Here is a 114707-nt window from a genome sequence, read left to right on the forward strand (position 1 = left end):
CTCGTCAAACGCCACATTGTTGGCCGCGATCAATACGCTTTGCCCATGGCCTTCGACGCCGGGAGTGTGTTCATTGAAGCGCACCAGTTCTTCCAGGTTCTGGATGGCCAGCCCGGTTCGTTTCGCGAGGTATTCGGGCAGGTGTCGCTTGATTCCCATCGACAGGGCCTCGTCCACTTGGGCTGACTGCGGGTCATTGAGTTCGATGGGAATCAACGTTGCGCCGGCGGCCTGCATGACTTCCAGCGCCCGGGAAAACTGCGGATCGCTCTGCGATGCCTCACCGCTCAAATCGAACTTGAGCGGATAGCCGAGGCGCCGCCCCACCAACGAACCAGGTTTCAACAATGCCGTGTAATCCACGCCATTGAGGGTGCGGGGTTTGCTGACCGGATCGGCAGCGTCATGACCCGTCATGGCATTGAGCAGCATTGCTGCATCGCGAACGGTACGAGCCATCGGTCCCGGAGTGTCGAGTTTGTGCGTGACCGGAACAATGCCACTGCGACTCAGCAACCCTACCGTGGGCTTGAGCCCCACCACGCCATTGAGCGATGCCGGACAGATAATTGAGCCGGCGGTTTCCGTCCCTACGCTGATGGGCGCAAAACCTGCGGCCACTGCCGCGCCGGAACCTGAGCTCGAACCGCAGGGCGTCTGGCTTAACAGATGCGGATTCCTGGTTTGCCCGCCTCGGCCACTCCAGCCGTCGGGAAGCGCGGGGTCACGGAAATTTGCCCACTCACTGAGGTTGGTTTTGCCCAGAATGATCGCGCCTGCCGCCCTTAGCCGTTGCACGATAAAGGCATCACTGGCGGCGGGCTGCCCGATCATGGCCAATGAGCCCGCGCTGGTCTGCATCTGGTCAGAGGTATCGATGTTGTCTTTCAACAACACTGCAATACCGTGTAACGGGCCACGAACATGCCCGCCTTCGCGCTCTCGATCCAGCGACCTGGCAATCGCCAACGCATCGGGGTTGAGCTCAATGATCGCATTGATCGTTGGGCCGTTTTTATCGAGACTCTCAATGCGTTGTAGCAGATGTTGCACCAGCGCTTCGGCACTCAGTTGGCCGCGCTGCATTTGCTTGCTGATTTCATCGACACTCAAGTATTCCAAGGGTTGCGCATTGGCGTAGCTTGCAAGCGAAAGCACAACAACCTGGGCCAGCCGCATCATGCAGCCTTTCATTTTTACATCCATGTGAATGACATCCTTGTGGTAGCGAGTGAATGAGCTCACTCGCTACCCAGCCTACAGACTCGGCCGGAAATGTCCGTCATCACTTGCCCCAGGATCACCCAGGAAAACTCGCCTCGTGCTGTAGTCGCTTTACCCGAGGCTTTGTTGATTCTCGTAGACCTGCTCTTCGACTTCATACCACCATGCAGTACCGCGCTGCGCAGCCATCACATTGAATGCCTCGCCCATCCGTGGCGTGGTGATCGAGACATTGCGCTCCCAGGCCAGGGCCAGGATGCGGTCGAAGGGTTCGTACCAGGCATGCGTCGACAAGTCGAAGGTGCCGTTGTGAATCGGTAGCAGCCAGCGCCCCTTGAGGTCGAGGTGGGCTTGCAGGGTCTGCTCAGGCTGCATGTGCACATGGGGCCAGTCGACGTTGTAGGCCCCGGTTTCCATGAGGGTCAGGTCGAAAGGTCCGTATTGTTCGCCGATACGCTTGAAGCCGTCGAAGTAGCCGCTGTCGCCACTGAAGAAGATCCGCGTGTCGCCATCGATCATCACCCACGAAGCCCAGAGGGTGCTATTGCCGTCGAACAGGCCGCGACCGGAAAAGTGCTGCGAGGGGGTGGCGACGAACTCAATGCCCTCGACCTCGGTGCCCTGCCACCAGTCCAGCTGACGGATTTTGCCGGCGTCGATACCCCACTTGATCAGGGTGTCGCCCACACCCAACGGGGTGAGGAAGTACCTGGCCTTGTCGGCAAGCTTGAGCACCGCATGATAGTCCAGGTGGTCGTAGTGGTCGTGAGACAGGATCACCGCTTCAATCGGCGGCAATTGGTCGAGGCTGATCGGCGGCAGGTGAAAACGCTTGGGGCCGGCCCATTGCACCGGGGAGGCGCGTTCGGCGAACACCGGGTCGGTAATCCAGAATTTGTCCCGTAGTTTGAGCAGTAGCGTGGAGTGACCCAGGCGATAGACGCTGTGGTTCGGCGCGGCCATCAACGCCGCTTGCGTCAGCGGTTGCACCGGCACAGGCGCCGTCGGGCGGGTGTTGAGTGGCTTGTGAAACATCGCGTTCCAGAGGATGCGCAGGGTTTTGCCAAGGCTCAAACGCTGTATCGGTCGATGGTTTTGAAACTGCCCTTGAACCTGTCGGGAAGCTTCAGGCGTGGAGGCGCTGTTCGCCGGGGGAGTTGATTTGGCCATGGGGAAATGACTCCAGAAAAACCGCACGCTTCACGATTTTCCGTTTTTGGACGATAAATGGCCAAGGCACGCACGCATCAGCCGAACACTCTATTTTTTACCGGGCAGGATTAACAAAACATTACACTGCACAGTGTAGTTTCAAGGTTGCAGCAAAGCCGTTCACAAGTAAACTGCTGAGTGTAATTTTCATTTCCTCCTGCCCAAAGCGTATTTATGACAGCTCCAAAGCGCCTCACCGACCGTAAACGCGAAGCCATCATTCAGGCGGCGATTTTCGAATTCCGTGCCAATGGTTTCGACATCACCAGCATGGACAAGATTGCCGCCACCGCTGGTGTGTCCAAGCGCACGGTGTACAACCACTTCCCCAGCAAGGAAGAGTTGTTCGCTGAAATCCTCAATCAATTGTGGGAACGGGTATCGGCGGAGCATGAAACGCCCTACCACCCCGAGCTGCCCTTGCGTGACCAGATGCGTCACCTGCTGACGGCAAAGCTGCAGATGTTGAGCGATGAAAATCTACTCGACCTGGCGCGGGTGGCCATCGCTGCCGCCATCCATTCTCCCGAGCGCGCGCAAAGCATGGTGAACCGAATGGGTGAGCGTGAAGAAACCCTGACCCTGTGGATTCGTGCCGCCCAGGCCGATGGACGCCTGAAAGCGGTCGCCCCGGAATTTGCCGCGCAACAGGTCCATGGCATGCTCAAATCCTTTGCATTCTGGCCGCAGATTTCCATGGGATTGCCGGGTTTGTCGGCCGAGATGCAGGGCACCGTGGTCGAGTCGGCGCTGGACATGTTCCTGGCCTGCTATGAGTTGCAATAAATGACAATTTCGACGGCGGTCTCGAAGGATTGATCGCCGGGATTTTTACGGGGCAATGTGTTTCAGAATGAAACTCTCGCAAAGACCTGATTCGCCTCACGGCAACTTCAGCGCCCGCCCCAACTCGTCAAACAGCGTCACCACCGAGCGCAGGGCCCGGCAATCCGGCCGCGTCAGCAACCACAGCGCGGTGTCGTAGCCATGCAGCGGCTCACCCAGCGGCTGCAATCGGTCACCGATCAGAAAGTCCGGCAACGCCGCCACGCCCAGCCCCGCCCGCACCAGTTCGGTGACCGACAGCATGCTGTTGCAGCGATACCCCGGCATCACCCCCGGCAATGCCTGGCGGCGCCAGGCCACTGTCGGATGATCAGGCAAAAAATCGTCGGGGGCGATCCAGGTCAGTGACGCCAGGTCGGTCGCATCGACCGATTGCAGATAAGCAGCACTGGCACACACCCGGTAGGAAATCCCCGCCAGGCGTCGCCCCACCAGATGCTCCGGTGGCGCACGGGTCAGGCGCAGGGCGATGTCGGCATCGCGGCGGCTGAGGTTGGCAAAGTCGTTGGACGTGCTGAGCTCAAGGGTCAACGCCGGATAGTTCGGCATGAACTGCGCCAACGCCGGCAACAGCAAACCTTGCAGGACCGAATCGGTGCAGGTCAGGCGCACGGTACCGCTGACGACTTCACCGCCCTGCTCCACGCCGACCCTTGCAGCTTCCAATGCCTGCTCGGCGCGCTCAGCCTGTTCCGCCAAGGCCTGCGCCAGGGTGGTGGGCAGGTAACCGGCGCGACTTTTTTCGAACAACGTCTGGCCCAGTGCGGCTTCCAGTCGACGCACGGCGCGAAAGACCGTCGAGACATCCACCCTCATCAACTGCGAGGCCCGGGCCAGCGAGCCGCCACGGACCAAGGCGAGAATCAGGGCCAGGTCCGGGTAGTCCAGTCGATAGTGCGTCGCTGCATTGATCACTTGGTGAAATGCCCATATTGAGTGCGTTAACGCCAATCTATAGTGGGTGCCAGGAATCAACAAGCGCCGAGGTCACCCATGGAAAACCGCGTCATTCGCATCGCCCTGATCGGCGATCACGACCCGCAAGTCACCGCCCACCAGGCCATCCCCGTGGCGCTCGGCATGGCCGCCGAACACAGTGGCCAAAACGTGCAAGGACAGTGGCTGGCCACCGATAGCCTGCAGGCCGACACGCCGCTCAGCGGGTTCGACGGTTTCTGGTGTGTGCCCGCCAGCCCTTATCGCAGCATGGACGGCGCATTGCGGGCGATTCGTTTTGCCCGTGAACAGCAGCGTCCGTTCCTCGGCACCTGCGGCGGTTTTCAACACGCGGTGCTGGAATATGCGCGCAACGTGCTCGGTTGGTCGGATGCTGAGCATGGCGAGACGGCACCCGATGCAACGCGGGCATTGCTCACGCCGTTGGCATGTTCACTGGTGGAAACGGTCGACACCATTCATTTGCTGGAAGGCTCGTTGATCGCCAAGGCCTATGAAACCTCGGAAATTCATGAGGGCTATCGCTGCCGCTACGGTGTGAATCCTGAATTCGAACGGGAACTGCTCAAGCACGCACTTCACGCTGTCGGCCATGATGCCGGGCACGGCTTGCGAGCGGTCGAGCTCAGCGATCATCCGTTCTTTGTCGCCACGCTGTTCCAACCGGAGCGTGCTGCACTCAAGGGCACCCTGCCGCCGCTGGTGCGCGCCCTGGTCCAGGCCTGCGCGGAGCAGCCGTCATGATCGCCGATACGCCGCCGTCACCGTATTTCGCAGTGATCTTCACCTCACTGCGTACCGAGGGGGATCAGGGCTACAGCGAAGCCGCCAGGCGAATGCTCGAGTTGGCGCAGGAACAACCGGGGTTCCTCGGCGTGGAGTCGGCACGAGGTGAGGACGGGTTGGGGATCACCGTGTCGTACTGGACCAGTGAAGCGGCGATCCTGGCGTGGAAGCAGCATCCCGAGCACCGGGCGATTCGTGAGCGCGGGCGCTCGACCTGGTATGCGCAGTGTCATACGCGGGTGTGCCGGGTTGAACGGGCGTATGAGTTCACGCAGTAGGGATGGCGGCCTTACAGCCGACCTGATTGCAGGTCTGTCCACACTCCCCTGTGGGAGCCAGCCTGCTGGCGATGGACTCCCAGGCAACGCGTTCATCCAGACAGGGCGCGTTATCGTTGACGTCCATCGCCAGCAGGCTGGCTCCCACAGGGGAACACTGGCATCACCAAAAGCAGGTCGGCTATAAGGCCGCCTCGCTTTTGTTTTTGATCTGGGTGCCCCGTTAACCACGATGGCCGAACGCAGGCATTGCGCAGTGGGGAAACCGGCAGGACGCCGGTTTAGCCGCGCTGGGCCAGGGATGGCCCATCGCGGCGACCCACGGAGCAATGCCGGAGAGAGGGCATGCCGAGCCTAAGCGAGGCACCAAGTGGTGGGGCAAAGCCTTTTGCTTACTTTTTGGCGTTTGAAAAAGTGAGTCGCCGTAAGGGCGAAACCATAGGTGGTCGTTACCGCAGCAATGGATATGTACTCAGACAACAATGGAAGTAATCATAGTTTGACGGACAGGCTCAGGGCGTGAGAGAGCAGCGCCAGCGCACAAAAACCCGGCAAAAAATCCGCCTTGAACAGGTTTATGTCGGTCTGACGATAGCGCTTGTCCAGTTCACTTGTTAAAAGAGACCTCTTTGAAACCCATCGCGAAAGGATCTCGACCATGCCGGCCACCTTCACCCAAAGCGCCCTGCTCCTGAGTTTGCTGCTTGCCCTGGGCCAGGCCCAGGCCGCCAGCGAACCCGGCCCCGCCGCACTGGCCACCCGCGTGGGCATCCCACACCCGGCGGTAATCGCCCACCGTGGCGCGTCGTTCGATGCACCGGAATCCACCGCTGCCGCCTACAAACTGGCTCGTGACCTGGGCGCCGATTACCTGGAGCTGGACCTGCAGCGCAGCAAGGACGGCGTGCTGTTCGCCCTGCATGACAATAACCTGCAACGCACCACCGATGTCGCCAGCAAGTTCCCCGAGCGCAAGGACAGCCCGGCCAATGCCTTCACCATGGCCGAGCTGAAAACCCTGGACGCCGGCAGCTGGTTCAACACGGCCTATCCGGATCGCGCGCAGCCTGGGTTTGCCGGCCTGAAAATCCTCACCCTCGATGAAATCATCGACATCGCCCAGGGCAATCCGCAACACAAGCCTGGCCTGTACATCGAAACCAAGGAGCCGAAGCAGTTTCCCGGCATCGAACACGACCTCAAGGAAAAACTCCAGGATCGCGGTTGGCTGAGCCCAGCGGGTTCGAAACTGGCCAAAAGCGCACTGGGCGTCGGCCAGGGCAAAGGCAAGGTTGTCTTGCAAACCTTCGAGAAGAGCAGCCTCGAGCTGTTGCAAAAGGAAATGCCACAGGTGCCGAAGATCCTGCTGCTGTGGGTCGGTGAAGGCAACATCGAGCCAAAATCGACAGTGGCCTTTGCCGAATCCGGCGACAAGGACAAAGCGGCCTACTACGCCAAACAGCAACCGAAAGACCAGGCCGAGTTCCAGCGCTGGGTCGACTACGCCAAGGCCCAGGGCGCGATCGGCACCGGCCCGTCCGCCGCGCTGACCCACGGTGGCGATCAGAGCTACGCCGACCTGGTGCAACCGTGGATGAACCAGTACACCCACGATCAGGGCCTGCTGGTGCATGTCTACACCATCGATGAGGCGGTGGACTTCCAAAAGGTCATGGATGCCGGGGTCGATGGCATTTTCACCAACCGCACCAGCGAGCTGCTCAAGTTCTACAAGCGCCCGGCGGCAAGTGTGGCGCAAGTGCTGCGCAATAACGGGTATTGATCATTCGGCTCAAGGGAATTTAAGCGTGAATTAAGTTGCCACAATTAATCTGATCCCACTTAAACGGCTCTCCCAAGGAAAGAACTCATGAAAACCCTGACTGCCCTGTTCACCGCTGCCACCCTGACCTTCACCGCCGGCCTGGCCCAGGCCAAAGACGTGCCCGTCGACCAGATCCCTCAGTTGGTCAAGGACGGCAAGATCAAACCGCTGGAAGAGTTGAATCAGATCGTAATGAAGCTGCACCCGGGCGCGACGATTACCGACAGCGACCTGGACAAACACTCCACCATCTACGAGTACGAAGTCGAGTTGCTCGACGCCAGCAAAGTTGAATGGGACGTGGACCTGAATGCCGCCACCGGCGAAGTCCTGAAGAACAAAAAAGACGACTGATGTACACAGAAAAAAGCCGCACGATTCTCCAATCGTGCGGCTTTTTTGCATCTAGAGGTTTAGATCCTGCAACAACCCATCACGCACTCAACCGCGCCGTCACCTCGTTCAGCTGCCCCGACAACCCGTGCAGATTGTTGCTTGCCGTTTCAGTACGCTGCACGTTGTCCAGATTGGTGCTGGCGATGCTGGTGATCTCGGTGAGGTTGCGCGAGATGTCTTCGGCCACTGACGTCTGCTCTTCGGCGGCGGTCGCGATCTGGCGGTTCATGTCGCGGATGGCTTCCACGGCCAGGGTAATGCGCTCGAGCATGGCGCCGGCCTGGGTCACTTGCTCGACACTTTCGTCGCTGCGCGCCTGTCCGTTTTCGATCGCCTGGGCAGCGTGTACCGCCCCCGTTTGCACGGTTTCAATAATCTGGTTGATCTCGATGATCGATGCCGCCGTACGCTGGGCCAGGCTGCGCACCTCGTCCGCCACCACCGCGAAACCACGCCCGGCTTCACCGGCACGGGCCGCCTCGATGGCCGCGTTGAGCGCCAGCAGGTTGGTTTGCTCGGCGATGCCGCGAATCACTTCCAGCACTTTGCCGATGCGCCCGCTGTCGGTTTCCAGCTGCCGGATGACCGTGGCGGTGTTGGCGATTTCGCCGCGCATCCGGGTGATGGTGTGAATGGTGCCCTGCATGACTTTCTCGCCCTGCTGGGCCGACTGGTCGGCGTCGTCAGCCGCGCGCGCGGCATCCACCGCGTGGCGAGCGACCTCCTGTGCAGTGGCGGACATTTCGTTCATGGCCGTGGCGACCTGATCGGTGCGGTTGAACTGCTCGTGGGTGCCGCCGGCCATCTGGGTGGCGATCGAGTTCAGTTCACCGCTGGCGCTGTCCAGGTCCGAAGCACTGCGTTGCAAGCGACTGAAGGTTTGCTCGAGGAAATCGCGCAGGGTGTTGGCCGCCATCGCCAGCTTCCCCAGTTCGTCCTGACGGCGGCTGTCCACGTGCGGGGCGAAACGGCCATGACTGAGTTGCGCCACGTATTCGATCAACTGGCGGATCGGCTCGACCAGATGGCGGTTGATCAGCCACAGGCTCAGCATGCCGATCACTAACCCCGAGGCCAGCATCACGATGATCCCCAGCCACACCGTGCGGTCGGCCGCGGCGCTGATCAAGGTGGATTGCTCCGCGCCCTGCTTGCGCAACGCGCTGACCAGTTCGCTCATCTGATCGCTGGTCGCACGGTCCATACCCTTGACCGCGCTGTCGCCCACCGTTGGGTCGGCACCGGCGACCACAAAGGCATCGCGGCCTTTCTGATACGCCGCGCCCAGCAGGCGATGTTCATCGCGCAGGCGTTCGATGCGCATCTTGAGCTGCGGCTCGATGCCTTGTTGCCCGGCCAGCTCACCGAGAATGCCCTGCACATCACGTTGACGGTCTTCGAACTGCTTCCAGTATTTGTCCAGGTCTGCCGGTTGCTTGCCACGCAGCAAGACGTTTTTCCACTCCTGCACCTGCACCTTGAACTGCAGGTTGGCTTCATCGATCAATTGCGAAGTGTGCAGCGGGCCTTCGATCAGGTTGGCGTAGTTCTGGACTCCGCTGGACAGAAAGTGAAAGCAGGCCAGGGCGATCAGCAGCATCGCGAACAAGCTGCCGCTGAGCAGGGCGAGAATTTGCGCTCTCAAGGACTTTTGCAAAAGCATCGAAGGGTACTCGTGGCAGGAATGAGGCACGCCCGGGTCATGGCGTGAAATGGGTCTGGACATCCCTGTCCACGACCCCGGCTGATGGCCGGGGGCGCGCAACTTAACCCAAGCGTGATCGGCGTGCCAGAGCGGTTCTTGAGAAAAAACCGACCGCCGGAGGCTCAATTTTTTGCATCCACAAATCGTCACAAAAATGTCATCAAGCCTTGCGATGATGCGGCTCACGTGAACCTGTAAAACACGCGACAGGCGCCTCCCCATGCGAGCCCTCATGAACCACAGCATCGATCACAGCCATCGCGATCCGGATCTGTTCGGCCTGCTTTACGGTTTCAGTTTTCGCCCCGGTGAGCGCGGCCAGGAGATCGATTCGGCCAGGGCATTGCAGTACCTGCAACACCCGCAGGACGCCGAGCAATTTCTCTGGCTGCACCTGAACCTCGCCCATGCCGCGTGCGAACGCTGGATGAAGAGCCATCTGGAACTGCCCGACGAGTTTTTCGAGGCCCTGCATGAAGGCTCACGATCGACGCGCATCGAACATGTCGATTCGGCCTTGCTGGCGGTGGTCAACGACGTGGTGTTCAACCTCAGCAGCATGACGTCTTCCGATGTCTCGACCCTGTGGGTCTGCGCCCGCAGTCGACTGATCATCAGCGCACGCCTGCAACCGCTGCATTCGGTGGACAAGTTGCGTTCGTCTGTAAAAGCCGGTGAATGCTTCCGCTCACCGCTGGAATTGCTCGTGCATCTGCTGCGCGACCAGGGCGAAGTGCTGACCCAGATCGTGCGCAAGACCAGCCTGAGCGTGGATCAGGTCGAAGATGAACTGCTGTCCTCGCGCCTGTCGACCAACCGTGCGGAACTGGGGGCCAATCGCCGGGTGCTGGTGCGTCTGCAACGCCTGCTGGCGCTGGAGCCCGGGTCGTTGCTGCGTTTGCTCAATCGCCCGCCTCCCTGGTTGCAGAAGGAAGACGTCAAGGAGCTGCGCAAATCCACCGAGGAGTTTGCGCTGATCATCAACGACCTCACGGCCCTGGGCGAACGGATCAAGCTGCTGCAGGAGGAAATCGCCGCCAACCTCAACGAGCAGAGTAACCGCACCCTGTTCACCCTCACGGTGGTGACAGTGCTGGCCTTGCCGATCAACATCATTGCCGGTTTCTTCGGCATGAACGTGGGCGGGGTGCCGCTCTCTCAGGACCCGGAAGGGTTCTGGATTCTGGTGGCATTGGTGGCGACTTTTACCGTGATAGCGGGGCGCTGGGCGTTTCGCAAGCGCCAGGATTTGTAGGCGCAAACAACCAAAGACTGATCCATGGCAGTCTCGCTGTAACAATTAGCAACGAATATCAACGGCACTCCTTCCCTCCTCAGGAATGTCCGGCATGGCCACCCCGTCCTTTTCCGCCGCCCCGGCGCCCGCCAGTAGCGCCAAACCGCAGTTCGACAAGAAACCCGGCGTGCTCACCCTCGTGGTGTTCTTTGCAGTGCTGAGTATCGGACTGCTGTTCACCGCCTACAGCCTGATGCACGACATGAACGAACTCGGCACGGTGGTGACCACCTGGACGCCGTTCCTGCTGCTGGGCGTGGCGTTGCTGATCGCCTTGGGCTTCGAGTTCGTCAACGGTTTCCACGACACGGCCAACGCCGTCGCCACGGTGATCTATACGCACTCGCTGCCACCGAACTTCGCGGTGGTCTGGTCCGGATTCTTCAACTTCCTCGGGGTGTTGCTGTCCAGTGGTGCGGTGGCGTTCGGCATCATCGCGTTGTTGCCAGTGGAGCTGATCCTGCAAGTCGGCTCCTCCGCCGGATTCGCCATGATCTTCGCCCTGCTGATCGCCGCGATCCTGTGGAACCTCGGCACCTGGTGGCTGGGCCTGCCGGCATCTTCGTCGCACACCCTGATCGGCTCGATCATCGGCGTCGGCGTGGCCAATGCCCTGATGCACGGGCGTGACGGCACCAGCGGTGTGGACTGGGCGCAGGCGACCAAGGTCGGCTACGCCTTGCTGCTCTCGCCGCTGGTCGGCTTCGGCTGCGCCGCGCTGTTGCTGCTGGCCCTGCGGGCCTTCGTCAAGAATCGCGCGCTGTACAAGGAACCCAAGGGCAACACCCCGCCACCGTGGTGGATTCGCGGCATGTTGATCCTGACCTGCACCGGCGTGTCCTTCGCCCACGGCTCCAATGACGGTCAGAAAGGCATGGGGCTGATCATGCTGATCCTGGTCGGGACCTTGCCGATGGCCTATGCGCTGAACCGCACCATGCCCGCGGATCAGGCGTTGCAGTTTGCCGCGGTGGCCGAAGTGACCCAACAAGCGCTGGTCAAGAGCGCGCCGCTGCCGGCACCGGCCGACCCGCGACCGATCCTGTCCGATTACGTGCGCAGCAAGGAAGTCACGCCGCAACTGATTCCCGCCCTCGCGGCACTGGCCGGCAACATCGGCAACGAAGTGAAGGGTTATGGATCGCTGTCCAAAGTCCCGGCCGAGGCCATGGGCAACGTGCGTAACGACATGTACCTGACCAGCGAAACCATTCGCCTGATGGACAAGAACAAGGTCGGTAACTTCGACGCCGACACCTCCAGCAAACTGCAGCTGTTCAAGCAGCAGATCGACAACGCCACGCGCTTCATCCCGCTGTGGGTGAAGATTGCCGTGGCGATTGCGCTGGGCCTGGGCACCATGGTCGGCTGGAAGCGCATCGTGGTGACCGTGGGCGAGAAAATCGGCAAGACCCACCTGACCTACGCACAAGGCGCCTCGGCGGAAACCGTGGCCATGCTGACCATCGGCGCCGCCGACATGTTCGGCTTGCCGGTCTCGACCACCCACGTGCTGTCTTCAGGGGTCGCCGGGACCATGGTCGCCAATGGCGGCGGCTTGCAGATGAAGACCATCCGCAACCTGCTGATGGCCTGGGTACTGACCTTGCCGGCGGCGATCCTGTTGTCGGGCAGTCTGTATTGGCTGTTCACCCAATTGTTTTAACGCAAATCCTTTGTAGGAGCTGGCTTGCCAGCGAAGGCGTCCTCCAGCATGGCGCTGGACTTTCGGACGTCTTCGCTGGCAAGCCAGGCTCCTACAGAAAGCGTGAGCGTATTCAAAAGACGGTATCAGCACGTCACGCGCTGGACGTGGCGCGAATGACCAACCGCTCGCGCACCACGTCATACACCCAGTGGTAAACGTAGGTGTACGGCAGGAAAAACAGCAGCACCCCGATGTCGAGCAGGAACGCCTGCCACACACTGATGTTCAGCCACCAGGCAATCAGCGGTACGCCAAGCGCCACCAACCCGCCTTCGAACAACAGCGCATGCACCACCCGAACCCAGGCGTTGTGCGTAATAGCCAAGCGCTTGAGCACACGGTCGAACAAACCGTTGAAGACCACGTTCCAGGCCAGGGCCAGGGCAGCGATGACGACGGTGACAACGCCCATTTCCACCATCGGTTTGTCCATGATCCACGCCAGCAAAGGCGTACAGATCAGGATGGCCAGCAGTTCGAAACCGATGGCCTGGAAAATACGTTCGGTAAGGGATTTATTGGCGCTCATGGCCGGACTCCTTGAGTGACGATGGTTGCCATGATCCAGCTTCACATCGATACTTCATAACCAATAACCATCGATCAAGGCGATAGTTCATGGCGTCCCAGGAAGTGTTGCAGGCGTTCGTCCAGGCCGCGACCCAAGGCTCGTTTTCCGCGGCAGCGCGCAAGCTGGGCCGCAGTCAGTCGACCATCAGCGCCGCGGTGGCCAGCCTGGAAATCGATCTGAACCTGACGCTGTTCGACCGCAGCAGCCGCAAGCCCAGCCTGACCCCCGCCGGGCACGTCATGCTGCAACGGGCCGAAGAGATCCTGGCCGCCACCAGCCGCCTGGAAATGACCGCCAGCCAATTGTCCCAGGGCGTCGAGGCGAAGCTGACGGTGGCGCTTTCGGACACCTATCAATCCGACCGTTTCGAAGCCTCGCTCAGTGCGTTCGAACAGCGTTATCCGGACCTGGAGCTCGAATGCCTGATCGCCGAATGCGACGATCTGGTGGCCTTGGTGCAGAGCGGTCGGGCGCAGATTGCCTTTGCCGAAATGCAGGACAGTTATCCACCGGACCTGGTCAATTCGACGGTGGACGAACGCACGGAAATCGCCCTGTTCGTGTCACCCGAACATCCGCTGGCGATGCTGGAACACATCGACCAGGACGTACTGCAACAACATCGCGAATTGCGCCTGGCGACCATCGTCAATCCGTATGAGAGCCGTGCAAAGGGACGCGTCTGGTCGGCGCCGAGTTACTTGATGCTGCTGGAAATGGCGCAGGGTGGTTTTGGCTGGGCGCCATTGCCACGCTGGCTAGTGGCACGCTTCGGCCCGGGAACCTTACAAGAGCTGCAGGTACGTGGCTGGCCGAAAACGGTGTCGGTGGATGCCTTGTGGTCGCGCTTGCATCCACCTGGGCCGGCAGGCAGCTGGTTGCTGGGCAAAATGCTGGAATAGTGGTGCGGCTACTGACGTCATCGCGAGCAGGCTCGCTCCCACAGGATCGAGTGAACACTGAAGATCCATTGTGGGAGCGAGCCTGCTCGCGATGGGGCCAGCAAAAACCGCATCAATCCAACGAACGCAATCGAGCTTCAATAAACCGCCGCTCCGGCGCTTGCTGCGTCAACTCCAGCGCCCGCTCATAGGCCACCCGCGCCTGCTCCACCCTGCCCAACTGCCGACAGAACTCCGCCCGCGCCGAATGCGCCAGGTGGTAATCGAGCAGTTCACCACGCGCCAGAATCCCCTCGACCAACGTCAACCCTGCCAACGGCCCATCGCGCCTGGAGATCGCCGCCGCCCGGTTCAATTCGATGACCGGCGACGGCCATGCCCGCAGCAACACCTCATACAGCCCGACGATCTGCGCCCAGTCGGTGTCCTCGATCGACGGTGCTTCAGCGTGCACCGCCGCAATCGCCGCTTGCAGGCAATACGGACCGAATCGCCGGGAACCCAGCGCCCGCTCCACCAGCGCACAGCCTTCGGCGATCATCTGCGCATCCCACAGCGTGCGGTCCTGGTCATCGAGCAAAATCAGGTCGCCGTCCGCGCAGGTCCTGGCCAGGCGCCGGGACTCGTGCAACAACATCAGGGCCAGCAGGCCCATGACTTCCGGCTCCGGCAGCAACTCCAGCAACAAACGCCCCAGGCGGATCGCTTCACGGGTCAAGTCTTCGCGGGTCACCTGTGCGCCGCCGGATGCCGAATAACCTTCGTTGAACACCAGGTAAATCACCCGCAGCACGCTGTCGAGGCGCTCGGGCAGTTCCGCCAGGGACGGCACCTGATAGGGGATTTTCGCGTCACGGATTTTCGCCTTGGCCCGCACGATGCGCTGGGCGATGGTGGCCGGCGCCGAGAGAAAGGCCCGGGCGATTTCTTCCGTGGTCAGGTCGCAGACTTCGCGCAGCGTAAGCGGCACCTGAGCGTCAGGCGCCAGTGCCGGGTGACAACAGGTGAAGATCAGGCGCAGGCGATCGTCTTCCACGTCTTCGTCACTCCAGTCGGCCTGCTCCAGCGCCTCCAGTTGCGCGACCAGCAGCGGTCGGGATGCGGCAAAACGTGCGCGCCGGCGTAGTACATCGATGGCCTTGAAGCGCCCCGTGGACACCAGCCAGGTGCGCGGATTGTCCGGCACACCGTCCTGCTGCCAGCGTTCGACCGCCACGAAAAACGCTTCGTGCAGCGCCTCTTCGGCCAGGTCGAAATCGCCGAGCAGGCGAATCAGGGTCGCGAGAATGCGTCGCGACTCCTGGCGATAAACCTGCTCGACCCTGGCCTGTACCGTCAGCTCCGGCATCTTATGGATTCAACTGCCGAACGGGACGCACTTCGACACTGCCGACCCGCGCCGCCGGGATGTTCCCGGCGACCTGGAGGGCTTCGTTGAGGTCCTTGGCATCGATCAGGTAGAAGCCGGCCAACTGCTCCTTGGTTTCGGCGAACGGGCCGTCGGTGATCGACATCTTGCCGTTGCGCATGCGCACCGTAGTGGCGGTCTGCACCGATTCCAGCGCTTCGGCGGCAACCATCCGGCCGCTGCCCTGGATCGCCTCGGCATAGGCCATGCACTCCTCGTCCTTGGGGCTCTCGGGCAAGGAATGCAGCAGGTGCTCTTCGCTGTAGACCAGGCATAAATACTTCATCGCGCTCTCCTGATTGAACGGATAACTATGGCTGCAGATGGCCAGTTTCGCGTCGCGAACCGACGATCAGGGTTGCAGGTTGAACAAGGTCGTGCCGCTTGTCATGTCGAACGGGGCCGACCAGTGTTCATGAACGATGCGCCATTGCCCGGCCTCGCGACGATAGCATGCGGTCACGCGCATCCAGCAGGCCTGGGTTTCGCCCTGCTCGTTGGTGCCGCCGCAATGGGCCAGCCAATGGGCGAAGGCGACGTTCTCATCGGCCACGATGTTCATGTGGTCGAAGTCGAACGTGTGCGGACCCTGGCACATCTCCATGCACTCCAGCCAATGCGCGCGGTAGGCGGCCTTGCCGCGAAATTGCAGGGCCTTGACGGCGTCGTAGGAGACGATGTCGTCGGCGTACAGGGCCATGATTCTATCGACGTTCTTCGAGATGACCGCCTCACGATAGGTGTCGATCAGGGTCTGGATTTCGTGGGTAGCGCTCATGATGGTTCTCCATGGTTTTTATGGGAAGACACCCTTAGTCGTCCGGTGATCCGCCAAATCGACAGTCGAAATAAAAATAATCCATGCACGCAAACTCGCTAGAATCCGAGGCTCATTCGTGTTGGAAAAAGGACACTCCAGTGACAGCCCGACTCGTGCCTTACGAAAGCCTGAATGCGCTGCAGCGCCAGCAGGTCGAGGCCATCGAAGTACATCCGCAACAGATCAGGTTCTCCGGCGATATTCATGGTGCGTTGCACACCCTGTTGTCCAAGCCAGGCCCCGGCGTCAAGGGCTTTGCCTTGCTGGCCGATGCGGTACCGGTGGCCTTTCTGCTGCTCAAGCGCCCACCGGCGTTGCCGGCCTGGGCCGACGAACACAGCGCCACGCTGCATGCGTTACAGGTCGATCAGCGCGCTCAGGGCAAAGGTTACGGCAAGGCTTGCCTGCAAGCGCTACCCGAGATGGCGCGCCTGGCGTGGCCGGAAATCAGGGGGCTGGAATTGTCGGTGGATGCGGACAATGAATCTGCGATTGCGCTGTATGCCAGGTATGGATTTGTCGACAGCGGCGAGGCGTACAAGGGCCGGATCGGCTATGAGCGGCGGATGGGCCTGAAATTCTGAAGTCGGCACATTCCAAATGTGGGAGCGAGCCTGCTCGCGATTGCGGTGTAACAGCTTGCATTGATGCTGACTGAAACAACGCCATCGCGAGCAGGCTCGCTCCTACAAGGGTTCTGTGTCGGGTTTAGAGGTTCAGCACCATCTCGTGCCAAGCCATGCCGCCATGGTCAGACGCCGATGGCTTGATGTAGGCAAAACCAAAGCCTGCATACAACGGAATATGCCGTTCCTTGCACATCAGGTTGATGCTGACCTTGCCCAAGGCGCGCATGCGCTCGATGAACTCACCCATCAAACGCTTCGCCAGGCCCTGCCCCTGATAATCCGGGTGCACGACCACCGACATGATCACCACGTGCGGCCCGGCCGGGTCGTGGCCGATCAGTTCCTTGAATGCCTCGTCGGACATTTCCACCTGGAACGCAGCGCCGGAATTGATGAAACCGGCGACCACTCCATCCACTTCAGCGACGATGAACCCCTCAGGCCAGGTGGCGATGCGGGTGGCGATTTTCTCGCGGGTGGCGGCTTCGTCGCCTTCATAGGCCAGGGTTTCGATGGCGTAGCAGCGGTCCAGATCAGCGGGCGTGACGTGGCGGATGACGGTGTTCATGGCGGGTCGCAAATCAGTTGGAAAGGACGAGGATCATAAAGCAGCGTCGATAGGACATCGAGAGACGAATCGTTTTTGATCCGCCTCCCGACGCTGGGGTCATGCCTTGATCGGCAACCAGATTTCCAGCTTGCCGGTCTTGAGCCTGGGGTTGAAGTCTTCGCTGTAGCGTTCGAATTCCGGTGCGTTCAACAGCTCGCGCCCGGACTGCGGCAGCCACGTGCCATGGATGTACTGGAAGGTTTGCGGCAGCGACTCCAAGGGGCCTTTGTGTTCGAACACCACATACTGCTGGGGCTGAACCTCGACCCAGCGGTAGGTGTCCGGCAAATCGTCGAGCTTGCTGATCTCGACACCCGCGATGTAATCAAAGCCGCCCTTGCCGTCGAAATTGCAGCAGACGCCGTAGGTCACTTCGCCCTTTTGCCCGGGAACATTGCCGGCATGTGGGATGAATTTTTCCCAGAGCTCGGGAATGCCTTTTACGTTTTGCTGGGTGAAGTGTCCGCCAAGCCCTGCGATCAGCAGGAAGTGTCCATGTTCGAAGCGGGGTTCCGTCACTTCGACGCTTGTTTGTTCATCCATGACTCGACTCCTGGAAGGTAAAAGTGGGTTCGGCTGGGAGTATAGAAGCCAAACCCGATTCGCCCACTTACAGGGCGTGCAACTGCTCGACGGCACCTGCACCGACAAACTCGTTGTAGCCCGATAGAATCACGTACACCGCGAAATAGCAGAAGATCGCCGCAGATGCCATGTAGGAGTAGCGCAGCAGTTTGTCGCCGAGCAACTTGCCGCCGTGGCTCGCAGCGAAGCACAGGCCAGCGGACCACAGCAACCCGGCGCAGAGAAATCCACCGAGGAACAATGCAGAGCTGAGCGCACCGCCGCCACCGGAACGAGCGATCAACGTGCCGCCTACTGCGGCGAACCAGAGAATCGCACTGGGCGACGACATGGCGAGAAAAATCCCGCGAAAAAATTCCTTGCGATGGGAGTTGTGACCCACATCGGCGGTTTCGGCCAACAGCGCCTCGTGGTGGATTGCCGAGTAAATCATCTTCGCCGCGAAGTACACCAGCAGCGCCGAACCGCCGATCCACAGCACCCAGCGCACGGTTTCGTATTGCAGCAAAACGGTCATGCCAGCCAGTGCCAGCACGGCGTAGATCAGGTCGCCGACGCAAGTGCCCAGGCCCAGGGCGAAGCCTTGAAAATAGCCGCGTTGCATCGCCAGCGTGATCATCGCGATATTGGCGACGCCGATGTCCAGGCACAACGAAAGGCTCAACAGGAAGCCACTGGTAAATTCCATCAAAGCCTTTCCTTCGGAAAAAATTGTTTACGTTGAGGCTGGACAGTCTGCCACACCTGCCCTTACATTCCGCCACAGGTCACCGCAGTGACCAGCGTCGCTCGGACGGTTCCGGGCGCTTACGTTATCCGAGGCAACAATGGCCGAACAAGGTTCGCCGCGCCGCTTTGCGCGCATCGATCGACTCCCCCCCTACGTTTTCAACATCACTGCCGAGCTGAAGATGGCCGCCCGTCGTCGTGGCGAAGACATCATCGACTTGAGCATGGGCAACCCCGACGGCGCCACGCCGCCGCACATCGTGGAAAAACTGGTCACCGTCGCCCAGCGCGAAGACACCCATGGCTACTCCACGTCCAAGGGTATTCCGCGCCTGCGCCGAGCCATTTCCAACTGGTACAAGGAGCGCTACGAGGTCGACATCGACCCGGAAAGCGAAGCCATTGTCACCATCGGTTCCAAGGAAGGCCTGGCGCACCTGATGCTGGCGACCCTCGACCAGGGCGACACCGTGCTGGTGCCCAACCCGAGCTACCCGATCCACATCTACGGTGCCGTGATTGCCGGCGCCCAGGTGCGTTCGGTGCCGCTGGTGCCGGGCGTGGATTTCTTCGCTGAACTGGAACGAGCCATTCGCGGGTCGATCCCGAAACCGAAGATGATGATCCTCGGCTTTCCGTCCAACCCCACCGCCCAGTGCGTGGAACTGGATTTCTTCGAACGGGTGATCGCCCTCGCCAAACAATACGATGTGCTGGTGGTGCATGACCTGGCCTACGCCGACATCGTCTACGACGGCTGGAAAGCCCCGTCGATCATGCAGGTGCCCGGCGCCAAGGACATCGCCGTCGAATTCTTCACCCTGTCCAAGAGCTACAACATGGCGGGCTGGCGCATCGGCTTCATGGTCGGCAACCCGGAACTGGTCAACGCCCTGGCGCGGATCAAGAGCTACCACGACTACGGCACCTTCACCCCGCTGCAAGTGGCGGCCATTGCGGCGCTCGAAGGCGACCAGCAATGCGTGCGCGACATCGCCGAACAGTATCGCCAGCGCCGTAACGTGCTGGTCAAAGGCCTGCATGAACTGGGCTGGATGGTGGAAAACCCGAAAGCGTCGATGTACGTCTGGGCCAAGATCCCCGACGCCTACGCGCACCTGGGCTCGCTGGAATTCGCCAAGAAACTGCTGGCCGAGGCCAAGGTTTGCGTCTCGCCGGGTGTCGGCTTTGGTGAGTATGGTGACGATCACGTGCGCTTCGCGCTGATCGAAAACCAGGACCGGATTCGTCAGGCCGTGCGCGGGATTCGCGGGATGTTCAGGGCGGATGGTTTAGCCCCGAAAACCAACGCCTGACACATAACCCTGTAGGAGCTGGCTTGCCAGCGAAGAGGGCTTAACATTCAACGAAAATGTTGAATGTAATTCCGCTTTCGCGAGCAGGCTCGCTCCCACATTTGGTGCGGTGCACTCGACGAAACCTGGTAGTTCTGCCAGTTCCCGCCTCTGGACCAACATGAAATGCTGAAGGCCTTTATTGACTCGCCGTCAAAAAACAGAGGCTTTCCATGCCCCCATCCAATCCTGCCAATCACACATCCCGCCCCTTGCAACAAAACGTGCTGTTGGCGTGCGACAGCAAAAACTCTGTGCTCACAGAGATGGCTGGTTGTATCAATCCCGTGGCGTACTCACCCTATGGTCAACAGTCTGCCCAACAGAAGCGCATGGCCCACTTGGGGTTTAACGGCGAAATGTGTGAGGCGAGAACTGATTGGTATTTTTTGGGGAATGGTTACCGCGTCTATAACCCGCGATTGATGCGGTTTCACTCGCCAGACAAATTTAGTCCGTTCGGGAAGGGTGGGATGAATGCGTATATGTATTGTGGAGGCGAGCCGGTGAATCGTGTGGATCCGACGGGAGAGGGAGCAAGCTGGTTTTTTGAGCGATTTGCGGATGTTATGTACGTTCTTTCTGGGGTCGGCCCAAGTGGTGGTGGAAGTTGGAATCGAACAGGCATAGCAGTCGTGGCGGTTAATAACAGTAGATCCACTTTCAATACACCCTCCCGTTTAAAAAAACGCGGAAAATCGCGAAACCAGGCCTCTGCGTTCAGCGACAACTCTGCCACCAAGAGCGTCCACTGGGCTCCGGATGTAAAAGAACCAACGACCTCGGCAAAAACCACGACTTCAACTGCTGCGAAAAATGGGACTATGTCGCGCAGTCCATCTAGTAGCAGCATCTCCAGCAATTCCAGCTCTGCTTCAACTCCCAGCACAGTCAGTACTGTTTCGACCCTTAGCATCCACAGCCATGATTCCGGCTATGCGAGCTCATCTACCGGATCCATCCGAAGTAACGCTTCTGCAGATCAACGTATTCAAGAGCGTCTTAATGCTCTGAGGCAAAACTAGTGCCGTACACAAAAAAAACTGTGGGAGCGAGCCTGCTCGCGATGAGGGCTTAACATTCAACGAAGATGCTGAATGTAAGTCCGCCATCGCGAGCAGGCTCGCTCCCACATTGGGTCTTGCGGTGCTGTTTAGACGAACAACGACAACAACAGGATAAAGCCCAACCCCACCACCGACAGAATGGTTTCCATCGCCGTCCAGGTCTTGAACGTCTCTGCCACGGTCATGTTGAAGTACTGCTTTACCAGCCAGAAACCGGCGTCATTCACGTGGGACAGGATCAACGAACCGGCACCGGTGGCAAGCACCAGCAGCTCACGGTTAACCCCTGGGATCATCCCCACCACCGGCACCACGATGCCCGCGCCAGTAATGGTCGCCACGGTCGCCGAACCGGTCGCGATGCGGATCACCGCCGCCACCAACCAGGCCAGCAGGATCGGCGAGATCTGTGCATTGACCGCCATGTGGCCGATCACGTCACCCACGCCGCTGGTCACCAGCATCTGCTTGAAGCCACCACCGGCACCGATGATCAGGATGATCGCGGCGGTTGGCGCGAGGCTCGCATCCAGCCATTTCATCATTTGGCTGGAACCGATGCCCTGCTTGTAGCCGAAGGTATACAGCGACAGCAGCAACGCCAGCAGCAACGCCGAAATCGGGTGACCAATCAGGTCCATGAAGGCGCGGAAAATGTTGCCATCCGGCAGCACCACATCGGCAAAAGTCTTGAGCAGCATCAGGAACACCGGCAGCAGCACGGTGACCAGGGTGATACCAAAGCTCGGCAGTTCAGATGTGTCCGATTCGCGGGCCAGTTGATCCACCAGCTCCTGATTCGGATGACCGGGGATGTGCTTGGCGATGAAGGTACCGAAGATCGGGCCGGCAATGATGGCCGTCGGCAACGCAACGATCAGGCCGTACAGAATGGTTTTACCGATATCGGCACCGAACACGCCGATGGCCAGCAGCGGACCCGGGTGCGGTGGCACCAGGCCGTGCACCGCGGAGAGGCCGGCCAGCAGCGGGATACCGATCTTGATGATCGACACGCCGGTGCGACGGGCGACGATGAACACCAGCGGAATCAGCAGCACGAAGCCGATTTCGAAGAACAGCGGGATGCCCACCAGGAAGGCCGCGAACATCATCGCCCACTGCACCTTGTCCTTGCCGAAAGCGCGGATCAGGGTCTGGGCGATCTGATCCGCCCCGCCCGACTCGGCCATCATTTTGCCAAGCATGGTCCCCAGCGCGAGGATGATCCCGACGAAACCGAGCACGCCGCCAAAGCCGTCCTGGAACGCCTTGATGATGGTGCCGATCGGCATGCCGGAGGTCAGCCCGAGGAAAGCGGCGGCGATGATCAGGGCTAGAAAGGGGTGCAACTTGAACTTGGTGATCAGGACGATAAGCCCGATCACCGTGACCACTGCGTCGAGCAGCAGGAACGTCTCGTGGGACATGCCAAACATTAGGGGTGTCTCCTGGTTGTTGTTGTTATTAAAGCGGGTTAATCAGAAGTCGTGAGGACAGCGCTGTCTTTGAAAGCACGTTCATACCGCCTGCTTCAGGCCGTTGGCCTGCCACCAGGTGTGCGCCTGCGAGGCCAGTTCTTCAACGCTGTGGATCGAGGCATTGAGCGCCAGTGTCAGCGGCTCGCCCTTGGGAGACTCGAGGGTGGCGAACTGACTTTCGATCAAGGTTGCCGGCATGAAATGGCCCGGCCGATGGGAGACACGTTCGGCGGCAACTTCCGGCGTCAGCTCCAGGAACACAAAGCCCAGGCCCGGCAAGGCACTGCGCAGGCGTTCGCGGTAAATGTGCTTGAGCGCCGAGCAGGTCAGCACCGGGCGCTGGCCCAGGGCATCGATGCGACGCAGTTCATCGCACAGGCTGTCGAGCCAGCCGGCACGGTCTTGATCGTTCAGGGGAATTCCCGCGCTCATCTTTTCGATATTGGCGGCAGGATGGAAAGAGTCGCCTTCAATGGCAGTGGCGCCGCTCAGTTGGCACAGGGCTTCGCTGACGCACGTCTTGCCGCAACCGGCAACGCCCATGATGACCAGGGCGGTGATGGGATGATTCATGTAACACCTCAGCGCGCAGACAGCGCTACCTTTGAAAGCTATGACACTCGATCAAAAGCAGAAGTTGCCGACGCCTTTCTTGTCATTTTGTGGGTTGCAGCATGTGTGTTCCCAACGCCAAAAAGCGAGGATCAGGCGAACCCCCGCTCACGCATTTGCAGCTGCATCGAGACAGCGCTACCTTAGTGCCTTGAATTTTGTTTGGCAAGCCGTCGATGACTCCAACTAAAAACGATAAAAATACCCGCACCACTGGCCGCCCCACCCTGAACGAAGTGGCACGCCTGGCCGGTGTCAGTCCAATCACCGCTTCCCGCGCCCTTCGCGGGGTCAGCACGGTGGCCACCGAACTGGTGGAAAAAGTCCAGAAAGCCGCGCAGGAACTCAACTACGTGGTCAACCCCGCTGCTCGTGCCCTGGCTTCGGCGCAGAGCCATTCGGTGGTGGTGTTGGTGCCGTCCTTGTCCAACCTGTTGTTCATCGACACCCTGGAAGCCATTCATCAGGTGTTGCGCCCCAAGGGCTTCGAAGTGCTGATCGGCAACTTCCATTATTCGCGCGACGAAGAAGAAAACCTGCTGCGCAACTACATGGCCTATCAACCCCGGGGTTTGCTGCTGACCGGCTTCGACCGCACCGAAAGTTCGCGGCGGATGATCGAAGCCAGCAACATCCCGTGCGTGTACATGATGGAGCTCGACAGTGCTGCCGGACTCAATTGCGTCGGCTTCTCGCAACTGGCGGCCGGCGAAACGGCGGCCGAGCATTTGCTCTCGCGGGGGCGCAAGCGCCTGGCCTACATCGGCGCGCAGCTGGATCAACGCACCCTGCTGCGCGGTGAAGGTTTCCGCAAGGCACTGAAAAAGGCCGGCCTGTATGACCCCGACCTGGAAGTGCTGACCCCGCGCGCCTCGTCCGTCGGCCTGGGCGGCGAACTGTTTCTGCAACTGCTGGCCAGTCACCCGGATGTCGATGCGATCTTCTTCGGCAACGACGACCTGGCCCAGGGCGCCTTGCTCGAAGCCATGCGTTGCGGAATCAGGATTCCCGAACAGGTGGCGATTCTGGGTTTCAACGATTTGCCGATGTCGGAACACATGGTCCCGCGCCTCAGCAGCATCAATACCCCGCGCGAAGCCATCGGCCGTCGCGCGGCGGAGCAGATGCTCACGCTGATGGCCGGTAATACCGTGGCCAAACCGGTGCAGGACATGGGGTTTGAGTTGAAAGTGCGCGAAAGTACTTGAGACCGGCACTTCAGCGTTTGCAAAACGATATCTCCGAGAAACCGGATGCCTCCTGTTGATCATTCCTACGAGGCAGTCCGGCCCCTGATCTGTATTTCGAAACACCTTTTATCCTGCGCTTCACGAATGGCGGATGCAAAATCCGCAAACTCCATTCCCGGCTGACACTCCTATGCGCAAGAAGATTTTCATGACCACCCTGCTGACACTCTCGCTCGGACAGGCAACTCAGGCGCAAGCGTCGGCGCCGAGTGACTGGACCCACTTCCTGACAGATCCACGCTTCATGCCGGCGATAAAAAATTGTCTGGTCGCTCACTCGAGTAACCAGGGCCCTGCCGTCGTGATGGATGTTTGGCATGCAAGCCTTGAAGAAGCAGGCGTCATGACCACTGACCTCACCGGACGCAGAAATGAATGTTACGCCAGCAAGGATACTGGCCAGGTAAGCCGGTCCCAGACCTTGTTCGATCTGCCTGGTCCGCTGTTTGTTTCAGTGGACCAAGTCAAGGTTGCGCCCCAAGGCGAGTGCATCGAACCCACCCCGATATTCATCGACCAACAGCTTCAGGGCTGGATCCTTCGGCAACCCATCCTCAACCAGCAGATTCCCAGCGCCTGCTCCAGCCCCATCTGGACCGATCTATTACAGCGCGGAAAATGATGTGGGAAAATCGCCAGGTCTGACACCCCGTACCGCCAAGCGGTGCAACGTCCATGCCCCGGGATTTCAACTAATCTTGATTGTATTTCTTATCCCGTTGAGCGCTTGCTGTGGCCGACAAAATGTTAATTTCCTGAAGCGCACATTCGCTAACGGAGTAGCACGATGGAACACACACTAAAGATTCTGGGAAAAGCCTCGTCGATCAACGTCAGAAAGGTCCTGTGGACCTGCGACGAACTGGGCCTTTCCTACGAACGCGAGGATTGGGGCAGCGGTTTTGCCTCGACCCACAGCCCTGAGTTTCTCCGGTACAACCCCAATGCGCAGGTACCGGTGATCATCGATGAGGCCGGTGTGCTGTGGGAATCCAACACCATCTGCCGCTACCTGAGCGCAAAACACCAGCATCACCACACTGAGCTGTTGCCCAGCGAACCGGCCGCGCGCGCGCGGGTGGAACAGTGGATGGATTGGCAAGCCACCGATCTCAATTCGTCGTGGAGCTATGCGTTCATGGCGCTGGTGCGCAAGGATCCGGAATTCCAGGATGCGCATCGCATCGACATCAGCGTGCGCGGCTGGAACCAGAAAATGGCGATTCTCGAACATCAGCTCGCGACCACCAAAGCCTATGTCGCCGGGGCAAAATTCACCGTGGCCGACATTGTCATCGGCCTCTCGGTCAATCGCTGGCTGATGACGCCCATTGAGCGCCCCGACTATTCAGCCGTCGACGAGTATTTCAAACGCCTGGCGCAACACCCGGGTTTTCTCAAACACTGCTGTAATGGCCTGCCGTAAACGACTTCCGAAAGCGGTCGACGCCTGCCCCCCGGCGGCAAGGCCTGACCGCAACTCCAACCTGCCCGCCTGGCAAAAAAGAACCTAACCAACTGATTTAGTTGGCATTTAATCAATAGGCATACTATTTGCTGAATGCACTGCACCGCCAATACCCACAAGGTCCGCTTATCATGTTGGTCAGTGCACATTTAAACCTGATGACACCGCTCCCCAAACGCCCCGGCGAAGATCCGACCGCCGAAGCCGCCGCCGGCCTGCAAAGCGTCATGGCGCAGGCCCTGCAAAACAACGTGCAGGCGCAAACCACGCAAACCAGCACCCAGGTCGAGGAATCCGCCACGCAACTGGCCACGCAACAGGTGAGTGAAGCCTCGCGCATCAGCGATAACGTCGATGAAGCGTTCGCCAAGACCCGCGTAGGCCTGCAAGCGAACTCCGCGCCGCTGCCTGACGACGTCAAGGACAGGATAGGTGATGGCTCGGCGACGGCCGAATTCAAGGACTACATGAGCAAGACCCCGGAACAGCGCATGCGCGATGCGATCCTGCAAGAGATGGGCTTGACCCAGGAGGAGATCGATCAGATGCCACCGGAGAAACAACAGGCCATCGGCGAAGAAATAGCCGAGCGCCTGCGGGACAAGACGCAGATGGCAGCGGCCGAGAAAGATCAACGCAATGGTGAAAACACCAGCATCGTGGGTGTGGATAAACTTATCGCATCGCTGTAACGAAGCGGTGATGCTGTTTTTTTGTAGGACCCCGGCTTGCCGGCGAAGGCGCCGGAACGACCAGCGCAATGCTCAAGGGCGCCTTCGCCGGCAAGCCGGGCTCCTACAGGCGAAGGCGCCTGAACGACCAGCGCAATGTTCAAGGGTGCCTTCGCCGGCAAGCCGGGCTCCTACAAGAGCACATTCGAATCAGGTGGGTGATCAGTTCAACTGCAAGGTCGAGTTGAACTGGCTGATCGCGTCTACCACGTGTCGCGATCCCTGCTGGATCTCCAGGATCACCTCCCCCGCCTCGTTGGCCAGTTCCACGCCCAGCCCGGTTCGACTCAGGCTCGACTGCATGCTCGACACCGCACTCAATGACAGGTCGTGGTTCTTGCGCACCACATCGACAATTTCCAGGGTGGCCTGGCTGGTGCGTGCGGCAAGGCTGCGCACCTCATCGGCCACCACGGCAAACCCTCGCCCATGTTCGCCGGCGCGGGCCGCTTCGATGGCGGCGTTGAGCGCCAGCAAGTTGGTCTGATCGGCAATCCCACGGATGGTCTGGACGATGGTGCCGATAATGTCGGACTGTTTGCTCACCGCATCGATGCTCAGCGCTGCCTGGTTCAAGTCCCTGGAGATGTCCTGGATGATCTGCACCGTCTGCTGCACCACCTCGGAACCCTTGCGCGCGCAGGCGTCGTTTTGCACCGAGGTGCTGTGGGCCGAATCCGCCGCGGTTTGCAGGGTGGTCATCTGGTGGGTGATGTCGCTGGCGAACTTGACCACTTTGTACAGGCGGCCCTTGGCATCGAAGAGCGGGTTGTAGGAGGCTTCCAGGAAGATCGTCTGCCCCTGCTTGTTCTTGCGCTCGAAGCGATGGGAGTGATACTCGCCGCGGTTCAGCGAGGCCCAGAAGTTCCTGTAGCCCTGGGACTCCGCTTCGGCGCGATGACAGAACATGCTGTGATGCTGACCGACGATTTCATGGAGCGAGTACTGCGTGGTTTTCAGGAAGTTTTCGTTGGCCGTGATCACCCGGCCTTCGGGGGTGAACTCGATCACGGCCATGGAGCGGCCAAGGGCGGCGAGCCTGCTTTGGTTTTCGTGTTCCTGGTGAACCCGGGCGGAAATGTCGGTGGCCACCTTGATCACGCTGCGCACCTGCCGGTCCGGACCGAACACCGGCATGTAGCTGGCCTCGAGCCAGATCTCCTTGCCGCTCTTGTTCAGGCGCAGAAAGGTACCGCTGATCGGCTCGCCCCGGGCCAGATCACGCCACAACTTGGCGTACTCCTCACTGCGGTAAAACGCCTCTTCACAGAATATCCGGTGGTGTTTGCCGCGCACTTCGTCGGCGCTGTAACCCATGGCGTTGCAAAAGTTCTCGTTGGCCTCGAGGACGATGCCATCGGGGGTGAATTCAATCATCGCCATGGACCGGCTGACAGCAGCCAGCTTGGCATTGGCTTCAGTCAGCGCGCAGCTGAAACGTTCGATTTCCAGCAGGTCAGCCTTGTGATGCAGGTTAAACATGGTCGTACCACCTATGCGCGTTTATGAAAGTTGCTGATCTTTCAAATCCACCACTACGTTCAACAGAACAGGCACACGCGTTCCTCCAAGGAGGAGGAACCAATCAGGTGATAGGTGATGTTCGATCGGAGGGGGTCCTTATCGCGACACTCTCATCAAGACATCCTTCTCTTGATAGCCCGGGGTCGGGCCAGCCCTAACGTGCTCATAAGCGAACTCCATTTCCGGACAACTTCCTGTGCAAGTGTGTCGGTGCCTTGGGTTGCGCACTCTGGCAGCTTGGCTCGATGATCCACGGCCGACGATAACGGTCGGCATGGTTAGTTAGACGTCAGCATAGCCACCGGCCTCCGCCTTGCAAGGCCACTAGTCGGCCAGTATTGAGGACAAAATCGATTCAGCGGGACCGGGCGCCAGCCTGCGCTGTTACTGGGCAAACAACATGAACATGGGCGCAAACGCGATGCTCACGATCCGAACGTTGTTCCCGGTCAGTCGGCTCTGGGAGTTGATCTCCGTCCAGGTGTCGATGACGCGGGCATCCTCGGGAATACTGAACGGACAACAACCCTTGCCCAAGATCACCTCCCTGATATTGCTCATCACCATGTTGCCCCTGGCGCCAGGCCCATCCACACCGAAGATCTTTACCGAGCCGGCCTTGTTGTTGTGCTGCCAGGAGGAGACCTCGGCGCTCATACCGTAGTCGGACAGATCGACGGGCCGGCTTTTCGCGGTACTGAGCAACGACAGTTTCCTGCCTGCAAAATCCGCGGCGCTCCAGAGGCAGACATAGCCATAGTCACAGGTGCGGTCTGAAGGGCCTGCGTCGCCGGGTACCGGGAAGGCGAGTACGACCGCACCCTCATCGTAAGTCACTTGAGTAGCACTGACTTGTTGCCCACCGGATTTGCGAATGAGTTGTCGGTCGATTTGCTGTTGTACCTCGGCTTTTTGCTCAACCGTCATGGGTGGCTCAAACAAGGCATAGGGGCTGCGCTTGAGCGTCGCCTGTTTTGCCGAAAAGAACAGTGCGCCTATGCCAAGGCAGAGTGTCACAAAACAAACCAGCCATTTGCTGTTCATGCACAAGCTCCGTTCGCCAGGAACGCTGAACACATCCAGCGTGAGCGGAAAACAAGCGTCTCTTCAGCACAATGGATTGTCTACTGTCACAAATAACAGGCTCGACCGATGGCGCCATCAGGCCGATTGTTGAAATAACCCCGCGTCCCGCTTGCGTGGTCCCCTCCTGCTCACTAACGTAGCGCCTTTATCGCGCGCCGCCGCCTTTACCCCGCAGGAGCTTTGCCATGGCCTCGCCAGCCCTTTCACATTTTCTACCCCGGTTCGGCGTTGCCGCAGCAGTGGCGGGTGCCTTGAGCCTGACCGGTTGTCAGAGCTTCAATACCCAGGACACCCTCCCGCCCACCTCCGGTGTGCAGCCGCTCAAAGGCCTGGCGCAGAACGTTTCGGTGCGACGCAATGCCATGGGCATGCCGTTGATCGAAAGCAGCACCTTCCACGACGCACTGTTCGCCCTCGGCTATGTGCACGCCAGTGACCGCATCACGCAGATGGTCACCCTGCGATTGCTCGCCCAGGGTCGATTGGCCGAGATGCAGGGGGCGGACCTGTTGGACGCTGACCGCTATATGCGCGCGGTCAACCTGAAGAAAAGCGCCGGCGAGTTGTACAAAGCCTCTTCACCGCGGCTCAAGCGCTTCTTCGAAGTCTATGCCCGCGGGGTCAACGCCTATCTGTTCCGTTACCGCGACAAGCTGCCTGCCGACCTCGTTGCCACCGGGTACAAGCCCGAATACTGGAAGCCGGAAGATTCGGCGCTGATTTTCTGCCTGCTCAATTTCAGCCAGTCAGCCAACCTGCCCGAGGAAATTGCCTCGCTGGTGCTGGCCCAGACCGTCACCACCGACAAGCTGCCGTGGCTGACCCCTTCCGCCCCGGATGAAAAACTGCCGCTGGGCGAAAGTGAAAAGCTGCAAGGCATCAACCTCCGCGGGCAGGTACCGGGGCTGGCTGACATCAGCAAGGCCACCGGCCAGTTGTCCGAGCTGAACCTGCTGGGCGCCACCTCATCGAACAATTGGGCCATTGCTCCGCAACGCAGCCGCAGCGGTAAAAGCCTGCTGGCCAGCGACAGCCATGGCCCGATGGGGGTACCGGCGCTGTTCAGCTACGTGCAGATCCGCGCGCCGAAGTATCAGGCTTCCGGCGTGACCATTGCCGGGTTGCCGATGATCCTGGGCGGGTTCAACGGCAAAGTGGCCTGGAGCATGACGAGCGTCTTGGGCGATAACCAGGACCTGTTCCTGGAAAAAATCAAACGCCAGGGTAATGGACTGTCTTACGAAACCGCTGGCAAGTGGCAGCCGGTGATCGTGCGCAACGAAACCTACTTCGTCAAAGGCCAGCGACCGATTCGCGAAGCCGTGTTCGAAACCCGCCACGGCCCCCTGCTCAACAGTGCCCAAAGCCTGGCCCAGGGCAGCGGTTTCGGCCTGGCTTTGCAAACACCGAGCTTTACCGACGACAAGAGCCTGGACGCCTTCTTTGATTTGTCCCGGGCGCAGAACGTCGAGAAAGCCTCGGACGCCAGCCGCGAGATTCGCGCCATTGCCCTGAACCTGGTGTTTGCAGATGCCAGCAACATTGGCTGGCAAGTCACCGGCCGTTATCCGAACCGCCGCGAAGGCGAAGGCCTGCTGCCCTCGCCTGGCTGGGAGGGACGTTACGATTGGGACGGTTACGCCGATCCGATGCTGCACCCCTACGATCAGGACCCGGCCCAAGGCTGGCTCGGCACCGCCAACCAGCGGGTCATTCCCCATGGCTATGGCATGCAGCTGTCCAACTCCTGGTCGGCACCGGAACGTGGCGAGCGCCTGGCCGAGCTGGCCGGCGTGGGCAAGCACGACACCCGTAGCCTGATCGCCATGCAGTACGACCAGACCACCACCTTCGCCGCCAAACTGAAGAAAATGTTCGAAGCCCCGGGGATGTCGAAGCCGCTCAATCAGGCTATCGAGGCCTTGCCCGGGGCCGATCGTGGCAAGGCCCGCGAGGCCCTGACCCGCTTGATGGCGTTTGACGGCAAACTCGCCCCGACCTCCGCCGACGCAGCGATTTACCAGTTGTTCCTTCAGGAAAGCACTCGGCAGATTTTCCTCGATGAATTGGGACCGCAAGGCAGCCCGGCATGGCAAGCGTTCATCGCCAATGGCGCCTTGTCTTACGCGGCGCAGGCCGATCACTTGCTGGGGCGTGAAGACAGTCCGTTCTGGGATGATGTGCACACCGCGCAGAAGGAAGACAAACCGGCGATCCTCGCCCGCAGCCTGGCCGCAGCGATCACCGCAGGCGACAGTCAGTTGGGCGGCGATCATAGAGCCTGGCAGTGGGGCAAACTTCATCGCTATGAGTGGAAGAACGCCAGTGGCCAGACCGTGCGCGGTCCGCAGCCGGCCGGCGGCGACCACACCACCCTCAACACGGCCGCGTACGCCGTGGGCCAGGACTTCAGCACCACGCGAGTGCCGGCCATGCGCCTGATCGTCGACTTCGGCCAGCCCGAACCGTTGATGGGGCAGATCGCCACCGGCCAGTCCGGCAACCCCGCCAGCCCGAACTACCTCAATGGTCTCGAGCCGTGGCTGAAGGGGCAGTACCAGAGCCTGCCGATGCAGCCGGAGAACTTTGACAGGGTGTATGGAACCAAGCGATTGACCCTGACGCCTGGAAAATAACCAGCGACACTGAACCCATGTGGGAGCGAGCCTGCTCGCGAAGAGGGCCTGTCAGTCAACATCCATGCTGACTGACACACCGCTTTCGCGAGCAGGCTCGCTCCCACAGTCGTTTCCCCATTGAACTCCGATAGAACTTCTCCCCCCGCGCCAGCCTCCTAGCTAACAAGCCCCTCCACCCGGATAACAACGTGGACCTTGTCATCGCGCGCCCCGAAGGCTTGTACTGCCCCGCCGGCGATTTCTACATTGATCCATGGCGGCCGGTCGAGCGCTCGGTCATCACCCACGCCCATGGTGACCACGCCCGTACCGGCAACCAGCATTACCTGGCGGCGGCACCCGGAGAAGGGATTTTGCGTGCGCGACTGGGCCAGGACATCAACCTGCAAACCCTGGCGTATGGCGAACGGCTGCTGCATCACGGCGTCACCCTGAGCTTCCACCCCGCCGGCCACGTCCTCGGCTCGGCCCAGGTGCGGCTGGAATATGGTGGGGAGGTCTGGGTGGCATCAGGGGACTACAAGATCGAACCCGATGGCACCTGCGCTGCTTTCGAGCCCGTGCGCTGCCACACCTTCATCACCGAATCGACATTCGGCCTGCCGATCTATCGCTGGCAGCCGCAGGCGGAGGTCTTTGCCGAGATCAACCAGTGGTGGCAGGCCAATGCCGAGCAAGAGAAAGCCAGCGTGCTGTTCTGCTATTCCTTCGGCAAGGCCCAGCGCATTCTCCACGGCATCGATGCCAGCCTCGGGCCGATCCTGGCGCATGGCGCGGTCGAACCGCTGAACTGTGTCTATCGTGAGGCCGGGATAGAGCTGCCACCGACGCTCTACGCCGGTGATTTCAAGAAAAGCGATCCGCTCCTGCGCAAGGCGCTGGTGATCGCGCCACCTTCGGCCGGTGGCAGCACCTGGATGCGCCGCTTCGGTGACTACAGCGACGGTTTCGCCAGTGGCTGGATGCGCTTACGCGGAGCCCGCCGGCGGCGCGGCGTGGATCGCGGTTTCGTGTTGTCCGATCACGCTGACTGGCCGGGTTTGCTCTGGGCCATCGAACAGACTGGCGCAGAACGGGTGATGGTCACCCACGGTTCCGTCGCGGTATTGGTGCGTCACCTGCGTGAACAAGGCCTCGATGCCCAGGGCTTTCGCACCGAATACGGTGACGATGAGGAGGCATCGACGGCCGAGGCCGAGAGCGTCGAGGCGCTGCCATGAAGGCGTTTGCCCAGTTGTACGCCGAGCTCGACGCCACCACGTCGAGCAACGCCAAGCTGGCGGCGATGCAAGATTATTTTGCCCAGGCCGCACCGGAAGATGCCGCATGGGCGGTGTACTTTCTGTCCGGAGGACGCCCCAGGCAATTGGTGCCGGTGCGCGTCCTGCGTGAGTTGGCAGTCGCCTATTCCGGACTTTCAGCGTGGCTGTTCGAAGAAAGCTACCAGGCGGTGGGCGATCTGGCGGAAACCATTTCCCTGGTGCTGCCCGAGATGCCCTACCGCTCCAGCGACGGCCTGGCGGTGTGGATCGAAGACAAACTGCTGCCATTGCGCGGCGAAACCCCGCAGGTGCTCGCCGAACGCCTGCCCGCTCTCTGGTCGCAACTGGACCGCCCGAGCTTGATGCTGTGCATCAAATTAATCACCGGCAGCTTTCGCGTCGGTGTCTCCAAGTTGCTGGTGACCCGGGCCCTGGCCTCCATGGCTGGCCTGGACAGCAAGCGCGTGGCCCAGCGAATGGTCGGCTACACCGACCTGTCCCACCGGCCGAGTGCCGCCAGCTACTTGAAGTTGATCGCCGCGCAATCCCCCGACGAGCATGCGCAACGCGGTGGCCAGCCGTATCCGTTTTTCCTCGCCCATGCCCTGGCACAATCGGTCGAACAATTCGAAGCGCTACTCGGCGCCCCCAGCCAATGGCAGGTCGAGTGGAAGTGGGACGGCATCCGCGCCCAGATCGTCAAGCGCGAGGGGCGCCTGTGGATCTGGTCCCGAGGGGAAGAGCTGGTCACCGATCGCTTTCCTGAATTTGACAGCCTGATCCACTGCCTGCCCGACGGCACCGTGATCGACGGCGAGATCGTCGCCTGGAAAGCCCCGCAATCAGGCACCGAAGATGCCTTCGATCCGCCTGAGGCAAGCCCCTCCGTGCAGCCTTTCGCCCTGTTGCAGCAGCGCATCGGCCGTAAAAACCTCACCCGCAAGATTCTCAATGACGTGCCGGTGGTCCTTCTCGCTTACGATTTGCTGGAATGGCAAGGTGCGGACTGGCGCGACCGGCCGCAAAGTCGGCGACGCAGTCAACTGGAGCAGGTGATCGCCCAGGGCAACAATCCACTGCTGCTCGCCTCGCCCTTGTTGACCGGCGAAGACTGGTTCGACCTCGCGCGCCAGCGGGAAGCATCGCGCAGGCTCGGTGTCGAAGGCATGATGCTCAAGGCCCGGGACGCGCTCTACGGCGTAGGTCGCACCAAGGACATGGGGGTCTGGTGGAAATGGAAAGTCGACCCGTTCAGTGTCGACGCGGTGCTGATCTACGCACAACGCGGCCATGGCCGTCGGGCCAGTCTCTACAGCGATTACACCTTCGCCGTCTGGGACGCGCCACCCGACGCCAGCGAACGCGCGCTGGTGCCGTTTGCCAAGGCCTATTCGGGGTTGACCGATGAGCAAATGCGCCAGGTCGACAACATCGTGCGCAGGACCACGGTGGAAAAATTCGGCCCGGTGATCAGCGTCAGGCCGAGCCTGGTGTTTGAACTGGGTTTCGAGGGCATTGCCTTGTCCAAGCGCCACAAAAGCGGGATTGCGGTGCGGTTTCCGCGGATGCTGCGCTGGCGCCAGGACAAATCGGTCGAAGAGGCGGATCACCTGGGTACATTGCAGGATTTGCTCGGTTAACCCAAGTTTTGAGGCATTGAAGGAGGTCCTGTGGTGAGGGGATTTATCCCCGTTGGGTTGCGCAGCAACCCCTGATATGGGCCTGCTGCGCAGTCCAACGGGGATAAATCCCCTCGCCACTTTGATCCAAAAAAGTGCGGGCTTTTCATGACGCCCATTTTCGTGCACTAATCCCCTCCTGCAATTTTCCGAAATACCTTTTAAACGCTTGTTCGGCACTATGGTTCGGAAATTGCTACTTTCTTTAGGGCTTACGCTTACCAGTAACAATAATTCTGCGCCACAAGCGCTCATATTGGTTCTTAGGGATTGAATAATGAAAAAAGCATTGCTGACCCTTTCTGCACTGGCGTTGTGCGTGGCAGCCGGTTCCGCGCTGGCAAAGGAATACAAGGAATTGCGTTTTGGTGTTGACCCTTCCTACGCGCCGTTCGAGTCGAAAGCGGCCGACGGCAACCTGGTAGGCTTCGACATCGACCTGGGGAACGCGATCTGCGCCGAGCTGAAGGTCAAGTGCAAATGGGTCGAAAGCGACTTCGACGGCATGATTCCTGGCCTCAAGGCCAATAAATTCGACGGCGTGATCTCGTCGATGACCGTCACCCCGGCCCGCGAAAAAGTCATCGACTTCTCCAGCGAGCTGTTCTCCGGCCCAACCGCCTACGTGTCCAAGAAAGGTTCTGGCGTGACCGCAGACGTCGCGTCGCTGAAGGGCAAGACTGTCGGCTACGAACAAGGCACCATCCAGGAAGCCTATGCCAAGGCCGTCCTGGACAAGGCTGGGGTGAAAACCCAGGCCTATCAGAACCAGGACCAGGTGTATTCCGACCTGACTTCCGGTCGTCTCGACGCCGGGATCCAGGACATGCTGCAAGCCGAGCTGGGCTTCCTGAAGTCGCCAAATGGCGCCGATTACGAAATTAGCAAGCCGGTCGACAGCGAACTGCTGCCTGCCAAGACGGCGATCGGTATTAAGAAAGGTAACACCGAGCTGAAAGCGCTTTTGGATAAAGGTATCAAAGCGTTACACGATGATGGCACCTACGCCACTATTCAAAAGAAACACTTTGGCGATCTGAACCTGTACAGCGGCAAGTAATGCCCGGCGCCCATCTCGCGATGGGCGCTTTTTTCATCCGATCAGGTTGCTGATTTATGTTCGAAAACCTCCTGCAAAATCTGGGGCTCTCCGCCTTCAGCCTCAAGGGCTTTGGCCCGCTGCTGATGGAAGGCACCTGGATGACCATCAAGTTATCGGCGATGTCGCTGCTGGTGGCCGTATTGCTCGGCCTGCTCGGCGCCAGTGCCAAACTGTCCAAAGTCAAACTGCTGCGCCTGCTCGCCCAGTGCTACACCACGCTGATTCGCGGGGTACCGGACCTGGTGCTGATGCTGCTGATCTTCTACAGCCTGCAAACCTGGCTGACGTCGCTCACCGATTACATGGAATGGGAATACATCGAGATCAACCCGTTCAGCGCCGGGGTGCTGACCCTGGGCTTCATTTACGGTGCGTACTTCACCGAAACCTTCCGCGGCGCGATCCTCGCCGTGCCTCGCGGCCAGGTCGAAGCGGCCACCGCCTACGGGCTCAAGCGCGGCCAGCGGTTCCGCATCGTGGTGTTCCCGCAAATGATGCGTTATGCCCTGCCGGGTATCGGCAACAACTGGATGGTCATGCTCAAGGCCACTGCGCTGGTGTCGATCATCGGCCTCGCCGACCTGGTCAAGGCAGCCCAGGATGCGGGTAAAAGCAGCTACCAACTGTTCTACTTCCTGGTGCTCGCCGCCCTGATCTACCTGGTGATCACCAGTGTTTCCAACTTCATACTGCGCTGGCTCGAACGCCGCTACGCCGCGGGTACCCGGGAGGCCGTGCGATGATCGAACTCCTGCAGGAATACTGGAAACCCTTCCTCTACAGCGATGGCAACAACATCACTGGCCTGGCCATGACCCTGTGGTTGCTCAGTGCGTCGATTTTCATCGGTTTCATCGTCTCGATTCCGCTGTCGATCGCCCGGGTTTCACCGCACTTCTACATTCGCTGGCCGGTGCAGTTCTACACCTACCTGTTCCGCGGCACGCCTTTGTATATCCAGCTGCTGATCTGCTACACCGGGATCTACAGCCTGGCTGCCGTGCGCGCGCAACCGTTACTCGACAGTTTCTTTCGCGATGCGATGAACTGCACCATCCTGGCGTTCGCCCTGAACACCTGCGCCTACACCACGGAGATTTTCGCCGGGGCGATCCGCAGCATGGCCCACGGTGAAGTCGAAGCGGCCAAGGCCTACGGCCTGACAGGCTGGAAGCTGTATGCCTACGTGATCATGCCTTCGGCCCTGCGTCGCTCGTTGCCTTACTACAGCAACGAAGTGATCCTGATGCTGCACTCGACCACCGTGGCATTCACCGCGACCATCCCGGACATCCTGAAAGTCGCTCGGGACGCCAACTCGGCGACCTTCCTGACCTTCCAGTCGTTTGGCATCGCCGCCCTGATCTACCTGACCGTCACCTTTGCGCTGGTCGGCCTGTTCCGCCTCGCCGAACGCCGATGGCTGGCCTTCCTCGGGCCAACTCACTAGGACCCGCTTCGGGAAACAAGACAAATGCGCCACCAGATACATGACCTGCTGGCCCCACTGCCGGGGACCACACGACAGATCCACAGTTTTCACTTCGGGCCGCAACCGGCCAACGGCAAGATCTACATCCAGTCGTCCCTACACGCCGATGAAATGCCCGGCATGCTGGTGGCGTGGCACCTCAAGCAACGCCTGGCGGAGCTGGAAGCCGCAGGGCGCCTGCGCAGCGAAATCGTCCTGGTGCCCGTGGCCAACCCGGCGGGCCTGGAACAGGTGCTGATGGATGTACCGCTGGGCCGCTATGAGCTCGAAAGCGGGCAGAACTTCAACCGCTGGTTCGTCGATTTGAGCGAAGAAGTCGGCAACGGGATCGAAGGCCAGCTCGGCGACGACCCGCAGCGCAACCTCGAACTGATCCGCGACAGCCTGCGCCACGCATTGACGCGGCAGACCGCCAGCACCCAGTTGCAATCCCAGCGCCTGACCCTGCAACGGCTGGCCTGCGATGCCGACATGGTGCTGGACCTGCATTGCGATTTCGAGGCTGTCGCCCACCTGTACACCACACCTGAAGCCTGGCCGCAGGTCGAGCCGCTGGCCCGCTACATCGGCTCCCAAGCCAGCCTGCTGGCTACCGACTCCGGCGGTCAATCGTTCGATGAGTGCTTCACCCTGCTCTGGTGGCAGTTGAAAGAGCGCTTCGGCGAGCAGTTCGACATTCCCTTGGGCAGTTTCTCGGTCACCGTCGAACTGCGCGGCCAGGGCGACGTCAACCACCCACTGGCCAGCCTCGACAGTCAGGCGCTGATTGACTACCTGATTGATTTCGGCGCGATTGCCGGTGAGTCGGCGCCATTGCCCGACCTGCCCTACCCGGCCACCCCCCTGGCCGGGGTGGAACCTGTGGCGACGCCGGTCGGCGGCTTGCTGGTGTTCAGTGCGCTGCCGGGGCAATACCTGGAAGCCGGGCAACTGATCGCCGAAATCATCGACCCGATCAGCGACCATGTCACGCCTGTCCATTGCACGGTCGCCGGCCTGATGTACGCCCGCTCGCTGCGCCGCATGGCCACGGCTGGCATGGTGATCGCCCACGTCGCGGGCGCCGAGGCCTACCGCAGCGGCTACCTACTTTCGCCTTGAGGATGCATGCTCCATGTACAAACTGACCATTGAAGGCCTGCATAAAAGTTATGGCGATCATGAGGTGCTCAAGGGCGTTTCGCTCAAGGCCAACACGGGCGATGTCATCAGCCTGATCGGTGCCAGCGGCTCCGGAAAAAGTACGTTCCTGCGCTGCATCAACTTCCTCGAACAGCCCAACGACGGTGCCATGAGCCTCGACGGCCAGGCCATCCGCATGATCAAGGATCGTCACGGCATGCACGTGGCCGATGCCGATGAACTGCAACGCATCCGCACCCGGCTGGCCATGGTGTTCCAGCACTTCAACCTGTGGAGCCACATGACGGTGCTGGAAAACATCACCATGGCCCCGCGCCGGGTGCTGGGCTGCAGCAAGCAGGAAGCCGAAGACCGTGCCCGACGTTACCTCGACAAGGTCGGGCTCGCGGCGCGCGTCGCGGATCAGTACCCGGCGTTCCTGTCCGGTGGCCAGCAGCAACGGGTGGCAATTGCCCGCGCGTTGGCCATGGAGCCGGAAGTGATGCTGTTCGACGAACCGACCTCGGCGCTGGACCCGGAACTGGTGGGTGAAGTGCTCAAGGTGATCCAGGGCCTGGCCGAAGAAGGCCGGACCATGATCATGGTCACCCATGAAATGAGCTTCGCGCGCAAAGTGTCGAGCCAGGTGTTGTTCCTGCACCAGGGGCTGGTGGAGGAAGAAGGTGCGCCGGAGGATGTGCTGGGCAACCCGAAAAGCGAGCGATTGAAACAGTTCCTCAGCGGCAACCTGAAGTAACTGCTCCGCCCTTGAAACGGGGGCCAGGCTGACTGGCTTCCGTCACTCAAGGTGTTGCGAATTCCAGCCTGAAGCTGCCGTTTTCCACCTCGACACCTTCGGCATCCAGGCCTCGGAAACTTCCGGCAAACTGTGCGTCGCCTCCTACCGCCAATTCAAGCGATCCTCGATAAAGCTCCGCCTCCGAGCCGCCCGTCACATGAACGATCATGGGGGACCGCTCACACAGCCCCAGGGCAAACCTGCCACTCTCGATGCCCTGTGGCAGATAGACGTAAAACGTTTTGTCCTGGCCATTGCTCGCGCCAAGGCAATGCAGGCCTGGCAGCTCGAAAAAGTCCAGCGTTGGCGCTGCCCGAAACGCCAGGCACTCACTCGTCGTGAGCAAATCGGCGTGCAAATGTCCTGCACGAACTGACTTCATCTGAATGCTCCTTTTCATATTCTTCGACTGGCTGTCGGCCTTTGCGAAACGCTGCCTGGCGAACAGCGCAGCGATAAAACCACGGCCTGGCGGCCCAAAGGTTTCAACGACAGACACAGTTTTTTCCGAATATGAAAAGCGCACGGCGAGAAACATGCCGGCCCATTCATTTGATTAAACCTTTGCCAGGCCGGCGTGGTCATTGAAAGAAGCCTTCCAGAGCGCACGCGGCCCGAATGGGAACCCACAACGACTTCGCCAAACGCTGGTTTACCGCTCGCGACTGGAAGCCATTCGAGTTTCAGAAACAGGTATGGGTAGCCATCAAGCGCGGGCAGTCCGGGTTGCTCCATGCCAGCACCGGTGCTGGTAAAACCTACGCGGTCTGGTTCGGCGCGCTCAATCGCTTCGCACGCTGTTCACCTGCGGTTGAAACACCACGTAAACGAAAGCCCGTGGCCGAGCCCCTGACCGTATTGTGGATAACCCCGATGCGCGCCTTGGCTGCAGACACCGCCCGCGCGCTGCAAGGGCCGCTGCTCGACCTGCAGATCCCGTGGAGCGTCGGCCTGCGCACAGGCGATACCAGCAGCAGCGAACGTGCGCGCCAGAGCCGACGCCTGCCAACCGCGCTGATTACCACCCCGGAAAGCCTGACGTTGATGCTCGCCCGGGGCGATGCACAAACAGCACTCTCGACCTTGCGCATGGTCGTGGTCGACGAATGGCACGAATTGCTCGGCAACAAGCGCGGCGTGCAACTGCAACTTGCGCTCGCCCGTCTGCGCCGCTGGAACCCGCAATTGATCGTGTGGGGCGTTTCCGCGACGCTGGGTAATCAAGACCACGCCGAGCAGGTATTGATCCCACAGGGCGGCGGCATCAGCGTTCAAGGCCGGGCCGATAAAAAACTGCAGGTCGATACGTTGTTGCCGCCCGGGATCGAACGCTTTCCATGGGCCGGACATATCGGCCTGAAAATGTTGCCGCAGGTCGCCGCGCAACTGGAGGCCAGCGCCAGCAGCCTGGTCTTCACCAATACTCGGGCGCAATCGGAAATCTGGTATCAGGCCTTGCTTGAAGCAAGGCCGGACTGGGCCGGGCTGATCGCGTTGCATCACAGTTCGTTGTCCCGTGAAACCCGAGACTGGGTGGAGCGCGCGCTCAAGGAAGGCCAACTCAAGGCGGTGGTCTGCACCTCCAGCCTGGATCTGGGTGTGGATTTCCTGCCGGTGGAACGGGTGCTGCAAATTGGCTCAGCCAAAGGCGTGGCGCGGCTGATGCAGCGTGCGGGTCGTTCGGGGCATGCGCCGGGGCGAATGTCTCGGGTAACACTGGTGCCGACCCACAGCCTGGAACTGATCGAAGCCGCTGCGGCACAGGACGCGGTGGCGCAGCGACGGATCGAACCTCGAACCTCACCCCATAAACCGTTGGATGTGCTGGTCCAGCATCTGGTCAGCATGGCGCTGGGCGGAGGGTTTGTGCCCGAGCAGTTGTTTGATGAGGTCCGCGCCGCCTGGGCCTATCGTGATCTCACCGAGGCGGACTGGACCTGGGCGCTGGCTTTCGTACGCCATGGCGGGCTTTCCCTGACAGCCTATCCGGATTACCGCCGGGTCGAACCGGATGAACAGGGAATCTGGCGTGTCCCCGACGCGCGATTGGCCCGACGCCACCGCATGAGCATCGGCACGATTGTCAGCGATGCGAGCATTCAGTTGAAGTTCTGGAGCAAAGGCGGCGGTGGCAAGCAACTGGGCAGTGTTGAAGAAGGTTTCATCGCACGGCTCAAGCCGGGCGACGGTTTTCTGTTTGCCGGACGCCTGCTGGAGTTGGTGCGCGTGGAAAACATGACCGCCTACGTCAAACGCAGCACCGTGAAGAAAGCCGCAGTGCCACGCTGGAATGGCGGACGGATGCCACTCTCCAATGAGCTGGCGCAAGCGGTGGTCGCGCGTTTCAGTGCGGCGGCGCGCGGCGAGTTCAGCGGCCCGGAAATGCAGGCACTGCGCCCGCTGCTGGAGGTGCAGCAACGCTGGTCTGGCTTGCCAACGTTGCAATCGTTGCTGGCCGAGGCGTTGAAGTCCCGTGAGGGCTGGCATCTGTTCCTTTATCCCTTCGCCGGCCGTCAGGTGCATCTGGGCCTGGGCAGTTTGCTGGCGTGGCGAGTCAGCCAGCAGCAGGCCGTGACGTTTTCCATCGCGGTCAATGATTACGGGCTGGAACTGCTGAGCGCCACCCCTGTGGACTGGGCGCAAGCCTTGAATCCGGGGTTGTTGAGTCCAGAGCATTTGCTCAGGGACGTACTCGCCAGCCTGAATGCCGGAGAGCTGGCCTTGCGGCGCTTTCGGGAAATCGCCCGGGTCGCCGGGCTGGTGTTCGCCGGTTACCCCGGTGCACCGAAAAGCACGCGTCAGGTTCAAGCCTCGAGCGGATTGTTTTTCGAAGTGTTCAAACAGTACGACACGGGCAATTTGCTGTTGGCCCAGGCCGGCGAAGAAGTCCTACGGGAAGAACTGGATATTCATCGCCTGGAGCAGACGTTGGCGCACATCAGCCATCTGCATCTCGACCTGCATCACGTCAAACGCCCTACACCCCTCGGGTTTCCACTGTTGGTGGAACGTATGCGAGAGAGCATGAGTTCGGAAAAACTCGCCGACCGCATCAGGCGCATGGTCAGCGACCTCGAGAAAACCGCCACAACCGGGAAAGCCTGATGAATACGCCCTACCCCGTGCGACTGGCCGGCGAGGAACTTTGGCTGCTGCCGGAAAAAGCCCTCTACTGGCCTGCCCAGCAAGCCTTGTTGATCGCCGACGTGCATTTTGGCAAGGCCGCCGCCTACCGAAGCCTTGGCCAACCAGTCCCCCAAGGCACCACCCGCCACAACATCGCCGTGCTCGACGGACTGCTGGCCACCCTGCCCTGCCGACAGCTGATTTTCCTCGGCGACTTTCTTCACGGCCCAGGTTCCCATGCCACCGGCACGCTCAATGCCTTGGCTGACTGGCGAACACGCAATGCAGAGCTGCCCATGACACTGATTCGCGGCAACCACGACAAGCGCGCCGGGGATCCTCCGGCCTCGTTGAACATACGCGTGGTGCCGGAGCCGTTGCTGCTGGGGCCGTTCGCTTTGCAGCACGAACCGCAACCGCATCCGGATCGACATGTGCTCGCCGGTCACGTGCATCCGGTTTATCGGCTCAACGGTCGGGGTCGGCAAAGCTTGCGACTGGCCTGCTTCAGGCTTGGCGAGGAAATCAGCCTGCTACCAGCCTTCGGCGCATTTACCGGGGGCTATCCGGTAAAACGGGACGACCATTGCAGGATTTTTGTCATCGGCGACAACGAAATATGGCCCGTATAGGGCAGCCGGTCGACCGGCCACCCCAAAGGAGATCTCAGGCCACCGGCGCAGGAGGCGGCTCATCGGGCAGGGTTGGCTCACCGGGCTCGGTCGGTTGTTCGTTGGGGGTATCGGGATCAGGCTGGCCAGGGATGCCCCCTGCCATGCTGACGGGCGGGTGTGCCAACAAGGACCAGGCCAAAACGCCAACCTGATTGGGCTCAAGCCTTGCCAGTTCGGCACTTATTCTGGGATCGATCTTCATAAAGCACTCCTGGGCGATGGCCCGATCCGCCTTGCGCGAATCGGAACAGTACACTCCATAGAGTGTACGCTCGCCCAGGAATTCCCAAGGTCCGTCGGACGGCTGACTCAGGTGCGTGGCAGGGTGACGCCACGCTGGCCCTGATACTTGCCGCCACGGTCCTTGTAGGAGACTTCGCACTCTTCGTCGGATTCGAGGAACAGCATCTGCGCCACGCCTTCGTTGGCGTAGATTTTCGCCGGCAGGTTGGTGGTGTTGGAGAACTCCAGGGTCACGTGACCTTCCCACTCAGGCTCGAGCGGCGTGACGTTGACGATGATACCGCAGCGCGCGTAGGTGCTTTTGCCCAGGCAAATGGTCAATACGTTACGCGGGATGCGGAAGTATTCGACGGTGCTGGCCAGGGCGAAGGAGTTCGGCGGAATGATGCACACGTCGCTGTGGATATCGACGAAACTGCCGGCGTCGAAGTTTTTCGGGTCGACGATGGCCGAATTGATGTTGGTGAACACCTTGAAGTGATTGGTGCAACGCACATCGTAGCCGTAGCTGGACACGCCGTAGGAGATCACACGGCTGTCGTCGCTGCCGCGCATCTGGCGCTCGACGAAAGGCTCGATCATGCCGTGTTCCTGCGCCATGCGGCGAATCCACTTGTCCGATTTGATGCTCATGGCGGGTGTCCTGAATAGCGAGGTCGAAAAATTCTGTCCGGCATCTTACCGGGCGCGCCGCCGGGTTCAAAGTCCGCACTGCAATTCTCGCCGGACAGTCAGGATTTACCTGCGCTGGCGACGAAGCGTCACACCGTCGATCCTTAAAACAGAGAAACCTTCGCAAGAAGCATTGGCACGTTCCGGAAAAAGGGTTAAGGTGGCGCCACTGTGCTGCTTGTGTCACTGAGAATCTCTACACGATATGTTGAATTTCGATCCAACCATCTACAAGAATTTTTCCTGCTCTTTGCACTCAGTCTCGGCCAGGGTTCTTCCTGAGTCGCAGTTATCTTTGTTCAAGGAGTTACACCATGTCTAATCGCCAAACCGGTACCGTTAAGTGGTTCAACGATGAAAAAGGCTTCGGCTTCATCACTCCACAATCCGGTGACGACCTGTTCGTTCACTTCAAAGCTATCCAATCCGACGGCTTCAAAAGCCTGAAAGAAGGCCAACAGGTTTCTTTCATCGCTACCCGCGGTCAGAAAGGCATGCAAGCTGAAGAAGTTCAAGTTATCTAACTTGTACTTGCTTTAGTAAAAGGCCCCGCCCTCAAAAGCGGGGCTTTTTTGTGCCCGTGTGTTTTTGCCGGGCAAAAAAAATCGCGACCCGCAGGTCGCGATTTTTTTATGCCTTACCAGGTCACGCCGAATCCGGCCGTGTATCGGGTCTTGTCCAGGTCCGCATCCTCCGTCCCGTCGATAATGTCTCGCTCGGCCTTGAGATTCAGCGACGCCCAGTCTGTCACCTTGTAACGCAAGCCCATCTCGGCATCCAGGGCATATTCGGCCACGCCGGACAATGGTTTACCCACCTCACCATTGGTGAAGAACTCGACTTTCTTGCCAATCAGATAGCGGTTGTAATCCCACTTCATGGCCACCGAATAGAAGTTTTCCTTACTGCCGTCGGCGAATTGATAGTCCGTCCGGTTGACCAGCGAACCGAGCGAGAACGCACCCAGTTCATCATCCCAGAACTGATAACCAGGACCTGTACCGACGGTACGCTGGCGGGACAGATCCTCGACCTTGTCACGCTTGTAGACCAGGCGACCTTGCCAGAACCATTTTTCCGTCAGGAAACGGTCGAGGGAGTACTCTCCCCGCCAATTATCGGTAGTGACCACGTCATCCTGGAATTCGCGGTTGTACTCGCCTTCTGCGGTATGTCTCCACCGACCATGGCGCGCCGTGGTCTTGAAGTCGATGTCGTAATCGTCGGTATCCTTGTCAGCCCGCTGATAATCCAGCGCCGCATCGATATTGCCTTTCCACACCAGATCCTCGACCACAGGCTTGGGCTTGAGGATTTGTTGGACGCTCGCCAGCTCTACCGTCTTGGGCCCATCACCGTTTTCCAGGGTCACCTTGCCATCATCCGCCGCGCGCAGCGACTTGGCCTTCTCGCCGGTGTAGGCGTCCTGCTTGACCAGCAGTTGCTGATCACTTTCCAGAGTCTTGACCTGCTTCCAGTCGATTGGCACCGCACCGGCGTACTCCGTCTGGACCAGCAACTTGCCACCGTCGAACAGGATGATTTTGCCGCTCAGCTTGTCACCGTTCTTCAACCAGACGGTATCGGCGAGCAAGGGAGTGGAAGCACTGATGACAGCGAGGCACAGCAAGGTTCTGGACAACATAAGCAAAAACGGGCTCGGGTTCGCGAAAAAAAGTCGGCATTATCCTCAGGAATAAGACCCTGGCAACGACTGACCCAACTTTTTCTATTGAGTTCATTTCTCAACTGGCAATCCAGCATTTACTCTACAGACGGTACTGCGAACGACTTCAGGAACTGCAAACGTGATCGAGCCGACCGAAAAACCCGAAAGCGCCGCGCAAATCCGACGCACGGCGCTCTACCTGACACTTGCGCAAGTACCCGAAGGCAAGGTCGTGAGTTATGGTCAACTCGCCGAACTGGCGGGACTGGGACGCGCCGCTCGCTGGGTCGGCAGGACACTGAGCCAACTGCCCGGCGACAGCAAATTGCCTTGGCATCGCGTGCTCGGCGCCGGCGGGCGCCTGAGCCTGCCCGCAGGCAGTCCCTCCGGGGACGAACAGCGCGCGCGACTACGCATGGAAGGCATCAGTGTCCTGAACAATCGTGTTGATATTCAGCGCCATGGGTGGCGCCCGGTAGAGCACAGCGGTTAGAGTGCGCGCTTTGTTTCCGTATTTCTTGAGGCAGACTCCAGCCCATGCCCCGTAAAACCTGGCGCGCCGCGCTTGCTGCCTATGCCAGCCCTTCGACGCTCGTACTGTTATTGCTGGGTTTCGCCGCCGGCTTGCCCTACATGCTGGTGTTTTCGACGCTTTCGGTCTGGTTGCGTGAAGCCGGTGTGGCGCGCGAAACCATCGGCTACGCGAGTTTGATCGGCCTGGCCTATGCCTTCAAATGGGTCTGGTCTCCCCTGCTCGACCAATGGCGCCTGCCGTTGCTCGGCAAACTCGGCCGACGACGTTCCTGGCTGGTGTTGTCGCAAGCGCTGGTGATTCTGGGCCTGGTCGGGATGGGCTTTTGTGACCCGCAAAAGCATTTGTCCTGGCTGATCGCCATCGCGGTGGTCGTGGCCTTCGCCTCGGCAACGCAAGACATTGCAGTGGACGCCTACCGCCTCGAGATTGCGGATGACAGTCGCCAGGCGGCGCTCGCCGCCAGCTACATGTCCGGCTATCGCATCGCCGCACTGCTGGCCACCGCCGGCGCATTGTTCTTCGCCGAGGGCTTCGGCTCCACCGGCTTCAACTACAAACATTCGGCATGGGCTGGCACTTACCTGCTGTTCGGCGCCCTGATGGTCCCGGCGCTGCTCACCTCGCTGTTCATGCGTGAGCCTTCGGTACCCCTGCGCACGCAATTGCAGGCCGGGCGCTACAGCTTCGTGCATCAATTGGCCTCGGTGTTCGTCCTGATCGTGCTGCTGGTGTCCGTGCCGGCCATGTTTACCCAGCTCTACAACACCGACTTCGCCAGCGTGCTGTTCGAAGGAGAGAGCCTGCTCGACCTGCTGCTCGAAGACCGCGCGTTCCTGCGCGCCATCCTCTACACCACCCTCACCGCCCTGTGCCTGTCGGCCATGGGTCGCCGAGGCCTGGCACCGGTGCTGACGCCGGTCAACGACTTCATTCTGCGTTATCGCTGGCAAGCACTGCTGCTGCTGGGGCTGATCGCCACCTACCGGATGTCCGATACGGTAATGGGCGTGATGGCCAACGTGTTCTACATCGACCAGGGCTTCACCAAGGACCAGATCGCCAGCGTCAGCAAGATCTTCGGCCTGATCATGACCCTGGTGGGCGCCGGCATGGGCGGCCTGCTGATCGTGCGTTTCGGCATCCTGCCGATCCTGTTCATTGGCGGCGCAGCGTCGGCGGGCACCAATATATTGTTCCTGTTGCTCGCCGACATGGGCGCCAACCTCAACATGCTGATCCTGACCATTTCCCTGGACAACTTCAGCTCGGGCCTGGCGACCTCGGCATTCGTCGCCTACCTGTCGAGCCTGACCAACCTCAAGTTCTCCGCCACCCAATACGCCCTGCTCAGCTCGATCATGCTCCTGCTGCCGCGCCTGATCGGTGGTTATTCGGGCGTCATGGTAGAGAAATTCGGTTACCACAACTTCTTCCTGATCACCGCCCTGCTGGGTGTTCCGACGCTGCTGCTGATCGCCTTGCACTGGTTCCAGGAGAACCGTCGCGCAGGTCCGACACCGAAAGCGGAACCGGCTCCTACCCAGGTCGTGGAAGAATCGTAGGGAACACCAGCAGAAATCCTACAGAGGACGGGGTCAATCCCGTCCTCCTGCCACCGCACCGACCGCACGCCTGTACGACAGCGGAACTCGCCCGTACAATGCTCCGTCATTTCTCGTCATCAGCAATCGATAACGGCCAACCATGCGCACCAGTCAATTTTTGCTTGCCACACAAAAAGAAACGCCTTCCGACGCGGTCGTGATCAGCCATCAGCTGATGCTGCGCGCCGGCATGATCCGCAAACTCGCCTCGGGCCTGTACACCTGGCTGCCGATGGGCTTGCGAGTGATGCGCAAGGTCGAAGCCGTCGTTCGCGAAGAAATGAACGCCGCCGGCTCGCTCGAAGTGTTGATGCCGAGCACTCAACCGGCTGAGCTATGGCAGGAATCCGGGCGCTGGGAAGAGTACGGCCCTGAATTGCTGCGCTTCAAGGATCGCCACGGTCGCGATTTCTGCGCAGGCCCGACCCACGAAGAAGTCATCACCGACCTGATGCGCAACGAGTTGAGCAGCTACAAGCAGCTGCCGATCAACCTGTATCAGATCCAGACCAAATTCCGTGACGAGATCCGTCCACGCTTCGGCTTGATGCGCGGCCGCGAATTCATCATGAAGGACGCCTACTCGTTCCACGCTGACCAGCCATCGCTGCAGGTCACGTACGATCGCATGCACCAGGCGTACTGCAACGTGTTCACCCGCCTGGGCCTGAAGTTCCGTCCGGTTGAAGCCGACAACGGTTCCATCGGCGGCGCCGGTTCCCACGAATTCCACGTACTGGCCGAGTCCGGCGAAGACGATATCGTCTTCAGCAACGGCTCCGACTACGCCGCGAACATCGAGAAAGCCGAAGCCGTACCGCGTGAAACCTCGCGTCCAGCGCCAAGCGAAGAGCTGCGCCTGGTCGACACGCCAGACACCAAGACCATCGCTGCGCTGGTGGAAAAATTCAATCTGCCGATTGAAAAGACCATCAAGACCCTGATCGTGCACGCCGAAGAAGAAGGCAAGCTGATCGCCCTGATCATCCGTGGCGACCACGAGCTGAACGAAATCAAGGCCGCCAACCAGCCTGGCGTCGCCAGCCCGCTGGTCATGGCCTCCGATGCCGAACTGCGCGACGCCATTGGCGCCGGCGCCGGCTCCCTGGGCCCGCTGAACCTGCCACTGCCAATCATCATCGACCGTTCCGTGGAGCTGATGAGCGACTTCGGCATCGGTGCCAACATCGACGACAAGCACTACTTCGGCGTGAACTGGGAACGCGACCTGCCGGTTCCGACCGTTGCCGATCTGCGTAACGTGGTCAGCGGCGACCCAAGCCCGGATGGCAAGGGCACCCTGGAAATCAAGCGCGGCATCGAAGTCGGGCACATCTTCCAGCTGGGCAACAAGTACAGCAAGGCGATGAAGTGCGAAGTGCTGGGCGAGAACGGCAAGCCGGTCACCCTGGAAATGGGCTGCTACGGCATCGGCGTTTCCCGCGTGGTTGCGGCTGCCATCGAGCAGAACAACGACGACAAAGGCATCATCTGGAGCGACACCTTGGCACCTTTCCAGGTTGCCCTGGTGCCACTGCGCTACGAAACCGACCTGGTTCGCGAAGCCACCGACAAGCTGTACGCAGAACTGACTGCCGCCGGCTTCGAAGTGCTGCTGGACGACCGCGACAAGAAAACCAGCCCGGGCATCAAGTTCGCGGACATGGAGCTGATCGGCATTCCTCACCGGATCGTGGTCAGTGACCGCGGCCTTGCCGAAGGCAACCTGGAATACAAGAGCCGTACCGAGGCCGAGCCGCAAGCGCTGCCGGTTGCTGACGTGCTGCCTTTCCTTCAGGCCCGTATCCGCCGCTGAAACCAGATAGAGACGTCATGTTCAAGCGAAACACCTTAGGCCTCGGTGGTGCCGCCCTGTGCGGCACCCTGCTGGTCAGCGGCTGTGCCAACCACATGTCACAACGCAGCGAGCACGAGGAACGTGTCGAGCGCAAATTGCTTGATCACAGCCTGCAGATCGATGTGGGTGAGCCCAAGGTGCTTGAGCTCCCTCAACGCCGGGTGAAAATCCACGAGCAGAAGACTTTCGAAGTCACCGAGTTCGAGGTCACCCGCCATTACGATCGCTACACGCCGTACCAACCCTGGCGGGAGGTCTATGAAATCCCGCTGGGCGCGGTCGCGGTGGTGGCCGGGGTCGGCGCCAACGTGGCCAACGTGTTTGCCCTGGGCAATCTGCCGGACAGCATGACCAGGGACTGGTTCAGCTACGGCTTCGCCGGGCTCAACCCGTTCATGAACGTGCAATCCCATGGTCGCGCCCAGCAGAACCTGGCCGGTATCGACGAAGTGCAGCTCGACAAACGCACGGAGTACTCGAGCCTGCCCTGGAGCGAGCGCCCGGTCGAAGTCAAGGCTGGCAAGGAAACCTTCGAGCTGAGCACCGACAAGAACGGCGTCTTGCGCCTGAACCTGCTGGACAGCCCGTTCGCCGAACATGACCTCAATCATCTGAGCAAACTGCAGATCAACGTCCAGGACGCCAAGGACGATGTGCACAGCGATTCGTCGCTCGCACTGAGCAGCACCTTGCGTGGCAAGTTGCTCGAAGCCCATGGCTTGATTTACGACGATCTTGAAGACGACGAAGTGAGTCAGTGGGTTCACCGGGTCAAGCGCCTGTCGGAACTGGGCCTGGAAGAAGAAGCCACCGAGCTGGAACAGAGCCTGATCGAGCTGACTCGCAACGATCCGGAGCTGCAGACCGAATTCCTCAAGTCCTTGACCAAGGATGCCGGGCGACTGGTGGCGGATCCGGGACCCAATTAAAGCTTTTGTAGGAGCGAGCTCGCTCGCGAAGGTCGTGAACGATAACGCGTAAAACCAGATGCCAAAAGGCGCCTGTGGTTTTTTCGCGAGCAAGCTCGCTCCTACAACCGCTCAAACAACTCCATCTGCTCAAACCCGCCACGCAAATCCTCCAGCCTCACCCCCACGCCCAACAACCGCACCGGTTTACCGCCACGGTTGAACGCCTGCGTCAGCAACAACTGATAACTGCCCAGGTCCCGCCCCGCCCCCGCCTGCTCCAGCGTGGTCTGGGTGAAATCATGGAACTTCACTTTGACGAAGGGCTTGCCCGGCCGATAGCTGCTGTCGATTCGCGCCATGCGCGAGGCGAGGGTTTCCAGCAGTTCCGGCAACTTGTCCAGGCAACTGCGCAGGTCCGGCAAGTCGACGTCGTAGGTGTTTTCGACACTGATGGACTGGCGGCGGCTGTCGTTATGCACCAGGCGGTCATCGATCCCACGGGCCAGGCTCCAGAGTCGCTCGCCAAAACTGCCGAATTCGCGCACCAGCGCCAACTTGTCCCACTCGCGCAGCTGGGAACAGTCGACGATGCCGAGCTTGCCCAGCCTGTCGGCGGTGACCTTGCCGACCCCATGCAGCTTGCTCACCGGCAAGCCACTGACAAACGCCTCGACCTGATCCGGGGTGATGACAAACAATCCGTTGGGCTTTTTCCAGTCACTGGCGATCTTGGCCAGGAACTTGTTGGGCGCCACCCCGGCGGAGACGGTGATATGCAATTGATTGGAGACGCGCCGACGAATGTCCTGGGCAATTCGCGTGGCACTGCCGCCAAAATGCGCGCTATCCGACACATCGAGGTACGCCTCATCCAGGGAAAGCGGCTCGATGATCTCGGTGTAGTCGCGAAAGATCGTGTGAATTTCCCTGGACGCTTCTCTATAGGCGTCCATGCGCGGCTTGACGATCGTCAGGTCCGGGCACAGCTTCAATGCGTGCCCCGAGGACATGGCCGAGCGCACGCCATAGGCCCGGGCTTCATAATTGCAGGTGGCTATCACGCCACGCCGGTCTGCCGACCCGCCGACCGCCAGGGGTTTTCCAGCCAGGCGCGGGTCGTCCCGCATCTCGATGGCGGCGTAGAAGCAATCACAATCGACGTGGATGATTTTTCGCTGGGTCATTTCAACGCGGTGTTCATGGGGTAGAAATAGCGTCACGCGGTGTAGGAAAACAGTATCTCACTGACAACTGTATATAGCACCAGTATCTTGAGCGTTCCTTTTCACTCGCAGGAACGCTCCGTTGAATTTATTTTCTCAATCAAGAAGTTGGCTCCAATAGAGCCGCAGGCCTTGCCACGCCTGCCTCTCAGGCCACCCGAGCGCCGCAATATGCAGCTAAGCGATTGAACCGGAAGAGGTTTTGTCAAAATTGCAGGTTGACACCCCCGCGCATTTCTATAGAATTGCCAACACAGACGCGGGATGGAGCAGTCTGGTAGCTCGTCGGGCTCATAACCCGAAGGTCGTCGGTTCAAATCCGGCTCCCGCAACCAAACATCAAAAAAGGCTACTCGAAAGAGTGGCCTTTTTTGTGCGTGTCAGTTTTGTGATCAGCATCCTCCCCCCCTTATGGCGGCCTGTAGCACGACGCCATAAGAAATCGTTCTGATTCCGAAACTTAGGTCCACTCCTCGCGCTTTTTGCCCTTTCTCAAACTTATTTGACCCAGTTTGGGATTAACGGTTGACACCCCGGCGATTCTCTATAGAATGCCGCCACACAGACGCGGGATGGAGCAGTCTGGTAGCTCGTCGGGCTCATAACCCGAAGGTCGTCGGTTCAAATCCGGCTCCCGCAACCAAACATCAAAAAAGGCTACTCGAAAGAGTGGCCTTTTTTGTATCTGTAGAAAAAGTCCTTTCGCAACAATGATCTGTCACTGTGTGGTGAACCTTCCGGGCTCACCGATGCGCTGAGTTCCGACTATGCTCAATCGCACATTGCACGCTCTACGACTCAAGACGAACTGTCACCGGGACTCGGTGCCAGGCGTTATTATTCGTGATTATTTTTTTCTACAGGGATTGGTAACTTGGCTGGATACCTCCATCCTGTCGCGCACAATCCAAGAGGTGATTGATGCGCGCCAACTCGTCTGATCCACAAGACACCGTCACAGCGACACAACCGATCAAGGCGCAACGGCTGCGTTTGCTTGACCTGATCAGCAAGTACCGTCAACCCATCGGCCTGGCGGTCACCCTGTTGTTGTTCACCATTGCCCTGATTGCCTGCCGTCACTTGTTGAGCGAACTCGACCTGGACGCCTTGCACGACTCGATCCTCGAGGTTCCGCAACCGGCGCTGCTGGGCGCGCTGGCTGCTACCGTCGCAGGCTTCATCATTTTGCTGGGCTATGAATGGTCGGCCAGCCGCTACGCCGGCGTCAGCCTGGCACCGCGAACCCTGGCACTGGGCGGCTTCACTGCCTTCGCGATCGGCAATGCCATTGGTCTTTCGATGCTGTCCGGCGGCTCGGTTCGCTACCGCCTGTATGCGCGCCATGGCCTGGGCGCCACTGAAGTCGCGCGCATGACGTTGTTCGCCAGCCTCTCGCTCGGCTGCGCCCTGCCACCGCTTGCCGCGCTGGCGACACTCAGCGACCTGCCCGCAGCCTCCACCGCCCTGGGGCTCTCACCAGTCCTGCTGGGCACCATCGCGACGGCTGTGCTGTTGCTGTTCGCGGTACTGGCCATCGGCATCTACCGTCGGCGCCTGCCGGAACAACCGTACGCCGACAACCTGCTGGTGCAGATCGGTCGCCGCACCTTGCGCCTGCCCGGGCGCCGCCTGACCTTCCTGCAACTGGTGATTACCGCACTGGACGTGGCCGCTGCCGCCACCGTGCTCTATCTGTTGTTGCCGGAAGCGCCACCGTTCGGCGCGTTTCTCCTGGTTTACCTACTGGCCCTGGCCGCTGGCGTGCTCAGCCATGTACCGGGCGGGGTCGGCGTATTCGAAGCGATTTTGCTCGCGGCTTTCTCCGACAAGCTCGGCGCCGCGCCACTGGCTGCCGCCCTGCTGCTCTACCGATTGATCTATGTGGTGCTGCCGATGCTGGTGGCCTGCCTGTTCCTGTTGATCAGTGAAGGCCAGCGCCTGTTTCAGACGCGTCAGACCCTGCGTGCCGCCTCAGGCCTGGCCGCGCCTATATTGGCGGTGCTGGTGTTCCTGTCCGGCGTTGTGTTGCTGTTCTCCGGCGCGACACCGGAAATCGACACGCGCCTTGAACATATCGGCTTCCTGATCCCGCATCGTCTGGTCGACGCCTCGCACTTTGGCGCCAGCCTGATCGGTGTGTTGTGCCTGTTGCTGGCCCAAGGCCTGCGTCGTCGACTGTCGGCAGCCTGGATGCTGACCACCATTCTGCTGCTGGTCGGCGCCCTGCTCTCCCTGCTCAAAGGGTTCGACTGGGAGGAAGCCACTCTGATGGTGCTGACGGCGAGCCTGCTGGGGGTTTTCCGGCGCTCGTTCTATCGCCCCAGCCGCCTGACCGAGGTGCCGTTCTCGCCCCTGTACCTGGTGGCAAGCGTGTGCGTACTCGGTGCCTCGATGTGGCTGCTGTTGTTCGCGTACCAGGACGTTCCCTACAGCCATCAACTCTGGTGGCAGTTCACCCTCGATGCCGATGCCCCCCGTGGCTTGCGCTCGCTGCTCGGCGCGGCGGTCCTGCTGGTGGTGGTGTCCCTGACCTGGTTGCTGCGCACCGCACGCCCGGTCATCCACCTGCCGACAGCCGATGAGCTGGAGCGCGCGAGCAAGATTCTCATGGCATCCGCCCAACCAGATGGCGGCCTGGCCCTGACCGGCGACAAGGCGCTGCTGTTCCACCCCAACGACGAGGCGTTCCTGATGTACGCCCGCCGCGGCCGCAGCCTCGTAGCGTTGTATGACCCGATCGGTCCGGGCCAGCAACGGGCGGAAATGATCTGGCAGTTCCGCGACCTGTGCGACATCCATCACGCCCGCCCCGTGTTCTATCAAGTGCGCGCGGAGAACCTGCCGTACTACATGGACATCGGCCTGACCGCGATCAAGCTGGGCGAAGAAGCCAGGGTCGACCTCAAGCGCTTTGACCTCGAGGCCAAGGGCAAGGAGATGAAGGACCTGCGCTACACCTGGAACCGTGGCACCCGCGACGGCCTGTCGCTGGAAATCCATGAGCCGGGCCAGGCGCCGATGGACGAACTCAAGGTGATTTCCGATGCCTGGCTGACCGGCAAGAACGTGCGCGAGAAAGGCTTCTCCCTCGGCCGCTTCAGCGACGATTACCTCAAGCACTTCCGCATTGCGGTGATCCGTTTCGAAGGCCGCCCGGTCGCGTTCGCCAACCTGCTCGAGACCTACGGCCATGACCTGGCCAGTCTCGACCTGATGCGCGCGCACCCGGACGCCCCCAAGCTGACCATGGAGTTCATGATGGTCGGCCTGATCCAGCATTATAAGAGTCACGGATACGCGCGCTTCAGCCTGGGCATGGTGCCGTTGTCGGGGTTGCAACCCCGTCGCGGCGCACCATTGACCCAGCGCCTGGGCTCGATGGTCTTCCGCCGTGGTGAGCAGCTCTACAACTTCCAAGGCTTGCGCCGTTTCAAAGACAAGTTCCAGCCTGACTGGGAACCCCGTTATATGGCCGTGCCCGCCGGACTCGATCCGCTGGTTGCCTTGGCCGACACTGCCGCCCTGATCGCGGGCGGCTTGACTGGATTGGTGAAACGCTGATGATTCAACGCTCCCTGCGCTATGTACTGGGCACCCTGGTAGTGGTGGCCCTGATTCTCGGTGGTGGCTACTGGTACCTCAAACGCCCGGCACCGGAACCGACCCTCGAACTGCTGACCCCGACCGATGGCGCGGCGATGACCCGCGTTATCCCCGGCACCACGCCCAAGGCCCAGGTACTGGTGGCGGTCAACGAAGACCAGAAACTCAGCGACAAGCAATTGCTGACCCTGAGCCGTAGCGGTTCGGCGCAGATTGTCCAGGTAATCCTGCCCAAGGACTGCCTGCTGCAAAGCCGTGCCTTGCAATCGGGCCTGCGCGAACTGAAAGGCCCGGCCACCCTGGTCAGCGGCATCGGCCCGGGCGCGGTGCTGGCCTGGCGCTGGCTGTCCGAGCAGAAGAACGACAAGGCCCAGGCCGTGTCGGTGGACCTGGCCCTGGAAAAACCCGGCTGCACCCACCTGCTGCCGAAAAGCGCGGCCCATGGCCACTGGCTGGTGGCGTGGAACGACAACCCGGACGACACCAGCGCTGGCTTCGTGCGTGACCAGCCCAACGCCGAAACCAGCATCAGCGACTACGACATCAACCTGCCGCAAGTGCTGAACAACGAACTGCGCAAACTGTTGGTCGGTGGCGACAAGGACGCGGGCGGCTTGCAAATTCCGGTGGTCGAAGTGCCGGCTGGTCAGGCCAAGGATACCGTCACGCTGTTCCTTTCCGGTGACGGCGGCTGGCGCGACCTCGACCGCGACGTAGCGGGTGAGATGGCCAAGATCGGCTACCCGGTGGTCGGCATCGACACCCTGCGCTACTACTGGCAGCACAAGAGCCCAGAGCAAAGCGCCCTGGACCTCGCCGAACTGATGCAGCACTACCGGCAGAAATGGGGCACCAAGCGCTTCATCCTGACCGGCTACTCGTTCGGTGCCGATGTGCTGCCAGCGATCTACAACCGCCTGGCAGAGTCCGAGCAGCAGCGCGTCGACGCCATTATCCTGCTGGCCTTCGCCCGCACCGGCAGCTTCGAAATCGAAGTCGAAGGCTGGCTCGGCAACGCCGGCAAAGAAGCCGCCACCGGCCCGGAAATGGCCAAGCTGCCCGCCGCCAAAGTGGTGTGCATCTTCGGCGAAGAAGAAATCGACGAAAGCGGCTGCACCGACAAGACCGCGGTGGGCGAAGCCATCAAGTTGCCTGGCGGCCACCACTTCGACGAGAACTACCCGGCCCTGGCGCAGCGGCTGGTGGATGTGATCCAGAAGCGGCAAGCGCAGGAAACTGAAGCCCAGGAATAATCCGGGCCGCACAAAAAAGCCCCCGCTACCGCAAGGCAACGGGGGCTTTTTCATGCAACACCACCCTGTAGGAGCGAGCCTGCTCGCGATGGACGTCAACGATAACGCTGGCTGTCTGAATGCCCGCGGTGCACTCAGGTTTTTCGCGAGCAGGCTCGCTCCTACAGGAAGCCTTACATCTCCACCTGCGTCCCCAGCTCAATCACCCGGTTCAGCGGCAGGTTGAAGAAGCGCAAATTGCCGTTGGCGTTCTGCAACATGAACGCGAACAGCGCCTCGCGCCACCGGGCCATGCCTTCGAGCTTGGAGGCGATCACCGTCTCGCGGCTGAGGAAGTACGTGGTGCGCATCGGACTGAAGTCCAGCTCATCGAGATGACACAGCTTCAGCGCCTTCGGTACGTCCGGCTCATCGGTGAAACCGAAATGCAGGATCACCCGGAAGAAGCCTTCGCCGTAGGATTCGACCTCGAAGCGCCGGCTCGCCGGCACTCGCGGAATGTCTTCGTAGACCACCGTCAGCAGCACCACCTGCTCGTGCAGCACCTGGTTATGCAGCAGGTTGTGCAACAGCGCGTGGGGCACGGCGTCCGGTCGCGCGGTGAGGAACACCGCCGTGCCCTGCACGCGATGCGGCGGTTGCACGGCGATGCTGCTGATGAAGATCTCCAGCGGCAGGCCGCCCTCGTCGATACGCTCCACCAGCAACTGCTTGCCACGCTTCCAGGTGGTCATCAACACAAACAGTGCAAAACCGGCGATCACCGGGAACGCCCCGCCCTGGACGATTTTCGGCACGTTGGCGGCAAAGTACACACCGTCCACTATCAGGAAACCCAGCAGGACCGGCACCGCCAGCACCGGCGGCCATTTCCACAGCAGCAGGATTACCGCCGACACCAGGATACTGGTCATCAGCATGGTCCCGGTCACCGCCACGCCATAGGCCGAAGCCAGGGCACCGGAGGATTCGAAACCGAGCACCAACAGCACCACGCCGACCATCAACGCCCAGTTCACCGCGCCGATGTAGATCTGGCCCTGCTCGGCGCTGGAGGTGTGCTGGATGTGCATGCGTGGAATGTAGCCAAGCTGGATCGCCTGGCGGGTCAGGGAGAACGCCCCGGAAATCACCGCCTGGGAGGCGATCACCGTGGCCAGGGTGGACAGCGCCACCAGCGGTATCAACGCCCAGCTGGGTGCCAGCAGGTAAAACGGGTTGCGCGCGGCTTCCGGATCGCCCAGCAGCAGCGCCCCCTGGCCGAAGTAATTGAGCACCAGCGCCGGCAGCACCAGGATGAACCAGGCACGGGCAATCGGCTTGCGGCCGAAGTGGCCCATGTCGGCGTACAGTGCTTCGGCACCGGTCAGTGCCAGCACGACCGCGCCAAGGATGGCCACGCCCATACCCGGGTGCACGACGAAGAAACGCACGCCCCAGGCCGGGTTCATCGCCTGCAACACTTCAGGGTGCTGGATGATTCCATGGACACCCAACGCCCCCAGCACCACAAACCAGGTGACCATGATCGGCCCGAACAGAATGCCGATGCGCGCGGTGCCGTGACGTTGAATCAGGAACAACGCCACCAGCACGATCAGCGACAGCGGCACCACCCAGTGGTCGATGCCGTCGAAGGCCAGGCCCAGGCCTTCAATGGCCGACAAGACGGAAATCGCCGGGGTGATCATGCTGTCACCATAGAACAGCGCCGCACCGATCAGCCCGCAGACCACCAGCAGCGTGCGCAATTTCGCATGCCCTGCCGCCGCCCGCCGGGCCAGCGCGGTCAAGGCCATGATCCCGCCTTCGCCCTGGTTGTCGGCACGCAGGACAAACATCATGTACTTGATCGACACGACCCAGATCAGCGACCAGAAGATCAGCGCGAGAATCCCCAGCACGCCGTCATGGTTGACCGGTACGCCATAGTCGCCGGAAAACACTTCTTTGAGGGTGTACAGCGGGCTCGTGCCGATATCGCCATAAACCACCCCGACCGCCGCGACCAGCATGCCGATCGGCTTGGCCGCCGAATGCTCGGCGCCCGCCGCGTGACTACTTGCCTGACCCATCCAACACTCCTGATTCCCAGACCGGCTTCTTTGAACGAAGCACTATGCTTTGCATTGCAGCATGCGCCGTTTTACCTGTTGTTACAGACGTTTTCTTGACTGTAAAAAATCGGTAAGGCCCAACGGCGCGAAGCATAGCGCAGCACTCGTCGTATTTCCCTGCATAAAGCTGGTCAAGTGAACGTCTCATCGCTAGAATTGCGCACTTTTTGATCAGAGGCGCAGTTCAAGCGCCCGTCCGTCGGTTTTGCCCAACCCGGCAAGCGGCGTCACAAAACACCGAGGTTAGACATGTCCACCACTCCTGCGCCGGCCAATCCAAAGGTTGGCTTCGTATCCCTGGGTTGCCCCAAAGCACTGGTCGACTCCGAGCGCATCCTCACCCAGCTGCGCATGGAAGGCTATGACGTCGTGTCCACCTATCAGGACGCCGATGTCGTGGTGGTCAACACCTGTGGCTTCATCGACTCGGCCAAGGCCGAATCCCTGGAAGTGATCGGCGAAGCCATCAAGGAAAACGGCAAGGTCATCGTCACCGGCTGCATGGGCGTCGAAGAAGGCAATATCCGCAACGTACACCCGAGCGTGCTGGCCGTCACCGGTCCGCAGCAGTACGAGCAAGTGGTCAATGCCGTGCACGAAGTCGTGCCGCCACGCCAGGACCACAACCCGCTGATCGACCTGGTGCCGCCACAAGGGATCAAGCTGACCCCGCGCCACTACGCCTACCTGAAGATTTCCGAAGGCTGCAACCACAGCTGCAGCTTCTGCATCATCCCGTCGATGCGTGGCAAGCTGGTCAGCCGTCCGGTCGGTGACGTGCTCGACGAGGCCCAGCGCCTGGTCAAGTCCGGCGTCAAGGAGCTGTTGGTAATCTCCCAGGACACCAGCGCCTATGGTGTCGACGTCAAGTACCGCACTGGTTTCTGGAACGGCGCGCCGGTGAAAACCCGCATGACCGAACTCTGCGAAGCCCTGAGCACCCTCGGTGTCTGGGTGCGCCTGCACTACGTTTACCCGTACCCGCACGTCGACGAGCTGATCCCGCTGATGGCCGCCGGCAAGATCCTGCCGTACCTGGACATCCCGTTCCAGCACGCCAGCCCGAAAGTGCTCAAGTCGATGAAACGCCCGGCGTTCGAAGACAAGACCCTGGCGCGGATCAAGAACTGGCGCGAAATCTGCCCGGACCTGATCATCCGTTCGACCTTCATCGTCGGCTTCCCGGGCGAAACCGAAGAAGACTTCCAGTACCTGCTGAACTGGCTGACCGAAGCCCAGCTCGACCGCGTCGGCTGCTTCCAGTACTCGCCGGTTGAAGGCGCCCCGGCCAATGACCTGGACCTGGAAGTGGTGCCGGATGACGTCAAGCAGGACCGTTGGGAGCGCTTCATGGCGCACCAGCAGGCCATCAGCTCGGCACGCCTGCAAATGCGCATCGGCCGCGAAATCGAAGTGCTGGTCGATGAAGTCGACGAGCAAGGCGCGGTTGGCCGCTGCTTCTTCGATGCCCCGGAAATCGACGGCAACGTGTTCATCGACAACGGCAGCAACTTGAAACCAGGTGACAAAGTCTGGTGCAAAGTGACCGACGCCGACGAATACGACCTGTGGGCTGAACAGATCTAGTCGCAAAAAATATGAAAAGCCCCGCTCTCTTGACGAGATGCGGGGCTTTTTTACGGCTATCGTTTGATGAGGAACGGATTCTCATCTCCAATCACCCAAGGGGCAGGCTGGCATGCGCCAACATTCGGTCATTCATACACCGAAACAAAGCGACTACGAAGAATTGACCAGGGTCTGGGAGGCCTCGGTCCGCGCTACCCACGATTTTCTGCCGGACAGCTACATCGAACTGTTGAAGAACCTGGTGCTGACCCGCTACCTCGACGCGGTGATGCTGATCTGCACCAAAGACCCGCAACAGCGCATCACCGGATTCGCCGGTGTCGCGGCGGGCAAGATCGAGATGCTCTTCATCGACCCGGCGCATCGCGGCCAGGGTCTTGGCAAGCGGTTACTGCGCTATGCCCTGGAAAACCTCAACGCCGATGAGCTGGACGTCAACGAACAGAACCCGCAAGCACTGGGGTTTTACTTCAAGCAGGGTTTCGAGGTGATCGGGCGTTCGGAAGTCGACGGCATGGGCCAGCCGTATCCGCTGTTGCACATGCGTTTGCGCCAGGCTCAGCAACTGACGCGCAATGGCTGAAACAACATAGAACAATTGTAGGAGCTGGCTTGCCAGCGAAGAAGCCCGAAAGCCTGGCGGCGATCAATCGGCCGCCTTCGCTGGCAAGCCAGCTCCTACAAAATGCCGCATGGTACAAAATGGTTCCGGGATTAACCGGCGCCAGGCAGGTACAATGCCCACCCCTTTTTTGTTACGGCCCTGTCATGACTGACCCGATTCGACTCTCCAAACGCCTCATCGAACTCGTCGGCTGCTCCCGTCGGGAGGCTGAGCTGTTCATCGAGGGCGGCTGGGTCACCGTCGACGGCGAAGTCGTCGACGAGCCGCAGTTCAAGGTCGGCACGCAAAAAGTCGAGCTGGATCCTGAAGCCAAGGCCACCGCGCCAGAGCCGGTCACCATCCTGCTCAACGTGCCCGCCGGCATGGACGCGGACACCGCCATGGCGACCATCAGCGCCGAGACCCTGAGCGAAGAGCACCGCTACGGCAAACGCCCGCTCAAGGGCCACTTCCAGCGCCTGACCGCCAGCACCGACCTGCAGGCCAATGCCAGCGGTTTGCTGGTGTTCACCCAGGACTGGAAGATCCTGCGCAAGCTCACTGCCGACTCCAGCAAGATCGAGCAGGAATACGTGGTCGAAGTCGAAGGTGACATGGTTGAACACGGCCTCAACCGCTTGCAACACGGCCTGACCTACAAGGGCAAGGAACTGCCACCGGTCAAGGCCAGCTGGCAGAACGAAAACCGCCTGCGCTTCGCCATGAAGAACCCGCAGCCGGGCGTGATCGCCCTGTTCTGCCAGGCCGTCGGCCTGAAAGTCGTGGGCATCCGCCGCATCCGTATCGGCGGCGTGTCCATCGGCAAGGTGCCCCTGGGGCAATGGCGCTACCTGTCCGGCAAAGAGAAGTTCTAAGGCTCCTCACGCCGCCACACATTCCGGCGCCGCTGCTATTGCGGCGCCCACTGCTGAATATCAGGATTGCACACCATGATTCACAATGACGTACTGCGCAGCGTGCGCTACATGCTCGACATCAGCGACAAGAAAGTCATCGAGATCATCAAGCTCGGCGGCATGGACGTGACCTTGGCCGACCTGGTGACCTACCTCGACAAGAAAGAGGAAGACGAGGAAGGTTTCGTACGCTGCCCTGACGAGGTGATGGCGCACTTCCTCGACGGCCTGGTGATCTTCAAGCGCGGCAAGGACGAAAGCCGCCCACCGCAGCCGATCGAAGTGCCGGTGACCAACAACATCATCCTGAAAAAGCTGCGCGTGGCCTTCGAGCTGAAAGAAGACGATATGCACGCGATCCTCAAGGCCGCCGAGTTCCCGGTATCCAAGCCTGAGCTGAGCGCGCTGTTCCGCAAGTTCGGCCACACCAACTACCGCCCGTGCGGCGACCAGTTGCTGCGCAACTTCCTCAAGGGCCTGACCCTGCGCGTTCGCCCGCAATAAACCTGTAGGAGCTGGCTTGCCAGCGAAGAGGCCCGAGAGCCCGGCGGCGGTCAATCAGCCGCCTTCGCTGGCAAGCCAGCTCCTACAGGGGGCCGACGCCTGGCCGTATGGCCCCCCATTCCGCGCAAAAATAGTGGCTCCGCTTCCGGCGGCTGGCGACTAGGGTGTAAAGACCCTCAGTTCTCAGGATTCGCCATGCATCCCTACTTCTCCCTGCAAGGCCGCACCGCACTGGTGACCGGCGGCACCCGCGGTATCGGCAAAATGATCGCCAAGGCCTATGTCGAGGCAGGCGCTACTGTGTACGTGTGTGCCCGCGATGTCGAAGCCTGCCGGCAAACGGCGGACGAACTCGGCGCGTTCGGGCGCTGCCACGCGGTGGCCGCCAACCTGGCCACTGAAGAAGGCGTGCAGCAGTTGGCCACGCGGCTCGGTGAGCAGATGACCCACCTCGATATTCTGGTGAACAACGCCGGCACCACCTGGGGGGCGCCACTGGAAAGCTACCCGATCAAGGGCTGGGAAAAGGTCATGCAGCTGAATGTGACGTCAGTATTCAACTGCATCCAGCAGTTTCTGCCACTGCTACGCAAAGCCGGTTCACCTGCGAACCCGGCCCGGATCATCAATATCGGCTCAGTCGCCGGGATTTCCTCCTTCGGCGAACAGGCGTATGCCTATGGGCCAAGCAAAGCGGCGCTGCATCAACTGTCGCGGATTCTGGCTCGGGAGTTGGTAAGCCAGCACATCAACGTCAATGTGATTGCACCGGGGCGCTTTCCGAGCAAGATGACTCAGCACATCGGCAATGATGAGCAGGCACTCGCTGAGGATACAGCACTGATTCCGATGAAGCGTTGGGGTCGCGAGGAGGAGATGGCGGCGCTGGCGATCAGCCTGGCGAGTACGGCCGGGGCCTACATGACCGGGAATATCATTCCGCTGGATGGTGGGTTCAGTCTCTGAGATCGGCGGTGCGGCCATTGCGGGCAAGCCACGCTCCCACAGGGATTTTTGGTGCTCACAAAATTTGTGGCCGACCGAGATCCACTGTGGGAGCGGGCTTGCCCGCGATAGCGGACTGACAGGCACCACCGATGCAAAGGTCGATCGGGTTATCATGCCCGCCCCATACCGCCTCGACCCCAAACCATGACCTACAGCGTTTCCCCCATCGGCTTCGTGCGCTCCTGCTTCAAGGAGAAGTTCGCCATCCCGCGCCAACCCCAGCTGGCCCCGGCCGCGCGCGGTGTCCTGGAACTGGTGGCGCCATTCGATCAGGGCGACGCCGTTCAGGGCCTGGAGCAAGTCAGCCACGTGTGGCTGCTGTTCCTGTTCCATCAGGCCCTGGAGGAAAAGCCGCGACTGAAAGTCCGCCCGCCTCGCCTGGGTGGCAACAAGTCCATGGGCGTGTTTGCCACCCGCGCCACCCACCGCCCTAACGGTATTGGCCAGTCCGTGGTCAAACTCGACAAGGTCGAAGCCAATCGCCTGTGGATATCCGGCATCGACCTGCTCGATGGCACGCCGATCCTCGACATCAAACCCTACGTGCCTTACGCGGACATCATCGACACAGCCACCAATAGCGTCGCCAGCGCCGCGCCGCTGTTGATTCCCGTGCAGTGGGCGGATAACGCCCTGCAACAGGCTCACGGGCACGCTGAACGCCTTGCAGAGCCGTTGGTTGAGTTGATCGAGCAGTGTTTGGCGCAGGATCCACGCCCGGCTTACCAGACGCCTGCCCCAGAGCGCGAATATGGCGCGCAATTCTGGGATGTAGATGTGCGCTGGCATTATCCGACGCCGGAGATGATCCGCGTGCTTGAAGTCATTCCCGCAAAAGCCTGAACACCAGAAACAACTGTGGGAGCGAACCTCTTCGCGAAGGGGTGTCAGTCGACATTGAGTTGACTGTCACACCGCCATCGCGAGCAGGCTCGCTCCCACAGGTAGAGCAGAAGCAGTTGTTCGTGCTTATTTCTCGACGAACGCACGCTCGATCAGGTAGTCACCCGGCTCACGCATGCGCGGGGAGACTTTCAGGCCGAAGCTGTTCAGCACTTCGCTGGTCTCGTCGAGCATGCTCGGGCTGCCGCACAGCATGGCGCGGTCGTCCTGCGGGTTGATCGGTGGCAGGCCGATGTCGCTGAACAGCTTGCCGCTGCGCATCAGGTCGGTCAGGCGACCTTCGTTTTCGAACGGCTCGCGGGTCACGGTCGGGTAGTAGATCAACTTGTCACGCAGGGCGTCGCCGAAGAACTCGTTCTGCGGCAGGTGCTCGGTGATGAACTCGCGGTAGGCGACTTCGTTGACGTAACGTACGCCGTGGCACAGGATCACTTTTTCGAAACGCTCGTACGTTTCCGGGTCCTGGATGACGCTCATGAACGGCGCCAGACCGGTACCGGTGCTGAGCAGGTACAGATGTTTGCCAGGCTTCAAGTCATCCAGCACCAGCGTGCCGGTAGGCTTCTTGCTGATGATGATCTCGTCGCCTTCCTTCAGATGCTGCAGCTGGGAAGTCAGCGGACCATCAGGCACCTTGATGCTGAAGAACTCGAGATGCTCTTCCCAGTTCGGGCTGGCAATCGAGTAAGCGCGCATAAGCGGGCGGCCGTTTGGCTGTTGCAGGCCGATCATCACGAACTGACCGTTCTCGAAGCGCAGGCCCGGATCACGGGTGCACTTGAAGCTGAACAGAGTGTCGTTCCAGTGATGAACACTGAGGACACGCTCGTGGTTCATGTTGCTCATGTACGGGGACTCCTGGAGATTGGGTCTGCGCTTGCCCTTTCAGGAAGAGACCTGTGGTGCGCAATTGCATCGCATTCTAATAGCGACGACAATATCTGTTAACTGGATTATTAAGATAAGGGTTATCGGTTATATCGATATGCGATTTACTCTCCGTCAACTTCAAGTGTTCGTTGCCGTCGCCCAGCAGGAAAGCGTCTCCCGTGCTGCGGGCCTGCTCAACCTCTCACAGTCGGCGGCGAGCACATCGATTACCGAGCTGGAGCGCCAGTGCAGCTGCCAGCTGTTCGACCGCGCCGGCAAACGGCTGAGCCTCAACGCCCTGGGTAAACAACTGCTGCCCCAGGCGGTAGCCCTGCTCGACCAGGCCAAGGAAATCGAAGACCTGCTCAATGGCAAGTCCGGTTTTGGCTCATTGGCGGTCGGCGCAACCCTGACCATTGGCAACTACCTCGCGACCCTGCTGATCGGCGGGTTCATGCAGCGCCACCCGGAAAGCCAGGTAAAGCTGCACGTGCAGAACACCGCCAATATTGTGCAACAGGTTGCCCACTACGAAATTGACCTGGGTCTGATCGAAGGCGATTGCAGCCACCCGGACATCGAAGTGCAAAGTTGGGTCGAAGATGAACTGGTGGTCTTTTGCGCGCCGCAACATCCGCTGGCCAAACGCGGTACCGCGAGCATGGAGGAACTGAGCCAGGAAGCCTGGATCCTGCGTGAACAAGGCTCAGGTACACGCCTGACGTTCGACCAGGCCATGCGCCATCACCGTACCGCACTGAACATCCGCCTGGAACTGGAGCACACCGAAGCCATCAAGCGCGCCGTCGAATCCGGCCTGGGGATAGGCTGTATCTCGCGGCTGGCGCTACGGGATGCGTTCCGTCGCGGCAGCCTGGTGGCGGTGGAGACACCGGACCTGGACCTGGCGCGACAGTTCTATTTCATCTGGCACAAGCAGAAGTACCAGACCTCGGCGATGCGTGAGTTCCTCGACCTGTGCCGCGCGTTCACCGCCGGGGTGCAGCGCAGCGACGAGATCGTTCTGCCTACGATCGCTTAAAGCAGAATCACCGCCCAGACCAGCGCGATCATGGTCAAGGCCACCAATTGTGCGGCGCTGCCCATGTCCTTGGCGTTTTTCGACAACGGGTGCAACTCCAGGGAAATGCGGTCGATGGCCGCTTCCACGGCCGAATTGAGCAACTCGACGATCAGCGCCAGCAGGCATACCGCAATCAGCAACGCCTGCTCGACACGACTCACGTTCAAGAAGAATGACAGCGGGATCAGAATGACGTTGAGCAACACCAGTTGCCGAAACGCCGCTTCGCCGGTGAACGCTGCGCGCAGGCCGTCCAGCGAGTAGCCGGAAGCATTGAGGATACGTTTAAGGCCGGTCTGGCCTTTGAAAGGTGACATAGAGTAGGAACTGACCGAAAAAAGGAGTGAGAAAGCTAGATTAACCAAAGTCAAAAAAGCGTGAAGGCGCCAGCGCTCAATGGCTTGAAATTGACTCAAGTTGTTGCAGCAGCAGTGCTGCCTGGGTGCGGGTCCGCACATTCAGTTTACGAAAAATCGCGGTAACGTGGGCCTTGATGGTCGCTTCGGAAACGCTCAGTTCGTAGGCAATCTGCTTGTTCAGCAACCCTTCGCAGACCATGGTCAGCACCCGGAACTGTTGCGGAGTCAAGCTTGCCAGGCCTTCACTGGCGGCCTTGGCTTCATCGGAAACGCTGACGGCTTCAAACGCCTGCGGTGGCCAGAAAACATCGCCATCAAGCACCGCGCGCACGGCTTTCTGGATAACACTCAGGTCGCTGGACTTGGGGATGAAACCGCTTGCACCAAATTCGCGGGATTTGACCATGATCGTCGCTTCTTCCTGGGCCGAGACCATGACCACGGGAATTTGCGGATACTGGCCGCGCAACAGCACCAACCCGGAAAACCCATACGCGCCCGGCATGTTCAGGTCCAGCAGCACCAGGTCCCAGTCAGCCTTTTCGCCCAGGCGTGCCTCCAGCTCGGCAATGCTCGCCACTTCCACCAGGCGAACATCCGGGCCCAGGCCCAGGGTCACGGCTTGATGCAGGGCGGAACGAAAAAGAGGGTGGTCATCGGCAATCAGGATTTCGTATGTGGCCATTTTTCAAATGATCCTGTTTTTTCATGGGATACCCGATGCATTCGGGTAACGCCAAAACAACGCGAGGTAACAGCCACGCAGCTGCACCAACGGGGCACGTTCAACGCAAAAAACGGCGTTTCAAACTCTGGCCGCACCCTAATCGGCGCCAAGCATGCCCAGCGAAACCGGGGTGGTCAAGCGACATGGCCGGTACACTTTATTGCAGCATCGGCGACAATCAGTCCATCGATACCACTGCTGGTTGAACATAGGCCATCAACTCAGTGTGCGCCGGGGTCGAAACATTCATTTCCAGCTGACGCTTGGCGTCGAGGTAATGCTGGCTGAACACATCGAAATAAGCGTCGAGTGCCGAGGCCGCCTCGACATCCCCCGCGAGATCGAGACACAACGCCGCGACTTCCGCAGTGCACAGGTGTTCGCTTCGGGTGGAGCGGCGCAATTGATAGCGCGAGAGCTTCTCGGGCAACAGACTGAGGATCGGAAGCGTGTCGAAATACGGGCTTTTGCGGAAAATCTTCCGGGCTTCGGTCCAGGTCGCGTCCAGCAAGATGAACAGCGGCCGCCGGCTCTGATCGACCGCCACGCTGTGAGTCACCCGCTCGGGCGCGACATATTCACCCGGAAACACCAGATAAGGCTGCCATTGCGGGTCGGACAGCAACGCCAGCAACTGTTGATCGACGTCGGTGCGCGACCAGATGAATGCATGGTTGTCACGCACTACATCGGCAATCAGCCAGCCGGTGTTGCTGGGCTTGAAGACTTCCTTGCCGGTCATGATCAGGCACACCCCGGAGCGCGTCTCGACTTGCGGGCGCCAGGCGCACAGGCAGTGACTCTCGATCACCCGGCACGCGCGGCACCGTGTTGCCCGCCATCCACGGGCCTGGATCGGCTTGATGCCTTCCTCTTCGCGCTGGTCGCGCAGACGGGCTACGGCGTTGGGAGCATGGTTCATCGCAGGCCACGCCGGCAGGAAAAAGAGATCGACACGAAAAGCACTCGGCAAGGGGTGAAAGTGCAGGCAGTTTACCAGACCCTCTGGCGCAAACCTGTACCGTCCAGGCCTGCTCCCCTATAATTCGCCGCCACTGAACGCACAGTCATGTGATGGGTCAAACTCCCATCACTGCCCCAGGAGAGTTTCATGCTGCGCTTTATCGTTCCCACCGCTGCCATTCTGCTGGCGTCGCCATTCATCGCTCAGGCTGCGTCCTTGAGTGAGCAGAATCTGAACAGAGAGCTGCGAAACGTCGCCACCCAAAGCAGCGTCGGCACTCCACGGGCGATCAATGAAGACATTCTCGATCAGGGCTACACGGTCGAAGGCAATGTGCTGATCAATCACCTGAGCGTGCAAAGCAGCCACGCCAACAAGATGCGTGCAGACCCCAAGGCTGTGTACTTCCAGCTGGGCGCCTCGGTATGCAACAACCCGTCCTTCCGCAAGCTGATGGCCAAGGGCGCGGTCATGCGTTACGACTTCACCGAGGTAAAGACCAACCGTGCGGTCGGTTCTGCAAGCTACCAGGAATCGGATTGCCCGAAAGCGACCCAGAAGAAAAAGTAAGTCAGTGGGATTTTGCGCGCCGCTGCTCATCCTCGGCGCGCAGTTCCGCCACCAGCGCCTGCAAATAGCGTGAACGCCGCTCCGCGCCCATAAGACGCCGGCAGCACTCCTCCTCGAGACTCAAATGATTGATCTCGGCTGATGACTTCAGCAATCGATACAGTTGCGTATCGATCTCCAGAATGACCCTGGCCATGGTTTACCGGCTCCCTGCACCTCGCTCGTGATGAGCGACAAATCCTTGAACCGCTTATACCTTGCGCCCTGCCTTTGACGCCAAGTTGTCGTGTTACACCTGTAACTTAGTAAATCAGAGTACGGAACACTCGCGGCAGGTTCGGACGGGCGGTGAAACCACCTTGCAAATCGTCAATAAACGGTTGCCAGGAAAGACTTTGCAGCGCAATGATCAAGGCAGCACGAATCATCGCGAGGGTCTAGATTTCAGGTATCTACGTTCATTGTGTCAGGGCTGGAAAGGGCCACCCGTTTCGCCTTGCGCCGTGCGAACGTTTCTTTCACCCAAGGGAAAAACAGAGCCGGTATGGATGACCCGATCAGGGTCAAGTGAATCGCCCAGGCATGGGCCTGGGCAGACAGCGACACATGAAGTGTCGTGGCGTTGACGCTTCAATGGTCGAAGCCGATGGCTCTGTGCAGAAGGAGAAGTTGAATGCCTTACCAACCGAATGACCTCCTGAGCCGTCATTTTGAACAAAGCGGCCACAACCTCATCAGCAAGGTCGAAGAGCAACTCAACCTGGTTTCACCCAATAGCCCGAACATTCCGATCTACCGCGACATGATCCTGACCGTGCTGCGCATGGCCCAGGAAGACCACAACCGCTGGAACGCCAAGATAACCCTGCAAGCCCTGCGCGAACTCGAGCACGCTTTCCGTGTGCTGGAGCAGTTCAAGGGGCGACGCAAAGTCACCGTCTTCGGCTCCGCACGCACCCCAGTGGAACACCCCTTGTATGGCCTCGCCCGGGAACTCGGCGCCGCCCTGGCGCGCTCGGACATGATGGTCATCACGGGCGCGGGCGGCGGCATTATGGCCGCGGCCCATGAAGGTGCAGGCCTGGAACACAGCCTGGGATTCAATATCACCCTACCCTTCGAGCAACATGCCAACCCCACCGTCCAGGGCACGACCAACCTGCTGCCTTTCCATTTCTTCTTCACGCGCAAGCTGTTCTTCGTCAAGGAAGCGGATGCACTGGTGCTGTGCCCAGGCGGTTTCGGCACCCTGGACGAAGCGCTGGAAGTACTGACGCTGATCCAGACGGGCAAAAGCCCATTGGTGCCCGTGGTGCTGCTGGACGCACCGGGCGGTAAATTCTGGCAGGGCGCACTGGATTTCATCCACCAGCAACTGGAGGAGAATCGCTACATCCTGCCCACCGACATGAAGCTGGTGAAACTGGTCTACAACGCCGAGGACGCGGTGGAGCAGATCAACCAGTTCTACAGCAATTACCACTCCAGTCGCTGGCTCAAGCATCAGTTCGTGATTCGCATGAATCACAAGCTCAGCGACCTGGCACTCGAACACATGCAGGAGGCATTCGCCGACCTGTGCCTGAGCGATCAATTCCATCAACACGCCTATAACGGAGAGGAGCACGACGAAGCACGGTTCAGCCACTTGGCGCGGCTGGCTTTCAACTTCACCGCACGTGACCACGGCCGGCTGCGTGAGCTGGTGGATTACATCAACTTGCCGGAAAACTGGGCACACACCCAGCCACAGGCGCAGCAACGAACGCGAGAACCCTTAAAGGTTACGTGAGGCGAAAAAAAACGGCCCGCTATCGAAATAGCGAGCCGTTTCAGTCAATCGTCCATCCCTCGACCGCTGAACAAGCGGCTGATCATTTCCATGGAGTATCCCCGATACGCCAGGAATCTGCCTTGCTTGGCGCGCTCCCGGGCATCTATCGGTAACTGCCCAGAGAACTTGCGTCGCCAGGTGTCCTGCAATTGTTCCTGCCAGTCGATGCCGCTTTCGCGCAGGGCGAGTTCGATGTCGCTACGCTGCAGGCCACGCTGGCCCAACTCTTCACGAATGCGCAAAGGGCCATAGCCGCTGCGGGCACGGTAGGAAACGAAGCTTTCAAGGTAACGGCATTCGGACAACAAGCCCTCTTCCGTCAATCGGTCGAGTGCTGTTTCGATCATTTCAGGGAGAGCGCCGCGCTGACGCAGTTTACGCGTCAGCTCGACTCGACCGTGCTCGCGTCGTGCGAGCAGGTCCATTGCGGTTCGCCGCACCGCGACGAGGGTATCGAGTACGGCGGTCATCGGATCAATCAGATATCAGCGTCAGCCAGATCGTCTTCGGTCTCTTTGACCGCAGAAGCCTTGGCATCCGCTACCGAAGCCGGAGACAGCAGTTTGTCACGCAGTTGTTTCTCGAGCGTTGCGGCAATATCCGGGTTATCCGCCAGGTACTTGGCCGAGTTGGCTTTACCCTGACCGATCTTGGTGCCGTTATAGGCATACCAGGCACCGGACTTCTCAACGAAACCGTGCAGAACACCCAGGTCGATCATCTCGCCGTTGAGGTAGATGCCCTTGCCGTAAAGAATCTGGAACTCGGCCTGACGGAACGGCGAAGCCACCTTGTTCTTTACAACCTTGACACGGGTCTCGCTACCGACGACCTCATCACCTTCTTTCACCGCACCCGTGCGGCGGATATCCAGACGAACCGACGCATAGAACTTCAGCGCGTTACCACCGGTAGTCGTTTCCGGGCTACCGAACATCACGCCGATTTTCATACGGATCTGGTTGATGAAGATCACCAGGCAGTTGGCGTTCTTGATGTTACCGGTGATTTTACGCAGTGCCTGGGACATCAGACGGGCTTGCAGGCCCACGTGCATGTCACCCATTTCGCCTTCGATTTCAGCTTTCGGCACCAGCGCTGCCACGGAGTCGACGATGATCACGTCGACCGCATTGGAACGCACCAGCATGTCGGTGATTTCCAGGGCCTGCTCACCGGTGTCAGGTTGGGACACCAGCAGGTCGTCGACGTTGACGCCCAGCTTGCCGGCGTACTCAGGGTCCAGGGCGTGCTCGGCATCGACGAATGCGCAGGTCGCGCCGGCTTTCTGAGCCTGGGCGATCACGGACAATGTCAGTGTGGTTTTACCGGAAGATTCAGGACCGTAGATTTCAACAATGCGGCCTTTTGGCAAGCCGCCAATGCCCAAAGCGATGTCCAGACCCAGAGAGCCAGTGGAGATGGCCGGGATCGCCTGACGGTCCTGATCGCCCATACGCATTACGGCACCCTTGCCGAATTGACGTTCGATCTGACCCAGGGCCGCAGCCAAGGCTTTCTTCTTGTTGTCGTCCATTAAAGTCCTCACGTAATCAATAAGGCCTGACGGCCAACACCTGTATAAGTAGACAGTATTATTCCACAGCGCTTGCGGATCGCCTACCCCTGATTTGCGATTTCTCCCGCAGCATGGCGCAGCAGCCCCTCTAGCGCGGCCTTCACCGTTTGTCGGCGGACCTCGTCGCGGTTACCAACAAAGTGCTGCACCTCGCTGAACACCTGATCGTCGACGCCCCACGCCAGCCATACGGTGCCCACCGGCTTGCTTGGCGAACCGCCGTCCGGCCCTGCCACCCCACTGACCGCCACGGCAAAACGCGCACGGCTTTTTTCCTGTGCGCCACGAACCATGGCCTCGACCACCTCCCGACTGACCGCCCCCACCGTTGAAAACAGCTCGGTCGGGACATTCAGCTGGAGCGTCTTCTGTCGGTTGGAATAGGTGACGTAACCGGCCTCGAACCACGCCGAGCTGCCCGGTATCCGGGTAATCGCCTCGCTGATGCCGCCGCCCGTGCAGGACTCGGCGGCGGTGACGTGGGCATTGAGAAGCTGCAGGCGCCTGCCGAGTTCAGCGGCCAGCTGAGTGATTTCTTTCACGGTCATCTCCTGATCGGACGGAATGAGGACTAACGTACACGAGCGAATGGCGCTTGCAAGTTACAGGAGCGATCAAAATGTCAGCGGGCAAACGCTCTGACACAGGCCTCTCAGGCTTGCAGACGGGAGCAGGTCAGCCCGCAGGCGGGGATAACACGGTCTTCGCCCGTTCCCAAAGCAGCAAACGATCCTGGAGCCCGTTCAAGCCACCATTGATCCGTCGGGTAATACTGTTGAACTCATCGCCATCGGCCAGTTCATTAAGGCCGTTTTGCGCCCAGAACCAGGCCGCGGATTCGGCGGCCCATTGTGGCAACTCCAACAGTTCGGGTTGTTGCAGCAAGCGCTCATCAGCAAAAAGTGCCCGACTGCACTGCAGATAATTACTGCGGCCGGTGATCTGGATCAGCCCACGCCCCCGATAGCGCTGACCGTCGCCGTCAGGCTCAGGGGAATTGCCCAGGCGCAGGGCCAGGTCCCCGGTATCGTATTTTTCGAAATATTTGTCGTTGCCTAACTCTCGCACATGCTGCAATTGCCCCGACTCGTGGCCGATTTGCGCCAGGAAGGCGGCGATGCGCCCGGAGGTACTGATATTACGACGTGCCATGGCGTTATTGAGGGCGAGTATGAACACGCCCACCTGGGTGTGGGCGTCGGGAAAAATCATGAGTAACTGTTGCTCAGTAAGGCGCATCGCTCACTCCTTTGATTGATGCTTGAAATTCACAAGGTGGCGCTGGGAGAAATCCGCCGGCAGCCGATTGAATGCCGCGACCCGAACGCCAGATTACACACCTCAGCCACGCGAGCCTCGCCGGTAATTGTTGCACCGTGTTGTGGTGCCAGCGGACGGCGTAGCGACAAGGGCAACGCGCCACCCATTCACTGTGGGCCGGGACGAGAATCGCGCGACGGCGCATCATCGATACCGATACGCCGGGCCACCCAGCGCCCGTACAAGCCTACGACCATGTCAGCCCCGGCTATCGCGGTGAGGCAACCGAAAGCGCCAGCGGCCCAGATCGACATCCCGGCGGCGTACAGCAACATCATTGCCGAGACGCCACACACCATGCAGGCCCCGGAACGGAGGGCCAGGCGTCGCAGTAATGACCAACCACGAGTGCCCTCCTTGTCGGCGCGCCACATTTCCCCAGACACCCCACTGACCACTGCGAGCGCGACGACGAGCCAGATCGGCAGGTCCAGCAACAGTTGTTGCTCGTTTGTCATGTCGGGCCTCCAGGGTGTTTTGGGGGGGGGCAGTGCAAGCGGTTGAGCACAAGACTATGCATGGATGCATATACAGTCAATGCATTAATGCATTAATGCATTAATTTGCCGCATAAGAAATGCAGCTGCCGTAGGAGCCCGCGGGCGGGCAAGCTTCAACGAGCGTACATGCCCCACCAGAACACATGGCCCAGGATCAGGATCTGCTCTTCCTGCATTTCCGCGAAAGAGTAGTCCTCGTCCGGATGCTCATCGCGGTTGAAGCTACGCAGGCGAATCCCTGTCGGCAGTCGATACAGCTGTTTGACCCGCAGCTGGCCGTTATGGTTGATGGCATAGAGATCGCCATCGACGATATCGCCAATCCCCCGCTTGCCGGCGTTGACGCCTACCGTGGCGCCGTCACGCAACACCGGCAGCATGCTGTTGCCGCGCACCGTCACACATTTGGCCTGGTCGAACTGCACGCCGTTATGGCGCAGGCTGCGCTTGCCGAAGCGCAGGCTGGCGCGCTCGCTCTCTTCGATGACGAATCTTCCTGATCCTGCAGCCAATTCAACCTCGCGAAGAAAGGGTACCGAGACCTCGTCGTCATCAATGGGGGTGTCGTCGTCCCACAGACTGATGTCGGTGAGTTGCGAATGCGTAGCTTCACGCCGGGCACCCGACGCCTGCGCGATGACCGCCCGGCCACGCAGCTGATCGGTACTGACGGCGAAGTAGTCGGCGATCTTCGAAATGTGTTTATCGGAGGGGTCGACAATCTTCCCGCCGAGGATGCGCGAGAGCGTGGATTGAGGCACGCCGGTGCGACGGTGAAGCTCCGTGGGGGAGATACCGTGCTGATCGAGCAGCGCTCTTAAAACAGTCGAAACATTGCGTTTTTGCATAATTCGCATAATGCGCGAAGTCGTTTGCCACGACAAATGCTTATTTGCATACCCCATGCATGAATCTTCAATAAAGCCGTCACCCGGCCGTGATGCCTGCGTCGACAAGACTGCCCATGGTAACCTTGCGCCCATCGCGGAAAAGCCGTGCCAACGCCCGCTTTTGCCCCACACCTTTTGAACGAGTTTTCCTGGCAATCCGATGAATAAAGCCCTCTCCGACCTGTCCTCGCACACGCCGATGATGCAGCAGTACTGGCGCCTGAAGAACCAGCACCCTGACCAGTTGATGTTTTACCGCATGGGCGACTTCTACGAGATCTTCTATGAAGACGCGAAGAAGGCCGCCAAGCTCCTCGACATCACCCTGACCGCTCGCGGACAGTCGGCTGGCCAGGCGATTCCGATGTGCGGTATTCCTTACCATGCGGCGGAAGGTTATCTGGCGAAACTGGTGAAGCTCGGCGAGTCCGTGGTGATCTGCGAGCAGGTCGGCGACCCGGCCACCAGCAAAGGCCCGGTGGATCGCCAGGTGGTGCGGATCATCACCCCGGGTACGGTGAGCGACGAAGCGCTGCTCGATGAACGCCGGGACAACCTGATCGCCGCCGTCCTGGGCGATGAGCGCCTGTTCGGCCTGGCGGTGCTGGACATCACCAGTGGCAACTTCAGCGTGCTGGAAATCAAGGGTTGGGAAAACCTGCTGGCGGAACTGGAGCGCGTCAATCCGGTGGAATTGCTGATCCCCGATGACTGGCCCAAGGATCTGCCGGCCGAGAAACGTCGCGGAGTCCGTCGCCGCGCGCCGTGGGATTTCGAGCGTGATTCGGCACTCAAGAGTCTTTGCCAGCAATTCTCCACCCAGGACCTGAAAGGTTTCGGTTGCGAAAACCTGACCCTGGCCATAGGCGCCGCCGGCTGCCTGCTGGCCTACGCGAAAGAAACCCAGCGCACCGCCCTGCCGCACTTGCGCAGCCTGCGCCACGAACGCCTGGACGATACCGTGGTGCTGGACGGTGCGAGTCGCCGCAACCTGGAACTGGACACCAACCTGGCCGGCGGTCGCGACAACACCCTGCAATCGGTGGTCGATCGTTGCCAGACCGCCATGGGCAGCCGCCTGCTGACGCGCTGGCTGAACCGCCCGCTGCGTGACTTGAGCGTGTTGCTGGCGCGCCAGACCTCGATCACCTGCCTGCTGGACGGCTACCGTTTCGAAAAGCTGCAACCGCAGCTCAAGGAAATCGGCGACATTGAGCGCATTCTCGCCCGGATCGGCCTGCGCAATGCCCGCCCACGGGACCTCGCCCGCCTGCGTGATGCCCTCGGCGCGCTGCCGCAACTGCAAGTGGCGATGACCGAACTGGAAGCGCCACACCTCAACCAACTGGCAACCACCACCAGCACCTACCCGGAACTGGCGGCATTGCTGGAAAAAGCCATCATCGACAACCCGCCCGCGGTGATCCGTGACGGCGGCGTGCTGAAAACCGGTTACGACAGCGAACTCGATGAACTGCAATCTCTCAGCGAGAACGCCGGGCAATTCCTGATCGACCTCGAAGCCCGGGAAAAAGCCCGCACGGGCCTGTCTCACCTGAAAGTCGGCTACAACCGCATCCACGGCTACTTCATCGAACTGCCGAGCAAGCAGGCCGAGTCCGCCCCTGCCGACTACATTCGCCGCCAGACCCTCAAAGGCGCCGAGCGCTTCATTACACCGGAACTGAAAGCCTTCGAAGACAAGGCACTGTCAGCCAAGAGCCGTGCCCTGGCGCGGGAGAAGATGCTGTACGAAGCGCTGCTTGAAGACCTGATCGCCCAGCTGCCACCCCTGCAGGACACAGCGGCAGCGCTGGCCGAGCTTGACGTGCTGAGCAACCTGGCCGAACGGGCGCTGAACCTCGACCTGAACTGCCCGCGTTTTGTCAGCGAGCCGTGCATGCGCATCAACCAGGGTCGCCACCCGGTGGTTGAACAGGTATTGACCACCCCGTTCGTGGCCAACGACCTGAGCCTGGACGACAACACCCGCATGCTGGTGATCACTGGTCCGAACATGGGCGGTAAATCCACCTACATGCGTCAGACCGCCTTGATTGTGCTCCTGGCGCACATCGGCAGCTTCGTGCCGGCGGCCAGTTGCGAGTTGTCCCTGGTCGACCGCATCTTCACGCGGATCGGCTCCAGCGATGACCTGGCCGGCGGACGCTCGACCTTCATGGTCGAGATGAGCGAAACCGCCAACATCCTGCACAACGCCACCGAACGCAGCCTGGTGCTGATGGACGAAGTGGGGCGCGGCACCAGCACCTTCGACGGCCTGTCCCTGGCGTGGGCGGCGGCGGAACGCCTGGCGCACCTGCGGGCCTACACCCTGTTCGCCACCCACTACTTTGAGCTGACGGTGTTGCCGGAAGCCCAGCCGCTGGTAGCCAACGTGCACCTCAACGCCACCGAGCACAACGAACGCATCGTGTTCCTGCACCATGTGTTGCCAGGGCCAGCCAGCCAGAGCTACGGCCTGGCAGTCGCGCAGTTGGCCGGTGTGCCGAACGAAGTGATCGTGCGTGCCCGTGAGCACTTGAGCCGGCTGGAAGACACCGCCCTGCCCCATGAGGCGCCTGCGCCGACCAAAGGCAAACCGGCCGCGCCACAGCAAAGCGACATGTTCGCCAGCCTGCCGCATCCGGTGCTGGATGAACTGGCCAAACTCGATCTGGACAACATGACGCCACGTCGCGCGCTCGAAATGCTCTATACACTAAAGACACGGGTCTAACGCACCGGCTTGCAAGCTGTTAGAATCTCGCGCGGTTTGGGATGCTGCAGGCTTTTAGCCTGGCTTGCAGACTATCGCTCCCAAACCTTGCGACCCCTACGTGAAGGGGCGCAGCAAGCCGCGCCTGAGGAGAAAATTAGAAATGACCTTCGTCGTCACCGACAACTGCATCAAGTGCAAGTACACCGACTGCGTAGAAGTCTGTCCGGTGGACTGCTTTTACGAAGGCCCGAATTTCCTGGTGATTCACCCGGATGAGTGCATCGACTGCGCACTGTGCGAACCTGAATGCCCTGCCGTAGCCATCTTCTCCGAAGATGAAGTGCCTGCAGGCATGGAAAACTTTATCGCTCTGAACCTCGAATTGGCCGAGGTCTGGCCGAACGTCACCGAACGCAAAGATCCGTTGCCCGATGCCGCTGAGTGGGATGGCAAGCCAGGCAAGATCGAACACCTCGAACGCTGATTATCCCCGCGTTCCAGAAAAAGGCCCCACAAGGGCCTTTTTGCTTTTCTGCAGGCAAAAAAAGGGGCGGTCTGACCCGCCCACATTTTTTCCCTATTCCCTGTGTTCCTTTTCATCATCCTGATGAATCGCTTCCTGCGATGTCCTTTCCCCTCGTCCTTGAAGGGCGTGTCTGTCCGTAGACACAGCACCGATACTAGAGTTTTTACCGCCAAGAGCAATCGCCCGGGCGGGCCCGGATGGCTTGTCACATCCGGTTCACGTTAGAAAATCTGCTGGTTTTTCAGCGGGATAAAACTGACCCGGGAAAAATATGGTCGACTGCCAACCTGTAAAAATAGTGAACACTTACGTAAAGAGTAAGCGAAGACTTACACCCTGAAGCTACAAAGCTGCGCTGGCGTCCCGGGGAAGAAAACCAGGATTGCGGACAACAAAAAGCCCCGAACCAGTCGGGGCTTCTTGTTATCCGCAATACGGAGCGCTAACGAATGGCTTATTGAAACAGCGACTCGCTCGACAGCCCGTTTTTCTCCAGGATCTCCCGCAGGCGTTTCAGACCTTCTACCTGAATCTGTCTGACCCGCTCACGGGTCAGGCCAATTTCCAGGCCCACATCTTCAAGGGTGCTGCTCTCGTGACCACGCAGGCCGAAGCGGCGTACAACCACCTCGCGCTGCTTGTCGGTCAACTCCGAGAGCCACTGGTCGATGCTTTGAGACAGGTCGTCATCCTGCAGCAGTTCGCATGGATCGGTTGGGCGATCGTCGGTAAGGGTGTCCAGCAGGGTTTTATCCGAGTCCGGACCCAGCGAGACGTCGACCGAAGAAACTCGCTCGTTGAGGCCCAGCATGCGCTTGACCTCCGCTACCGGTTTTTCCAGCAGGTTGGCGATCTCTTCGGGTGAGGGCTCATGATCGAGTTTTTGCGTCAGCTCCCGTGCGGCCCGCAGGTACACGTTGAGCTCCTTGACCACATGGATCGGCAACCGGATGGTCCGGGTCTGATTCATGATCGCGCGCTCGATGGTCTGACGAATCCACCAGGTTGCGTAGGTCGAGAAGCGGAAACCGCGCTCAGGGTCGAACTTCTCCACCGCCCGGATCAAGCCGAGGTTGCCCTCTTCGATCAGATCGAGCAGCGAAAGACCCCGATTGACGTAACGCCGGGCGATTTTCACCACCAGCCGCAGGTTACTTTCAATCATGCGTTTGCGCCCGGCCGGATCTCCACTTTGCGACAGGCGCGCAAAGTGCACTTCTTCTTCGGGGGACAGTAGAGGGGAAAAGCCGATTTCATTGAGGTACAGCTGCGTGGCATCGAGTGCCCGCGTGTAATCGATGTACTTGTGTTGCTTCAATGTCGCGGAGTGTTTGGATTTGGCACGAACGGAAGGTGGAGCCGCCCCTTCATCATTCGACATCGAATCCGTGCCGACGTCGGTCTCCATCAGGAGAACCTCATCGTCGATGTCAAACTCCGGCACTTCTTTACTGAGAGCCATTGTTATAGTCCTTTGGTGAGTTCGACCTCAAGCTCAAGCGGCGCCTTTATCCTTGGCAACGCTGGAGCCTGTCCCCTCTACGTGACGGAACAGGCTGGAAGCGATCAACGACGTGGCAGGAATTGCAGCGGATCTACTGGTTTACCTTGGCGGCGAATCTCAAAATGCAGTTTCACCCGGTCTGTACCCGTTGACCCCATTTCGGCAATTGTCTGTCCGACCTTGACCTGCTGCCCCTCCCGAACCAACAACCTGCGGTTATGTCCGTAGGCACTGACGTAGGTTTCACTGTGTTTGATGATGACTAATTCGCCGTAGCCCCTTAAGCCACTCCCGGCGTATACCACCGTCCCATCAGACGCAGCTAAAACAGGCTGTCCCAAATCCCCTGCGATATCAATTCCTTTATTCAAACTACCGTTTGATGAGAATTTGCCAATCAAAATGCCATTAGATGGCCACCCCCAGCCGGTCGGGGCTGGACCCGGTGGAGGCAGTGGAGCGGGTGCCGGCTTGTTGGCGACGGACGGTACAACCACCGGTGTGGAGGTGGTCGTACCGTCCGCAGAGCGACGGATGACCGTGGTTTTACTCGAGGACGAAGGCGAGGAACTGGAAGAGCTGACCACGGTGGTCGGCGTTGAACCGGTGCGCCCATCAAAGCGAATCGTCTGGCCCGGACGGATGGTGTACGGCGGCTCAATGTTGTTGCGCGCCGCCAGCGCCTTGTAGTCCCAGCCGTAGCGAAAGGCGATGGAGAACAGGGTGTCCTTGGGACGAACGACGTACTGCCCGGTGGTCACGGCCGGGCGCTGGACGGCGGCTTTGTTGCGGTCGACAACACCTACATCGCTGGATTTGTTACTGGAGCAACCGACCAGCAAGGTGCTCATGACAAGGCCAGTCACCAGGCGCTGAAAGCTCGTTGTACCCATACGCTGCGCTATGACTGTGAGACTCACCCGCCGCTCCCTTTGTGGTGGCTGAAAATGTGATTTGCCGTGTTCCGGCACGAAGTGTCGCAAGTATAACGGGCCGTGCCGGCTTTACCCTTAATGAAGCGAAATGGCTTGGCGCACACGTTTGCTGCCCGCCAAAACACCCCGTTTAATCAATCGACCCCGCTATAAGACAGAGGCCATCGAAGAGAATTCAGCGCGTTTAAATAAATGCTCAGGCCAGTGGACCATTGAGTAACGGGACGAAGCGCACCGACCCCAGGACACGCCTGGAGAAGCCATTTTCTTCCCGGACGATCAGCATCAGTTGTTGAACTTCACCGGAGCCGACCGGGATCACCAGGCGCCCCCCTGGCGCCAGCTGATCAAGCAGCGCCTGAGGTACGTCAGTTGCCACCGCCGTGACGATAATGCCGTTGTAGGGCGCCAGCGCTGGCCAACCCTCCCAGCCATCGCCCCAGCGAAATACTACGTTACGCAAATTCAGCTCGACCAGGCGCTCCTTGGCCCGGTCTTGCAGCACCTTGATACGTTCCACGGAAAAAACCCGCTCGACCAGCTGCGACAACACCGCCGTCTGATAACCCGACCCCGTGCCGATTTCCATGACCTTGTCCAACGGCCCGGCTTCGAGCAGCAACTCGCTCATGCGAGCCACCATATAAGGCTGGGAGATGGTCTGGTTATGGCCGATGGGCAGCGCCGTGTCTTCGTAGGCCCGGTGCGCCAGCGCCTCGTCGACGAACAGGTGACGCGGTGTACGACGAATGACTTCCAACACCTTGGCGTTGGTAATCCCCTCTTCATACAAGCGCTGGATCAGGCGTTCGCGGGTCCGTTGCGAGGTCATGCCGATGCCGCGATGCAGCATGTCGTCTTGTCCGCGGGTCATGGGTGCAACCCCTCCAGCCAGCCGTCGAGGCTTCTGAAGGCATCATTGAAGGTGCGATCCAGTTGCAACGGCGTGATGGAAACAAAGCCCTGCATCACGGCATGGAAATCGGTGCCGGGGCCGCCATCCTCAGCGTCCCCCGCCGCCGCGATCCAGTACCCGGACCTGCCTCGCGGATCGACCACTTTCACCGGTGCTGCCGCGCGGGCGCGATGCCCGAGGCGGGTCAACTGGATACCGCGGATGTGCTCCAGCGGCAAATTGGGAATATTCACGTTCAGTACCGTACGCGGTGGCAGTTCGAGATCCGCATGGGCCTCGACCAGTTTGCGCGCAAAGTAGGCCGCCGTGGCAAGGTTGTCGACTTGTCGCGAGACCAGCGAAAAGGCAAACGCAGGACGCGCCAGGAACCGGCCTTCGAGTGCTGCCGCCACGGTACCCGAGTAGAGCACGTCGTCCCCCAGGTTGGCGCCCAGGTTGATACCGGACACCACCATGTCCGCCTCACGCTCGAGCAAGCCGTTGAGGCCCAGGTGCACGCAATCGGTCGGCGTGCCATTGACGCTGATAAAGCCGTTGGCCAGCGTGTGCGGATGCAGCGGACGGTCCAGCGTGAGCGAACTGCTCGCGCCGCTTTTGTCCTGGTCCGGGGCAATCACCACGCACTCGGTGTAATCCGCCAGCGCAGCATGAAGCGCGGCGAGTCCGGGTGCGGTTACCCCGTCGTCGTTAGAAATCAGAATACGCATGGGCTGTCCGTCTGCCCCACCGGCACCAGATCAACAAGCTCGCGCACCAATACGGTGGCGAAGCATCCGGCCGGCAGGACGAATTCCAGTTGCAGAATGTCAGGTTCGGGATAATGCCACGTCAACCCGGCAATGGGCAGCCGCAGGATGCGGCGTTCGTGGCTCATTCCGGCGTTGATCAACCAATCGCGAAGGTCTGCTTCGCGAGCGGCGATCGCCTGCTCCAGTTCATGGACAGCGCCCGTGGCCGGCGAGTCACCTTCGCCCCACTGCGGACCGGTCGGGTGCAGGTCGAGAATCGCCAGGCGTGGGTCGCTGCACTCGGCCTCTCCTGCCGGAAAAAAGCTGCGGCTATCGGTGAACGCCAGCAGATCGCCGACCTGCGCCTGCTGCCAGGTACCGTCGGCGACACGCGCGGCCAACACCTGGTTGAACAGGAAACTGCGGGCGGTCGACAGCAGGCGCGAACGCACGTTGCGCTGCTCCGGCAAGGCCTTGCGCGCGGCCCAGGCACGGGCGTCGACCACGTTGCCGCCGTCATGCCCAAAGCGCTGGGCCCCGAAATAATTGGGGATGCCTTGTTTGGCAATCAGCTGCAGGCGCTCTTCAATGGCGGCCTTGTCGCCAGCGAACTGCGTCAGGCGCAAGGTGAAGCCGTTGGCCGCGTGGGCACCGCGTTGCAGCTTGCGTTTATGCCGGCTGGTCTTGAGGATTTTCAACGTGTCGTTTTCTGCCGCGGACAGGTCCGGATCGGCCTTGCCCGGCAGTTGTACGCTGAACCACTGGCGCGTCAGCGCCTGGCGGTCCTTGAGCCCGGCGTAGCTGACAGTGCGCAATGGCACCCCGGCCGCCTTGGCGATTCGACGTGCCGCCTCTTCCGTATTCAGGCCGCGTTTTTCCACCCAGATCCACAGGTGTTCGCCGTCACCGCTCAAGGGAATATCAAGGACTTCATCGACCTGGAAATCTTCGGCGATGGCTTTCAGTACGGCGCTGCCGAGCGGTTCACCATAGGCCCGCGGGCCGAGCAATTGCAGTTCGTTCATGCGCGCAGCAACAAGGCAACGGAATGCACGGCAATGCCCTCTTCGCGACCGACGAAGCCGAGCTTTTCGGTGGTGGTAGCTTTCACGTTCACTTGATCCAACTCAACTTGAAGATCCGCGGCAATCAGCGTGCGCATCGATTCGATATGGGGGGCCATTTTCGGCGCCTGGGCCACGATGGTGTTGTCGACGTTAGCGACTTTCCAGCCTTTGGCGTGGATCAACGCGACGACATGACGCAACAGCGCTCGGCTGTCGGCGCCCTTGAATTGCGGGTCGGTGTCCGGGAAATGCTTGCCGATGTCACCCAGCGCAGCAGCACCGAGCAAGGCATCGCTCAAGGCGTGCAGCAGGACGTCACCGTCGGAGTGAGCGAGCAGCCCGAAGCTGTGTGCAATGCGCACCCCGCCCAGAGTGATGAAATCGCCTTCAGCGAAACGGTGCACATCATAGCCGTGGCCAATACGCATAAAAAAACGCCCCGAATTTTGTCAGGGCGTGATTCTACCTGCATTAGGCACCTAGAGCATGCGCGTGATGCCGCAAGTGCTCATCGATGAAACTGGCGATGAAGAAATAGCTGTGGTCATAGCCCGGTTGCAGGCGCAACGTCAGCGGGTGACCGGCCAGTTTGGCCGCCTGTTGCAAGGCTTCGGGCTTCAACTGATTGGCGAGGAAATCGTCGCGATCGCCTTGGTCGACCAACAGCGGCAGCTTTTCATCGGCCTCGGCAATCAACGCACAGGCATCCCATTCACGCCATTTCGAACGGTCTTCGCCCAGATAGCGGGAAAAGGCCTTCTGCCCCCACGGGCAATCCATCGGGTTGTTGATCGGCGAGAACGCCGATACCGACAGATAACGCCCCGGATTGCGCAGGGCACAGACCAGCGCACCGTGGCCACCCATGGAGTGACCGCTGATGCCGCGCTTGTCCGACGCAGGGAAATGGGCTTCAACCAATGCCGGTAATTCCTGCACGACATAGTCATGCATCCGATAGTGGCGCGACCAGGGTTCCTGGGTGGCGTTCAAGTAGAACCCGGCGCCGAGGCCGAAGTCCCAGGCACCGTCCGGATCACCCGGTACATCAGCGCCGCGAGGGCTGGTGTCCGGTGCGACGATGATCAGCCCCAACTCGGCGGCCATGCGCATGGCGCCGGCCTTCTGCATGAAGTTCTCGTCGGTGCAGGTCAGGCCGGACAACCAGTACAGCACCGGCAACTTGCCGCCCTGCTCCGCTTGCGGCGGCAGGTACACGGCAAACACCATGTCGCAACCGAGCGTTTCCGAGCGATGGCGATAACGCTTGTGCCAGCCGCCGAAGCTTTTCTGGCAGGAGATATTTTCCAGGCTCATGGCTGACCTCAGAAATGAATGACGGAGCGGATGCTTTTTCCTTCATGCATCAGGTCGAACGCCTTGTTGATATCTTCAAGGCCCATGGTGTGGGTGATGAAGGTATCCAGCGGGATCTCACCGGTCTCGGCCATTTCCACGTAGCTTGGCAATTCGGTACGGCCGCGCACGCCGCCGAACGCAGAACCGCGCCAGACGCGACCGGTGACCAGCTGGAACGGACGGGTGGAGATTTCCTGGCCGGCACCGGCAACACCGATGATCACCGACTCGCCCCAACCCTTGTGGCAGCACTCGAGGGCGGCACGCATCAGTTGAACATTGCCGATGCACTCGAAGGAAAAGTCGACGCCGCCGTCGGTCATGTCGACGATAACTTCCTGGATCGGGCGATCGAAGTCTTTCGGGTTTACACAATCGGTTGCACCCAGCTGCTTGGCGATCTCGAATTTGGCCGGGTTGATGTCGATGGCAATGATCCGTCCGGCCTTGGCTTTTACTGCGCCGATGACCGCCGACAGACCGATGCCACCCAGACCGAAAATGGCCACGGTGTCACCGGGTTTCACCTTGGCGGTGTTCAACACGGCGCCGATGCCGGTGGTGACACCACAACCCAACAGGCAGACTTTTTCCAGCGGCGCTTCCTTGGCGATCTTGGCCACGGAAATTTCCGGCAGTACGGTGTACTCGGAGAAGGTTGAAGTACCCATGTAGTGGAAAATCGGCTGGCCTTTGTAGGAAAACCGCGATGTGCCATCTGGCATCAGGCCTTTGCCCTGGGTCGCACGAATCGCCTGGCAGAGGTTGGTTTTGCCCGACAGGCAGAATTTGCACTGGCGGCATTCCGGGGTGTACAGCGGGATCACATGATCGCCCACCGCCACCGAGGTCACGCCTTCACCGATCGCTTCGACGATGGCTCCGCCTTCGTGACCGAGGATCGACGGGAAAATGCCTTCCGGGTCAGCGCCCGAGAGGGTGTAGGCATCGGTATGGCAGACACCGGAAGCCACCACGCGCAGCAACACTTCACCGGCCTTGGGCATGGCGACATCGACTTCAACGATCTCCAGAGGTTTCTTGGCCTCGAAGGCAACGGCGGCGCGTGACTTGATCATGGTGATTCTCCAGTGAATAAAAACGAGACAAGGAGTGTAATACAGCGCCTTACGGTGAATAATCAGGACAAAAGCAAAACATTATTGCTACACAGGGATAATCTTCGATGTCGGAAAACCGCTGGGAAGGGATCGACGAATTCGTCGCCGTCGCCGAATGCAGTCAGTTCACTGCCGCGGCCGAACGCCTGGGGGTTTCTTCCTCGCACGTCAGTCGACAAATCGTACGCCTGGAAGAGCGCCTGCAAACCCGCCTGCTCTATCGCAGCACTCGGCGGGTCACGCTGACCGAGGCTGGGCAAACCTTTCTGCAACATTGTCAGCGCTTGCAGGATGGCCGCGAAGAGGCGTTGCGGGCGGTCGGCGACCTGACCAGCGAACCCAAGGGCATGTTGCGCATGACTTGCGCGGTGGCTTATGGCGAACGCTTCATCGTGCCGTTGGTGACTCGCTTCATGGGGCTATATCCGCAATTGCGGATCGACATTGAATTGAGCAATCGCCAACTCGACCTGGTGCATGAAGGCCTGGACCTGGCGATCCGCCTGGGGCGCCTGCAGGACTCAAGACTGGTCGCCACCCGCCTCGCGCCACGGCGCATGTTCCTCTGCGCGTCGCCTTCCTACCTGGAACGTTATGGTCGACCACACAGCTTGTCGGAGTTGAGCCGGCACAATTGTCTTATTGGCAGTTCGGACCTCTGGCAACTGGAACAGAACGGGCGGGAATTTTCCCAGCGGGTCCAGGGAAACTGGCGCTGCAACAGTGGGCAAGCGGTGCTGGACGCGGCGCTACAGGGTGTGGGGTTGTGTCAGTTGCCGGACTATTACGTGCTCGAGCATCTGAAAAGCGGCGCGTTGATTTCGTTGCTGGAAGCGCATCAACCGCCGAATACGGCCGTTTGGGCGTTGTATCCGCAGCAGCGGCATTTGTCGCCGAAGGTGCGCAAGTTGGTGGATTTTTTGAAGGAGGGGTTGGCGCAAAGGCCGGAGTACCGAAGCTAGCTGGCGTGTCAGCAAGATTTCGGTGCCCGGACTATCGCTATCGCGAGCAGGCTCACTCCTACAGGGGGCGGGGGTCAACCGTAAATCTTGAGCGCATCAATGAACCCTGTAGGAGTGAGCCTGCTCGCGATTGGGGACAACACTGAACCCAAATCAATCAGCGACGATTGGCCCAACGCTGTTTCAACCACTCTAGGTCTTCGGGCCGCGTAACCTTGAGGTTGTCCGATCGACCTTCAATCAAGCGCGGAGCCATACCCGCCCACTCCATCGCCGACGCTTCGTCGGTGATGACAGCGTCCGCCACCAGACTGTCCGCCAATGCCCGATGCAACGCCCCAAGGCGAAACATCTGCGGCGTGTAGGCCTGCCAGATCACACTGCGGTCCACGGTTTCGACCACACGACCGTGTTTGTCGACCCGTTTGAGCGTATCCCGAGCCGGAACCGCCAGCAGTCCACCGACCGGATCGTCAGCCAGCTCAGCCAGCAGCTTGTCCAGATCGTTGCGACTCAGGTTTGGCCGTGCGGCATCGTGAACCAACACCCAATCCTCATCATCGGCACCTTGGGCATGCAAATGCAGCAACGCGTTGAGCACCGATCCGGAACGCTCGGCGCCCCCCTCGACCCGTGCGATACGCGGATCGCCGGCAAGCGGCAGGTTCGGCCAATAAGGATCATCAACAGCAAGACTGACCACCAGGCCCTTCAGGCCAGGATGATCGAGGAAACAGCCGAGGCTGTGTTCGATAATAGTGCGCCCGCCCAGTTGCAAGTATTGCTTGGGACGGTCCGCGGCCATACGGGCACCGACGCCCGCGGCAGGAATCACGGCCCAGAAGGCCGGCAGTTCAAGGTTCATTGGGCCAGCTGGTAAAGGGTTTCACCGTCCTTGACCATGCCCAACTCATGGCGAGCCCGTTCTTCAACGGTCTCCATGCCTTTCTTCAACTCGCTGACTTCCGCGTCCATCACCCGATTACGTTCCAGCAATGTCTGGTTCTCGGCCTGCTGATCCGCAATCTGCTGGGTCAGCTCAGCCACTTGCGCCAGGCTGCCATTACCCACCCACAGGCGGTACTGCAGGCCAGCCAGCAACAGGAGCAAGACGAGAAACAACCAATTGGGACTGCGCATCGAATATCAGGTATCCAGTGGAAAAAGACAGCCATACCAAAACATGAAGCTACTGATAGCACGAAGCCTGGAAGAACCAGGCTTGTGCTTTCAAGGCATCAGATTAGTGGCAAAAACGTCGCTGCTGCGATTTTTCCGACACAATCCGGTGTCTTTTTTACCAGCTTACTATCAACCGCGGAATTCGCTGCGGCCGTTGTACTTGGCTTTACCGTTCAACTGCTCTTCGATACGCAGCAGTTGGTTGTACTTGGAAACGCGGTCGGAACGGCACAGGGAGCCGGTCTTGATCTGGCCAGCCGAAGTGCCCACGGCCAGGTCGGCAATGGTCGAATCTTCGGTTTCGCCCGAACGGTGCGAGATCACGGCGGTGTAACCGGCGGCCTTGGCCATCTGGATGGCTTCCAGGGTTTCGGTCAGGGTGCCGATCTGGTTGAACTTGATCAGGATCGAGTTGGCGATCTTCTTGTCGATGCCTTCTTTCAGGATCTTGGTGTTGGTCACGAACAGGTCGTCGCCTACCAGCTGAGTCTTCTCGCCGATCTTGTCGGTGAGGATTTTCCAGCCAGCCCAGTCGGACTCGTCCAGGCCATCTTCGATGGAGATGATCGGGTAACGCTCGGTCAGGCCTTTCAGATAGTCAGCGAAACCTTCAGCGGTGAACACCTGGCCTTCGCCGGACAGGTTGTACTTGCCGTCTTCGTAGAATTCGCTGGCCGCGCAATCCAGGGCCAGGGTCACGTCGGTGCCCAGGGTGTAACCGGCGTTGGCCACGGCTTCGGAGATCACTTTCAAAGCGTCTTCGTTGGAAGCCAGGTTAGGTGCGAAACCACCTTCGTCACCCACGGCAGTGCTCAGGCCACGGGCCTTCAGAACAGCCTTGAGGTGGTGGAAAATTTCGGTGCCCATGCGCAGGCCTTCCGAGAAAGACTTGGCGCCAACCGGCTGCACCATGAATTCCTGGATGTCGACGTTGTTATCGGCGTGCTCGCCACCGTTGATGATGTTCATCATCGGAACCGGCATCGAGTACACACCCGGGGTGCCGTTCAGGTTGGCGATGTGCGCGTACAGCGGCAGGTCCTGGTCCTGTGCTGCTGCCTTGGCCGCGGCCAGGGAAACGGCGAGGATCGCGTTGGCGCCCAGGGAACCTTTGTTTTCAGTACCGTCGAGCTTGATCATCGCCAGGTCGAGGGCTTTCTGGTCGCTTGGGTCCATGCCTTTCAACAGGTCTTTGATCGGACCGTTGATGTTGGCCACGGCCTTAAGTACGCCCTTGCCCAGGTAACGGCTCTTGTCGCCATCACGCAGCTCGAGCGCTTCACGCGAGCCAGTGGAAGCACCGGACGGCGCGCAAGCGCTGCCGATGATGCCGTTATCGAGAAGCACATCCGCTTCCACGGTGGGATTGCCACGGGAGTCGAGAACTTCACGACCTTTGATGTCGACGATTTTAGCCATTGTTGTAAACACTCCAAAGTTGACGAAAACGCTTTGTACCGCTCGATTTATAACTTGTGGGTCATATTACTTTTTGTAGGAGCTGGCTTGCCAGCGAAGGCGTTCTCGAAATCTCGGAAAGATTCGAGGGACCCTTCGCTGGCAAGCCAGCTCCTACGGGGAGAAATGAGGATTACGCGGTTTCTACCGTCGGAAAACTCTTCACCAATTCGTCCAGGGCTTTGAGCTGGGCCAGGAATGGCTCCAGTTTGTCCAGGCGCAAGGCGCAAGGGCCGTCGCATTTGGCGTTGTCCGGATCCGGGTGGGCTTCGAGGAACAGACCCGCCAGGGACTGGCTCATGCCGGCTTTCGCCAGGTCGGTGACCTGGGCGCGGCGACCACCGGCGGAGTCGGAACGACCGCCAGGCATTTGCAGCGCGTGGGTCACGTCGAAGAACACCGGGTATTCGAACTGCTTCATGATGCCGAAGCCGAGCATATCGACGACCAGGTTGTTGTAGCCGAAGCTCGAACCGCGCTCGCAGAGGATCAACTGATCGTTACCCGCTTCCACGCACTTGCTCAGGATGTGTTTCATTTCATGAGGTGCGAGGAACTGGGCTTTCTTGATGTTGATCACCGCCCCTGTCTTGGCCATCGCGACCACGAGGTCGGTCTGGCGCGACAGGAAGGCCGGCAGCTGGATGATATCGCAGACTTCAGCGACGACCGCGGCCTGCTCCGGCTCGTGGACGTCGGTGATGATCGGCACGCCAAAGGCTTGCTTGATGTCCTGGAAAATCCGCATGCCCTCTTCCAGGCCGGGGCCACGGTAAGAGGTCACGGAGGAACGGTTGGCCTTGTCGAAGCTGGCCTTGAACACGTAAGGGATACCCAGTTTCTGGGTAACCTTCACGTACTCTTCGCAGACCTGCATCGCCATGTCGCGGCTTTCCAGCACGTTCATGCCACCAAACAAAACCATTGGCTTGTCGTTGGCAATCTCGATATCGCCTACGCGGATGATCTTCTGCGCCATGGGGTTCAAGCCTTCTTCTGGTGTTGAGCCAAAGCTGCTTTGACGAAACCGCTGAACAATGGGTGACCGTCGCGAGGCGTCGAGGTGAACTCAGGGTGGAACTGGCAAGCGACGAACCATGGATGATCCGGGGCTTCAACCACTTCAACCAGCGCGCCATCACCGGAACGACCAGAGATTTTCAGGCCGGCTTCGATGATCTGCGGCAGCAGGTTGTTGTTCACTTCGTAGCGATGACGGTGACGCTCGACGATCACGTCCTTGCCGTAGCAGCCATGAACCAGGGAACCCGGCTCCAGCAGGCAATCCTGGGCGCCCAGGCGCATGGTGCCACCCAGATCGGACGCTTCGGTACGGGTTTCGACGGCGCCGGTGGCATCTTCCCACTCGGTGATCAGGCCCACGACCGGGTGACCGCTGGCGCGATCGAACTCGGTGGAGTTGGCGTCTTTCCAGCCCAGCACGTTACGAGCGAACTCGATCACGGCCACTTGCATGCCCAGGCAGATGCCCAGGTATGGAACCTTGTTTTCGCGAGCGTACTGGACGGCAGTGATCTTGCCTTCCACGCCACGCAGGCCGAAGCCGCCAGGGACCAGGATCGCGTCGACGCCTTCGAGCAGCGCAGTGCCCTGGTTCTCGATGTCTTCGGAATCGATGTAGCGCAGGTTGACCTTGGTGCGGTTGCTGATACCGGCGTGGCTCATCGCTTCGATCAGCGACTTGTACGCGTCCAGCAGTTCCATGTACTTGCCGACCATGGCGATGGTGACTTCGTGCTCAGGGTTGAGCTTGGCGTCAACCACGGCTTCCCATTCGGACAGGTCAGCACCGCCGCATTGCAGGCCGAAACGCTCGACGACGAAGTCGTCCAGGCCCTGGGAGTGCAGGATGCCCGGGATCTTGTAGATGGTGTCGGCGTCTTCCAGCGCGATCACCGCACGTTCTTCAACGTTGGTGAACTGCGCGATCTTGCGACGCGACGACACATCGATCGGGTGATCGGAGCGGCACACCAGCACGTCAGGTTGCAGGCCGATGGAACGCAGTTCCTTCACCGAGTGCTGGGTTGGCTTGGTCTTCGTTTCGCCGGCAGTGGCGATGTACGGCACCAGTGTCAGGTGCATCAGCATCGCGCGCTTGGCGCCGACTTCGAAACGCAGCTGGCGGATGGCCTCCAGGAACGGTTGCGACTCGATGTCACCCACGGTGCCACCGATCTCGACCATCGCCACGTCGGCATCGCCGGCGCCCTTGATGATGCGGCGCTTGATTTCGTCGGTGATGTGCGGAATCACCTGGATGGTTGCACCCAGGTAGTCACCACGGCGCTCTTTGCGCAGCACGTGCTCGTAGACACGGCCGGTGGTGAAGTTGTTGTTCTGGGTCATGGTCGTGCGGATGAACCGCTCGTAGTGGCCCAGGTCCAGGTCGGTCTCGGCGCCGTCGTGGGTGACGAACACTTCACCGTGCTGGAACGGGCTCATGGTGCCCGGGTCGACGTTGATGTACGGGTCCAGCTTCAGCATGGTGACCTTAAGTCCCCGCGCCTCCAGGATGGCCGCCAATGATGCCGATGCAATGCCTTTCCCCAAAGAAGAAACAACACCGCCCGTGACGAATATGTAGCGCGTCATGAAAAACCCTAGAAGTCTGCGTTAAAGCGGTCCGAGCCGCCGGGGAAAGCGAAGGAAGGCCGAAGCCCCCGATCACCTGCATTAATCACAGTGCACCTTTCAAAAAAACCGCCGCGTTGTGACAGACCGGGAAATGAAACACCGGTTCGTTGCTCGCTACACATTTTTTGGAATCGCCCAGCAAAGACTGCTTGGTAATCGGCAACTCCTGCAATTCAGGCGAATCCACAGAAGTTGTATCAAGAAGGGAGCGTAGTCTACCGGAAAGCCCCTTTCAGCTCAAACCTTGATCTTCGCCTGGTGTTTGCCAATGTAAATGCCAGTCACCTCGCGCCTTGCCGTCCAACCCCGACAGGTTCGCCACCGCCAGCAATTGCTCGCCCTTGTACAGCAGCGGCAATCTGCCGCGCACGAACAGCGGCACCGCGCTTTCATTGAGCAACCGCTTGAGGTCGCGATGCCCTCGACCGGGCAGATCCATCACCTCGCCTCCCTCACGATAGCGGATCTGCAGCGTACCTGTGGGGAATTGCCCACCACTGAGCGTGAGCACGCCGTTATCGGGCAACGCCAACGGTTGCGCGGGTTCAAGCCATGCTCCAGGCGCCGGTACCGCACGCAACCAGGCACCGGACAACCACCAGATACGCCCGCCCGCCCGATGCAATTCGCCATCGGCCAGGCGCCAGATCGGCCGAGCGTCGCCGGTAGCATCGCGCAAATCGAGCCAACCCGACCAATGGTCACTGTCCGGCAGTCGGGTCAGGGGTTCGAGCCAGTGGCTGAGCGCATTGCGCTGGCGAGCGGCGGAGAGTTTTTCCAGGGGTGCCAGTTCCAACGACGGCAGACCCAGCCAATCGAAATCACTTGGCGTGCTTGCCTGGCTCAAGTCGATTTGCGCAAGATCATCGAGCAATGCCTGCGCTTCACTGAGATGCGCAGCACTGCGAGCCATGGTTGCCAGCGCCTGTGGCCAACGTTGAGTCAACGTCGGGAGCACCTGATGACGCAGGTAATTGCGCGAGAACTGCCGATCCTGGTTGGAAGGATCCTCGATCCAGCTCAGCTTGTGTTCCGACGCATAGGCCTCAAGCTCGGCGCGGGTAACCTCGAGCAAGGGCCGTAGCAGATGCCCTTTACCCAGCGGGCGCTGGCGTGGCATCCCTGACAACCCCCTCACACCGGCTCCACGCAACAGGCGAAACAGCAAGGTTTCCGCCTGATCGTCCCGATGCTGAGCCGTCAGAAGCACTTCATTGCCTTGAATGGCCTCACTGAACGCCGCATAACGCGCATCGCGCGCGGCACGCTCAAGGCTGGCGCCGGGTTGCACCCGGACGCGAATCACCTGTAACGGCACGCCCAGCGACTCGCATACGGACCGACAATGCTCCGGCCACGCGTCGGCCACAGCCTGAAGGCCGTGATGGACATGGATGGAGCTCAGCGCGGGCAGGGATTCGGTTTTGGCGAGGCGTGCGAGTAGGTGCAGGAGGACGGTGGAGTCGAGGCCACCGGAGAATGCGATGCGCCAGGTTGCGGCGTTGCGCCAGGGCGCAAGATTAAGCAGAAGCCTGGAAGGCAAATCAATCACTGGCCGACTCATAGCGCTCCCTTTGCGCAAAACAAATGTGGGAGCGAGCCTGCTCGCGATAGCGGTGTAACAGCCAACCTATTAGTTGAATGTTAAGCCGCCATCGCGAGCAGGCTAGCTCCCACATGGGTGCTGCGTGATCGTCTTAGAGGCCGTAGCTCATCAGACGCTCGTAACGACGGTCGAGCAGCGCCTTGTGGTCGAGCTTCTTGAGCATCGCCAGTTGCGTGCTCAGTTCGGCACGGATCGAGGCAGCCGCAGCCGCCGGATCACGGTGTGCGCCACCCAGGGGCTCGCCGATCACTTTGTCCACGATACCCAGGCCCTTGAGGCGCTCGGCGGTGATGCCCATGGCTTCAGCGGCGTCCGGGGCTTTCTCGGCGGTTTTCCACAGGATCGATGCGCAACCTTCCGGCGAGATCACCGCGTAGGTCGAGTACTGCAGCATGTTCAGCTGATCGCAAACACCGATCGCCAGCGCACCGCCGGAACCACCTTCACCGATCACGGTGGCGATGATTGGGGTTTTCAGGCGAGCCATCACGCGCAGGTTCCAGGCAATCGCTTCGCTCTGGTTGCGCTCTTCCGCGTCGATGCCCGGGTAGGCGCCCGGGGTGTCGATGAAGGTCAGGATCGGCATCTTGAAACGTTCGGCCATTTCCATCAGGCGGCAGGCCTTGCGGTAGCCTTCCGGACGCGGCATGCCGAAGTTACGGCGGACCTTCTCGCGTACTTCACGGCCTTTCTGATGGCCGATTACCATCACAGGCTGATCCTCGAGACGGGCAATACCACCGACGATGGCGGCGTCGTCGGAGAAGTGACGGTCACCATGCAGCTCATCGAACTCGGTGAAGATGTGTTCGATGTAGTCCAGGGTATATGGACGCTTCGGGTGACGCGCCAGACGCGCGATCTGCCAGCTGGTCAGCTTGCCGAAGATGTCTTCGGTCAACGTGCTGCTCTTGTCCTGCAGGCGGGAGATCTCATCGCCGATATTCAGCGAATTGTCATTACCGACCAAGCGCAACTCTTCGATCTTGGCTTGCAGGTCGGCGATCGGCTGTTCGAAATCCAGAAAATTCGGGTTCATAGGCGTCCGTCTTGGGTCGGCGTCCAAGGGAGCTTGGGCCGGCCGGTTGTCTATTCGCGCCCTACCATAAGGGACAGGCGCGTTCAGGTCGAGATTAAAAATTCTGCTCAAGCCCAGGGTTGCGTAATGCCACCCTGACCTTAACGGTATTGGAGGAAGACGTTGTCTCGCCCGAACTGGTCACGCAGGGCTTGAATCAACGCATCCGCCGGGTCGATTCGCCAGCCTTCGCCGAACTGCAGCAAGGCTTTCGCATCGGGACTGGTGTAGTCCATGGTGATCGGGCACGCACCGCGGTGACGCTTCAACAGTTCACCCAGCCAGCGTAGCTGATCGCCCTTGAGATCCTTGGCATGCAGTTTCAGGCGCAGGCTTTCGGCCAGGTTGGTGCGCGCATCTTCCATGCTCATCACCCGCTTGACCCGCAACCGCAGGCCGCCGGAGAAGTCGTCGTTGCTGACTTCGCCCTCGACCACCACCATCGCATCGGTCTGCAACAGCGATTGCGCGGAATGGAACGCATCGGCGAACAACGACGCTTCGATCCGCCCTGAACGGTCGTCGAGGGTGATGAAGCCCATCTTGTCGCCCTTTTTGTTCTTCATCACCCGCAAGGCGATGATCATGCCAGCAACGGTCTGGGTGTCGCGCGCCGGTTTCAGGTCGATGATGCGCTGACGGGCGAAACGGCGGATTTCGCCTTCGTATTCGTCGATCGGGTGACCGGTCAGGTACAGGCCCAGGGTGTCTTTCTCGCCCTTGAGCCGTTCCTTGAGGGTCAGTTCCTTGGCCTTGCGATGATTGGCGTAGACGTCGGCGTCTTCTTCCACGAACAGCCCGCCAAACAGGTCGGCATGGCCGCTGTCATGGGTGCGGGCGGTTTGCTCGGCGGCCTTGATCGCCTCTTCCATCGCGGTCAGCAAGACCGCGCGGTTGCGGTCGATATTGGCCTGGTAGGCTTTGGCTTCGTCGTGAAAATACGGCCCCAGGCGATCCAGTGCACCGCTGCGGATCAAGCCATCGAGGGTGCGCTTGTTGATGCGCTTGAGGTCGACCCGGGCGCAAAAATCGAACAGGTCCTTGAACGGACCGTCCTGGCGCGCCTCGGTGATAGCCTCCACCGGGCCCTCGCCCACACCCTTGATCGCGCCCAGGCCGTAGATGATCCGGCCCTCGTCGTTCACCGTGAACTTGAACTCGGAAGTGTTCACGTCCGGCGCATCGAGACGCAGCTTCATCGTGCGCACTTCTTCGATCAAGGTCACGACCTTGTCGGTGTTGTGCATGTCCGCCGAAAGTACCGCTGCCATGAACGGCGCCGGGTAGTGCGCTTTCAGCCACGCGGTCTGGTACGACACCAGGCCATAGGCCGCGGAGTGGGATTTGTTGAAGCCATAACCGGCGAATTTTTCCACCAGGTCGAAAATGTTACCGGCAAGGTCCGCATCGATGTTGTTGGTGGCGCAACCTTCAATGAAACCGCCGCGCTGCTTGGCCATTTCCTCGGGCTTTTTCTTACCCATCGCCCGACGCAGCATGTCCGCACCGCCGAGGGTGTAGCCAGCCATGACCTGGGCAATCTGCATCACCTGTTCCTGATACAGGATGATGCCGTAGGTCGGGGCCAATACCGGCTTGAGGCCTTCGTACTGGTAGTCCGAGTGCGGGTACGCCAGTTCGGCGCGACCGTGCTTACGGTTGATGAAGTCGTCCACCATGCCCGATTGCAGCGGGCCCGGACGGAACAGCGCCACCAGTGCGATCAAGTCTTCCAGGCAGTCGGGCTTGAGCTTTTTGATCAGCTCCTTCATGCCGCGCGACTCGAGCTGGAACACCGCGGTGGTTTCGGCTTTCTGCAGCAGGGTATAAGTCGGTTTGTCATCCAGCGGGATGAACGCGATGTCCAGCGGCGGCTCGTTGACCTTGGCGCGATCACGGTTGATGGTTTTCAGCGCCCAGTCGATGATCGTCAGGGTCCGCAGGCCGAGGAAGTCGAACTTCACCAGGCCGGCCGCCTCAACGTCGTCCTTGTCGAACTGGGTTACCAGGCCATCGCCGGCTTCGTCGCAATAGATCGGCGAGAAGTCAGTCAGCTTGGTCGGCGCGATTACCACGCCACCGGCGTGCTTGCCGACGTTACGCACAACGCCCTCAAGCTTGCGGGCCATCTCCCAGATTTCCGCCGCTTCTTCATCGACCTTGATGAAGTCCCGCAGGATTTCTTCCTGCTCGTAGGCCTTTTCCAGGGTCATGCCGACTTCGAACGGGATCATCTTCGACAGGCGGTCCGCCAGGCCGTAGGACTTGCCCTGCACCCGCGCCACGTCGCGCACCACCGCTTTCGCCGCCATGGAACCGAAGGTGATGATCTGGCTTACCGCGTTGCGGCCATATTTTTCGGCCACATAGTCGATCACCCGGTCGCGACCGTCCATGCAGAAGTCGACGTCGAAGTCGGGCATGGAGACCCGCTCCGGGTTAAGGAAACGCTCGAACAGCAGGTCATATTCAAGCGGGTCGAGGTCGGTGATCTTCTGCACATAGGCCACCAGCGATCCGGCACCCGACCCCCGGCCAGGACCCACCGGCACGCCGTTGTTCTTGGCCCACTGGATAAAGTCCATCACGATCAGGAAGTAACCGGGGAAGCCCATCTGGATGATGATATCCAGCTCGAAATTCAGCCGGTCGACATAGACCTGGCGCTTGGCTTCATAGTCTTCAGTGGTGTCCTTGGGCAACAGGACGGAAAGCCGCTCTTCGAGGCCATCGAACGAAACTTTGCGGAAATACTCATCGATGGTCATGCCATCGGGGATCGGGAAGTTGGGCAGGAAGTGCGTGCCCAGCTTGACCTCGATGTTGCAACGCTTGGCGATCTCGACGGTGTTTTCCAGCGCCTCGGGAATGTCGCTGAACAGCTCGGCCATTTCCTCGGCACTTTTGAGGTATTGCTGATCGCTGTAGTTCTTCGAGCGCCGCGGATCGTCGAGGGCCCGGCCCTCACCGATGCACACGCGGGTTTCGTGGGCGGCGAAATCTTCCTGCTTGATGAAGCGCACATCGTTGGTCGCAACCAGCGGTGCGCCGATTTTCTCGGCCAGCGCCACGGCGCCGTGCAGTTGCTCTTCATCGTTGGGGCGGTTGGTGCGCTGGATTTCCAGATAGAAGCGATCCGGAAACACGGTCATCCATTCACGCGCCAGGTTTTCCGCTTCATCCGGGTTGCCGCTGAGCATGGCCTGGCCGATTTCACCCTCTTTCGCAGCCGATAGCATGATCAGGCCGTCGCTGGCTTCGGCCACCCATTCGCGCTCGATGATGATCGAGCCATTGCGCTGACCGTCGATGAAACCGCGAGAGATCAATTCGGTGAGGTTGCGATAACCCGCGGCATTCATCACCAGCAGGCTGATCCGGCTCAGGGGGTTGTCCGGGTCCTTGTTAGACAGCCACAGGTCGGCGCCGCAGATCGGCTTGATCCCGGCACCCATGGCGTTTTTATAGAATTTGACCAGGGAACACATGTTGTTCTGGTCAGTGACCGCTACGGCAGGCATGTTCATGCCGACCAGGGTCTTGACCAGCGGCTTGATCCGCACCAGACCGTCGACCAGGGAGTATTCAGTGTGCAGGCGCAGGTGAACGAATGAAGCCGGCATAGTGATCCTGTCTGTGAACGTGAAGACAACAAGGCCCGGATTGTACCGGGCCTTGGTAGAAAAAATCAGCTTTGGGACTAACTCTCGATCAGGCTTTCCCGAGCCTCATACGCCTGTCGTACTGGGGCAAACGAGCGCCGGTGAATCGGCGTCGGGCCCAAGCGTGCCAGGGCTTCCAGATGAACGGGAGTCGGGTAGCCTTTGTGTCCGCCGATGCCGTAACCGGGGTAGATCAATTCGAAAGCAGCCATTTCACGGTCACGACTGACCTTGGCCAGGATCGATGCCGCGGCGATGGCTGGCACCTTGCTATCGCCCTTGACCACCGCTTCGGCGCGCATCGGCAATTTCGGGCAACGGTTGCCGTCGATCATCGCCAGTTTCGGCTGGACGTGCAGGCCGGCGACCGCGCGCTGCATGGCCAGCATGGTGGCGTGGAGGATGTTCAGCTCGTCGATTTCTTCGACTTCCGCGCGGGCGATGCACCAGCACAGGGCTTTTTCGCAGATTTCGTCGTAGAGCTTTTCGCGGCGGGCCTCGGTGAGCTTCTTCGAGTCATTGAGACCAAGGATCGGACGATTCGGATCGAGAATCACAGCCGCCGTCACTACCGCGCCGCATAGCGGACCGCGACCGACTTCGTCGACACCGGCAACCAATTCTTCGACTTCAGCGACCAAGGTGAAATCCAGCCCCATCTGCATGCTTTTTTTACTCATTTTACCGGGTCGATCAAGTTCAGCACTGCATCTGCAGCCTGGTTGGAGGCATCCAGACGAAGGGTCCGGTGAATTTCATCAAAACCGCGGGTCTGCTCTTCGCCACCCTCGATCAGCGGCGACAGGGTCTGGGCCAGCGCTTCGACCGTGGCCTCGTCCTGCAACAACTCGGGCACCAAAAGGCGTTGGGCCAGCAGGTTCGGCAAGGACACGTACGGGCTTTTCACCATGCGTTTGAGAATCCAGAACGTCAGCGGTGCCAGGCGATAGGCAACGACCATCGGCCGCTTGTACAACAAGGCTTCAAGCGTTGCCGTACCGGAGGCAATCAGCACGGCATTGCAGGCCGCCAAAGCCAGATGGGACTTGCCGTCGAGCAAGGTCAGCGGCAAATCGCGACCGGCCAACAGTTCTTCAAGCTGCGCCCGGCGTTGCGGGTTGGCACAAGGCACTACAAACCGCACACCGGGGCGCAGCGCCCGCAGGCGTTGGGCCGTATCGAGAAACAAGGCACCGAGACGGCCAACTTCGCCGCCACGACTGCCGGGCATCAGCGCAACCAGCGGCCCGTCAGGCAATCCCAGTTCGGCCCGCGCAGCAGCGCGGTCGGCTTCCAGGGGAATGGCATCGGCCAAGGTATGCCCGACAAACCGCACCGGCACGCCTTTCTCTTCGTAGAATTTCGCTTCGAACGGGAACAGCGTGAGCATCAGGTCGCAACCTTCGCGAATCTTCAGCACGCGCTTCTGCCGCCACGCCCAGACCGACGGGCTGACGTAGTGCACGGTCTTGATCCCGGCCTGCCGCAGCTTGAGCTCGATATTGAGGTTGAAGTCCGGGGCGTCGATACCGATGAATACGTCGGGCTTCGCGGCGATCAGGTCGGCTACCAGCTTTTTGCGGCGCTTGAGCAATTCACGCAAGCGGCCCAGTACTTCCACCAGGCCCATGACCGACAGGCGTTCCATGGGGAAATAGGACGTCAGGCCTTCGGCCTGCATCAATGGGCCGCCGACACCGATGAACTCGACCGCCGGATGGCGCGCCTTGAGCGCACGCATCAGGCCCGCGCCCAGAATGTCGCCGGAAGCCTCGCCCGCCACCAGCGCAATACGCAGATTGGCCATGATTAGCGGGTGATGCCGCGGGTCGAGGACTGTATGGAATCGCGGAACACCGCCACTTCCGGGAACTGGGCAGAGGATTCGGCCAATTCGGCGAGCGCTTGCTCAACCGTGAGCCCCTGGCGATAGACCACCTTGTAGGCGCGACGCAGGGCGTGGATGGCGTCTTCGCTGAAACCGCGACGGCGCATGCCTTCGAAGTTCATGCTGCGGGCTTCGGCCGGGTTGCCGAACACCGTGACATAGGCCGGGACGTCCTTGCCAATGGCGGTGCCCATGCCGGAAAAGCTGTGGGCGCCGATGTGGCAATACTGGTGAACCAGGGTAAAACCGGACAGGATCGCCCAGTCCTCCACGTGCACATGGCCGGCCAGGGCCGTGTTGTTGACCAGGATGCAGTGGTTGCCGATGACGCTGTCGTGACCGATGTGCGCATAGGCCATGATCAGGTTGTGATCGCCCAGGGTCGTTTCCGAGCGATCCTGAATGGTCCCACGGTGAATCGTCACGCCTTCGCGGATGACATTGTGGTCACCGATCACCAGGCGGGTTTCTTCGCCTTTGTATTTCAGATCGGGCGTGTCCTCACCTACCGAGGAAAACTGGTAGATACGGTTGTGCTTCCCGATTCGGGTCGGGCCTTTGAGAATCACGTGCGGCCCGATTACCGTTCCCTCGCCGATTTCCACACCTGCGCCGACGATCGACCACGGGCCGACCTCGACACCGTCAGCCAGGACGGCTGTCGGATCGATGATTGCGCGAGGGTCGATCAAACTCATAGTTTGCGTTCCGCGCAGATGATTTCAGCAGAGCAGACCGGCTTGCCATCGACCGAAGCCTGGCACTCGAACTTCCAGATCTGACGCTTGCAGCTGATAAACTTGGCTTCAAGGATCAACTGATCACCCGGCAGTACAGGCTGGCGGAAGCGCAGCTTGTCGGAACCGACGAAGTAGTAAAGGGTGCCATCGGCCGGTTTCACGTCGAGCATTTTGAAACCAAGGATCCCGGCAGCCTGAGCCATCGCTTCGATGATCAGTACGCCCGGCATGATTGGATGCGCAGGAAAGTGACCATTGAAGAACGGTTCGTTGATGCTGACATTCTTGTAGGCGCGAATGCGCTTGCCTTCCACGTCCAGATCCACGACCCGGTCCACCAGCAGGAACGGGTAACGGTGAGGCAGGTATTCGCGAATCTCGTTGATGTCCATCATTTCGGGGGGAAGCCTATGTAAAGATTGGGAGCGCGCGACTGACGCACACTCCGCTAGCAAATCAAGGACGCAGTCTAGCGGCTGTGCACACTTGATATGGAAATGGTATCAGCCATCTGATGAAGCATTACCGCCAGGGGTCACTTCCCCTGCTTGCTTTTCCAGCTGTCGCAGACGCCGCGCGATGTCATCGAGCTGACGAATACGTGCCGCGCTTTTGCGCCATTCGGCGGCTGGCTGCATCGCCGTTCCGGAGGAATAGGCACCCGGCTCGGTGATCGAGTGGGTCACCATGGTCATCCCGGTGATGAAAACGTTGTCGCAAATGTCGATATGCCCCACCAGCCCTACGCCACCGGCGAGCATGCAGTGCTTGCCGATCTTGGTGCTGCCGGAGATGCCCACGCACGCCGCCATGGCGGTGTGATCACCTACCTGGACGTTGTGGGCGATCTGAATCTGGTTGTCGAGCTTCACGCCGTTACCAATGATGGTATCAGCCAGCGCACCGCGGTCGATGGCGGTATTCACGCCAATTTCCACGTCGTCGCCGACCAGCACACCACCGATCTGGGCGATTTTTTGCCAGATGCCTTTCTCGTTGGCAAAGCCAAAACCTTCACCACCGAGCACTGCACCGGACTGAATCACCACCCGCTTGCCGACGCGCACGTCGTGATACAGCGTGACGCGCGGTGCCAGCCAGCCGCCCTCGCCAACGATGCTACGGGCACCGATGAAGCAGTGCGCACCCACGGTCGTACCGGCGGCAATATGCGCTCCGCTTTCGATGACCGCAAATGCACCGACACTCGCCGCCGGGTCGACCACCGCATCCGCTGCAATCACAGCCGTCGGGTGCACACCGGCTACCGCCTTGGGCTTGGGATCGAACAGATGGGATATACGCGCGTACGCTGCGTAAGGATCAGGCACCACCAATGCATCGCCGGCAAAACCTTCGGCGTCAGCGGCCTTGAGCAACAACGCTGCCGCCTGGCTGCCTGCCAGGTATTTACGGTATTGGGGGTTTGCGAGAAAGCTCAACTGAGTTGGGCCAGCCTCCTGCAAGGTGGCTAGCCCAGTAATTGCTTTCTCCGGGTCGCCACGTAGCGTGGCGCCGAGGAACTCGGCCAGCTGGCCGAGCTTAATGGTCACGGTCATGGATTACTTCAGCTGATTCATGCGCTCGATAACCTGGCGCGTGATGTCGTACTGAGGCTTGACATCAATCACTGCACCACGCTCGAAGACCAGGTCAAAAGCACCTTTCTTGATGACTTCTTCCACAGCGCTGTCCAGTTTCGGCTTGAGCTGCTTCAGCATTTCACGGTCGGCAACGGCTTTGGCTTCGTTCAGCTCCTTGGACTGGAACTGGAAGTCACGTGCCTTTTGCTTGAACTCAAGCTCCAGACGCTCGCGCTCGCCTTGCTGCATTTTGTCACCACCGGCCATCAGGCGATCCTGGATGCCCTTGGCGCTGCTTTCCAGGGTCTTGAGCTTGCTCAGCTGAGGACCGAATTTCTTCTCGGCATCCACGGCGTATTTCTTGGCCGCATCCGATTCCAGCAGGGCCATCTGATAGTTCAGAACGGCGATTTTCATGTCGGCAAATGCCGGACCTGCAACCAGTACGGAAGCCAGGAGAACCAATTGAGTCAACTTACGCACGATGCACTCCTACAAAATCCATTGTCGTTATCTTGGGGCAGACGCTTAGAACGTCTGACCGAGGGAGAATTGGAACACTTGAGTTTCAGCGTCATCCGGTTTCTTGACTGGCATGGCCAACGCAAAACTCAGAGGACCCAGTGCGGTGACCCAGGTCACACCCACACCGACGGAACTGGCCATATTGCTCAGACTGATGTCGTTGCACTTGGTGTTGGACTTCGTGCCATCAGCGTTTGTGGTATCGGAGCACGACGAATCGAATACGTTACCCACATCCCAGAATACCGAAGTGCGCAGGGAACGTTGATCCTTGACGAATGGCAGAGGGAACAGAACTTCCACACCACCCTGGATCAGCACGTTACCACCGAACGGCAGCGGATCCTGGTCCGGGTCGAGCGCCGTGCCAGGGTTCTTGCCGGTACTTGGCGTACTGCGAGGACCCAAAGTGCTGTCCTTGAAGCCACGAACCGAGTTGAAACCACCAGCATAGTAGTTTTCATAGAATGGCAAGCCATCGGTCGAACCGTAACCATCGCCATAACCCAATTCGGTATGCAGGCGCATGGTGTAGTTGTCGCTCAGCGGCTGGAACAACTGGCCACGGTAGTCGAGCTTGAAGAACGACAGGTCGCTGCCTGGCGTGGTGGTTTCCAGCACGAGGCTCTGGGAGTGGCCACGGGTCGCCAGTACACCTTTGTTCAAGGTCGACTCGGACCAGCCGGCCGACGCCTTGAAGTTCAGGTATTTGTCGCCTTCCTTGTTAACGAAGTCGAAGATCTCGTCAACGGTATACACACCGGTCTTGATCTCGTCCTGCTGGGCCGTCAGGCCGAAGGTCAGGCGCGAAGTCTCGCTGATCGGGTAGCCGACGCTCACGCCTGCACCCAGGCTGTCCACGGCATAGCTGGCCACGTCGACGTCGAGGTCGTCGTAGTCAGTTGTACGATAGAAGGCGTTGTAACCCAGGCTCACGCCATCGGCAGTCCAGTAGGGGTCGACATAACCGAAGTTGTAGCGACTCTGGTATTCACTGCGGGTCAAGCCGATGCTGACCTTGTTACCGGTACCGAGGAAGTTGTTCTGGGTGATCGAACCACCGAGGATCAGGCCCGCGCTCTGGGCGAAACCGACGCTGGCGGTAATCGAACCGGACGCCTGTTCTTCCACGCTGTAGTTGACGTCTACCTGGTCATCGACACCCGGTACGGCCGGGGTTTCAACGTTGACTTCCTTGAAGAAGCCCAGGCGTTCCAGACGGGTCTTGGACTGGTCGATCAGGTAAGTCGACGCCCAGCCACCTTCCATCTGGCGCATTTCACGGCGCAGCACTTCGTCTTCCGACTTGGTGTTGCCACGGAAGTTGATGCGGTTCACATAGGCACGCTTGCCTGGATCCACGGCGAAAGTGATGTCTACCGTGTGGTCGTCATCGTGGGGCTGAGGTACGCCGTTGACGTTGGCGAAGGTGTAACCCTCGTTACCCAGGCGGCGGGTGATCAGTTCGGACGTGGTGGTCATCAGCTTGCGCGAGAACACTTGGCCTTTCTGCACCAGCAGCAGGGACTTGACCTGGTCTTCAGGGACTTTCAGGTCACCGCTGAGCTTCACGTCACGAACGGTGTACTTGTCACCTTCGTTGATGTTGACGGTGATGTAGACGTGCTTCTTGTCCGGAGTGATGGACACCTGGGTCGAAGCGATATCCATGTTGATGTAGCCGCGGTCCAGGTAGTAGGAACGGAGGCGCTCCAGGTCACCGGAGAGTTTTTCACGGGCGTACTTGTCATCGTTCTTGAAGAACGACAGCCAGTTGGTGGTCTTGAGTTCGAACAGGTCGATCAGGTCTTCATCAGGGAAGACGGTGTTGCCTACCACGTTGATGTGCTGGATAGCTGCAACGGTGCCTTCGTTGATGTTGACCTTCAGGCCAACGCGGTTGCGCGGTTGCGGCACCACTTCGGTGTCGACGGTCGCCGAGTAGCGGCCCTGGGCGACGTACTGGCGTTGCAGTTCGTTACGTACACCTTCGAGGGTGGCGCGCTGGAAGATCTCGCCTTCGGCCAGGCCGGATTGCTTGAGGCCCTTCATCAGGTCTTCAGTGGAGATCGCCTTGTTGCCTTCGATCTCGATACTGGCAACCGACGGACGTTCGACTACCGTAATGACCAGGACGTTGCCATCGCGGCCCAGCTGGATATCTTGAAAGAACCCGGTTTTGAACAGCGCACGAGTGGATTCCACCAGGCGTCGATCATCCGCCTGTTCACCGACGTTCAACGGCAAAGCACCAAAGACGCTACCCGCGGAGACCCGCTGGAGGCCATTGACGCGAATATCAGAGATAGTGAAGGACTCGGCGTGAACTTCGGCGATCATCAATACGGTGAGAACCGCAGTTAGCAGCAGACGTTTCATGAAGTCCTTTCTTATTCCAACTGGCAATAAACAAACTGCCGCAAAATGCGGCAGGTTCGCAATTCAGCGAAGCGTTACAGTCGACCCAGATCATTGACCAGAGCAAGCAACATCACCCCAATCACCAAACTGATGCCGATCTGTATCCCCCAACCTTGCACCCGATCCGACAAGGGACGACCACGCGCCCACTCAATCAGATAAAACAACAAATGCCCCCCATCCAGCACAGGAATGGGCAGCAAATTCAGAACACCCAGGCTAATACTCAGATAAGCAAGGAAATTCAGGAAATCAGCGACGCCCGACTGGGCCGAAGCGCCCGCCACTTTAGCAATGGTTATCGGTCCACTCAAGTTTTTTACCGAGAGCTCACCGAACAACATTTTCTTCAGCGAATCGAGGGTCAGCAGGCTCATCGTCCAGGTGCGTCGAGCCCCTTCCCCCACGGCGGCCAACGGCCCGTAACTGACTTCGCGAATCATCTCCGGTGGCCAATCGACCGCTTTTACGCCCGCCCCGAGGTAACCGGTAGGGGCCTTGCTTTCGCCACGGGCAGCCAACATCACAGGGACGTCGATTTGAGCACCGTCACGCTCGACCCGCAGCATGATTTTGGTATCAGGATGCATACGGACCGTATCGACGACCTGTTGCCAGTCATCCACCGCCTTGCCATCTACCGCCAACAGCCGGTCACCGGTCTTCAGGCCAGCAGCCTGGGCCGGGCCTTTGGGATCCAGCTCAGCCAGCACGGGCGGCAATGCCGGGCGCCATGGACGAATACCCAGCGAACGAATCGGATCCGGCTCATCAGCACCCTTGAGCCACTTGTCCAGCACCAGCTCGCGAGGCGAATCCACTGTGGATCCCTGCTCACGAACCAGCAATTGCAGGGAGCCGCTTTCACCCAGGCGACGGACCAGTTGCAGATTGACCGCCGCCCAACCGGAAGTGGGTTCGCCGTCGATGGCAATGATTTCCTGGCCTGCGCCCAGCCCAGCCTTGGCAGCAAGGCTACCGGACTCGACGGCGCCGATGACCGGGCGTACCTGCTCGGTACCGAGCATCGCCAACGCCCAGAAAAACACCATCGCCAACAAAAAGTTGGCAATCGGCCCTGCCGCCACGATCGCAATGCGCTGGCGCACCGATTTACGGTTGAAGGATTGATCGAGCTGATCGGCCGGCACTTCGCCTTCACGCTCGTCGAGCATTTTCACGTAGCCGCCCAACGGAATGGCAGCCACCACGAATTCAGTACCCTGCTTGTCGTGCCAGCGCAGCAGCGGCATGCCAAAGCCTACGGAGAAACGCAGCACCTTGACCCCACAGCGACGCGCGACCCAAAAATGGCCGAACTCGTGGAAGGTAACCAGCACACCCAAAGCGACCAGGGTGCCGACAATCATATAGAGCGCGCTCATCTATTTTCTCCGCATTCCTAATCCAGTCCTGCATGGGCCGGCGCATTGCAACACTTACCGCCCGTGACGACTCAACCATTGCTCGGCCAGTACACGCGCCTTGGCGTCCGCCGTGAACACTGCCTCAAGATCATTCACTACAACCACAGGCTCGAGATTGAGTACTTCTTCGATGATACTCGCGATTTCCAGGTAACGAACCCGTCCGTCGAGAAAGGCCGCCACAGCGACTTCATTTGCCGCATTCAACATCGCCGGAGCGCTGTTGCCCGCCTCGGCTGCCTGACGGGCCAGGCGCAGGCACGGGAATCGATCTTCATCAGGCGCCTGGAAGTCCAGGCGCGCGACGGCAAACAGGTCCAGCGGCGGCACGCCGGAGTCAATTCGCTCGGGCCAGGCCAGTGCATTGGCAATCGGCGTGCGCATGTCCGGATTGCCCAACTGGGCCAATACCGAGCCATCGATGTAGTCGACCAGCGAATGAATCACACTTTGTGGGTGAATCACCACCTCAACCTGGGACGGCTTGGCATCGAACAGCCAGCAGGCCTCGATCAATTCAAGCCCTTTGTTCATCATGCTGGCCGAATCGACCGAGATCTTGCGCCCCATCGACCAATTAGGGTGGGCGCAGGCCTGCTCGGGCGACACATGCGCCAGCTCAGCCATGGGGGTCTGCCGGAACGGACCGCCAGAGGCGGTCAGCAGGATCCGGCGCACACCGACCGCCTCCAGACCACGGGCAAAATCCCGGGGCATGCACTGGAAAATCGCATTGTGCTCACTGTCGATCGGCAGCAACACCGAACCGCTCTTGCGCACAGCCTGCATGAACAACGCGCCGGACATGACCAGCGCTTCCTTGTTGGCCAGGAGAATCTTCTTGCCGGCCTCGACGGCCGCCAGGGTCGGGCGCAAGCCCGCCGCGCCGACAATGGCTGCCATGACCGCATCGACTTCAGGGGCGGCAGCCACCTGGCACAACCCCTCCTCCCCCACCAGGACCCGAGTCGACAGGCCTGCGGCGCGCAGATCATCCTGCAAGCCGCGGGCAGCTGCGAGTTCAGGCACCACGGCAAACTGCGGGGCGTGACGCACGCACAGCGCCAGCAGCTCGCTCAGGCGGCTGAAACCGCTCAAGGCGAAGACTTGATAGCGCTCAGGGTGGCGGGCGATGACATCCAGGGTGCTCAAACCGATCGAGCCCGTGGCCCCCAGGACGGTAATCTGCTGAGGGCGGCTCACGGTGCAGCCATCCACAACAGCACCGCAAACACCGGGATCGCCGCGGTCAGGCTATCGATGCGATCCAGCACGCCGCCATGCCCCGGCAGCAGATTGCTGCTGTCTTTAATCCCGGACTGGCGCTTGAACATGCTTTCGGTGAGGTCACCCACCACCGAGACGAACACGATCAGCGCCGCGCCGATCAAGCCCTTGAACAATTGCGCCACGGTCCAGTCACGCACCAGGGCAACCAGGGTAGTGATCACCAGGCTCAAGGCCAGGCCGCCGTACACGCCTTCCCAGCTTTTGCCCGGGCTGACCTGCGGCGCCAGCTTGCGCTTGCCGAAAGCACGTCCGGAGAAATAAGCACCGATATCGGCACCCCAGACCAGCACCATCACCGCCATGATCAGCCAGTTACCCAGCGGGTACTGCTTGATCTGTACCAGGCCTTGCCAGGCCGGCAACAGGATCAGCACGCCGATCACCAGCTTGCAGGCGGCGCTCGCCCAATGCTCGCTGGAGCGCGGGTAGGTCAGCACCAGATAGGTCGCTACCGCCCACCAGATCACCGAAGCACCCAACACCCATGGCGCGAGACCAGGCAGGATGTACATGACGAACAGCATCAATGCGACGACGGCGGCATAGCCGACACGAAACGCTTGAGCAGTGAAACCAGCCAGGCGCGCCCACTCCCAGGCACCCAGGGTCACGACCAGGCCGATGAACAGCGCAAAAGCGGAACCCTCCAGCAGAAAAAACCCACACAGGGCAATCGGCAGCAGGATCAGCGCGGTGATGATTCGTTGTTTAAGCATTAAACCCGGGCTCCAGCCTCGACCTGCTCGCTCGTTTTACCGAAGCGGCGCTGGCGAGATGCGAAATCGGCCAGCGCATTGCGCATGGCATCGTGTTTGAAGTCCGGCCAGAACAGGTCGGAGAAGTACAACTCGGCGTAGGCCAGTTGCCACAGCAGGAAGTTACTGATGCGATGTTCGCCACCGGTACGGATGCACAGGTCCGGCAACGGCAGGTCGCCGGTGGCCAGGCAGGTTTGCAGCAGCTGCGGGGTGATGTCTTCCGGGCGCAGATGCCCGGCCTGAACTTCACGTGCCAGGCGCTGTGCGGCTTGTGCGATATCCCACTGACCACCGTAGTTGGCGGCGATCTGCAGGACGAAGCGATTGGTGCCAGCCGTCATGGCCTCGGCCTCACGCATGGCAGCCTGGAGTTCGGGGTGGAAGCGCGAGCGGTCGCCAATAATGCGCAAGCTGATGTTGTTGTCGTTGAGGCGCTTGGCCTCTCGACGCAATGCCTTGAAGAACAGATCCATCAAGGCACTGACTTCATCGGCTGGACGCTGCCAGTTCTCACTGGAGAACGCGAACAGGGTCAACACCTCGACTCCTGCCTCGGCACACACCTCGATGACCGCGCGCACCGCATCCACACCCGCTTTATGCCCGGCGACACCCGGCATAAAGCGTTTTTTCGCCCAGCGATTATTACCATCCATGATGATCGCGACATGGCGCGGCACCGTGGACGGTGCAACCTGCTTGGTCTTTTCCATGAAAACGCGACCCTTATACGGCCATCAGGTCTTTTTCTTTCTGCGCCAGGTTCGCGTCGATTTGAGCCACGTACTTCTTGGTCAGGTCATCGATTTCGCCAGTTGCGCGACGCTCTTCGTCTTCGCTGATTTCCTTTTCCTTGACCAGATCCTTGAGCTGGCTGTTGGCATCGCGACGGATGTTGCGCACGGCAACCCGGGCATCCTCAGCCACGTCACGCGCCTGCTTGGTGAAGCCCTTGCGGGTTTCCTCGGTCAGGGCCGGCATGGAGATCAGCAGCAACTCGCCCAGGTTGGTCGGGTTGAGGTTCAGGCCGGCACTGCCGATGGCCTTGTCTACCGCGCCCAGCATGTTGCGCTCAAAGGCAACGACTTGCAGGGTACGCGCGTCCTTGACGGTGATGTTCGCCACTTGCTTGATCGGGGTATCGGCACCGTAGTACGGAACCATCACACCTTCCAGGATGCTTGGGTGCGCCTGGCCGGTACGGATACGACCGAAGTTGTGCGCCAGCGATTCCACGGACTTCTGCATGCGCTCTTGAGCGTCTTTCTTGATTTCGTTGATCATTGTTGGCCTTCCTCGATCAGGGTCCCTTCAGCGCCACCATGCACGATGTTCAGCAGGGCGCCGGGCTTGTTCATGTTAAATACGCGCAACGGCATCTTGTGGTCGCGGCACAGGCAAATAGCCGTCAGATCCATCACGCCCAGCTTGCGATCCAGCACTTCATCGTAGGTCAGATGATCGAACTTCTCGGCATGCGGGTCCTTGAATGGGTCAGCGGTGTAGACGCCATCGACCTTGGTTGCCTTGAGCACGACATCGGCGTCGATTTCAATTGCACGCAGGCAGGCAGCCGAATCCGTGGTGAAGAACGGGTTGCCGGTACCGGCCGCGAAAATTACCACATCCTTGGAGTTCAGGTGGCGCATGGCCTTGCGGCGATCGTAGTGATCGGTCACGCCAACCATGGAAATAGCCGACATCACGATGGCCGAGATATTGGCACGTTCCAGCGCGTCGCGCATGGCCAGGGCGTTCATCACAGTGGCCAGCATGCCCATGTGGTCGCCCGTGACGCGGTCCATGCCGGCCTTGCTCAGCGCTTCGCCGCGGAACAGGTTGCCGCCGCCGATCACCAGACCAACCTGGACACCGATACCGACCAGCTGGCCGACTTCCAGCGCCATGCGATCCAGAACTTTCGGATCGATCCCGAACTCTTCCGAGCCCATCAGGGCCTCGCCGCTAAGCTTGAGTAGAATGCGTTTATAGCGAGCCTGATAACCACTGCCCTGCTGAGCCATTGCGAATCTCTCCTGCGGCGTATTTTAAAAAAATTCTTTGCGAGCTGTTTTCAGCTGGCGTTCACTCTAGCGTGGCGCTGCTTCAGCGCCATCGGAACATGGCTTTGTAAGCCAGTTCCAAACGGAAACCAATAAAAATTGGCAACCCATCTGAAAAGAGGCTGCGCGCGTGAGCGGGCAGCCTCTTCAGGGCGACAGTTAAAAAACCGTCTTATTGCTTGGCGGCAGCCAGCTGTGCAGCAACTTCTTCAGCGAAGTTGTCTACTGGCTTCTCGATGCCTTCGCCAACCTTGAAGTAGGTGAAGGAAACGATTTCAGCGCCGGCTTTCTTGGCCAGGGCGCCTACGGTAACTTCCGGGTTCATGACGAAAGCCTGCTCAACCAGGCTGGCTTCGGCCAGGAACTTGGTGATACGACCAGCAATCATCTTCTCGACGATTTCAGCTGGCTTGCCTTTCATCTTGTCTTCGTTCAAGGACAGGAAAACGCCCTTTTCACGCTCGATGGCTTCTGGCGAAACCTGCGATGGCAGCAGGAACTCAGGGTTGCTTGCAGCCACGTGCATGGCGATCTCTTTGGCCAGCTGAACATCGCCGCCCTTGAGAACAACAGCAACACCGATCTTGTTACCGTGCAGGTAAGTACCGACCACGTCACCTTCTACGCGAACCAGGCGACGGATGTTGACGTTTTCGCCAACTTTGGCCACCAGGGCTTCACGAGCCGATTCCTGAGCGGCGATCAGCGGAGCTGCGTCGGTCAGTTTTTCGGCGAAGGCTTTTTCTACGCTGGCAGCAACGAAGTTCTTGAAGTCGTCTTGCAGGGCCAGGAAGTCGGTCTGCGAGTTCACTTCCAGCAGTACGGCAGACTTGTCGTCGGCCTTGATGGCGATGGCGCCTTCAGCGGCAACGTTGCCCGCTTTCTTGGCAGCCTTGATGGCGCCCGAAGCACGCATGTCATCAATGGCTTTTTCGATGTCGCCGCCGGCCTTGGTCAAGGCCTTTTTGCAGTCCATCATGCCTTCGCCGGTACGCTCGCGCAGTTCTTTGACCAACGCTGCAGTAATCTCTGCCATTTCAAAATTCCTCTTGGATAGGTTATCAACCATTCCACCCGATCGAACGGGCGTTCAATTCTTCCCGAACCACCCTTGTTAGCTGCCGCACGTTACAGATAGAGCAGTGGGCGCCGACAAACGGTTTTCGAGGTGGCAAAAAGGGGGCCAAGCCCCCTTTTTGCTTACTGAGTCAACGCCAGGGCGTCAATTACTCAGCTGCAGCTGCCGGAGCTTCTTCAACGAAAACTTCGGTGCCGCCAGCAACATTGTTGCGACCACGGATAACAGCGTCAGCCATCGAACCCATGTACAGCTGGATAGCGCGGATTGCGTCATCGTTGCCTGGGATGATGTAGTCAACGCCTTCCGGGCTGCTGTTGGTATCGACTACGCCGATAACCGGGATGCCCAGCTTGTTGGCTTCGGTGATCGCGATGCGCTCGTGATCAACGTCGATAACGAACAGAGCGTCTGGCAGACCGCCCATGTCCTTGATACCACCCAGGGAACGATCCAGCTTTTCCAGGTCACGGGAGCGCATCAGCGCTTCTTTCTTGGTCAGCTTGGCGAAAGTACCGTCTTCGGCTTGTACTTCAAGGTCACGCAGACGCTTGATGGAAGCACGGATGGTTTTGAAGTTGGTCAGCATGCCGCCCAACCAGCGGTGATCGACGTACGGCGAACCGCAACGTGCTGCTTCTTCAGCAACGATCTTGCCAGCGGAACGCTTGGTGCCGACGAACAGAATCTTGTTTTTGCCCTGGGCCAGGCGCTCTACGAAAGTCAGAGCTTCGTTGAACATTGGCAGGGTTTTTTCAAGGTTGATGATGTGGATCTTGTTACGCGCGCCGAAAATGTATTTACCCATTTTCGGGTTCCAGTAACGGGTCTGGTGACCGAAGTGCACACCGGCCTTCAGCATATCGCGCATGTTGACTTGGGACATGATAGTTCCTTAATAAGTCGGGTTTGGCCTCCACGTATCCCAATGACCAACCACCAGCATTTCGCTTGCGGCACCCAGGTCATCGTGTCGACACGTGTGTGGATTTAAGCTTTTCGGGGCATCCCCGGAAAGCGGCGCATTTTATACCACAGGGCAGGAAAAAACGGAACCCGGATTCTGAAATCAAGGCAAACGCACGCCGCCATCCCTTGGAATCGGCCCAGAATGCGCCATTCTATAGAGAGAAGCGATCTACAGAGCCGCGGATTTGCGTTGATCGTCTGTTAGAATCGCGTTTTTCAGGGCTGCGAAGATCGATCGCGCAACGCCCTTTTCGTTTAGAAAGCGCCATTGAGCGCAGAGAGAGCCTGTATGACCGTCACCCTCAAAACCCCCGAGGACATCGCAAAAATGCGCATCGCCGGCAAACTGGCCGCCGATGTGCTGGAAATGATTGCCGAATATGTCAAACCGGGCGTCACCACCGATCAACTGAACCAGATCTGTCACGACTATATCGTCAATGAACAGAAGGCCATCCCTGCCCCGCTGAACTACAAGGGCTATCCGAAGTCGATCTGCACCTCGATCAACCATGTGGTCTGCCACGGTATCCCGAACGACAAGCCGCTCAAGGATGGCGATACCCTGAACATCGACGTCACCGTCATCAAGGACGGTTACCACGGCGACACCAGCCGCATGTTCCACGTCGGCACCGTGCCGGTCTGGGCCGAGCGCCTGTCGCAAGTGACCCAGGAATGCATGTACAAGGCCATTGAGATCGTCAAGCCCGGCTGCCGCCTGGGCGACATCGGTGAAATCATCCAGAAGCACGCCGAGAAAAACGGCTTTTCGGTGGTTCGCGAGTTCTGCGGCCACGGCATCGGCAAGGTGTTCCATGAAGAGCCGCAGATCCTGCACTACGGCCGTGCCGGCACCGGCATGGAACTGAAGGCCGGCATGACCTTCACCATCGAGCCGATGATCAACCAGGGCCGCGCCGACACCAAGGTGCTGGGCGATGGCTGGACCGCGATCACCAAGGACCGCAAGCTGTCGGCCCAGTGGGAACACACCCTGCTGGTGACCGAAACCGGCTACGAGATCTTCACCCTGCGCAGCGATGACACCATCCCCCGCGTTTCGGCCTGATCCCGTCACCGTACCCAGCCTATAGAAAGGAAAGCAATCGATGCCGCAGGTGGATCCCGAACTCTTCGATCGTGGCCAGTTCCAGGCTGAACTGGCCCTGAAGGCCAGCCCGATCGCGGCCTTCAAGAAGGCGATCCGCCAGGCCCGCGAAGTGCTCGATGGGCGCTTTCGCAACGGCCGGGACATTCGCCGGCTGATCGAGGACCGTGCCTGGTTCGTCGATAACATCCTGCAAAAGGCCTGGGACCAGTTCAATTGGAGTGAAGACGCCGATATCGCGCTGGTCGCGGTCGGCGGCTACGGTCGTGGCGAGCTGCACCCTTACTCCGACATCGATCTGCTGATCCTGCTGGACAGTGCGGACCACGAAGTTTTCCGTGATCCCATCGAGCGTTTCCTGACCCTGCTGTGGGACATCGGCCTGGAAGTCGGCCAGAGCGTGCGTTCGGTCGACGAGTGCGCCGAGGAAGCCCGCGCCGACCTGACGGTCGTGACCAACCTGATGGAAAGCCGCACCATCACCGGCCCCGAACACCTG

General features: G+C 60.0%; 110 protein-coding genes and 2 tRNA genes (2 of these 112 only partly in view). 48 read left to right on the forward strand and 64 right to left on the reverse strand.

What is annotated here, in order from left to right; translation table 11 throughout:
- Window positions 1–1206, reverse strand: partial view of an amidase family protein gene (locus tag HFK74_RS08920; protein WP_180203182.1) — the 5' portion only. It extends 324 nt beyond the left edge of the window; only the first 1206 of its 1530 coding nucleotides appear in the window; the start codon lies at window positions 1204–1206; its stop codon lies off the left edge, out of view.
- A 129-nt stretch (window positions 1207–1335) separates the two neighbouring features.
- Window positions 1336–2394, reverse strand: coding sequence for an MBL fold metallo-hydrolase (locus tag HFK74_RS08925; RefSeq protein ID WP_180203183.1), 1059 nt, complete (start codon window positions 2392–2394; stop codon window positions 1336–1338).
- 216 nt (window positions 2395–2610) lie between these two features.
- Here HFK74_RS08925 and HFK74_RS08930 point away from each other — a divergent pair, with 216 nt between their 5' ends.
- Window positions 2611–3222 carry a TetR/AcrR family transcriptional regulator gene (locus tag HFK74_RS08930; protein ID WP_180203184.1) on the forward strand — a complete coding sequence of 204 codons (612 nt, stop codon included), beginning with the start codon at window positions 2611–2613 and terminating at the stop codon, window positions 3220–3222.
- A gap of 96 nt (window positions 3223–3318) precedes the next feature.
- On the opposite strand, the gene HFK74_RS08935 is transcribed toward HFK74_RS08930, so the two are convergent.
- Complete coding sequence (locus tag HFK74_RS08935) at window positions 3319–4260, reverse strand: LysR family transcriptional regulator (protein ID WP_180203185.1); 942 nt, start codon at window positions 4258–4260, stop codon at window positions 3319–3321.
- A gap of 15 nt (window positions 4261–4275) precedes the next feature.
- Here HFK74_RS08935 and HFK74_RS08940 point away from each other — a divergent pair, with 15 nt between their 5' ends.
- Window positions 4276–4983 carry a CTP synthase gene (locus HFK74_RS08940; protein ID WP_180203186.1) on the forward strand — a complete coding sequence of 236 codons (708 nt, stop codon included), beginning with the start codon at window positions 4276–4278 and terminating at the stop codon, window positions 4981–4983.
- A complete protein-coding gene (locus tag HFK74_RS08945) occupies window positions 4980–5303 on the forward strand; it encodes an antibiotic biosynthesis monooxygenase (protein WP_180203187.1) in 324 nt (107 codons plus the stop codon). Before HFK74_RS08940 ends, HFK74_RS08945 begins: the two co-directional genes overlap by 4 nt.
- Before the next feature lie 492 nt (window positions 5304–5795).
- On the opposite strand, the gene HFK74_RS08950 is transcribed toward HFK74_RS08945, so the two are convergent.
- Complete coding sequence (locus HFK74_RS08950; RefSeq protein WP_180203188.1) at window positions 5796–5963, reverse strand: hypothetical protein; 168 nt, start codon at window positions 5961–5963, stop codon at window positions 5796–5798.
- Here HFK74_RS08950 and HFK74_RS08955 point away from each other — a divergent pair.
- Together HFK74_RS08955 and HFK74_RS08960 are read left to right on the forward strand one after the other, a co-directional pair.
- A complete protein-coding gene (locus HFK74_RS08955) occupies window positions 5962–7086 on the forward strand; it encodes a glycerophosphodiester phosphodiesterase (RefSeq protein ID WP_180203189.1) in 1125 nt (374 codons plus the stop codon). The genes HFK74_RS08950 and HFK74_RS08955 overlap by 2 nt on opposite strands.
- Window positions 7087–7173: 87 nt before the next feature.
- Window positions 7174–7482 carry a PepSY domain-containing protein gene (locus HFK74_RS08960; protein ID WP_180203190.1) on the forward strand — a complete coding sequence of 103 codons (309 nt, stop codon included), beginning with the start codon at window positions 7174–7176 and terminating at the stop codon, window positions 7480–7482.
- Between the two features lie 79 nt (window positions 7483–7561).
- Here the strand turns inward: HFK74_RS08960 and HFK74_RS08965 are convergent, their stop codons facing one another.
- Window positions 7562–9187: a methyl-accepting chemotaxis protein gene (locus HFK74_RS08965; protein WP_180203191.1), complete on the reverse strand. Its 1626-nt coding sequence runs from the start codon at window positions 9185–9187 to the stop codon at window positions 7562–7564.
- A 274-nt stretch (window positions 9188–9461) separates the two neighbouring features.
- Here HFK74_RS08965 and HFK74_RS08970 point away from each other — a divergent pair, with 274 nt between their 5' ends.
- Window positions 9462–10484: a transporter gene (locus tag HFK74_RS08970; protein ID WP_180203317.1), complete on the forward strand. Its 1023-nt coding sequence runs from the start codon at window positions 9462–9464 to the stop codon at window positions 10482–10484.
- Window positions 10485–10578: 94 nt separating this feature from the next.
- Window positions 10579–12192, forward strand: coding sequence for an inorganic phosphate transporter (locus HFK74_RS08975; RefSeq protein WP_180203192.1), 1614 nt, complete (start codon window positions 10579–10581; stop codon window positions 12190–12192).
- Window positions 12193–12325: 133 nt separating this feature from the next.
- On the opposite strand, the gene HFK74_RS08980 is transcribed toward HFK74_RS08975, so the two are convergent.
- Window positions 12326–12763, reverse strand: coding sequence for a multidrug/biocide efflux PACE transporter (locus HFK74_RS08980; RefSeq protein ID WP_180203193.1), 438 nt, complete (start codon window positions 12761–12763; stop codon window positions 12326–12328).
- A gap of 89 nt (window positions 12764–12852) precedes the next feature.
- On the opposite strand from HFK74_RS08980, the gene HFK74_RS08985 reads away from it, so the two are divergent.
- Window positions 12853–13707: a LysR family transcriptional regulator gene (locus HFK74_RS08985; protein ID WP_180203194.1), complete on the forward strand. Its 855-nt coding sequence runs from the start codon at window positions 12853–12855 to the stop codon at window positions 13705–13707.
- A gap of 112 nt (window positions 13708–13819) precedes the next feature.
- On the opposite strand, the gene HFK74_RS08990 is transcribed toward HFK74_RS08985, so the two are convergent.
- The 3 genes from HFK74_RS08990 to HFK74_RS09000 form a co-directional block, all read right to left on the reverse strand.
- Window positions 13820–15055: an RNA polymerase sigma factor gene (locus HFK74_RS08990; RefSeq protein WP_180203195.1), complete on the reverse strand. Its 1236-nt coding sequence runs from the start codon at window positions 15053–15055 to the stop codon at window positions 13820–13822.
- Window position 15056: 1 nt separating this feature from the next.
- Window positions 15057–15401, reverse strand: coding sequence for a YciI family protein (locus HFK74_RS08995; RefSeq protein ID WP_008060756.1), 345 nt, complete (start codon window positions 15399–15401; stop codon window positions 15057–15059).
- A gap of 66 nt (window positions 15402–15467) precedes the next feature.
- The gene (locus tag HFK74_RS09000; RefSeq protein ID WP_180203196.1) at window positions 15468–15893 is read right to left on the reverse strand and encodes a nuclear transport factor 2 family protein; all 426 of its coding nucleotides are present in this window, start codon (window positions 15891–15893) and stop codon (window positions 15468–15470) included.
- Between the two features lie 140 nt (window positions 15894–16033).
- Between HFK74_RS09000 and HFK74_RS09005 the strand changes: the two genes are divergently transcribed.
- Window positions 16034–16519 carry a GNAT family N-acetyltransferase gene (locus HFK74_RS09005; protein ID WP_180203197.1) on the forward strand — a complete coding sequence of 162 codons (486 nt, stop codon included), beginning with the start codon at window positions 16034–16036 and terminating at the stop codon, window positions 16517–16519.
- A 124-nt stretch (window positions 16520–16643) separates the two neighbouring features.
- On the opposite strand, the gene HFK74_RS09010 is transcribed toward HFK74_RS09005, so the two are convergent.
- The 3 genes from HFK74_RS09010 to HFK74_RS09020 form a co-directional block, all read right to left on the reverse strand.
- Window positions 16644–17132, reverse strand: a complete 489-nt coding sequence (locus HFK74_RS09010) for a GNAT family N-acetyltransferase (RefSeq protein WP_180203198.1) — start codon at window positions 17130–17132, stop codon at window positions 16644–16646.
- A gap of 99 nt (window positions 17133–17231) precedes the next feature.
- The gene (locus tag HFK74_RS09015; RefSeq protein WP_180203199.1) at window positions 17232–17717 is read right to left on the reverse strand and encodes a GyrI-like domain-containing protein; all 486 of its coding nucleotides are present in this window, start codon (window positions 17715–17717) and stop codon (window positions 17232–17234) included.
- A 67-nt stretch (window positions 17718–17784) separates the two neighbouring features.
- On the reverse strand, window positions 17785–18447 hold the full coding sequence (locus HFK74_RS09020; RefSeq protein ID WP_180203200.1) for a LysE family translocator: 663 nt from the start codon (window positions 18445–18447) through the stop codon (window positions 17785–17787).
- 139 nt (window positions 18448–18586) lie between these two features.
- Here HFK74_RS09020 and alaC point away from each other — a divergent pair, with 139 nt between their 5' ends.
- Window positions 18587–19804: an alanine transaminase gene (gene alaC, locus HFK74_RS09025; protein WP_180203201.1), complete on the forward strand. Its 1218-nt coding sequence runs from the start codon at window positions 18587–18589 to the stop codon at window positions 19802–19804.
- A 305-nt stretch (window positions 19805–20109) separates the two neighbouring features.
- A complete protein-coding gene (locus HFK74_RS09030; RefSeq protein WP_257230285.1) occupies window positions 20110–20868 on the forward strand; it encodes an RHS repeat-associated core domain-containing protein in 759 nt (252 codons plus the stop codon).
- 128 nt (window positions 20869–20996) lie between these two features.
- Here HFK74_RS09030 and HFK74_RS09035 read toward each other — a convergent pair whose 3' ends face one another.
- Both HFK74_RS09035 and HFK74_RS09040 read right to left on the reverse strand, forming a co-directional pair.
- Complete coding sequence (locus tag HFK74_RS09035; protein ID WP_180203203.1) at window positions 20997–22349, reverse strand: GntP family permease; 1353 nt, start codon at window positions 22347–22349, stop codon at window positions 20997–20999.
- Between the two features lie 81 nt (window positions 22350–22430).
- Window positions 22431–22964: a gluconokinase gene (locus tag HFK74_RS09040; RefSeq protein WP_180203204.1), complete on the reverse strand. Its 534-nt coding sequence runs from the start codon at window positions 22962–22964 to the stop codon at window positions 22431–22433.
- A 215-nt stretch (window positions 22965–23179) separates the two neighbouring features.
- Between HFK74_RS09040 and HFK74_RS09045 the strand changes: the two genes are divergently transcribed.
- The 4 genes from HFK74_RS09045 to HFK74_RS09060 all read left to right on the forward strand — a co-directional run bounded on the left by HFK74_RS09045 (window position 23180) and on the right by HFK74_RS09060 (window position 26413).
- Window positions 23180–24211 carry a LacI family DNA-binding transcriptional regulator gene (locus HFK74_RS09045; protein ID WP_180203205.1) on the forward strand — a complete coding sequence of 344 codons (1032 nt, stop codon included), beginning with the start codon at window positions 23180–23182 and terminating at the stop codon, window positions 24209–24211.
- 190 nt (window positions 24212–24401) lie between these two features.
- A complete protein-coding gene (locus HFK74_RS09050; protein WP_257230276.1) occupies window positions 24402–24875 on the forward strand; it encodes a hypothetical protein in 474 nt (157 codons plus the stop codon).
- A 165-nt stretch (window positions 24876–25040) separates the two neighbouring features.
- Window positions 25041–25679, forward strand: coding sequence for a glutathione S-transferase family protein (locus HFK74_RS09055; protein ID WP_180203207.1), 639 nt, complete (start codon window positions 25041–25043; stop codon window positions 25677–25679).
- A gap of 173 nt (window positions 25680–25852) precedes the next feature.
- The gene (locus HFK74_RS09060) at window positions 25853–26413 is read left to right on the forward strand and encodes a hypothetical protein (RefSeq protein WP_180203208.1); all 561 of its coding nucleotides are present in this window, start codon (window positions 25853–25855) and stop codon (window positions 26411–26413) included.
- Between the two features lie 201 nt (window positions 26414–26614).
- On the opposite strand, the gene HFK74_RS33420 is transcribed toward HFK74_RS09060, so the two are convergent.
- Window positions 26615–27934: a PAS domain-containing methyl-accepting chemotaxis protein gene (locus HFK74_RS33420; RefSeq protein WP_180203209.1), complete on the reverse strand. Its 1320-nt coding sequence runs from the start codon at window positions 27932–27934 to the stop codon at window positions 26615–26617.
- A gap of 426 nt (window positions 27935–28360) precedes the next feature.
- Window positions 28361–29020 (reverse strand): peptidase inhibitor family I36 protein, encoded by a 660-nt coding sequence (locus HFK74_RS09070; RefSeq protein ID WP_180203210.1) that lies wholly within the window; start codon window positions 29018–29020, stop codon window positions 28361–28363.
- Between the two features lie 227 nt (window positions 29021–29247).
- Here HFK74_RS09070 and HFK74_RS09075 point away from each other — a divergent pair, with 227 nt between their 5' ends.
- The 8 genes from HFK74_RS09075 (at window position 29248) to HFK74_RS09110 (ending at window position 39115) form a co-directional block, all read left to right on the forward strand.
- The gene (locus tag HFK74_RS09075) at window positions 29248–31698 is read left to right on the forward strand and encodes a penicillin acylase family protein (protein WP_180203211.1); all 2451 of its coding nucleotides are present in this window, start codon (window positions 29248–29250) and stop codon (window positions 31696–31698) included.
- Window positions 31699–31889: 191 nt separating this feature from the next.
- Complete coding sequence (locus tag HFK74_RS09080; RefSeq protein ID WP_180203212.1) at window positions 31890–32921, forward strand: ligase-associated DNA damage response exonuclease; 1032 nt, start codon at window positions 31890–31892, stop codon at window positions 32919–32921.
- Window positions 32918–34603 (forward strand): ATP-dependent DNA ligase, encoded by a 1686-nt coding sequence (locus HFK74_RS09085; protein WP_180203213.1) that lies wholly within the window; start codon window positions 32918–32920, stop codon window positions 34601–34603. The genes HFK74_RS09080 and HFK74_RS09085 overlap by 4 nt, the downstream gene beginning before the upstream one ends.
- Before the next feature lie 316 nt (window positions 34604–34919).
- Window positions 34920–35702, forward strand: coding sequence for a transporter substrate-binding domain-containing protein (locus tag HFK74_RS09090; RefSeq protein ID WP_008060714.1), 783 nt, complete (start codon window positions 34920–34922; stop codon window positions 35700–35702).
- Between the two features lie 56 nt (window positions 35703–35758).
- Window positions 35759–36487 (forward strand): ABC transporter permease, encoded by a 729-nt coding sequence (locus tag HFK74_RS09095; RefSeq protein ID WP_008060712.1) that lies wholly within the window; start codon window positions 35759–35761, stop codon window positions 36485–36487.
- Complete coding sequence (locus HFK74_RS09100) at window positions 36484–37194, forward strand: ABC transporter permease (protein ID WP_180203214.1); 711 nt, start codon at window positions 36484–36486, stop codon at window positions 37192–37194. Before HFK74_RS09095 ends, HFK74_RS09100 begins: the two co-directional genes overlap by 4 nt.
- A gap of 24 nt (window positions 37195–37218) precedes the next feature.
- Window positions 37219–38337 carry a succinylglutamate desuccinylase/aspartoacylase family protein gene (locus HFK74_RS09105; RefSeq protein ID WP_180203215.1) on the forward strand — a complete coding sequence of 373 codons (1119 nt, stop codon included), beginning with the start codon at window positions 37219–37221 and terminating at the stop codon, window positions 38335–38337.
- A gap of 13 nt (window positions 38338–38350) precedes the next feature.
- Entirely contained in the window at window positions 38351–39115 is a 765-nt protein-coding gene (locus HFK74_RS09110) for an ABC transporter ATP-binding protein (RefSeq protein WP_020797089.1), read from the forward strand.
- A gap of 46 nt (window positions 39116–39161) precedes the next feature.
- Here HFK74_RS09110 and HFK74_RS09115 read toward each other — a convergent pair whose 3' ends face one another.
- Window positions 39162–39695 carry a hypothetical protein gene (locus HFK74_RS09115; protein WP_180203216.1) on the reverse strand — a complete coding sequence of 178 codons (534 nt, stop codon included), beginning with the start codon at window positions 39693–39695 and terminating at the stop codon, window positions 39162–39164.
- An 80-nt stretch (window positions 39696–39775) separates the two neighbouring features.
- Between HFK74_RS09115 and HFK74_RS09120 the strand changes: the two genes are divergently transcribed.
- Both HFK74_RS09120 and pdeM read left to right on the forward strand, forming a co-directional pair.
- Window positions 39776–42262 (forward strand): ligase-associated DNA damage response DEXH box helicase, encoded by a 2487-nt coding sequence (locus HFK74_RS09120; RefSeq protein WP_180203217.1) that lies wholly within the window; start codon window positions 39776–39778, stop codon window positions 42260–42262.
- The gene (gene pdeM, locus HFK74_RS09125) at window positions 42262–42915 is read left to right on the forward strand and encodes a ligase-associated DNA damage response endonuclease PdeM (protein WP_180203218.1); all 654 of its coding nucleotides are present in this window, start codon (window positions 42262–42264) and stop codon (window positions 42913–42915) included. The genes HFK74_RS09120 and pdeM overlap by 1 nt, the downstream gene beginning before the upstream one ends.
- Before the next feature lie 34 nt (window positions 42916–42949).
- Here the strand turns inward: pdeM and HFK74_RS09130 are convergent, their stop codons facing one another.
- Entirely contained in the window at window positions 42950–43159 is a 210-nt protein-coding gene (locus tag HFK74_RS09130; protein WP_008060697.1) for a hypothetical protein, read from the reverse strand.
- 107 nt (window positions 43160–43266) lie between these two features.
- Complete coding sequence (dcd, locus tag HFK74_RS09135) at window positions 43267–43833, reverse strand: dCTP deaminase (RefSeq protein WP_007940589.1); 567 nt, start codon at window positions 43831–43833, stop codon at window positions 43267–43269.
- A gap of 353 nt (window positions 43834–44186) precedes the next feature.
- Between dcd and HFK74_RS09140 the strand changes: the two genes are divergently transcribed.
- Window positions 44187–44396: a cold-shock protein gene (locus tag HFK74_RS09140; protein ID WP_002554837.1), complete on the forward strand. Its 210-nt coding sequence runs from the start codon at window positions 44187–44189 to the stop codon at window positions 44394–44396.
- A 113-nt stretch (window positions 44397–44509) separates the two neighbouring features.
- On the opposite strand, the gene HFK74_RS09145 is transcribed toward HFK74_RS09140, so the two are convergent.
- The gene (locus HFK74_RS09145; protein WP_180203219.1) at window positions 44510–45517 is read right to left on the reverse strand and encodes a DUF481 domain-containing protein; all 1008 of its coding nucleotides are present in this window, start codon (window positions 45515–45517) and stop codon (window positions 44510–44512) included.
- Between the two features lie 163 nt (window positions 45518–45680).
- Here HFK74_RS09145 and HFK74_RS09150 point away from each other — a divergent pair, with 163 nt between their 5' ends.
- From HFK74_RS09150 to HFK74_RS09165, 4 genes are all read left to right on the forward strand, one after another.
- Window positions 45681–46034, forward strand: coding sequence for an MGMT family protein (locus HFK74_RS09150; protein WP_180203220.1), 354 nt, complete (start codon window positions 45681–45683; stop codon window positions 46032–46034).
- A gap of 44 nt (window positions 46035–46078) precedes the next feature.
- Complete coding sequence (locus HFK74_RS09155) at window positions 46079–47638, forward strand: AmpG family muropeptide MFS transporter (protein ID WP_180203221.1); 1560 nt, start codon at window positions 46079–46081, stop codon at window positions 47636–47638.
- Between the two features lie 142 nt (window positions 47639–47780).
- A complete protein-coding gene (locus HFK74_RS09160; protein ID WP_180203222.1) occupies window positions 47781–49496 on the forward strand; it encodes a proline--tRNA ligase in 1716 nt (571 codons plus the stop codon).
- A gap of 17 nt (window positions 49497–49513) precedes the next feature.
- Entirely contained in the window at window positions 49514–50467 is a 954-nt protein-coding gene (locus HFK74_RS09165) for a hypothetical protein (RefSeq protein WP_008060685.1), read from the forward strand.
- Between the two features lie 101 nt (window positions 50468–50568).
- On the opposite strand, the gene dinB is transcribed toward HFK74_RS09165, so the two are convergent.
- Window positions 50569–51633 carry a DNA polymerase IV gene (gene dinB / locus HFK74_RS09170; RefSeq protein WP_180203223.1) on the reverse strand — a complete coding sequence of 355 codons (1065 nt, stop codon included), beginning with the start codon at window positions 51631–51633 and terminating at the stop codon, window positions 50569–50571.
- Window positions 51634–51930: 297 nt separating this feature from the next.
- Here dinB and HFK74_RS09175 point away from each other — a divergent pair.
- From HFK74_RS09175 to HFK74_RS09190, 4 genes are all read left to right on the forward strand, one after another.
- A tRNA-Met gene (locus HFK74_RS09175) sits at window positions 51931–52007 on the forward strand.
- 231 nt (window positions 52008–52238) lie between these two features.
- Window positions 52239–52315: transfer RNA gene (locus tag HFK74_RS09180), tRNA-Met, on the forward strand.
- Window positions 52316–52593: 278 nt separating this feature from the next.
- On the forward strand, window positions 52594–55236 hold the full coding sequence (gene mprF, locus HFK74_RS09185) for a bifunctional lysylphosphatidylglycerol flippase/synthetase MprF (protein ID WP_180203224.1): 2643 nt from the start codon (window positions 52594–52596) through the stop codon (window positions 55234–55236).
- On the forward strand, window positions 55236–56531 hold the full coding sequence (locus tag HFK74_RS09190; protein ID WP_180203225.1) for a virulence factor family protein: 1296 nt from the start codon (window positions 55236–55238) through the stop codon (window positions 56529–56531). The genes mprF and HFK74_RS09190 overlap by 1 nt, the downstream gene beginning before the upstream one ends.
- Window positions 56532–56704: 173 nt before the next feature.
- Here HFK74_RS09190 and HFK74_RS09195 read toward each other — a convergent pair whose 3' ends face one another.
- The gene (locus tag HFK74_RS09195; protein ID WP_180203226.1) at window positions 56705–58606 is read right to left on the reverse strand and encodes a potassium transporter Kup; all 1902 of its coding nucleotides are present in this window, start codon (window positions 58604–58606) and stop codon (window positions 56705–56707) included.
- 291 nt (window positions 58607–58897) lie between these two features.
- Between HFK74_RS09195 and rimO the strand changes: the two genes are divergently transcribed.
- The 6 genes from rimO to tsaA all read left to right on the forward strand — a co-directional run bounded on the left by rimO (window position 58898) and on the right by tsaA (window position 64114).
- On the forward strand, window positions 58898–60235 hold the full coding sequence (rimO, locus tag HFK74_RS09200) for a 30S ribosomal protein S12 methylthiotransferase RimO (protein ID WP_008052161.1): 1338 nt from the start codon (window positions 58898–58900) through the stop codon (window positions 60233–60235).
- 112 nt (window positions 60236–60347) lie between these two features.
- The gene (locus HFK74_RS09205; protein WP_180203227.1) at window positions 60348–60821 is read left to right on the forward strand and encodes a GNAT family N-acetyltransferase; all 474 of its coding nucleotides are present in this window, start codon (window positions 60348–60350) and stop codon (window positions 60819–60821) included.
- A gap of 185 nt (window positions 60822–61006) precedes the next feature.
- Window positions 61007–61717, forward strand: coding sequence for an rRNA pseudouridine synthase (locus HFK74_RS09210; protein WP_180203228.1), 711 nt, complete (start codon window positions 61007–61009; stop codon window positions 61715–61717).
- A 75-nt stretch (window positions 61718–61792) separates the two neighbouring features.
- Window positions 61793–62263 carry a DUF1456 family protein gene (locus HFK74_RS09215; protein ID WP_180203229.1) on the forward strand — a complete coding sequence of 157 codons (471 nt, stop codon included), beginning with the start codon at window positions 61793–61795 and terminating at the stop codon, window positions 62261–62263.
- 195 nt (window positions 62264–62458) lie between these two features.
- Window positions 62459–63229 (forward strand): SDR family oxidoreductase, encoded by a 771-nt coding sequence (locus HFK74_RS09220; RefSeq protein WP_180203230.1) that lies wholly within the window; start codon window positions 62459–62461, stop codon window positions 63227–63229.
- Window positions 63230–63415: 186 nt separating this feature from the next.
- On the forward strand, window positions 63416–64114 hold the full coding sequence (gene tsaA / locus HFK74_RS09225; RefSeq protein ID WP_180203231.1) for a tRNA (N6-threonylcarbamoyladenosine(37)-N6)-methyltransferase TrmO: 699 nt from the start codon (window positions 63416–63418) through the stop codon (window positions 64112–64114).
- 126 nt (window positions 64115–64240) lie between these two features.
- Here the strand turns inward: tsaA and fpr are convergent, their stop codons facing one another.
- Window positions 64241–65020 (reverse strand): ferredoxin-NADP reductase, encoded by a 780-nt coding sequence (fpr, locus tag HFK74_RS09230; protein ID WP_008054100.1) that lies wholly within the window; start codon window positions 65018–65020, stop codon window positions 64241–64243.
- A 139-nt stretch (window positions 65021–65159) separates the two neighbouring features.
- Between fpr and HFK74_RS09235 the strand changes: the two genes are divergently transcribed.
- Window positions 65160–66086, forward strand: coding sequence for a LysR family transcriptional regulator (locus tag HFK74_RS09235; RefSeq protein ID WP_180203232.1), 927 nt, complete (start codon window positions 65160–65162; stop codon window positions 66084–66086).
- Here HFK74_RS09235 and HFK74_RS09240 read toward each other — a convergent pair.
- The 3 genes from HFK74_RS09240 to HFK74_RS09250 form a co-directional block, all read right to left on the reverse strand.
- Window positions 66083–66445, reverse strand: coding sequence for a diacylglycerol kinase (locus HFK74_RS09240; protein ID WP_008060649.1), 363 nt, complete (start codon window positions 66443–66445; stop codon window positions 66083–66085). The two genes, HFK74_RS09235 and HFK74_RS09240, sit on opposite strands and share 4 nt — an antisense overlap.
- 76 nt (window positions 66446–66521) lie before the next feature.
- Window positions 66522–67172, reverse strand: coding sequence for a response regulator transcription factor ErdR (gene erdR, locus HFK74_RS09245; RefSeq protein WP_180203233.1), 651 nt, complete (start codon window positions 67170–67172; stop codon window positions 66522–66524).
- Window positions 67173–67392: 220 nt separating this feature from the next.
- Window positions 67393–68136 carry a tRNA-uridine aminocarboxypropyltransferase gene (locus HFK74_RS09250; protein ID WP_180203234.1) on the reverse strand — a complete coding sequence of 248 codons (744 nt, stop codon included), beginning with the start codon at window positions 68134–68136 and terminating at the stop codon, window positions 67393–67395.
- A gap of 189 nt (window positions 68137–68325) precedes the next feature.
- On the opposite strand from HFK74_RS09250, the gene HFK74_RS09255 reads away from it, so the two are divergent.
- The gene (locus HFK74_RS09255; RefSeq protein WP_180203235.1) at window positions 68326–68748 is read left to right on the forward strand and encodes a PA3611 family quorum-sensing-regulated virulence factor; all 423 of its coding nucleotides are present in this window, start codon (window positions 68326–68328) and stop codon (window positions 68746–68748) included.
- Between the two features lies 1 nt (window position 68749).
- Here HFK74_RS09255 and HFK74_RS09260 read toward each other — a convergent pair whose 3' ends face one another.
- The gene (locus HFK74_RS09260) at window positions 68750–68944 is read right to left on the reverse strand and encodes a hypothetical protein (protein WP_180203236.1); all 195 of its coding nucleotides are present in this window, start codon (window positions 68942–68944) and stop codon (window positions 68750–68752) included.
- 477 nt (window positions 68945–69421) lie between these two features.
- On the opposite strand from HFK74_RS09260, the gene HFK74_RS09265 reads away from it, so the two are divergent.
- Window positions 69422–70540, forward strand: coding sequence for a TIGR00730 family Rossman fold protein (locus tag HFK74_RS09265; protein ID WP_180203237.1), 1119 nt, complete (start codon window positions 69422–69424; stop codon window positions 70538–70540).
- 44 nt (window positions 70541–70584) lie between these two features.
- On the opposite strand, the gene recX is transcribed toward HFK74_RS09265, so the two are convergent.
- From recX to HFK74_RS09295, 6 genes are all read right to left on the reverse strand, one after another.
- A complete protein-coding gene (gene recX / locus HFK74_RS09270; protein WP_180203238.1) occupies window positions 70585–71052 on the reverse strand; it encodes a recombination regulator RecX in 468 nt (155 codons plus the stop codon).
- A gap of 8 nt (window positions 71053–71060) precedes the next feature.
- The gene (gene recA / locus HFK74_RS09275; RefSeq protein WP_008060630.1) at window positions 71061–72119 is read right to left on the reverse strand and encodes a recombinase RecA; all 1059 of its coding nucleotides are present in this window, start codon (window positions 72117–72119) and stop codon (window positions 71061–71063) included.
- 83 nt (window positions 72120–72202) lie between these two features.
- Window positions 72203–72703, reverse strand: coding sequence for a CinA family protein (locus HFK74_RS09280; RefSeq protein WP_180203239.1), 501 nt, complete (start codon window positions 72701–72703; stop codon window positions 72203–72205).
- Between the two features lie 133 nt (window positions 72704–72836).
- The gene (locus HFK74_RS09285; RefSeq protein WP_180203240.1) at window positions 72837–73400 is read right to left on the reverse strand and encodes a glycoside hydrolase family 19 protein; all 564 of its coding nucleotides are present in this window, start codon (window positions 73398–73400) and stop codon (window positions 72837–72839) included.
- A gap of 188 nt (window positions 73401–73588) precedes the next feature.
- Window positions 73589–73939: a phage holin family protein gene (locus HFK74_RS09290; RefSeq protein WP_180203241.1), complete on the reverse strand. Its 351-nt coding sequence runs from the start codon at window positions 73937–73939 to the stop codon at window positions 73589–73591.
- A gap of 155 nt (window positions 73940–74094) precedes the next feature.
- A complete protein-coding gene (locus HFK74_RS09295; RefSeq protein WP_180203318.1) occupies window positions 74095–74829 on the reverse strand; it encodes an XRE family transcriptional regulator in 735 nt (244 codons plus the stop codon).
- Window positions 74830–75031: 202 nt separating this feature from the next.
- On the opposite strand from HFK74_RS09295, the gene mutS reads away from it, so the two are divergent.
- A complete protein-coding gene (mutS, locus tag HFK74_RS09300; protein WP_180203242.1) occupies window positions 75032–77611 on the forward strand; it encodes a DNA mismatch repair protein MutS in 2580 nt (859 codons plus the stop codon).
- A gap of 142 nt (window positions 77612–77753) precedes the next feature.
- Window positions 77754–78077 carry a ferredoxin FdxA gene (gene fdxA / locus HFK74_RS09305; RefSeq protein ID WP_008057346.1) on the forward strand — a complete coding sequence of 108 codons (324 nt, stop codon included), beginning with the start codon at window positions 77754–77756 and terminating at the stop codon, window positions 78075–78077.
- Between the two features lie 496 nt (window positions 78078–78573).
- On the opposite strand, the gene rpoS is transcribed toward fdxA, so the two are convergent.
- The 8 genes from rpoS to HFK74_RS09345 all read right to left on the reverse strand — a co-directional run bounded on the left by rpoS (window position 78574) and on the right by HFK74_RS09345 (window position 85707).
- Entirely contained in the window at window positions 78574–79581 is a 1008-nt protein-coding gene (gene rpoS / locus HFK74_RS09310; protein WP_180203243.1) for an RNA polymerase sigma factor RpoS, read from the reverse strand.
- A 104-nt stretch (window positions 79582–79685) separates the two neighbouring features.
- The gene (locus HFK74_RS09315) at window positions 79686–80543 is read right to left on the reverse strand and encodes a peptidoglycan DD-metalloendopeptidase family protein (RefSeq protein WP_180203244.1); all 858 of its coding nucleotides are present in this window, start codon (window positions 80541–80543) and stop codon (window positions 79686–79688) included.
- Window positions 80544–80754: 211 nt separating this feature from the next.
- A complete protein-coding gene (locus HFK74_RS09320) occupies window positions 80755–81390 on the reverse strand; it encodes a protein-L-isoaspartate(D-aspartate) O-methyltransferase (protein WP_177325071.1) in 636 nt (211 codons plus the stop codon).
- 38 nt (window positions 81391–81428) lie between these two features.
- Window positions 81429–82181: a 5'/3'-nucleotidase SurE gene (gene surE, locus HFK74_RS09325; protein WP_008057342.1), complete on the reverse strand. Its 753-nt coding sequence runs from the start codon at window positions 82179–82181 to the stop codon at window positions 81429–81431.
- Complete coding sequence (gene truD / locus HFK74_RS09330) at window positions 82169–83227, reverse strand: tRNA pseudouridine(13) synthase TruD (RefSeq protein WP_180203245.1); 1059 nt, start codon at window positions 83225–83227, stop codon at window positions 82169–82171. Before truD ends, surE begins: the two co-directional genes overlap by 13 nt.
- On the reverse strand, window positions 83224–83697 hold the full coding sequence (gene ispF / locus HFK74_RS09335) for a 2-C-methyl-D-erythritol 2,4-cyclodiphosphate synthase (protein WP_180203246.1): 474 nt from the start codon (window positions 83695–83697) through the stop codon (window positions 83224–83226). The genes truD and ispF overlap by 4 nt, the downstream gene beginning before the upstream one ends.
- A 43-nt stretch (window positions 83698–83740) precedes the next feature.
- Window positions 83741–84586 carry an S-formylglutathione hydrolase gene (fghA, locus tag HFK74_RS09340; protein ID WP_180203247.1) on the reverse strand — a complete coding sequence of 282 codons (846 nt, stop codon included), beginning with the start codon at window positions 84584–84586 and terminating at the stop codon, window positions 83741–83743.
- A gap of 8 nt (window positions 84587–84594) precedes the next feature.
- Window positions 84595–85707: an S-(hydroxymethyl)glutathione dehydrogenase/class III alcohol dehydrogenase gene (locus HFK74_RS09345; protein WP_008057338.1), complete on the reverse strand. Its 1113-nt coding sequence runs from the start codon at window positions 85705–85707 to the stop codon at window positions 84595–84597.
- A gap of 107 nt (window positions 85708–85814) precedes the next feature.
- Here HFK74_RS09345 and HFK74_RS09350 point away from each other — a divergent pair, with 107 nt between their 5' ends.
- Window positions 85815–86711, forward strand: a complete 897-nt coding sequence (locus HFK74_RS09350) for a LysR substrate-binding domain-containing protein (protein ID WP_180203248.1) — start codon at window positions 85815–85817, stop codon at window positions 86709–86711.
- Window positions 86712–86868: 157 nt separating this feature from the next.
- Here HFK74_RS09350 and ispD read toward each other — a convergent pair whose 3' ends face one another.
- From ispD to rpsB, 23 genes are all read right to left on the reverse strand, one after another.
- The gene (ispD, locus tag HFK74_RS09355) at window positions 86869–87576 is read right to left on the reverse strand and encodes a 2-C-methyl-D-erythritol 4-phosphate cytidylyltransferase (protein ID WP_180203249.1); all 708 of its coding nucleotides are present in this window, start codon (window positions 87574–87576) and stop codon (window positions 86869–86871) included.
- The gene (gene ftsB, locus HFK74_RS09360; RefSeq protein WP_008057335.1) at window positions 87573–87851 is read right to left on the reverse strand and encodes a cell division protein FtsB; all 279 of its coding nucleotides are present in this window, start codon (window positions 87849–87851) and stop codon (window positions 87573–87575) included. Before ftsB ends, ispD begins: the two co-directional genes overlap by 4 nt.
- Before the next feature lie 171 nt (window positions 87852–88022).
- Complete coding sequence (gene eno / locus HFK74_RS09365) at window positions 88023–89312, reverse strand: phosphopyruvate hydratase (RefSeq protein WP_008057334.1); 1290 nt, start codon at window positions 89310–89312, stop codon at window positions 88023–88025.
- Between the two features lie 172 nt (window positions 89313–89484).
- Window positions 89485–90330, reverse strand: coding sequence for a 3-deoxy-8-phosphooctulonate synthase (gene kdsA / locus HFK74_RS09370; RefSeq protein ID WP_180203250.1), 846 nt, complete (start codon window positions 90328–90330; stop codon window positions 89485–89487).
- A gap of 5 nt (window positions 90331–90335) precedes the next feature.
- Window positions 90336–91967, reverse strand: a complete 1632-nt coding sequence (locus HFK74_RS09375) for a CTP synthase (protein ID WP_008057332.1) — start codon at window positions 91965–91967, stop codon at window positions 90336–90338.
- A 274-nt stretch (window positions 91968–92241) separates the two neighbouring features.
- Entirely contained in the window at window positions 92242–93573 is a 1332-nt protein-coding gene (gene tilS, locus HFK74_RS09380) for a tRNA lysidine(34) synthetase TilS (protein ID WP_180203251.1), read from the reverse strand.
- Between the two features lie 133 nt (window positions 93574–93706).
- The gene (locus HFK74_RS09385; RefSeq protein WP_008057327.1) at window positions 93707–94654 is read right to left on the reverse strand and encodes an acetyl-CoA carboxylase carboxyltransferase subunit alpha; all 948 of its coding nucleotides are present in this window, start codon (window positions 94652–94654) and stop codon (window positions 93707–93709) included.
- 140 nt (window positions 94655–94794) lie between these two features.
- The gene (dnaE, locus tag HFK74_RS09390) at window positions 94795–98316 is read right to left on the reverse strand and encodes a DNA polymerase III subunit alpha (RefSeq protein ID WP_180203252.1); all 3522 of its coding nucleotides are present in this window, start codon (window positions 98314–98316) and stop codon (window positions 94795–94797) included.
- 77 nt (window positions 98317–98393) lie between these two features.
- Entirely contained in the window at window positions 98394–99020 is a 627-nt protein-coding gene (rnhB, locus tag HFK74_RS09395; RefSeq protein WP_180203319.1) for a ribonuclease HII, read from the reverse strand.
- A gap of 11 nt (window positions 99021–99031) precedes the next feature.
- A complete protein-coding gene (gene lpxB / locus HFK74_RS09400; protein WP_180203253.1) occupies window positions 99032–100162 on the reverse strand; it encodes a lipid-A-disaccharide synthase in 1131 nt (376 codons plus the stop codon).
- A 2-nt stretch (window positions 100163–100164) separates the two neighbouring features.
- On the reverse strand, window positions 100165–100941 hold the full coding sequence (gene lpxA / locus HFK74_RS09405) for an acyl-ACP--UDP-N-acetylglucosamine O-acyltransferase (protein ID WP_180203254.1): 777 nt from the start codon (window positions 100939–100941) through the stop codon (window positions 100165–100167).
- Window positions 100938–101378, reverse strand: coding sequence for a 3-hydroxyacyl-ACP dehydratase FabZ (gene fabZ / locus HFK74_RS09410; RefSeq protein WP_007940511.1), 441 nt, complete (start codon window positions 101376–101378; stop codon window positions 100938–100940). The genes lpxA and fabZ overlap by 4 nt, the downstream gene beginning before the upstream one ends.
- 108 nt (window positions 101379–101486) lie before the next feature.
- Window positions 101487–102542 (reverse strand): UDP-3-O-(3-hydroxymyristoyl)glucosamine N-acyltransferase, encoded by a 1056-nt coding sequence (lpxD, locus tag HFK74_RS09415; protein WP_180203255.1) that lies wholly within the window; start codon window positions 102540–102542, stop codon window positions 101487–101489.
- Window positions 102543–102545: 3 nt separating this feature from the next.
- On the reverse strand, window positions 102546–103049 hold the full coding sequence (locus HFK74_RS09420; protein ID WP_008057318.1) for an OmpH family outer membrane protein: 504 nt from the start codon (window positions 103047–103049) through the stop codon (window positions 102546–102548).
- A gap of 45 nt (window positions 103050–103094) precedes the next feature.
- A complete protein-coding gene (bamA, locus tag HFK74_RS09425) occupies window positions 103095–105470 on the reverse strand; it encodes an outer membrane protein assembly factor BamA (RefSeq protein ID WP_180203256.1) in 2376 nt (791 codons plus the stop codon).
- Window positions 105471–105544: 74 nt separating this feature from the next.
- Entirely contained in the window at window positions 105545–106897 is a 1353-nt protein-coding gene (rseP, locus tag HFK74_RS09430; RefSeq protein WP_180203257.1) for a sigma E protease regulator RseP, read from the reverse strand.
- Window positions 106898–106951: 54 nt separating this feature from the next.
- The gene (ispC, locus tag HFK74_RS09435) at window positions 106952–108142 is read right to left on the reverse strand and encodes a 1-deoxy-D-xylulose-5-phosphate reductoisomerase (protein WP_180203258.1); all 1191 of its coding nucleotides are present in this window, start codon (window positions 108140–108142) and stop codon (window positions 106952–106954) included.
- On the reverse strand, window positions 108139–108945 hold the full coding sequence (locus HFK74_RS09440) for a phosphatidate cytidylyltransferase (protein WP_180203259.1): 807 nt from the start codon (window positions 108943–108945) through the stop codon (window positions 108139–108141). The genes ispC and HFK74_RS09440 overlap by 4 nt, the downstream gene beginning before the upstream one ends.
- Window positions 108945–109700, reverse strand: a complete 756-nt coding sequence (uppS, locus tag HFK74_RS09445) for a polyprenyl diphosphate synthase (RefSeq protein WP_180203260.1) — start codon at window positions 109698–109700, stop codon at window positions 108945–108947. Before uppS ends, HFK74_RS09440 begins: the two co-directional genes overlap by 1 nt.
- Before the next feature lie 13 nt (window positions 109701–109713).
- Window positions 109714–110271 carry a ribosome recycling factor gene (gene frr / locus HFK74_RS09450; RefSeq protein WP_008057309.1) on the reverse strand — a complete coding sequence of 186 codons (558 nt, stop codon included), beginning with the start codon at window positions 110269–110271 and terminating at the stop codon, window positions 109714–109716.
- Window positions 110268–111011, reverse strand: a complete 744-nt coding sequence (gene pyrH / locus HFK74_RS09455; RefSeq protein WP_003222124.1) for a UMP kinase — start codon at window positions 111009–111011, stop codon at window positions 110268–110270. The genes frr and pyrH overlap by 4 nt, the downstream gene beginning before the upstream one ends.
- A gap of 211 nt (window positions 111012–111222) precedes the next feature.
- Entirely contained in the window at window positions 111223–112086 is an 864-nt protein-coding gene (tsf, locus tag HFK74_RS09460; protein WP_008057308.1) for a translation elongation factor Ts, read from the reverse strand.
- A 190-nt stretch (window positions 112087–112276) separates the two neighbouring features.
- Window positions 112277–113014, reverse strand: a complete 738-nt coding sequence (gene rpsB, locus HFK74_RS09465; RefSeq protein ID WP_008057307.1) for a 30S ribosomal protein S2 — start codon at window positions 113012–113014, stop codon at window positions 112277–112279.
- A 372-nt stretch (window positions 113015–113386) separates the two neighbouring features.
- Between rpsB and map the strand changes: the two genes are divergently transcribed.
- A complete protein-coding gene (map, locus tag HFK74_RS09470) occupies window positions 113387–114169 on the forward strand; it encodes a type I methionyl aminopeptidase (protein WP_008057306.1) in 783 nt (260 codons plus the stop codon).
- A gap of 40 nt (window positions 114170–114209) precedes the next feature.
- Window positions 114210–114707, forward strand: partial view of a [protein-PII] uridylyltransferase gene (locus tag HFK74_RS09475; RefSeq protein WP_180203261.1) — the start only. Its footprint extends 2205 nt past the window's final position; 498 of the gene's 2703 nt are visible here — the first part of the coding sequence; it begins with the start codon at window positions 114210–114212; its stop codon lies beyond the right edge, outside the window.

This window comes from Pseudomonas sp. SbOxS1, from assembly GCF_013416725.1.
Taxonomy (GTDB): Bacteria; Pseudomonadota; Gammaproteobacteria; order Pseudomonadales; family Pseudomonadaceae; genus Aquipseudomonas.

Coding starts and splice junctions, on each gene's coding strand:
- HFK74_RS08925 (WP_180203183.1), bottom strand. CDS start 2,394: ATGGCCAAATCAACTCCCCCGGCGAACAGCGCCTCCACGCCTGAAGCT.
- HFK74_RS08930 (WP_180203184.1), top strand. CDS start 2,611: ATGACAGCTCCAAAGCGCCTCACCGACCGTAAACGCGAAGCCATCATT.
- HFK74_RS08940 (WP_180203186.1), top strand. CDS start 4,276: ATGGAAAACCGCGTCATTCGCATCGCCCTGATCGGCGATCACGACCCG.
- HFK74_RS08945 (WP_180203187.1), top strand. CDS start 4,980: ATGATCGCCGATACGCCGCCGTCACCGTATTTCGCAGTGATCTTCACC.
- HFK74_RS08955 (WP_180203189.1), top strand. CDS start 5,962: ATGCCGGCCACCTTCACCCAAAGCGCCCTGCTCCTGAGTTTGCTGCTT.
- HFK74_RS08950 (WP_180203188.1), bottom strand. CDS start 5,963: ATGGTCGAGATCCTTTCGCGATGGGTTTCAAAGAGGTCTCTTTTAACA.
- HFK74_RS08960 (WP_180203190.1), top strand. CDS start 7,174: ATGAAAACCCTGACTGCCCTGTTCACCGCTGCCACCCTGACCTTCACC.
- HFK74_RS08965 (WP_180203191.1), bottom strand. CDS start 9,187: ATGCTTTTGCAAAAGTCCTTGAGAGCGCAAATTCTCGCCCTGCTCAGC.
- HFK74_RS08970 (WP_180203317.1), top strand. CDS start 9,462: ATGAACCACAGCATCGATCACAGCCATCGCGATCCGGATCTGTTCGGC.
- HFK74_RS08975 (WP_180203192.1), top strand. CDS start 10,579: ATGGCCACCCCGTCCTTTTCCGCCGCCCCGGCGCCCGCCAGTAGCGCC.
- HFK74_RS08980 (WP_180203193.1), bottom strand. CDS start 12,763: ATGAGCGCCAATAAATCCCTTACCGAACGTATTTTCCAGGCCATCGGT.
- HFK74_RS08985 (WP_180203194.1), top strand. CDS start 12,853: ATGGCGTCCCAGGAAGTGTTGCAGGCGTTCGTCCAGGCCGCGACCCAA.
- HFK74_RS08990 (WP_180203195.1), bottom strand. CDS start 15,055: ATGCCGGAGCTGACGGTACAGGCCAGGGTCGAGCAGGTTTATCGCCAG.
- HFK74_RS08995 (WP_008060756.1), bottom strand. CDS start 15,401: ATGAAGTATTTATGCCTGGTCTACAGCGAAGAGCACCTGCTGCATTCC.
- HFK74_RS09000 (WP_180203196.1), bottom strand. CDS start 15,893: ATGAGCGCTACCCACGAAATCCAGACCCTGATCGACACCTATCGTGAG.
- HFK74_RS09010 (WP_180203198.1), bottom strand. CDS start 17,132: ATGAACACCGTCATCCGCCACGTCACGCCCGCTGATCTGGACCGCTGC.
- HFK74_RS09015 (WP_180203199.1), bottom strand. CDS start 17,717: ATGGATGAACAAACAAGCGTCGAAGTGACGGAACCCCGCTTCGAACAT.
- HFK74_RS09020 (WP_180203200.1), bottom strand. CDS start 18,447: ATGGAATTTACCAGTGGCTTCCTGTTGAGCCTTTCGTTGTGCCTGGAC.
- alaC (WP_180203201.1), top strand. CDS start 18,587: ATGGCCGAACAAGGTTCGCCGCGCCGCTTTGCGCGCATCGATCGACTC.
- HFK74_RS09030 (WP_257230285.1), top strand. CDS start 20,110: ATGGCTGGTTGTATCAATCCCGTGGCGTACTCACCCTATGGTCAACAG.
- HFK74_RS09035 (WP_180203203.1), bottom strand. CDS start 22,349: ATGTTTGGCATGTCCCACGAGACGTTCCTGCTGCTCGACGCAGTGGTC.
- HFK74_RS09040 (WP_180203204.1), bottom strand. CDS start 22,964: ATGAATCATCCCATCACCGCCCTGGTCATCATGGGCGTTGCCGGTTGC.
- HFK74_RS09045 (WP_180203205.1), top strand. CDS start 23,180: ATGACTCCAACTAAAAACGATAAAAATACCCGCACCACTGGCCGCCCC.
- HFK74_RS09050 (WP_257230276.1), top strand. CDS start 24,402: ATGACCACCCTGCTGACACTCTCGCTCGGACAGGCAACTCAGGCGCAA.
- HFK74_RS09055 (WP_180203207.1), top strand. CDS start 25,041: ATGGAACACACACTAAAGATTCTGGGAAAAGCCTCGTCGATCAACGTC.
- HFK74_RS09060 (WP_180203208.1), top strand. CDS start 25,853: ATGTTGGTCAGTGCACATTTAAACCTGATGACACCGCTCCCCAAACGC.
- HFK74_RS33420 (WP_180203209.1), bottom strand. CDS start 27,934: ATGTTTAACCTGCATCACAAGGCTGACCTGCTGGAAATCGAACGTTTC.
- HFK74_RS09070 (WP_180203210.1), bottom strand. CDS start 29,020: ATGAACAGCAAATGGCTGGTTTGTTTTGTGACACTCTGCCTTGGCATA.
- HFK74_RS09075 (WP_180203211.1), top strand. CDS start 29,248: ATGGCCTCGCCAGCCCTTTCACATTTTCTACCCCGGTTCGGCGTTGCC.
- HFK74_RS09085 (WP_180203213.1), top strand. CDS start 32,918: ATGAAGGCGTTTGCCCAGTTGTACGCCGAGCTCGACGCCACCACGTCG.
- HFK74_RS09090 (WP_008060714.1), top strand. CDS start 34,920: ATGAAAAAAGCATTGCTGACCCTTTCTGCACTGGCGTTGTGCGTGGCA.
- HFK74_RS09095 (WP_008060712.1), top strand. CDS start 35,759: ATGTTCGAAAACCTCCTGCAAAATCTGGGGCTCTCCGCCTTCAGCCTC.
- HFK74_RS09100 (WP_180203214.1), top strand. CDS start 36,484: ATGATCGAACTCCTGCAGGAATACTGGAAACCCTTCCTCTACAGCGAT.
- HFK74_RS09105 (WP_180203215.1), top strand. CDS start 37,219: ATGCGCCACCAGATACATGACCTGCTGGCCCCACTGCCGGGGACCACA.
- HFK74_RS09110 (WP_020797089.1), top strand. CDS start 38,351: ATGTACAAACTGACCATTGAAGGCCTGCATAAAAGTTATGGCGATCAT.
- HFK74_RS09115 (WP_180203216.1), bottom strand. CDS start 39,695: ATGTTTCTCGCCGTGCGCTTTTCATATTCGGAAAAAACTGTGTCTGTC.
- HFK74_RS09120 (WP_180203217.1), top strand. CDS start 39,776: ATGGGAACCCACAACGACTTCGCCAAACGCTGGTTTACCGCTCGCGAC.
- pdeM (WP_180203218.1), top strand. CDS start 42,262: ATGAATACGCCCTACCCCGTGCGACTGGCCGGCGAGGAACTTTGGCTG.
- HFK74_RS09130 (WP_008060697.1), bottom strand. CDS start 43,159: ATGAAGATCGATCCCAGAATAAGTGCCGAACTGGCAAGGCTTGAGCCC.
- dcd (WP_007940589.1), bottom strand. CDS start 43,833: ATGAGCATCAAATCGGACAAGTGGATTCGCCGCATGGCGCAGGAACAC.
- HFK74_RS09140 (WP_002554837.1), top strand. CDS start 44,187: ATGTCTAATCGCCAAACCGGTACCGTTAAGTGGTTCAACGATGAAAAA.
- HFK74_RS09145 (WP_180203219.1), bottom strand. CDS start 45,517: ATGTTGTCCAGAACCTTGCTGTGCCTCGCTGTCATCAGTGCTTCCACT.
- HFK74_RS09155 (WP_180203221.1), top strand. CDS start 46,079: ATGCCCCGTAAAACCTGGCGCGCCGCGCTTGCTGCCTATGCCAGCCCT.
- HFK74_RS09160 (WP_180203222.1), top strand. CDS start 47,781: ATGCGCACCAGTCAATTTTTGCTTGCCACACAAAAAGAAACGCCTTCC.
- HFK74_RS09165 (WP_008060685.1), top strand. CDS start 49,514: ATGTTCAAGCGAAACACCTTAGGCCTCGGTGGTGCCGCCCTGTGCGGC.
- dinB (WP_180203223.1), bottom strand. CDS start 51,633: ATGACCCAGCGAAAAATCATCCACGTCGATTGTGATTGCTTCTACGCC.
- mprF (WP_180203224.1), top strand. CDS start 52,594: ATGCGCGCCAACTCGTCTGATCCACAAGACACCGTCACAGCGACACAA.
- HFK74_RS09190 (WP_180203225.1), top strand. CDS start 55,236: ATGATTCAACGCTCCCTGCGCTATGTACTGGGCACCCTGGTAGTGGTG.
- HFK74_RS09195 (WP_180203226.1), bottom strand. CDS start 58,606: ATGGGTCAGGCAAGTAGTCACGCGGCGGGCGCCGAGCATTCGGCGGCC.
- rimO (WP_008052161.1), top strand. CDS start 58,898: ATGTCCACCACTCCTGCGCCGGCCAATCCAAAGGTTGGCTTCGTATCC.
- HFK74_RS09205 (WP_180203227.1), top strand. CDS start 60,348: ATGCGCCAACATTCGGTCATTCATACACCGAAACAAAGCGACTACGAA.
- HFK74_RS09210 (WP_180203228.1), top strand. CDS start 61,007: ATGACTGACCCGATTCGACTCTCCAAACGCCTCATCGAACTCGTCGGC.
- HFK74_RS09215 (WP_180203229.1), top strand. CDS start 61,793: ATGATTCACAATGACGTACTGCGCAGCGTGCGCTACATGCTCGACATC.
- HFK74_RS09220 (WP_180203230.1), top strand. CDS start 62,459: ATGCATCCCTACTTCTCCCTGCAAGGCCGCACCGCACTGGTGACCGGC.
- tsaA (WP_180203231.1), top strand. CDS start 63,416: ATGACCTACAGCGTTTCCCCCATCGGCTTCGTGCGCTCCTGCTTCAAG.
- fpr (WP_008054100.1), bottom strand. CDS start 65,020: ATGAGCAACATGAACCACGAGCGTGTCCTCAGTGTTCATCACTGGAAC.
- HFK74_RS09235 (WP_180203232.1), top strand. CDS start 65,160: ATGCGATTTACTCTCCGTCAACTTCAAGTGTTCGTTGCCGTCGCCCAG.
- HFK74_RS09240 (WP_008060649.1), bottom strand. CDS start 66,445: ATGTCACCTTTCAAAGGCCAGACCGGCCTTAAACGTATCCTCAATGCT.
- erdR (WP_180203233.1), bottom strand. CDS start 67,172: ATGGCCACATACGAAATCCTGATTGCCGATGACCACCCTCTTTTTCGT.
- HFK74_RS09250 (WP_180203234.1), bottom strand. CDS start 68,136: ATGAACCATGCTCCCAACGCCGTAGCCCGTCTGCGCGACCAGCGCGAA.
- HFK74_RS09255 (WP_180203235.1), top strand. CDS start 68,326: ATGCTGCGCTTTATCGTTCCCACCGCTGCCATTCTGCTGGCGTCGCCA.
- HFK74_RS09260 (WP_180203236.1), bottom strand. CDS start 68,944: ATGGCCAGGGTCATTCTGGAGATCGATACGCAACTGTATCGATTGCTG.
- HFK74_RS09265 (WP_180203237.1), top strand. CDS start 69,422: ATGCCTTACCAACCGAATGACCTCCTGAGCCGTCATTTTGAACAAAGC.
- recX (WP_180203238.1), bottom strand. CDS start 71,052: ATGACCGCCGTACTCGATACCCTCGTCGCGGTGCGGCGAACCGCAATG.
- recA (WP_008060630.1), bottom strand. CDS start 72,119: ATGGACGACAACAAGAAGAAAGCCTTGGCTGCGGCCCTGGGTCAGATC.
- HFK74_RS09285 (WP_180203240.1), bottom strand. CDS start 73,400: ATGCGCCTTACTGAGCAACAGTTACTCATGATTTTTCCCGACGCCCAC.
- HFK74_RS09290 (WP_180203241.1), bottom strand. CDS start 73,939: ATGACAAACGAGCAACAACTGTTGCTGGACCTGCCGATCTGGCTCGTC.
- HFK74_RS09295 (WP_180203318.1), bottom strand. CDS start 74,829: ATGCAAAAACGCAATGTTTCGACTGTTTTAAGAGCGCTGCTCGATCAG.
- mutS (WP_180203242.1), top strand. CDS start 75,032: ATGAATAAAGCCCTCTCCGACCTGTCCTCGCACACGCCGATGATGCAG.
- fdxA (WP_008057346.1), top strand. CDS start 77,754: ATGACCTTCGTCGTCACCGACAACTGCATCAAGTGCAAGTACACCGAC.
- rpoS (WP_180203243.1), bottom strand. CDS start 79,581: ATGGCTCTCAGTAAAGAAGTGCCGGAGTTTGACATCGACGATGAGGTT.
- HFK74_RS09320 (WP_177325071.1), bottom strand. CDS start 81,390: ATGACCTCGCAACGGACCCGCGAACGCCTGATCCAGCGCTTGTATGAA.
- surE (WP_008057342.1), bottom strand. CDS start 82,181: ATGCGTATTCTGATTTCTAACGACGACGGGGTAACCGCACCCGGACTC.
- truD (WP_180203245.1), bottom strand. CDS start 83,227: ATGAACGAACTGCAATTGCTCGGCCCGCGGGCCTATGGTGAACCGCTC.
- ispF (WP_180203246.1), bottom strand. CDS start 83,697: ATGCGTATTGGCCACGGCTATGATGTGCACCGTTTCGCTGAAGGCGAT.
- fghA (WP_180203247.1), bottom strand. CDS start 84,586: ATGAGCCTGGAAAATATCTCCTGCCAGAAAAGCTTCGGCGGCTGGCAC.
- HFK74_RS09345 (WP_008057338.1), bottom strand. CDS start 85,707: ATGATCAAGTCACGCGCCGCCGTTGCCTTCGAGGCCAAGAAACCTCTG.
- HFK74_RS09350 (WP_180203248.1), top strand. CDS start 85,815: ATGTCGGAAAACCGCTGGGAAGGGATCGACGAATTCGTCGCCGTCGCC.
- ispD (WP_180203249.1), bottom strand. CDS start 87,576: ATGAACCTTGAACTGCCGGCCTTCTGGGCCGTGATTCCTGCCGCGGGC.
- ftsB (WP_008057335.1), bottom strand. CDS start 87,851: ATGCGCAGTCCCAATTGGTTGTTTCTCGTCTTGCTCCTGTTGCTGGCT.
- eno (WP_008057334.1), bottom strand. CDS start 89,312: ATGGCTAAAATCGTCGACATCAAAGGTCGTGAAGTTCTCGACTCCCGT.
- kdsA (WP_180203250.1), bottom strand. CDS start 90,330: ATGGCGCAGAAGATCATCCGCGTAGGCGATATCGAGATTGCCAACGAC.
- HFK74_RS09375 (WP_008057332.1), bottom strand. CDS start 91,967: ATGACGCGCTACATATTCGTCACGGGCGGTGTTGTTTCTTCTTTGGGG.
- tilS (WP_180203251.1), bottom strand. CDS start 93,573: ATGAGTCGGCCAGTGATTGATTTGCCTTCCAGGCTTCTGCTTAATCTT.
- HFK74_RS09385 (WP_008057327.1), bottom strand. CDS start 94,654: ATGAACCCGAATTTTCTGGATTTCGAACAGCCGATCGCCGACCTGCAA.
- dnaE (WP_180203252.1), bottom strand. CDS start 98,316: ATGCCGGCTTCATTCGTTCACCTGCGCCTGCACACTGAATACTCCCTG.
- rnhB (WP_180203319.1), bottom strand. CDS start 99,020: ATGCAGATGGGGCTGGATTTCACCTTGGTCGCTGAAGTCGAAGAATTG.
- lpxB (WP_180203253.1), bottom strand. CDS start 100,162: ATGGCCAATCTGCGTATTGCGCTGGTGGCGGGCGAGGCTTCCGGCGAC.
- lpxA (WP_180203254.1), bottom strand. CDS start 100,941: ATGAGTTTGATCGACCCTCGCGCAATCATCGATCCGACAGCCGTCCTG.
- fabZ (WP_007940511.1), bottom strand. CDS start 101,378: ATGATGGACATCAACGAGATTCGCGAATACCTGCCTCACCGTTACCCG.
- lpxD (WP_180203255.1), bottom strand. CDS start 102,542: ATGACCGTGACCATTAAGCTCGGCCAGCTGGCCGAGTTCCTCGGCGCC.
- bamA (WP_180203256.1), bottom strand. CDS start 105,470: ATGAAACGTCTGCTGCTAACTGCGGTTCTCACCGTATTGATGATCGCC.
- rseP (WP_180203257.1), bottom strand. CDS start 106,897: ATGAGCGCGCTCTATATGATTGTCGGCACCCTGGTCGCTTTGGGTGTG.
- HFK74_RS09440 (WP_180203259.1), bottom strand. CDS start 108,945: ATGCTTAAACAACGAATCATCACCGCGCTGATCCTGCTGCCGATTGCC.
- uppS (WP_180203260.1), bottom strand. CDS start 109,700: ATGGAAAAGACCAAGCAGGTTGCACCGTCCACGGTGCCGCGCCATGTC.
- frr (WP_008057309.1), bottom strand. CDS start 110,271: ATGATCAACGAAATCAAGAAAGACGCTCAAGAGCGCATGCAGAAGTCC.
- pyrH (WP_003222124.1), bottom strand. CDS start 111,011: ATGGCTCAGCAGGGCAGTGGTTATCAGGCTCGCTATAAACGCATTCTA.
- tsf (WP_008057308.1), bottom strand. CDS start 112,086: ATGGCAGAGATTACTGCAGCGTTGGTCAAAGAACTGCGCGAGCGTACC.
- rpsB (WP_008057307.1), bottom strand. CDS start 113,014: ATGTCCCAAGTCAACATGCGCGATATGCTGAAGGCCGGTGTGCACTTC.
- map (WP_008057306.1), top strand. CDS start 113,387: ATGACCGTCACCCTCAAAACCCCCGAGGACATCGCAAAAATGCGCATC.